The 107670-nt window shown below is 54.4% G+C and carries 98 protein-coding genes, 1 tRNA gene and 3 riboswitches (1 of these 102 cut by a window edge); of the genes, 69 read left to right on the top strand and 30 right to left on the bottom strand.

What is annotated here, in order from left to right; translation table 11 throughout:
- Positions 1-178: 178 nt before the first annotated feature.
- The 9 genes from CJP46_RS32225 (at position 179) to CJP46_RS32185 (ending at position 14427) form a co-directional block, all read left to right on the top strand.
- Positions 179-1114: a carbohydrate ABC transporter permease gene (locus CJP46_RS32225; RefSeq protein ID WP_094599740.1), complete on the top strand. Its 936-nt coding sequence runs from the start codon at positions 179-181 to the stop codon at positions 1112-1114.
- 22 nt (positions 1115-1136) lie between these two features.
- Positions 1137-1976, top strand: a complete 840-nt coding sequence (locus CJP46_RS32220; RefSeq protein ID WP_094599721.1) for a carbohydrate ABC transporter permease — start codon at positions 1137-1139, stop codon at positions 1974-1976.
- Between the two features lie 216 nt (positions 1977-2192).
- Positions 2193-3572 (top strand): ABC transporter substrate-binding protein, encoded by a 1380-nt coding sequence (locus tag CJP46_RS32215; RefSeq protein ID WP_094599720.1) that lies wholly within the window; start codon positions 2193-2195, stop codon positions 3570-3572.
- Between the two features lie 71 nt (positions 3573-3643).
- Positions 3644-5449 (top strand): sensor histidine kinase, encoded by a 1806-nt coding sequence (locus tag CJP46_RS32210; RefSeq protein ID WP_094599719.1) that lies wholly within the window; start codon positions 3644-3646, stop codon positions 5447-5449.
- Positions 5442-7088 carry a response regulator transcription factor gene (locus CJP46_RS32205; protein WP_094599718.1) on the top strand — a complete coding sequence of 549 codons (1647 nt, stop codon included), beginning with the start codon at positions 5442-5444 and terminating at the stop codon, positions 7086-7088. Before CJP46_RS32210 ends, CJP46_RS32205 begins: the two co-directional genes overlap by 8 nt.
- Before the next feature lie 35 nt (positions 7089-7123).
- On the top strand, positions 7124-8983 hold the full coding sequence (locus tag CJP46_RS32200) for a heparinase II/III family protein (RefSeq protein WP_256992629.1): 1860 nt from the start codon (positions 7124-7126) through the stop codon (positions 8981-8983).
- Between the two features lie 2 nt (positions 8984-8985).
- Complete coding sequence (locus tag CJP46_RS32195) at positions 8986-10125, top strand: glycoside hydrolase family 88 protein (protein WP_094599717.1); 1140 nt, start codon at positions 8986-8988, stop codon at positions 10123-10125.
- A gap of 431 nt (positions 10126-10556) precedes the next feature.
- The gene (locus CJP46_RS32190; RefSeq protein WP_094599716.1) at positions 10557-13097 is read left to right on the top strand and encodes a LamG-like jellyroll fold domain-containing protein; all 2541 of its coding nucleotides are present in this window, start codon (positions 10557-10559) and stop codon (positions 13095-13097) included.
- Positions 13098-13413: 316 nt separating this feature from the next.
- Positions 13414-14427: a HoxN/HupN/NixA family nickel/cobalt transporter gene (locus CJP46_RS32185; protein WP_256992628.1), complete on the top strand. Its 1014-nt coding sequence runs from the start codon at positions 13414-13416 to the stop codon at positions 14425-14427.
- Positions 14428-14492: 65 nt separating this feature from the next.
- Here the strand turns inward: CJP46_RS32185 and CJP46_RS32180 are convergent, their stop codons facing one another.
- On the bottom strand, positions 14493-14999 hold the full coding sequence (locus CJP46_RS32180; protein WP_094599714.1) for a DUF1572 family protein: 507 nt from the start codon (positions 14997-14999) through the stop codon (positions 14493-14495).
- A gap of 149 nt (positions 15000-15148) precedes the next feature.
- Entirely contained in the window at positions 15149-16438 is a 1290-nt protein-coding gene (serS, locus tag CJP46_RS32175) for a serine--tRNA ligase (RefSeq protein WP_094599713.1), read from the bottom strand.
- Between serS and CJP46_RS36745 the strand changes: the two genes are divergently transcribed.
- Positions 16428-16604, top strand: coding sequence for a hypothetical protein (locus tag CJP46_RS36745; protein ID WP_179281419.1), 177 nt, complete (start codon positions 16428-16430; stop codon positions 16602-16604). The two genes, serS and CJP46_RS36745, sit on opposite strands and share 11 nt — an antisense overlap.
- Before the next feature lie 177 nt (positions 16605-16781).
- Here CJP46_RS36745 and CJP46_RS32170 read toward each other — a convergent pair whose 3' ends face one another.
- Positions 16782-17252 (bottom strand): MarR family winged helix-turn-helix transcriptional regulator, encoded by a 471-nt coding sequence (locus CJP46_RS32170; RefSeq protein ID WP_179281418.1) that lies wholly within the window; start codon positions 17250-17252, stop codon positions 16782-16784.
- Between the two features lie 154 nt (positions 17253-17406).
- On the opposite strand from CJP46_RS32170, the gene CJP46_RS32165 reads away from it, so the two are divergent.
- Positions 17407-17571 (top strand): DUF1328 domain-containing protein, encoded by a 165-nt coding sequence (locus CJP46_RS32165; protein ID WP_094599712.1) that lies wholly within the window; start codon positions 17407-17409, stop codon positions 17569-17571.
- A gap of 110 nt (positions 17572-17681) precedes the next feature.
- Here the strand turns inward: CJP46_RS32165 and CJP46_RS32160 are convergent, their stop codons facing one another.
- From CJP46_RS32160 to CJP46_RS32150, 3 genes are all read right to left on the bottom strand, one after another.
- Entirely contained in the window at positions 17682-18380 is a 699-nt protein-coding gene (locus tag CJP46_RS32160; RefSeq protein WP_094599737.1) for a M50 family metallopeptidase, read from the bottom strand.
- A gap of 136 nt (positions 18381-18516) precedes the next feature.
- Complete coding sequence (locus CJP46_RS32155) at positions 18517-19548, bottom strand: ribonucleotide-diphosphate reductase subunit beta (RefSeq protein ID WP_094599711.1); 1032 nt, start codon at positions 19546-19548, stop codon at positions 18517-18519.
- A 470-nt stretch (positions 19549-20018) separates the two neighbouring features.
- Positions 20019-22352, bottom strand: coding sequence for a ribonucleoside-diphosphate reductase subunit alpha (locus CJP46_RS32150; protein ID WP_094599710.1), 2334 nt, complete (start codon positions 22350-22352; stop codon positions 20019-20021).
- A 233-nt stretch (positions 22353-22585) separates the two neighbouring features.
- Positions 22586-22808: riboswitch (cobalamin riboswitch) on the bottom strand.
- A gap of 287 nt (positions 22809-23095) precedes the next feature.
- Between CJP46_RS32150 and CJP46_RS32145 the strand changes: the two genes are divergently transcribed.
- A complete protein-coding gene (locus CJP46_RS32145) occupies positions 23096-23398 on the top strand; it encodes an MTH1187 family thiamine-binding protein (protein WP_094599709.1) in 303 nt (100 codons plus the stop codon).
- A gap of 83 nt (positions 23399-23481) precedes the next feature.
- Positions 23482-23553: transfer RNA gene (locus CJP46_RS32140), tRNA-Thr, on the top strand.
- A gap of 177 nt (positions 23554-23730) precedes the next feature.
- Here CJP46_RS32140 and CJP46_RS32135 read toward each other — a convergent pair.
- Positions 23731-25083: a TrkH family potassium uptake protein gene (locus CJP46_RS32135; protein ID WP_179281421.1), complete on the bottom strand. Its 1353-nt coding sequence runs from the start codon at positions 25081-25083 to the stop codon at positions 23731-23733.
- Positions 25084-25581: 498 nt separating this feature from the next.
- Here CJP46_RS32135 and CJP46_RS36320 point away from each other — a divergent pair, with 498 nt between their 5' ends.
- The 7 genes from CJP46_RS36320 to pcp all read left to right on the top strand — a co-directional run bounded on the left by CJP46_RS36320 (position 25582) and on the right by pcp (position 30452).
- The gene (locus CJP46_RS36320) at positions 25582-25692 is read left to right on the top strand and encodes a sporulation protein YjcZ (RefSeq protein ID WP_143813065.1); all 111 of its coding nucleotides are present in this window, start codon (positions 25582-25584) and stop codon (positions 25690-25692) included.
- 256 nt (positions 25693-25948) lie between these two features.
- Positions 25949-26371, top strand: coding sequence for a CBS domain-containing protein (locus tag CJP46_RS32125; protein WP_094599706.1), 423 nt, complete (start codon positions 25949-25951; stop codon positions 26369-26371).
- Positions 26372-26509: 138 nt separating this feature from the next.
- Positions 26510-26570: riboswitch (Fluoride riboswitch) on the top strand.
- Positions 26571-26750: 180 nt separating this feature from the next.
- Complete coding sequence (locus CJP46_RS32120) at positions 26751-28034, top strand: voltage-gated chloride channel family protein (RefSeq protein WP_256992636.1); 1284 nt, start codon at positions 26751-26753, stop codon at positions 28032-28034.
- Between the two features lie 132 nt (positions 28035-28166).
- Complete coding sequence (locus CJP46_RS32115; RefSeq protein WP_256992635.1) at positions 28167-28613, top strand: spore coat protein; 447 nt, start codon at positions 28167-28169, stop codon at positions 28611-28613.
- Positions 28614-28834: 221 nt separating this feature from the next.
- On the top strand, positions 28835-29305 hold the full coding sequence (locus tag CJP46_RS32110) for a 2-thiouracil desulfurase family protein (protein WP_094599703.1): 471 nt from the start codon (positions 28835-28837) through the stop codon (positions 29303-29305).
- A gap of 87 nt (positions 29306-29392) precedes the next feature.
- Positions 29393-29620 (top strand): phage holin, encoded by a 228-nt coding sequence (locus CJP46_RS32105; protein WP_094599702.1) that lies wholly within the window; start codon positions 29393-29395, stop codon positions 29618-29620.
- A gap of 184 nt (positions 29621-29804) precedes the next feature.
- Positions 29805-30452 (top strand): pyroglutamyl-peptidase I, encoded by a 648-nt coding sequence (gene pcp, locus CJP46_RS32100; protein ID WP_094599701.1) that lies wholly within the window; start codon positions 29805-29807, stop codon positions 30450-30452.
- An 83-nt stretch (positions 30453-30535) separates the two neighbouring features.
- On the opposite strand, the gene CJP46_RS32095 is transcribed toward pcp, so the two are convergent.
- Positions 30536-31204 carry a DUF6022 family protein gene (locus CJP46_RS32095; RefSeq protein ID WP_094599700.1) on the bottom strand — a complete coding sequence of 223 codons (669 nt, stop codon included), beginning with the start codon at positions 31202-31204 and terminating at the stop codon, positions 30536-30538.
- A gap of 120 nt (positions 31205-31324) precedes the next feature.
- On the opposite strand from CJP46_RS32095, the gene CJP46_RS32090 reads away from it, so the two are divergent.
- On the top strand, positions 31325-32032 hold the full coding sequence (locus tag CJP46_RS32090) for a TetR/AcrR family transcriptional regulator (protein ID WP_094599699.1): 708 nt from the start codon (positions 31325-31327) through the stop codon (positions 32030-32032).
- Positions 32033-32069: 37 nt separating this feature from the next.
- Here CJP46_RS32090 and CJP46_RS32085 read toward each other — a convergent pair whose 3' ends face one another.
- Complete coding sequence (locus tag CJP46_RS32085) at positions 32070-32759, bottom strand: class I SAM-dependent methyltransferase (RefSeq protein WP_094599698.1); 690 nt, start codon at positions 32757-32759, stop codon at positions 32070-32072.
- A gap of 526 nt (positions 32760-33285) precedes the next feature.
- Here CJP46_RS32085 and CJP46_RS32080 point away from each other — a divergent pair.
- Positions 33286-34740 carry a SulP family inorganic anion transporter gene (locus tag CJP46_RS32080; protein WP_094599697.1) on the top strand — a complete coding sequence of 485 codons (1455 nt, stop codon included), beginning with the start codon at positions 33286-33288 and terminating at the stop codon, positions 34738-34740.
- Between the two features lie 97 nt (positions 34741-34837).
- On the opposite strand, the gene CJP46_RS32075 is transcribed toward CJP46_RS32080, so the two are convergent.
- Complete coding sequence (locus tag CJP46_RS32075) at positions 34838-35395, bottom strand: GNAT family N-acetyltransferase (protein ID WP_094599696.1); 558 nt, start codon at positions 35393-35395, stop codon at positions 34838-34840.
- A 184-nt stretch (positions 35396-35579) separates the two neighbouring features.
- On the opposite strand from CJP46_RS32075, the gene CJP46_RS32070 reads away from it, so the two are divergent.
- Positions 35580-36296 (top strand): glycoside hydrolase family 73 protein, encoded by a 717-nt coding sequence (locus CJP46_RS32070; RefSeq protein ID WP_094599695.1) that lies wholly within the window; start codon positions 35580-35582, stop codon positions 36294-36296.
- Between the two features lie 15 nt (positions 36297-36311).
- On the opposite strand, the gene CJP46_RS32065 is transcribed toward CJP46_RS32070, so the two are convergent.
- Positions 36312-36650 carry a L,D-transpeptidase gene (locus tag CJP46_RS32065; protein ID WP_094599694.1) on the bottom strand — a complete coding sequence of 113 codons (339 nt, stop codon included), beginning with the start codon at positions 36648-36650 and terminating at the stop codon, positions 36312-36314.
- A 92-nt stretch (positions 36651-36742) separates the two neighbouring features.
- Between CJP46_RS32065 and CJP46_RS32060 the strand changes: the two genes are divergently transcribed.
- Both CJP46_RS32060 and CJP46_RS32055 read left to right on the top strand, forming a co-directional pair.
- A complete protein-coding gene (locus CJP46_RS32060; RefSeq protein WP_094599693.1) occupies positions 36743-37735 on the top strand; it encodes a polysaccharide deacetylase family protein in 993 nt (330 codons plus the stop codon).
- 591 nt (positions 37736-38326) lie between these two features.
- Positions 38327-39871 carry an HD-GYP domain-containing protein gene (locus CJP46_RS32055; RefSeq protein WP_094599692.1) on the top strand — a complete coding sequence of 515 codons (1545 nt, stop codon included), beginning with the start codon at positions 38327-38329 and terminating at the stop codon, positions 39869-39871.
- A 92-nt stretch (positions 39872-39963) separates the two neighbouring features.
- Here the strand turns inward: CJP46_RS32055 and CJP46_RS32050 are convergent, their stop codons facing one another.
- The 5 genes from CJP46_RS32050 to CJP46_RS32030 all read right to left on the bottom strand — a co-directional run bounded on the left by CJP46_RS32050 (position 39964) and on the right by CJP46_RS32030 (position 44420).
- Complete coding sequence (locus CJP46_RS32050; RefSeq protein WP_094599691.1) at positions 39964-41109, bottom strand: ABC transporter permease; 1146 nt, start codon at positions 41107-41109, stop codon at positions 39964-39966.
- Positions 41110-41208: 99 nt separating this feature from the next.
- Positions 41209-42183: an ABC transporter ATP-binding protein gene (locus CJP46_RS32045; protein ID WP_256992627.1), complete on the bottom strand. Its 975-nt coding sequence runs from the start codon at positions 42181-42183 to the stop codon at positions 41209-41211.
- A gap of 349 nt (positions 42184-42532) precedes the next feature.
- A complete protein-coding gene (locus tag CJP46_RS32040; protein ID WP_094599690.1) occupies positions 42533-43306 on the bottom strand; it encodes an ABC transporter permease subunit in 774 nt (257 codons plus the stop codon).
- Positions 43303-44016 carry an ABC transporter ATP-binding protein gene (locus tag CJP46_RS32035; protein WP_094599689.1) on the bottom strand — a complete coding sequence of 238 codons (714 nt, stop codon included), beginning with the start codon at positions 44014-44016 and terminating at the stop codon, positions 43303-43305. The genes CJP46_RS32040 and CJP46_RS32035 overlap by 4 nt, the downstream gene beginning before the upstream one ends.
- Entirely contained in the window at positions 44013-44420 is a 408-nt protein-coding gene (locus CJP46_RS32030; protein ID WP_094599688.1) for a GntR family transcriptional regulator, read from the bottom strand. The genes CJP46_RS32035 and CJP46_RS32030 overlap by 4 nt, the downstream gene beginning before the upstream one ends.
- A 302-nt stretch (positions 44421-44722) precedes the next feature.
- On the opposite strand from CJP46_RS32030, the gene CJP46_RS32025 reads away from it, so the two are divergent.
- From CJP46_RS32025 to CJP46_RS32015, 3 genes are all read left to right on the top strand, one after another.
- Positions 44723-44926, top strand: a complete 204-nt coding sequence (locus tag CJP46_RS32025; protein WP_094599687.1) for a CsbD family protein — start codon at positions 44723-44725, stop codon at positions 44924-44926.
- Positions 44927-45417: 491 nt separating this feature from the next.
- Positions 45418-46923 (top strand): sensor histidine kinase, encoded by a 1506-nt coding sequence (locus CJP46_RS32020; protein WP_094599686.1) that lies wholly within the window; start codon positions 45418-45420, stop codon positions 46921-46923.
- 166 nt (positions 46924-47089) lie between these two features.
- Positions 47090-47473, top strand: coding sequence for a RidA family protein (locus tag CJP46_RS32015; RefSeq protein WP_094599685.1), 384 nt, complete (start codon positions 47090-47092; stop codon positions 47471-47473).
- A gap of 211 nt (positions 47474-47684) precedes the next feature.
- Here the strand turns inward: CJP46_RS32015 and CJP46_RS32010 are convergent, their stop codons facing one another.
- The gene (locus tag CJP46_RS32010; RefSeq protein WP_094599684.1) at positions 47685-48446 is read right to left on the bottom strand and encodes a TspO/MBR family protein; all 762 of its coding nucleotides are present in this window, start codon (positions 48444-48446) and stop codon (positions 47685-47687) included.
- Between the two features lie 161 nt (positions 48447-48607).
- On the opposite strand from CJP46_RS32010, the gene CJP46_RS32005 reads away from it, so the two are divergent.
- The 6 genes from CJP46_RS32005 (at position 48608) to CJP46_RS31980 (ending at position 56996) form a co-directional block, all read left to right on the top strand.
- Positions 48608-49489 carry a carbohydrate ABC transporter permease gene (locus CJP46_RS32005; protein WP_094599683.1) on the top strand — a complete coding sequence of 294 codons (882 nt, stop codon included), beginning with the start codon at positions 48608-48610 and terminating at the stop codon, positions 49487-49489.
- 104 nt (positions 49490-49593) lie between these two features.
- The gene (locus CJP46_RS32000; protein WP_256992634.1) at positions 49594-50379 is read left to right on the top strand and encodes a carbohydrate ABC transporter permease; all 786 of its coding nucleotides are present in this window, start codon (positions 49594-49596) and stop codon (positions 50377-50379) included.
- A gap of 52 nt (positions 50380-50431) precedes the next feature.
- Positions 50432-51703 (top strand): ABC transporter substrate-binding protein, encoded by a 1272-nt coding sequence (locus CJP46_RS31995; RefSeq protein ID WP_094599682.1) that lies wholly within the window; start codon positions 50432-50434, stop codon positions 51701-51703.
- A 338-nt stretch (positions 51704-52041) separates the two neighbouring features.
- The gene (locus CJP46_RS31990) at positions 52042-55134 is read left to right on the top strand and encodes a DEAD/DEAH box helicase (protein ID WP_094599681.1); all 3093 of its coding nucleotides are present in this window, start codon (positions 52042-52044) and stop codon (positions 55132-55134) included.
- A gap of 264 nt (positions 55135-55398) precedes the next feature.
- Positions 55399-56157 carry a hypothetical protein gene (locus CJP46_RS31985; protein WP_094599680.1) on the top strand — a complete coding sequence of 253 codons (759 nt, stop codon included), beginning with the start codon at positions 55399-55401 and terminating at the stop codon, positions 56155-56157.
- 5 nt (positions 56158-56162) lie between these two features.
- Positions 56163-56996, top strand: a complete 834-nt coding sequence (locus CJP46_RS31980; RefSeq protein WP_256992633.1) for a M15 family metallopeptidase — start codon at positions 56163-56165, stop codon at positions 56994-56996.
- Between the two features lie 142 nt (positions 56997-57138).
- Here CJP46_RS31980 and CJP46_RS31975 read toward each other — a convergent pair whose 3' ends face one another.
- The 3 genes from CJP46_RS31975 to CJP46_RS31965 all read right to left on the bottom strand — a co-directional run bounded on the left by CJP46_RS31975 (position 57139) and on the right by CJP46_RS31965 (position 60876).
- A complete protein-coding gene (locus CJP46_RS31975) occupies positions 57139-57879 on the bottom strand; it encodes a GTP pyrophosphokinase (RefSeq protein ID WP_094599678.1) in 741 nt (246 codons plus the stop codon).
- Between the two features lie 379 nt (positions 57880-58258).
- A complete protein-coding gene (locus CJP46_RS31970) occupies positions 58259-58627 on the bottom strand; it encodes a hypothetical protein (RefSeq protein WP_094599677.1) in 369 nt (122 codons plus the stop codon).
- 137 nt (positions 58628-58764) lie between these two features.
- Complete coding sequence (locus CJP46_RS31965; RefSeq protein ID WP_373558062.1) at positions 58765-60876, bottom strand: ATP-dependent helicase; 2112 nt, start codon at positions 60874-60876, stop codon at positions 58765-58767.
- A 319-nt stretch (positions 60877-61195) separates the two neighbouring features.
- On the opposite strand from CJP46_RS31965, the gene CJP46_RS31960 reads away from it, so the two are divergent.
- Both CJP46_RS31960 and CJP46_RS31955 read left to right on the top strand, forming a co-directional pair.
- Positions 61196-61999, top strand: a complete 804-nt coding sequence (locus CJP46_RS31960) for a hypothetical protein (protein WP_094599675.1) — start codon at positions 61196-61198, stop codon at positions 61997-61999.
- Positions 62000-62075: 76 nt separating this feature from the next.
- Positions 62076-62936, top strand: a complete 861-nt coding sequence (locus tag CJP46_RS31955; RefSeq protein WP_094599674.1) for a TrmB family transcriptional regulator — start codon at positions 62076-62078, stop codon at positions 62934-62936.
- A gap of 191 nt (positions 62937-63127) precedes the next feature.
- Here the strand turns inward: CJP46_RS31955 and CJP46_RS31950 are convergent, their stop codons facing one another.
- A complete protein-coding gene (locus tag CJP46_RS31950) occupies positions 63128-63763 on the bottom strand; it encodes an NUDIX hydrolase (RefSeq protein WP_094599673.1) in 636 nt (211 codons plus the stop codon).
- 263 nt (positions 63764-64026) lie between these two features.
- Here CJP46_RS31950 and CJP46_RS31945 point away from each other — a divergent pair, with 263 nt between their 5' ends.
- Complete coding sequence (locus tag CJP46_RS31945) at positions 64027-64332, top strand: hypothetical protein (RefSeq protein WP_094599672.1); 306 nt, start codon at positions 64027-64029, stop codon at positions 64330-64332.
- 104 nt (positions 64333-64436) lie between these two features.
- Here CJP46_RS31945 and mscL read toward each other — a convergent pair whose 3' ends face one another.
- Positions 64437-64928, bottom strand: a complete 492-nt coding sequence (mscL, locus tag CJP46_RS31940) for a large conductance mechanosensitive channel protein MscL (protein WP_094599671.1) — start codon at positions 64926-64928, stop codon at positions 64437-64439.
- A 169-nt stretch (positions 64929-65097) separates the two neighbouring features.
- A riboswitch (purine riboswitch) is annotated at positions 65098-65197 on the top strand.
- A gap of 130 nt (positions 65198-65327) precedes the next feature.
- On the opposite strand from mscL, the gene CJP46_RS31935 reads away from it, so the two are divergent.
- Together CJP46_RS31935 and CJP46_RS31930 are read left to right on the top strand one after the other, a co-directional pair.
- Complete coding sequence (locus tag CJP46_RS31935) at positions 65328-65906, top strand: xanthine phosphoribosyltransferase (protein ID WP_094599734.1); 579 nt, start codon at positions 65328-65330, stop codon at positions 65904-65906.
- 37 nt (positions 65907-65943) lie between these two features.
- Entirely contained in the window at positions 65944-67302 is a 1359-nt protein-coding gene (locus CJP46_RS31930; RefSeq protein ID WP_094599670.1) for a nucleobase:cation symporter-2 family protein, read from the top strand.
- Positions 67303-67476: 174 nt separating this feature from the next.
- Here CJP46_RS31930 and CJP46_RS31925 read toward each other — a convergent pair whose 3' ends face one another.
- The 4 genes from CJP46_RS31925 to CJP46_RS31910 form a co-directional block, all read right to left on the bottom strand.
- Positions 67477-68376, bottom strand: a complete 900-nt coding sequence (locus tag CJP46_RS31925) for a diacylglycerol/lipid kinase family protein (RefSeq protein ID WP_094599669.1) — start codon at positions 68374-68376, stop codon at positions 67477-67479.
- A gap of 124 nt (positions 68377-68500) precedes the next feature.
- Complete coding sequence (locus CJP46_RS31920) at positions 68501-68839, bottom strand: DUF4870 domain-containing protein (RefSeq protein ID WP_094599668.1); 339 nt, start codon at positions 68837-68839, stop codon at positions 68501-68503.
- 178 nt (positions 68840-69017) lie between these two features.
- Positions 69018-69311 carry a transposase gene (locus CJP46_RS31915; RefSeq protein WP_094599667.1) on the bottom strand — a complete coding sequence of 98 codons (294 nt, stop codon included), beginning with the start codon at positions 69309-69311 and terminating at the stop codon, positions 69018-69020.
- A 95-nt stretch (positions 69312-69406) separates the two neighbouring features.
- Complete coding sequence (locus tag CJP46_RS31910) at positions 69407-70426, bottom strand: serine hydrolase domain-containing protein (protein WP_094599666.1); 1020 nt, start codon at positions 70424-70426, stop codon at positions 69407-69409.
- A 377-nt stretch (positions 70427-70803) separates the two neighbouring features.
- Here CJP46_RS31910 and CJP46_RS31900 point away from each other — a divergent pair, with 377 nt between their 5' ends.
- The 16 genes from CJP46_RS31900 (at position 70804) to CJP46_RS31825 (ending at position 85065) form a co-directional block, all read left to right on the top strand.
- Positions 70804-70992 carry a hypothetical protein gene (locus tag CJP46_RS31900; protein WP_036651115.1) on the top strand — a complete coding sequence of 63 codons (189 nt, stop codon included), beginning with the start codon at positions 70804-70806 and terminating at the stop codon, positions 70990-70992.
- Between the two features lie 221 nt (positions 70993-71213).
- The gene (gene map / locus CJP46_RS31895) at positions 71214-71966 is read left to right on the top strand and encodes a type I methionyl aminopeptidase (protein WP_094599664.1); all 753 of its coding nucleotides are present in this window, start codon (positions 71214-71216) and stop codon (positions 71964-71966) included.
- Between the two features lie 414 nt (positions 71967-72380).
- Positions 72381-73424 (top strand): cytochrome c oxidase subunit II, encoded by a 1044-nt coding sequence (gene coxB / locus CJP46_RS31890; RefSeq protein ID WP_094599663.1) that lies wholly within the window; start codon positions 72381-72383, stop codon positions 73422-73424.
- A gap of 73 nt (positions 73425-73497) precedes the next feature.
- Positions 73498-75348: a cytochrome c oxidase subunit I gene (gene ctaD / locus CJP46_RS31885; RefSeq protein WP_094599733.1), complete on the top strand. Its 1851-nt coding sequence runs from the start codon at positions 73498-73500 to the stop codon at positions 75346-75348.
- Positions 75345-75971 carry a cytochrome (ubi)quinol oxidase subunit III gene (locus CJP46_RS31880; RefSeq protein WP_094599662.1) on the top strand — a complete coding sequence of 209 codons (627 nt, stop codon included), beginning with the start codon at positions 75345-75347 and terminating at the stop codon, positions 75969-75971. Before ctaD ends, CJP46_RS31880 begins: the two co-directional genes overlap by 4 nt.
- 4 nt (positions 75972-75975) lie before the next feature.
- Positions 75976-76296 (top strand): cytochrome C oxidase subunit IV family protein, encoded by a 321-nt coding sequence (locus CJP46_RS31875; protein WP_094599661.1) that lies wholly within the window; start codon positions 75976-75978, stop codon positions 76294-76296.
- 98 nt (positions 76297-76394) lie between these two features.
- Positions 76395-77309: a cytochrome c oxidase assembly factor CtaG gene (ctaG, locus tag CJP46_RS31870; protein WP_094599660.1), complete on the top strand. Its 915-nt coding sequence runs from the start codon at positions 76395-76397 to the stop codon at positions 77307-77309.
- A gap of 28 nt (positions 77310-77337) precedes the next feature.
- A complete protein-coding gene (locus CJP46_RS31865; RefSeq protein ID WP_094599659.1) occupies positions 77338-77802 on the top strand; it encodes a DUF420 domain-containing protein in 465 nt (154 codons plus the stop codon).
- 342 nt (positions 77803-78144) lie between these two features.
- The gene (locus CJP46_RS31860; RefSeq protein ID WP_094599658.1) at positions 78145-79074 is read left to right on the top strand and encodes a DUF4850 domain-containing protein; all 930 of its coding nucleotides are present in this window, start codon (positions 78145-78147) and stop codon (positions 79072-79074) included.
- 225 nt (positions 79075-79299) lie between these two features.
- The gene (locus tag CJP46_RS31855) at positions 79300-80016 is read left to right on the top strand and encodes a hypothetical protein (protein WP_179281417.1); all 717 of its coding nucleotides are present in this window, start codon (positions 79300-79302) and stop codon (positions 80014-80016) included.
- Between the two features lie 52 nt (positions 80017-80068).
- Positions 80069-80479, top strand: coding sequence for a GntR family transcriptional regulator (locus CJP46_RS31850; protein WP_094599656.1), 411 nt, complete (start codon positions 80069-80071; stop codon positions 80477-80479).
- Positions 80480-81418, top strand: a complete 939-nt coding sequence (locus tag CJP46_RS31845; RefSeq protein WP_094599655.1) for an ABC transporter ATP-binding protein — start codon at positions 80480-80482, stop codon at positions 81416-81418.
- Positions 81396-82298 carry an ABC transporter ATP-binding protein gene (locus tag CJP46_RS31840; RefSeq protein ID WP_094599654.1) on the top strand — a complete coding sequence of 301 codons (903 nt, stop codon included), beginning with the start codon at positions 81396-81398 and terminating at the stop codon, positions 82296-82298. Before CJP46_RS31845 ends, CJP46_RS31840 begins: the two co-directional genes overlap by 23 nt.
- Positions 82291-83580, top strand: coding sequence for an ABC transporter permease (locus CJP46_RS31835; RefSeq protein ID WP_094599653.1), 1290 nt, complete (start codon positions 82291-82293; stop codon positions 83578-83580). Before CJP46_RS31840 ends, CJP46_RS31835 begins: the two co-directional genes overlap by 8 nt.
- Positions 83581-83637: 57 nt before the next feature.
- Positions 83638-83820: a hypothetical protein gene (locus CJP46_RS31830; protein ID WP_094599652.1), complete on the top strand. Its 183-nt coding sequence runs from the start codon at positions 83638-83640 to the stop codon at positions 83818-83820.
- A 39-nt stretch (positions 83821-83859) separates the two neighbouring features.
- On the top strand, positions 83860-85065 hold the full coding sequence (locus CJP46_RS31825; RefSeq protein ID WP_094599651.1) for a TraB/GumN family protein: 1206 nt from the start codon (positions 83860-83862) through the stop codon (positions 85063-85065).
- Between the two features lie 120 nt (positions 85066-85185).
- Here CJP46_RS31825 and CJP46_RS31820 read toward each other — a convergent pair whose 3' ends face one another.
- The 3 genes from CJP46_RS31820 to CJP46_RS31810 all read right to left on the bottom strand — a co-directional run bounded on the left by CJP46_RS31820 (position 85186) and on the right by CJP46_RS31810 (position 87639).
- Positions 85186-86280 carry a sensor histidine kinase gene (locus CJP46_RS31820; protein ID WP_094599650.1) on the bottom strand — a complete coding sequence of 365 codons (1095 nt, stop codon included), beginning with the start codon at positions 86278-86280 and terminating at the stop codon, positions 85186-85188.
- Positions 86273-86953 (bottom strand): response regulator transcription factor, encoded by a 681-nt coding sequence (locus CJP46_RS31815; RefSeq protein WP_094599649.1) that lies wholly within the window; start codon positions 86951-86953, stop codon positions 86273-86275. Before CJP46_RS31815 ends, CJP46_RS31820 begins: the two co-directional genes overlap by 8 nt.
- Before the next feature lie 125 nt (positions 86954-87078).
- Positions 87079-87639 (bottom strand): class I SAM-dependent methyltransferase, encoded by a 561-nt coding sequence (locus tag CJP46_RS31810; protein ID WP_094599648.1) that lies wholly within the window; start codon positions 87637-87639, stop codon positions 87079-87081.
- A 312-nt stretch (positions 87640-87951) separates the two neighbouring features.
- Here CJP46_RS31810 and CJP46_RS31805 point away from each other — a divergent pair, with 312 nt between their 5' ends.
- From CJP46_RS31805 to CJP46_RS31780, 7 genes are all read left to right on the top strand, one after another.
- On the top strand, positions 87952-89442 hold the full coding sequence (locus CJP46_RS31805; RefSeq protein ID WP_094599647.1) for a glycoside hydrolase family 43 protein: 1491 nt from the start codon (positions 87952-87954) through the stop codon (positions 89440-89442).
- A gap of 379 nt (positions 89443-89821) precedes the next feature.
- Positions 89822-91972 (top strand): peptide ABC transporter substrate-binding protein, encoded by a 2151-nt coding sequence (locus tag CJP46_RS31800; protein ID WP_179281416.1) that lies wholly within the window; start codon positions 89822-89824, stop codon positions 91970-91972.
- A 73-nt stretch (positions 91973-92045) separates the two neighbouring features.
- On the top strand, positions 92046-92360 hold the full coding sequence (locus CJP46_RS37305) for an ABC transporter permease family protein (protein ID WP_256992625.1): 315 nt from the start codon (positions 92046-92048) through the stop codon (positions 92358-92360).
- On the top strand, positions 92324-93007 hold the full coding sequence (locus CJP46_RS31795) for an ABC transporter permease (protein ID WP_256992624.1): 684 nt from the start codon (positions 92324-92326) through the stop codon (positions 93005-93007). Before CJP46_RS37305 ends, CJP46_RS31795 begins: the two co-directional genes overlap by 37 nt.
- Positions 93008-93047: 40 nt before the next feature.
- A complete protein-coding gene (locus tag CJP46_RS31790; RefSeq protein ID WP_094599645.1) occupies positions 93048-93947 on the top strand; it encodes an ABC transporter permease in 900 nt (299 codons plus the stop codon).
- 1 nt (position 93948) lies between these two features.
- On the top strand, positions 93949-94935 hold the full coding sequence (locus CJP46_RS31785) for an ABC transporter ATP-binding protein (RefSeq protein WP_094599644.1): 987 nt from the start codon (positions 93949-93951) through the stop codon (positions 94933-94935).
- Positions 94925-95884, top strand: coding sequence for an ABC transporter ATP-binding protein (locus tag CJP46_RS31780; RefSeq protein WP_094599643.1), 960 nt, complete (start codon positions 94925-94927; stop codon positions 95882-95884). Before CJP46_RS31785 ends, CJP46_RS31780 begins: the two co-directional genes overlap by 11 nt.
- A 165-nt stretch (positions 95885-96049) precedes the next feature.
- On the opposite strand, the gene CJP46_RS31775 is transcribed toward CJP46_RS31780, so the two are convergent.
- Positions 96050-97189: a GntR family transcriptional regulator gene (locus CJP46_RS31775; RefSeq protein WP_179281415.1), complete on the bottom strand. Its 1140-nt coding sequence runs from the start codon at positions 97187-97189 to the stop codon at positions 96050-96052.
- Positions 97190-97629: 440 nt separating this feature from the next.
- On the opposite strand from CJP46_RS31775, the gene CJP46_RS31770 reads away from it, so the two are divergent.
- From CJP46_RS31770 to CJP46_RS37455, 7 genes are all read left to right on the top strand, one after another.
- Positions 97630-99015 carry an ABC transporter substrate-binding protein gene (locus CJP46_RS31770; RefSeq protein ID WP_094599641.1) on the top strand — a complete coding sequence of 462 codons (1386 nt, stop codon included), beginning with the start codon at positions 97630-97632 and terminating at the stop codon, positions 99013-99015.
- A gap of 85 nt (positions 99016-99100) precedes the next feature.
- Entirely contained in the window at positions 99101-99994 is an 894-nt protein-coding gene (locus tag CJP46_RS31765; protein WP_094599640.1) for a carbohydrate ABC transporter permease, read from the top strand.
- 13 nt (positions 99995-100007) lie between these two features.
- On the top strand, positions 100008-100826 hold the full coding sequence (locus tag CJP46_RS31760; protein WP_094599639.1) for a carbohydrate ABC transporter permease: 819 nt from the start codon (positions 100008-100010) through the stop codon (positions 100824-100826).
- A gap of 65 nt (positions 100827-100891) precedes the next feature.
- A complete protein-coding gene (locus CJP46_RS31755; protein WP_094599638.1) occupies positions 100892-103648 on the top strand; it encodes an alpha-mannosidase in 2757 nt (918 codons plus the stop codon).
- Between the two features lie 30 nt (positions 103649-103678).
- Entirely contained in the window at positions 103679-104890 is a 1212-nt protein-coding gene (locus tag CJP46_RS31750) for an enolase C-terminal domain-like protein (RefSeq protein ID WP_094599637.1), read from the top strand.
- 26 nt (positions 104891-104916) lie between these two features.
- Entirely contained in the window at positions 104917-105777 is an 861-nt protein-coding gene (locus CJP46_RS31745; protein ID WP_094599732.1) for an NAD-dependent epimerase/dehydratase family protein, read from the top strand.
- Positions 105778-106009: 232 nt separating this feature from the next.
- Positions 106010-107670: the beginning of a glycosyl hydrolase family 28-related protein gene (locus tag CJP46_RS37455; protein WP_306431112.1), read on the top strand. 2737 nt of this gene lie beyond the right edge of the window; only the first 1661 of its 4398 coding nucleotides appear in the window; the start codon lies at positions 106010-106012; the stop codon falls past the right edge of the window.

Below are 107670 nucleotides of genomic sequence, written 5' to 3'. Positions count from 1 at the left end.
TCTTAAGATTATAGAATTTATAAATTTCAGCGAAGCTGAACCATTCTATAATCGCAAGAAAAACTTCAGCTAAATGCGGTCTGTCTTCTGTGAAGGTACGTCGATCGACGTTTTTCTTATAATCAAATCAGGCTTTAAGGAATGCAGATGAAACGAGGTGTGGAACTTGGAACAAGGAATGGAAACGGCCGCGGCAGTGCCGCCGGGCATAGGGAAACGCACCCGGAAGAGCGGATCCCTTCAGCGGGGCGAAACGCTGTGGGGAATGCTGTTCGTCAGCCCGATGCTGCTCGGGGTATTTATCCTCGTGCTGGTACCGATCGTTGCGACACTGGTGCTGGGATTCGCCGACTGGAATTTTGTGCAGGGTTGGAACGGCATCCGTTGGGTCGGGTTTGAAAATTTTCGGAATTTGCTTCATGATGACATGTTTATTAAATCGGTCCGCAATAATGTCATCTTTCTGCTGACCGTGCCGGTGTACATGCTCATTTCGATGGTGCTCGCCATCCTGATCGACCGGTTCGTGTACATGAAGAGCTACTTCAAGGTCGCCTATTTCATGCCTTATATTTCGAACGTCGTCGCGGTCGCCGTCGTCTGGCAGGTGCTGTTCCAGCCTTCCTACGGCCCGATCAACGAACTGCTCAAATCGATCGGGGTGCACCATCCGCCGAAATGGATCGCCGATCCGCATTTTGCGCTGCTGTCGATCATGATGATCTCGGTCTGGATCTCCATCGGCTTCAACATGATCATTTACATCGCCGGGCTGCAGTCGATTCCGCGCGACCTGTACGAGGCGGCCGACATCGACGGCGCAAACGGTTGGACGAAATTCACCCGGATTACGGTGCCGCTGCTGTCGCCGACGTCCTTTTTCCTAATGGTGACGGGCATTATTTCAACGTTCAAGGTGTTCGATATCATCGCGGTGATGACCCAGGGCGGCCCGGTGGGCTCCACGACGATGATGGTCTGGTATCTGTACGACACGGCGTTCGTCAATCTGAAAGTGGGCTACGCTTCGGCGATCGCCGCCGTTCTCTTTGCCTTTGTCATGCTGATTACACTCGGACAGTGGTCCGCCCAGAAGAAATGGGTCAACTACTAAGCGAAAGGAGCTCTCGCAGAAAATGACGACACGTACCGGGCCCGACTGGCGCAGGCTGGTCATCACCGTGGTCATGCTGGCGGTCAGCATCCTATTCCTGATGCCGTTCATCTGGATGCTGGTCACTTCCTTCAAGATTGAAAAGGACGTCTTCGTCTACCCGATCCAGTGGATTCCAAGGAAATGGAACGCGGTGGCGAATTATAAAGAAGTGTGGTTCGGCGATTATCCTTTTTATCTCTATTACTGGAACTCGATCAAGGTAAGCGTGCTGACGACGCTGATCTCCTGCACGGCGTCGGCCCTGGCCGCTTACGGTTTCTCCAAAATCCAGTTTGCCGCCGGGCGCTGGCTGTTCATGATCGTGCTGATCACCTACATGATTCCGGGACAGGCGATCCTGATTCCGCAGTTTATTTTATACCGCAACATCGGCTTGTTCGACAGCCACTTTGGTCTGATTATTCTGGGCAGCTTCAGCGTGCTGGGCACGTTCATGCTTCGTCAATTCTTTATGGGTATTCATCAGGAATTCATCGAGTCGGCGAAAATCGATGGGGCGGGCCATCCCCGTATCTTTTCCTCCATCGCGCTGCCCTTGGTGAAGCCGGCGGTGGCGACCTACGCCATTCTGCGTTTTATCTGGACATGGAACGATTACCAGAATCCGCTGATCTTCCTGCGGAGCGACCGGCTGTTTACGATTCCGCTGGCGATGCAGAAGTTTACGTCCCTAAGCGGGGAGTTCTACTCGCTGATTATGGCTGCGGCGGTATCCGCCATCTTTCCGCTGCTGCTGATCTTTATCATTGGGCAGAAGAACGTCATTGCAGGCATCGCCCTCGGCGGAGTCAAGGGCTAGCATCCGTCAAAATAGCAGGATCAACGGTCAATTTAGCGTCATGAGCCGGGGAGAGGGTCCCGGTATAATCAAAGCGTCAGATGCGGGGGATACGGGGCCGGCAAGCGGTTAGAAAGGCGGACATGAGGCCCGGAGCCTGTTATTTCTTGAACCGTTCGCATGTTGGCGAAAGGAATTTTTTCGCGGGCAAGCATAATCCAGGGAGGTTATTGAAGGATGAAGAGAAAAAGATGGCTTACCGGCGCGGCAGCCGGCATGCTGCTGATCAGTTTGCTGTCAGGCTGCGGGGGAAGCAGCGGCGGCGGGGAAAGCGAAGGGACGGCCGGCTCAAGCGGCAGCCAGGACAAGGTCAACCTGAGATTATACACCTATGGAACCGAGGACGCTTACAACTGGAGCAAGACGCTCAAGGCCTACGAAGACGCCAACCCCGGCGTAACGGTCGAGCTGGTGCAGCTCAGCGAAAAAGGCGACACCCAGGAGGCTTCCAAGAAGCTGGACCTGGAGGCGGCATCATCCGCCCAGATGGACATCCTGATGTTCAGCGATCCGGCCGGATACGCGCAGCGCGTGGCGCTCGGCATGGCGGAACCGCTCGACGATTACATTGCCAAGGATGGTTATAAGGAAGAGACGGATTATAAAGTCGATACCCGCTTGAACGGCAAGGTATACGCGCTTCCGGGCAAGTTCAACCCATGGTATGTGCTTTTGAACAAGGACCATTTGGATGAAGCCGGCCTGAGTGTGCCGACGGACTGGACGTGGGACCAGTTTGCCGATTATGCGAAAAAGCTCACCAAGGGCGAAGGCGCAAGCAAGCGCTACGGCACGTATTTCCACGGCCCGCAGGGTGGGGGCTGGCTGGAATTTTTGAAGCTGAAGATGGAGAATCAGCCGGAAAACTCCGACTTTCTCAAGGAAGACGGCTCCTCGAATCTGGACGATCCCAACTTCCGGGCGACGCTTGAGCTGCGGCTGAAAATGGAAAAGGAAGACCAGTCCTCCGTTCCGTATACCGACATGATCTCGCAGAAGCTGAACTACCGGACGCAGTTTTACAACCAGTCGGCGAGCATGATCGTGATCGGCAGCTGGATGAACAGCGAGCTTGGCGGAACGGATAAGGTGCCGCTGGAGTTTAACGTCGCCGTGGCGCCGTTCCCGAAAAACAAAGAGGGCGACCCTACGGGCATTACCCCGGTCACGACCGATTATGTTGCCGTCGCCGCTAAGTCCAAGCATAAAGAAGAAGCCTACAAGTTCGTGCGTTGGTACACGACCGAAGGACAGACGGTCCAAGGTAAAAACATTCCGGCCTGGAGTCAGGTGAAGAGCGACCAGGTGGAGCAAATCATCGATACGATCCTCGCCGGCACGAAAAATCCGGAGAAGGTCGACAAGAAGTCTTTGGTCGACACCCTGATCGCTTCCAAAGCATCGGCGATCGTGCCGCCGGCCTCCTACCAGGCTGAAGTGTTCAAAGCGGTCAACGAAGAATATGAGAAGCTGATCCTCGGCAATCAGGATATCGATGCGACGGTGAAAAACTCACAGGAGCGTGTGAACAAAATCATCGAATCCAACAAAAAATAATTTTGGTATAATATGATCCAAACACGGGGGACGGCGATTTCGTCCCTTTTTTGTACCTTGGGAGGACCATCATGATCAACTGGTTGCGGCACTTGGCGCTGGGCTCGATCCGTCATAAGCTGATTTTCGCGTCGATTGTCTGCATCGTCGTTCCCGCCATTATCAGCTTGATCGTGTACAACGGCTTAACGCGGGAGGCCGTGAAGCGGCAGGCCGTATCGAATGCGAAGGATTCGCTGCAGCTGGTGGCCGGATCCGTCACGAACCTGCTGTCCAGCAAGCTGAACATTGCCAACTACATTCAGGTGAATTCCGGTCTGAACACCTACTTCAAGCAGGTGGCCTCAGGCAATGAGGAGAAGGATCCGTACCGCCGGTTCACCGAGGCGAACCGGGTGCTGGAGCAGCTCGACAGCCTGACGGTGGTCGGCGAGCAGACGTATGTGACCGTGCTGCTGACAAACGGGGCGTATTATATGAATTATTCCGTAAGCGATTACAACCCGACGGATATTGCCCGGCAGTCCTGGTTCAGGCAGGTTAAGGAGCTGCGGGGGCTGGAATCGTATTGGACCGGACCCGAACGAACCGTCTTCTCGCAGGATCAAGCTGATCACCCCTACCAGCTGTCGATCGCCCGGTCGCTGCGGCTGGCCAACTCGGAAATTTACGGTTATGTGGTGGTAACCTGGGTGGAGGATCAAATCAGCGGTATCTTTGACCGGCTCTCCAAGGGGAATCGGGTGCTGATGGTGGACGGTTCGGGCACGATCGTATCGGGGCCGGCGGACCAAATCGGCAGGAAGTTCGCTTACGCCGATCTGAACGATGGATCCAAGCCGTATTCGATTGAGCGGATTGGCGGGGAGAATTTCCTGCTGGTGGAGCAGGAAATTCCGATGAACGGCTGGCATCTCGTGCTGATGCAGCCGTATCAAGACGCGATTGTGGATCTGAATGCCATTTTCAGCAAGGTGTTCCTGTTCGAAATGATCTCGTTCTTCGCATTCCTTCTGCTGCTGATCGTGCTGGTCCGCAGGTTCACGACCCCGCTCGTCCGGCTTGGCAAAGTGACGAACGCGGTGCAGCGCGGAAACCTGGATGTCCGTTCGGGCGTGGTCGGTAACGATGAGGTCGGACGGCTGGGTCTGTTGTTCGACCAGATGCTGGACCGGGTCAAAGAGATGATCGCCGAGGTGTCGGACAACCAGGCCCGCAAGCGCAGGGCCGAGCTCAAAATGCTGCAGGCGCAGATTCATCCCCATTTTCTGTTCAATGTGCTGAATTCCATCCGGATGAAGGTGATGAAACGCGGCGATCCGGAGAGCGCCAAGATGATCGGCTCGCTGTCGGTCCTGCTCCGCATGACGATCAGCCGCGAGGACGATGAAATTTTGCTGCATGAGGAGATCGATTTGATCTCCCATTACGTCGCCCTGATGAACCTGCGGCAGAAGGAGGAGGCTGTGCTGCGGCTGGATATTGACCCGGAAGCGTTTCTGATTAAGGTGCCGCGCTTCTTCCTGCAGCCCCTGGTTGAAAATGCGATGATTCATGGGCTGAACCGTCAAGCAGGCACGATATCGATCCGTGCAGCGACGGAGGCGGAGCGGATCATCCTTACCGTCGCCGACGACGGCGCGGGGATGGAAGGAGAGCGGCGGCAGGAGCTGATGCGGATCCTGAACGGTGCCGCTCATGCAGCGGAGCCTTCGCCGTCAAGCGGCTCCTTCTCAGGCATTGGCCTGCCCAATGTGGCGGAGCGGATGAACATGATGTTCGGCGATGGCTTCCAGGCTTGCGTGGACAGCGAGCCGGGGGCCGGGACCGTGATTGAGATGCATATTCCACGGAAGGAAGGGCTGCGGGATGTATAATGTCATGCTGGCTGACGATGATTACCCCGTGATTGAGCTGCTGTCGGAGACGATCCGCTGGGAGGAGCTCGGGCTGCGGCTGATGTCCACCCATGAGAACGGATGGAGCGCCTGGGAGCAGGCCCAGCGGCAGACCCCAGACATCCTCATTACGGATATCGGGATGCCCAAGATGGACGGCTTGGAGCTGTCGGGGCGCATCCGGGAGCTGAACCCCGCCGTGCGGATCGCCATTTTGTCCTGCCACAGCGAATTTCAGTATGCACAGCAGGCCGTCCGGCTGAACGTGCAGGACTATCTGCTGAAGGACACGCTTGACCCGGAAGATCTGGTACAGCGGCTGACCCGATTTAAGCAGGCCATGGATGAGGAGAAGCAGGCCGGCTGGGAGCACAGCCGGATGAAGCGAATGTATGATGAGGCGAAGGAGCTGCGGAAGGAACAGAGCCTGAAAAACCTCATCGGTCTGCCCTTGCTGTCCCCGGAGAACTGGAGGAAGGAAGCGGCGGAGTACGGCTTGCTCCGCGAAGGCGAGCATACTCTGCCGGTTGCGGGATTTCTGGAGAACTACCGGTTGGTGAAATACCGCTTCTTATCGGACCAAACGCTGCGCTTTGCCGTCGGCAACGTCATAAAGGAAGTGTTGGAGAACTTTGCACCATGCGGGATACACGCGGGCTATGATGCCAAGACATGGCTGCTGTTCTACTCCGGCAAGCCGGGGCTCCATCGGAATATTTACGAGGAAACGGCGCGGATGGTGAAGGAAATCCAGTCCGCGCTGCGAAAAGTACTTAAGGTTGACATGTCGCTGTGCATCGGCGAGCCATGCGCTTCGCCGGAGAACTTGAAGCAAACGCTCGGCGGACTTCTGGCCTCGGGCGGACTGCGTTTCTATCTGGAGCCCGGGGAAACGGTGAAGCTGCGTGCGCCAAGGCCGAGGCTGGAGCCGGAGCCGGGACGGAGCGACTTGCCGCCGCCCCGGAATCTGTTCAGCTTCTACGATGAGGCGCTCGGCGAGCTGCGCGGGGCCTTGCTGGACCGGGAGCCGCAGGCGATCCGGTCGGCGACGGCGGCCTGGATCGAGAGGATCCGCAAAGAGCGGTATCAACCGGAATCGGTGAAGGATTGGGTCTTCAAGCTGCTGCTCGATTTGAAGCTGAAGCTTCAAGCCATCCCTTCGGTCTCGACGGCCTCGTCCGCGGATACGCTTCACAAGGAAATCGCGGATATCGATTCGCTTGCGGATCTTCAGGCCTGGCTGAACGGGCATTTGGAGTCGTGGGCGGCGAGCGATTTTGGCGGCCATTCGGCTGGCAGAAGACCCGAAATTACCGAAGCCTGCGTGTATGTCACCCGGCGGCTGCACAGCCGCATTTCGCTGGACGAGGTGGCGGAGCACCTTCACATGAATACCAGCTATTTCTGCCGGCTGTTCAAGAAGGAGACGGGGAGCACCTTCATCGAATACGTGACCCGGCTCAAAATGATGCGGGCCCAGGAGCTGCTGGACCGGACGGGGGCGACCGTAGGGGAAATCTGCGAGCAGATGGGCTATGACAATCAGAGCTATTTCATTAAGACATTCAAATCTTACGCCGGCGTGACCCCGGTCGAATACCGGAGTCGGCTGCGGTGAGACTTTTAACCGCATAAGAGAGGAGGATTCGACGATTGCTGAAATCATCATCCCATCATGAACAAGGAAGTTTGTCGTTGGAGGAGATGGTCCGTGACATGGCTCCCGCAGGAATGGACCTGTATTATCCGGACGGAGACGCGGCCCGTTTCTGGCAAAAGGTCCGGACATCAGACCTGTACGAGGCGGACCGGTGCGAAATACAGGCGGAAGGGCGGCGGCTGCTTGGACTGCCGCTGCCGGTATTAACCTACTCGCTGTATGCCGACTTTGCCCGCACCGGGCGCAGGCTCGGGTATGAGCGGGTGTATTTCGAGTGGCGGCGCCGGCTGAATACCTTCGCCATCTTGACGATGCTTGAGCCGGAACATGAACCATACCTCGAGGCTCTGTGCGATACGCTGTGGCTTATTTTGGAGGAGTATACCTGGTGTCTTCCCGCCCACCTGGGAGAAGGGGATGCCGGGGGCGAGATCGATTTGTTTTCCGCCGAAACCGGCTTTGCACTCAGCGAGCTGCTGTGCCTGATGGGCGGCAGCCTGCCGCCTCTGATCCGGAGCCGGATTCGGGACGAAGTGCATCGGCGCCTGTTTGAGCCGTACTTAGCCCGGGAGTTTCACTGGGAATCGGCCGTGCATAACTGGTCCGCCGTGTGTGCCGGTTCGATCGGCGCGGCGGCGCTGCTGTTGATGGAGGATGCGGATCGTTTGGCAGCCGTTCTCGCGAAGGTGGAGCAGAGCATGCGCTGTTATCTGAGGGGATTTGGCGAGGACGGCGCCTGCCAGGAGGGGCTGGGTTACTGGAATTACGGATTCGGTTATTTTGCATATTACGCCGATCTGCTCCGGAAGCGCAGCTGCGGCCGGCTGGACTGGTTCGCAAGCGGCAAGGTCCGCCGCATCGCGCTGTTTCAGCAAAAATGCTTTCTCGGCGGAAGCGCGGTGGCGAACTTCTCCGACTCCAGGCCTAGCGGCAGCATTCAGCCGGGGCTGTCGGATTATTTGGCCGGCCTGTATCCGGAGTTCCAGCGGCCGCCGGCCCGCCTCCGGGCTGCGTTTACGCAGGATCACTGCAGCCGCTGGGCGCCGGCCATCCGGAACCTGCTGTGGCGGAGCGGGGAGCCGGCGCAGGGCGAGTGGGGGCCGTTCTTCGGCTACCTGCCCGATGCCCAGTGGCTTATCTGGCGGCATGCCGGCCCCCGTGGCGCGTTCGGTTTTGCGGCCAAAGGCGGGCATAACGCCGAGCCCCACAACCATAACGACCTCGGTCAGTTTATGCTGTACGGGGACGGCGAGTTTTTCCTCGCCGACCTCGGCAGCGGGGAATACACGAAGTCGTATTTCGGCCCGGAGCGCTACACCTACGACTGCAACGGCTCGCAGGGGCACAGCGTGCCGATCGTCGGCGGCCAGTATCAGGTTGAAGGCGAGGACAGCCGGGTGATGGTCGAGGAGGCTTATGCTGATGAGGCTGGAGCCGTGTTTAAGCTGGACCTCACGCAAGCCTACCGGTACGCGGGGCTGGAAAGCCTGCACCGCGAGCTCCGCTGGGAGATACAGGAGGGGCTGCCGCGTCTTGCACTAACGGACGAGTACCGGTTTGCGGGAGCGCCAAGTTCCGTGGTGGAACGGTTTGTCACCCGCGTCCGCCCGCGGCTTGCGGGGGACCGGATCGAGCTTCAAGGATCAGGGGAGCAGGGGCTGAAGCTGGTCATGCGTTATGACGGCGGGCTGCTCATGCCGGAGATCACCCGGCGGCTGTTTATGGACCACGATGGATGCGAGGCCGAATGGTATACGGTCGATTTGACGGTCCGTGAGCCGGGGCCGTCCATCCGGGTCGTTGTCACATTCGAGGTCGAGCCAAATAACGAGGAAAGCGGGGATCGGAAGTGAATATGACGGAACAGGCCGCGCAAGCGGTATGGGTAAGCGAAGCTTGGGGCAAGGCACTGGATAAAGTCCGGCGCACGAGCCAGCGCATCGGGGCGGAATTTCCCCATGCGAGCCAAAACGGGGCGTATGTGCTGGAGCCCCCGCACTGGTGGACGGCGGGTTTCTGGCCGGGGCTGCTCTGGCTGCTGTATAACGGCAGCGGGGACGAGCGGCTGCGGGGCATTGCCGAAGAATGCGAGGCACGGCTCGATGAAGTGCTGGACGGCTACACCCGCCTTGATCATGACCTGGGATTTATGTGGACGCTGACGAGCCTGGCTTCCTACAAGCTGACGGGAAGCGAGGAGTCGAAGCGGCGGGCGCTCAAGGCGGCGAATTACCTGGCTGCCCGCTTTAATCTGAAGGGGCGGTTCATCCGCGCCTGGAATCCGTGGTCCGAAGGCGAGGACAACGCCGGCGTGGCGATCATCGACTGTGCGATGAACGTGCCGCTGCTGTTCCAGGCGTCCGTCATGACCGGCGATCCGCGGTACCGCCACGTCGCCGAGGCGCATATGGACACGGTGGCTGCCGACTTTGTGCGGCCGGACGGCTCCGTGTACCACATTATGCGCTACGACCCGGACACGGGGGAGCGCATCGGCGGCCTTGGCGGCCAGGGCTATGCGGCGGAATCAGCCTGGTCCCGCGGCACGTCATGGGCCATATACGGCCTGACGCTGGCCTATCACCATACCGGCAAGCCGGGCTACCTGGACACGGCCAAGCGCGTCGCCCACTTCCTCCTCGCCAATCTGCCGGAGGACCATGTGCCGCACTGGGACTTCCGGGCGCCGCTTGAGGAAAGGCAGTACCGCGACTCTTCGGCCGGCGCGTGCGCAGCCAGCGGGCTGCTCCTGCTGTCGGAGCAGGTGGGCGAGCTGGAAGCTGCCGTCTACCGTGAGCCGGCCGTGCGCATGCTGGAGTCGCTGTACGTGAATTACGGCGCTTTTGACGATCACGCGCAGGAAGGCCTCATTTTGCATGGGACGAGCCATTATCCGAACCAAACGAACGTGGACGTGCCGCTGATCTACGGCGACTTTTTCTTCGTGGAAGGGCTCGCCCGGCTGCAGGGCAAAGGACCGTTTTATTGGGAATAAGCGGGCACTGTAATGCGTCGATTACTTCGTTGATGGTCGAGCGGGCAAAATCCGTGGTGCATATCTGAATAGTGGAACGGACATTAGGAATGAGGCTGTCGAGCCTCGTTCCTTTTTTTTGTTTTATGTTTTTTTGAAATTAACGAAGGCGTAATACAATTGGTAAGATGAATGTGGGGTGATATTTTCCAAAAAACAATTGAAATTTAGAGGATGTCATTATATGATTACTTAAAACATTTTAGTTATATTTAAATAAAATACATATTGAGAGTGGTTTACAAGTCGGTTAGGCATTAAAAAGGAGGGATCGATCGCGGGGCCGCGGCAGACGTCAACTTAAGAAGCTCTGCCTGGATATATGAATGCGTTTTCGCCAAAGGTTGAATGATCTTAATTTCCGAAGACTTTATTTTTTGGAGGGAGCAAACATGAACAGAAGGTGGGTTTCGGCATTGTTGATGATGATGCTGTTCGTCACGGTTCCGGGCCAGGTGTTCGGCACCGGGCCGGACAGCGCGGCGCAGAAAGGCGGCAACGCGCAGGAGCAGCAGGGACAACCGCCGGTGTATCAAAACGTATCCGTTCACGATCCATCCATCGTGAAGGACGGGGATACGTACTATGTATTTGGTTCGCACATTGAAGCGGCCCAGTCGAAGGACCTGCAGAGCTGGACACGGTTTACGAACGGTTATGCGACACCGGGCAACGTGCTGTACGGCGATCTGGCGCAAAATTTGGCCGGGTCGTTCGCATGGGCGGGACAAAATGATTCGGACAGTAAGGGCGGTTTTTCCGTATGGGCCCCCGATGTGTTCTGGAATCCCGAATATGTGAACATGGACGGCACCAAGGGTGCCTATATGCTGTACTACTGCACATCCTCCACGTATATCCGTTCGGCCATCGGATTTGCCGTGTCGCCAAAGATCGAAGGGCCCTATCAGTATGTCGATACTCTGGTGTACTCCGGCTTTACGGAGGGCGATGCCAAAGATAAGGACAGCGTGATCAACAAAAAGTGGACGAACACAAACATTCCGAAGCTGATCGATGGCGGACAGCTCGGCGGGGCAAGCAGCGCTTGGTTCAATGCTGACGGGTCGTACGCCAACGGCAATTATCCGAATGCGATCGATCCGAACCTGTACTACGACAAAAACGGGCAGCTTTGGATGTCTTACGGCTCTTGGTCCGGCGGCATTTTCGTCCTGCCCGTCGACCCGAAGACCGGCAAGGTGAGATATCCGGGCAAAGACGGCACAACCGCGGACGGACGCCTGATGAACCGGTACTTCGGTACGAAGGTGGCCGGAGGCTACGGCAAATCGGGGGAAGGTCCGTACGTTGTGTACGATAAAGCCACCGGCTACTACTACATGTACATGACTTACGGCTGGCTGGGGGCCGACGGTGGATATAACATGCGGGTGTTCCGCGCGAAGAACCCGGATGGCCCGTATGTGGATGCCCAAGGCGAGAACGCCGTTCTGCCCGGCGACACGGACAACGCGCCTTACGGTAACAAGCTGATGGGGAACTATCTGTTTACCAGAGACGTGGGCGATCCAGGCACCGGCATCGGCGTCGGTTATGTATCCCCGGGACATAACTCCGTGCTGATGGACGAAGAAGCAGGCAAGCGGTTCCTCGTCTTCCACACCCGTTTCCCGCAGATGGGCGAAGCGCATGAGGTGCGCGTGCATCAAATGTACATGAATGCGGACGGCTGGCCGGTGGTCGCTCCATACCGTTATGCAGGGGAAACTGTGGGTAAGGTAGACCGTCAGGACCTGATCGGGGAATATAAATTCATCAATCACGGAAAAGAGACGACGGCGGAGATCCAGTCCTCCGCGTATATCCGGCTGAACAAGGATAACACGATCTCGGGCGACGAGACGGGCACTTGGAAGAAGACCGGGCACAACGAGGCGGAGCTCGTCATTGCCGGTTCCGTGTATAAGGGCGTATTCGCCAGCGGCTGGGATCCGGTATCGGAGCGTTATGTCATGACCTTCACGGCGTCATCCCGGGAGGGTGTGGCGGTCTGGGGCAGCCGGCTTGAGGACAAGACGGATCAGGCGCTGGTTCAGGACGTGTATAGCGATCTGAGTTTGGGAGATACAACGAAGGTGGTATCGGACCTGACCCTCCCGGCGGAAGGAGCCCGGCACACCGCGATTTCCTGGAAAAGCTCGGACGAAGCGGTTGTAACGGACAAAGGCGAGGTGCACCGTCCGGGGGGCGGCGCTCCGGCCAGGGCGGTTCTGACGGCCACGATCACCAAAGGCGGCACATCGCAGACGAAGTCCTTTACGGTGACCGTTCTGCCGTACCAGGACGCCAAGCTGTCCGCTTATTACGGCCTTGAGGGCAACTTTGCGGACAGTCATGGGCGGTTTGCCGCAGGTACGGTGACCGGCGACCGGATTGACAAGTCCGGCGGCAGCATCACCTTCGCTGAGGGAAGACAAGGCCAGGCCGCCAAGTTCGACGGAGCCTCCGGGATCCGGCTGCCCGACGGGCTGATCTCCAGCAATGCCTACTCGGTTTCGCTGTGGATCAAGCCGGCTGAGCTGACGACGTACACGACGGCCTTCTTCGGCGCGAAAGACAGCGATCATTGGGTGAGCCTCGTGCCCCGGGGAGCCGTCGCCAACAATACGATGGTCTGGTCGGGCAGCACGAGCTGGTATGACGGGGCGACCGGACTGACCATTCCGACCGGGGAGTGGTCACATCTGGCCTTCTCCGTGGAGAACGGCACGCTGACCGTGTACGTGAACGGGGTGCAGAAGTTCAAGGGAGCGAACTTCCCGGACTGGTTCACCGGCACGACGGCGAGCTTCAGCCTGGGCGTCAACTGGTGGGATTCGCCGTTTAAAGGGCTGATCGACGAGCTGCGCGTGTATGATGGCGCTCTGACGCCTGCGCAGGCGGCGGATTTGGCCAAGAACCCGTCCTGAAGTATAGATTGATGTAAGCTGATTTATCGAAGGGGTCATGGGAAAAAATGAGGGACAAAGCGGAAGGGGGGGGACTCTTTCGCTTTGTCCCTTTTTGGCGGAAGCATTGGATAGACTTCACGGGAATCGGATGATTAAGCATGCTGTTCTAATCAAAGGAGAAGGGACGGGACGCAATCATTCCCATTGCCTTGTAAGCCTTTGCAAATGGGAGATACCATTTTAGAAGAATTGAGGATAAACTAGGACTAGACAGCCAGATGTTAACGGCAAGCTCGGGATACAACCCTATGAATGTAAGATGAAAGGTGGAAACATGAAATTTATTTGGAACCGTTACATGCTGGGGGTGGCACTGATCCATGTCCTGGGGCTGTTTGCCTTATTTACGGTGGCGCCCGCCCATCCAGCCTTTGTCGGCATGGGAATTGCGGCTTACGTCTTTGGCGTCCGCCATGCTTTTGATATCGACCACATCGCCGCGGTCGATAACACGATCCGTAAGCTGGTGGCGCAGAAAAAGGACTCCCGGGGCGTAGGCTTCTTCTTCTCCCTGGGGCACTCGACGGTCGTCTTCCTGCTGGCTGTGCTGACGACCATCTCCGTACGCTTTGTCGCCAAGCATATGTCCGGCATGCAGGAGATTGGCGGCATCATCGGGGTGACGGTGTCGGGGGTATTCCTGCTGTTTCTCGCCGTGCTCAACTTCATGCTGTTTGCCCAGCTCTGGCGCACGTTCCGTCGAATTCGGGAAGACCGGATCGGGGAAGCGGAGCTTGAGGAGATGTTTGAAGCCAAAGGCTTCTTTACGCGTTATTTGGGCAAATGGTTTAAGCTGGTCACGAAGAGCCGGCATATTTACCCGATCGGCTTCCTGTTCGGCCTCGGCTTTGACACCGCCACCGAGATTTCGCTGCTGACGATGTCGGCGGGGGCGGCCAATCAGCAGGTTCCAGTCATGGGCATCATTGCACTGCCTTTGCTGTTTGCGGCCGGCATGAGCCTGTTCGATACGCTGGACGGCCTCATGATGACCAAGAGCTATGCCTGGGCCAGCGACCGCCCGGTCCGGAAGGTCTACTATAACCTGATCGTCACAGCGATTTCGGTGATCGCCGCCGTGGCAGTAGGCGCGGTGGAGCTGGCGCAGATCACAACGGAGAAACTGCATTTGTCCGGCGGCATCTGGGACATGATCGCAGGCATCGACTTCGGAAATTTGGGCATTTTCCTAGTCGTGGCGTTTCTGGCCATTTGGGGCGTGGCTGTGTTCATTTGGAAGGTATACCGGATCGAAGAGCGGTATGCGGTAAAAGGGAAAAGCCTATAAAGGATCGTGAAAGCAAAAACGGGACCTGCCCGGCGTGATGCCGGCGGTCCCGTTTTCGGATTCCGCTATTTCTTTCGGCGCGGAATCGTCAGCGTCTCCCAAGCTTCCGATTGAATCTGCTTGGCGGCGTAAGTGATCTGGCCGATATGGCTGGAATAGTGCGACATCTGGCGTTCGATCGCTTCCAGCACCGTATGCGGCTTTTCCCGGATGTAGACGGTCCGGAGCAGGTCCCCGTTTCCGAGGGAGGCGAGCGCCTGCAGAAAGACGTCCCAGCCGCGATTCCAGATGCCCAGCAGTTCTTCTCTTGAGGCTACGGTGCCCTCGAACTCGTTGTCCCGGTCGCGGCCTTCCTTTTCCCCGTCGGAATCGAGGAAGTTCGTCCAGCGGGAAATCATGTTCCCGCTCATATGATGGACGATGACCGCGATGCTGTTGGAGTCTTCGTTTAACGACCAGTTTAGCTTATCGTCCGGAACCTGCGCGATTGCCTTCTCGGCCGAACGCTTCAGCTCGGCGAATTTCTCGTTCACCACCCGGAAGTATTCCGTTCCGATGTCGTGGGTGCTCATTCCAACCACCTCCGCTATGAAATGATTTCTTTACCAGTATAGAGGCCGCTATTCTTTCTCGGCAAGCAAGTGTGGCACGCGGCGGATGGCCCTCTGAACCACATGGTTTCACAATACTCTTGCCGTCCCGTATAGGAATGGTCTACGATTTATTCCGTTTCAGGGGGCACCAGCTTGGTGATGCCGCCCATATATGGCTGAAGGGCCGCCGGGATATCAATCGATCCGTCTTCCTGCTGGTGGTTCTCCAGCAGTGGGATCAGAATGCGGGGCGTGGCCACGGCCGTATTGTTCAGCGTGTGGCAGTACTGCAGGCTGCCTTCCGCATCGCGATAGCGGATGTTCGAGCGCCGGGCCTGGAAGTCGAGCAGATTCGACGACGAATGGGTTTCACCGTAGGCTCCGCGGCTCGGCATCCAGGTTTCGATGTCGTACTGCTTATACGTCTTCTGCGACATGTCACCGGTACAGACCGCCATCACCCGGTAGGGAAGCTCCAGCAGCTGCAGGATCTCCTCGGCATGGCCGGTAATTTCCTGCAGCATCGCTTCCGACGCCGCGGGATCGTTCTCGCAGAGAACGACCTGCTCGACCTTGGCGAATTGGTGGACGCGGTACAAACCGCGGACGTCCCGGCCCGCCGAGCCGATTTCCCGGCGGAAGCAGTTCGACACGCCCGCCAGCCGGATGGGGAGGGCGGCGTCGATGACTTCGTCGCTGTAGTACGACACCAGCGACACCTCCGACGTGCCGACGAGCCACTTGTCCTCGCCGGCCAGCTCATAGGTCTGATCCTTCCCGGTAGGGAAGAATCCCGACCTGGCCAGCGCCTCGGGACGGACCATGACCGGCACGTCCATCGGCGTAAATCCGCGCGAGGCCAGGAGGTCAATCGCGAGCCGCTGCACCGCCAGATGAAGGAAGAGGCCGGCTCCCTTCAAATAATAACTGCGGCTGCCCGCCGTCTTGACCCCGCGCGGAATATCGAACAGATCATGCAGCTCGCCGAGCGTAACATGATCTTTCATCTCAAAATCGAATTCCCGGGCCTTCCCAACCCGGCGGACTTCCACATTGTCGCTGTCATCCTTACCAATCGGCGTATCTTCCGATACAACGTTGGGGACGAGCAGCATCAGTTCCTCAAACTTACGGGTGGCCTCGCGCAGACCGGTCTCGCAGCCGTCCAGACTGCTGTTGATTTCCTTCACCCGGCCCTTGGTCTGCTCCGCCGCTTCGTCTTGGCCCTGCTTCAGCAGCCCCGCGATGCGCTTGGTCAGTTCATTACGCTGCGCTCTGAGCGATTCCGCCTCCTGCAGCAGCCTTCTTCGTTTCTCGTCCCATTCCAGCAGGTCATCCACCCGGAAGGGAATATTCTTCTGCTCCGCGACTTGTTGTACCCGCTCCCGATGGTCGCGGATCCATTGAATGTTTAACATCGTTACCGTCTCCTTTGTCTTTTTGTCCTGTAAAAATGCAAAAAGCGCCCTCATCCCTTGGGACGAGGAGCGCTTGCTCGCGGTGCCACCCAATTTGACCAGCCTGCCCAAAGGCAGTGCCGATCCGCTTGGTTCCGCGATAACGGACGGAGGCCGGTTAACTTAGAGAGAGGATGGGTGCTGTAACCGTTGCACCGTCACGCTGCGTGCCACGGGAAACATCATCCGCTCCGGTCGAAAACGCCTCACAGTTGGATGCTGCTCATCGGCGTAATGTCGCTGTTCGGTTCTTTGCGGTTTAGTATAGCGTAAACCGATGGAAAGTACAATATACATACATCCCTTACCTGGATGAATACGTTCCTAGAAGATTCTGTATGTCCTGGTGAATGCGCAGCAGGTTCTGGATGTCCGAAGCCGGGACCTGCTTAAGAGCGTATTCCATGGCCTGGTAGGAGCGCGGATTGGCCGCTGACTGAAGGGAGCGTTCCCGCCCATCCGCGGTCAGGCTCAGTCTGACTTCCCTGCGGTCTGTCTCGGAGATGACGCGGTCCACCAGCCCCGCTTGAACGAGGCCTTCCACTTGAACGCTGATGGTGCTTTTGGGTGAGGAGAGACGCTCGGTTAATTCCTTTAGCGTCAAGCCGGGCGCGGCATGCAGCGTGTTCAGGACGGCGAGCTGCAGCACGGTTAATCCAAGGCTCTCCGCGTTGCTGCGCGTAAACTCCAATAGGCGCTTTTGAATGCCGGTAAAGGATTGAACGACTTCAGCGGCCAGCTTCATTTGGGGATCTTGGTGGTCTTGATGATTCATGGCATAAGCAACCTTTCGATTATGAATTTGTTCAATATGGAACAGTTCAAATATGAACAAATTATATTCGAATCTGGGTCATTTTTCAAGGTTCAAATTCCCGCTACGGGGTTAAAAACAAGTACCACATTCTAACGAAAGAAAGGTGATCACGATGATCGGACTCGCGATATTGTTTTTGATCATTGCCATTGTAGCTGCGATTTTCGGTTTCTTCGGTATCGTTTCAGCGCTCGTTGGTGTCGCAAAGGTACTGTTCTTTGTCTTCCTGGTTCTGTTTATTCTTTCGCTGATATTTGGCAGAAGACGAAGCAGTTGACCTTACAGTGCCGCAGCCTGAGTTACACGAAGGCAATAGCTAAGCAAAAAAAGGCTTGCGCCCACATGCGTGTGGGACAAGCCTTTTTGGGTTTTCTAAATCCTCGTGAGTTATCCGGTCCGCATGCCGGTGCGTACGGCAGGTTTACGCGCAGGTTTCCGCCAAAACAGGGTAAGGCTCTGGGTAGTGCACCAAAGCGCAAACAGCAGAAACAGCACCGACCAGGCGATGGCGGGGAGCACCGTCATATGGGCCAGATTGGCCGCGTCGCCGGCCTGCCGCGGGTTGGTCAGGGAAGTGATCGCCAAGGTGAGCGGCCCGACTACCGATTCCTCCAGGCAAAGGAAGGCGAGCAGGAGGTAATAGAAATTGCGTAGGGTGTTTCCCAGCATATAAAACACGATGTTTAGCGCCATAAAAATGACAAGCCACCAAACGCCGTAGCTGTTCCGGACAAAAAAGAGCAGGTTGACCGCGGCCAGAATCGTGATCAGGATCAGCCCGGCGGCCTGCTTGCGCTTGGCGTATCCATAGAACAGAAACACGGCAAAGAGGGAAGCGATCGTATACCCCGAGAGCGAGACGAGCACGGAGCTCCAGCCGGAGGATAAATAGGAGTAGGTAGTGCCGCTATGATCGGCATTGAGCTCGATGCGGAGGACCTTTCCTGAGAACAGCAGGGTAACAAGGGCATGGCCGAATTCATGGATCATCGTATCCAGGGTGCGGAACCAGGAGGAGAATGGGATCAGCCGGGTCAGAACCGCGGATGCGACAAGAAACAATACAGCCTTCAAGGATTTATTCACGGGCAGCTCCTTTCCTAACGACAACATGCGGATAATAGGATCTTTTGTTCCATCATACACGATCATATTAAAAAAGGAAGCGCAGCAGAGCTGCACTTCCCGGTTGTTGCAAATCTATAAGTTATGGGCGTGCGGCTTACAGATCGTCGAATCCGTTGTCGTCGCCGACTTTGCCGTAGTTACGGGATTTGGCTTCGAAAAAGTCCGTTTTGGTAGCGTTGAGCGCCTCGTCGGAGAAAGGACGGATCCACGGCATGCAGTTGGAGTCCACGCCTTCGTAGCCTTTTTCCATTCCCATCATTTTCAAACGTTTGTTGGCGATGTATTTGATGTAGTCGGACAGCTCGTTCAGGTCGATGCCTTTGACCTCGCTGAGCGTGTAATGCGCCCAGTTGGTTTCCAGTTCCACCGCGCGGTCGATCGTACGGTATACGTAGTCCATGTTTTCCTTCGTGTTCAGCTCAGGGAAATCCTTGAGCAGCTGCTTGAACACTTCGCCGAAGAAGTAGCAGTGCTGGTTCTCGTCGCGCTGGATGTAGGAGATCATTTGGCTGGTCGCCATCATCTTCTGGTCGCGGGCCAGGTTGTAGAAGAAGGCGAATGTGCTGTAGAAGAAAATGCCTTCCAAGATCAGGTCGGCCACGAGCGCTCTGAAGAAGGTGTGCGGATTCTGCTCGTCGCGGAACTCCTGGTAAATTTCCGAGATGAAACGGTTGCGGTCGAGCAGTACCGGATCATGCTTCCAGTATTCGAAAATTTCTTTCTGTTCCTGCTCCGATACGATCGAAGAAAGCACGTAGGAGTAGGATTGGTTGTGCACGACTTCCTGCTGCCCGATGATGGCCGAGATGGCCTCCAGCGAGGAATCGGTAAAATAACGCTTCACGTCGCCGATGAACATCGTTTGCATCGAGTCCAGCACGGCGAGCAAAGAAATATTGATCTTGAAGGTGCGCTGCTCTTCCGGATCGAGGTTCACGAACTGCTGCGCGTCTTTGGCCATTGGAATTTCGTCAGCGATCCAATGGTTCAGCAGCAGAACTTTATACAATTTGTACATATGGGGCATGCGGATATCGTTCCAGTTCAGGATGCCCGAGCATTCTCCTTCGATGATGCGGGTCGAGCGGTTCGGCGCTTCGGTGTTAAAAATCTTTTGCGTTTGCATACTCGATATACTCCTTGTTCTTTATTTTTGCTTGTTCATATATATCAACATCCATCGCAGAATGCTGTGATCTATACCAGTGATCTATATCCTAGGTTTCTCAGATAGTCAGTCTAAAATAGTTCATGTAGTATCTTTCCATTGCAGTAGTATTTATCCATGTTAGCGGACGCGTGGCGAGCCTCCCGTATTTTGGCGAAGCCAAAACAGGGAGCCAGCCGCGCGACGAGGGGTCTCCGATAATAGAGGAGACCACACTGCACGCTCCAAAAGTAAAGCGTGTCCCCCATAACCTGCAAAGCAGAAGGGGGACGAAAGCGCCTCACAGCACGTATTCACATCAAAATCCGCCCACCCGCCGGTCATCCGCCAAAATTCCGGGTGTCCAGAGGGCGGCGCCCTCGGGGCCCTCCCTTGGAAGGGAGGGTTTGGGAGGGATCGAAAAAGGTTTTCCTAAAAGCTATCAATAATTACGATGCACACGACTCGCACTCTTCAATCGTCAGCGCACGGCTGCGGACGTAATACGTCGTTTTGATGCCGGCTTTCCAGGCGTGAAGGTGAAGCTCCAGAAATTCCGTTGCCCGGATATCCGGACGGACGTACAGGTTAAAGCTTTGAGCCTGGTCGATATGGCGCTGACGCGCGGCGGCCATCTTGATGGACCAGTGCTGGTCGATCAGGAATGCCGTTTTGTAGTACCAGATCGTCTTCTCGGACAGGTCCGGAGCCGGGTTGGCGATCTTGTAGGTCGTTTTTTCCTCGTAAGACAGAAGCTCGTACAGCGGATCGATGCTGGCGGTGGAGCCGGCAATGATCGAGGTCGATCCGTTCGGCGCGATGGCAAACAGCCAGGCGTTGCGGACGCCGTTCTGCTGAACTTCCTGCTGGAGTTCTTTCCACTGCTCGGTGGTGACGAACTTGCCTGCATGTTCGCCGTCTACATAACCGCGGCTTGTGAAGTAAGCGCCGTTCTCCCAGTCGGAGTCTTTGAACTTCGGATAGTGGCCCTTTTCCTTGGCCAGCTCCATGCTGGATTTGACGAGCAGGTAATTGATTTTTTCGTACAGATTGTCGTTATATTCAACCGCTTCGTCAGACTCCCAGCGGATGCCTTCGAGGGCGAGCAGGTGATGCAGGCCGAAGGTGCCGAGTCCAACCGCGCGGTATTGGCTGTTCGTATATTGTGCTTGCAGCACTTCGATGTTGTTGATGTCGATAACGTTATCCAGCATGCGCACCTGAATCGGCACAAGGCGGTCCAGCACATTGTCCGGAACGGCGCGGGCCAGGTGAATCGAGTTCAGGTTGCAGACCACGAAGTCGCCGGGAACCTTGGAAATGACGATCCGGGTTTGGCCGTCTTTGGTCACGAGCTCTTCTTTTTCCACCACGGTAGCGGACTGGTTCTGCATAATTTCGGTGCACAGGTTGGAAGAGTAGATCATGCCGTGTGCACGGTTCGGGTTCGCGCGGTTGACGGTATCCCGGTAGAACATGTACGGCGTGCCGGTTTCCAGCTGCGATTTCATGATGCGCTTCATGATGTCGATCGCAGGTACTGTAATTCTTGGAAGCAGCGGGTGAGCAACCGCTTCGGCGTACTTCTCGCGGAACGATCCTTGACCCACCGTCTCATCATAATAATCTTCAAGACCAGCAGGGCGGCCGTTGGCGTCCTTCCAGCCCATGATTTTCTTCACTTCATGCGGGCAGAACAGGCTCCATTCGCTGCGGGCTTCCACCGCCTCCATGAACAGGTCGGGGAGGCAGACGCCATGGAACACGTCATGCGCTCTCATGCGCTCGTCGCCGTTGTTCAGCTTCAGGTCCAGGAAGGCCAAGATGTCTTTGTGGAAGACGTCCAGGTAGACGGCAACCGCACCTTTGCGGGTGCCGAGCTGGTCAACGCTGACCGCCGTGTTGTTCAGCTGGCGGATCCAAGGGATGACGCCGGAGCTGGTGTTCTTGTGACCGCGGATGTCGGAGCCGCGCGCCCGGACCTTGCCGAGGTAGACGCCGATGCCGCCGCCCATTTTGCTGAGACGGGCTACGTCGGTATTGGAATCGAAAATCCCTTCCAAAGAGTCGTCCACTGTGTCGATAAAGCAGCTGGACAACTGTCCGGCGACCTTCTTCCCTGCATTAGACATCGTTGGCGTAGCGGCGGTCATGTACAGATTGCTCATCGCCCAATACGCTTCCTTCACGAGCTCTAGGCGCTTGTCCTCGGGCTCGGTGTGCATCAGGTACATGGCGATGACCATGTAGCGCTCTTGCGGAAGCTCCATGACGCGTCCGTCGAAATCATGCGCCAAGTAGCGGTCGGACAGGGTCAACAGCCCTATGTAGTCGAACAGCAGGTCGCTTTTGTAATCGATGCAGTGGCCCAATTCTTCAATTTGCTCTTTCGTATAGCAGGTGAGGAGCTCCTCGCGGTAGATTCCTTTTTGCACCAGTTCGGTAATGAGAGGGTAGAACGCACCGTAGGGCTCGTCAGGATAGGCTTTGTAGCGGCGGTTGTAAGCGGCCTTCTTGTACAGGGAGGTCAGCAGCGAACGGGCTGCGGCGAACTTCCAGTTCGGCTCCTCCTTAGTGACCAGTTCAAGCGCCGACATCGTGAACGCGCTGCTGATTTCGTCGCCGGTAACTTCTTCGCGGCGCAGTTTGCTCTGCACGCCCCGTAGGAGGCGCTCCTTGTCCAGGCTCTCCAGCTCCTCAAGGATTCGGTCGGCATAAACGGAGAGACGGATTTCATCAAAAGCCAGCTGGCGGTTGTTCGGTTTGGTAACGAGCTGCGGCATGGTGCAGATCTCCTTTCAAAGTTTGTATATTTGGTATAACGGAAAGTAGGACGATGCTGTTAAGAGGGAGCTCTTGCTGTGCTTGCCCATACAAAAGGCATTTCCGAAGAACCTGCAGACAGGTACGAAAATGCCGCTATATCCCGTATGCCCTATTTACGAGCATGGGAAAAAATATCTATCACGTTATGTATAGATATCGACTGGCATCACGTACCTATTCCTCGTAGGCCTTTCGTGAGACAAAACAGGCAGGTCTCCTGACTCCCGAACATGCGATATTCGGCGCCTTCCCGTCCGCGTGACGGACAGTGGACTCAGCCGATATCGTGCCGAAAGCTCGGAGCTCTCGGCCTTCCGGTTACAGTGGCGGGACCGTGACGGATTCACACCGTGCTTCCCTATTATGAACGCCTGGCAAATTGAGCCAAGTTCACCTGTTTCCACTATATTTGGTTGCTGTTATACTAATTTAACCCAATATATTGTGTTTGTAAACTATGATCCTCGTAAAAGACGAGCAATGAGAATTATACCAGATGGACCCCCGGGGCGCTACTGTGAACCATTGGAGATTGAGCGCAGAAGGGCCTGAAAAGGTAGAAATCGGGCGAAATTTGCAGGAAAAACCCGAATAAAAAATTTTGTAGTCCTTCATTTTGCGATTCCTCAAATGGTCGGGTAAAATAAAATTAGGAATAAAGTTCGATCCGCTTTGCAAAAAATAAAGGAGGCGCACGAACATGGCAATTGCAGAGGTAACGGTCATTCCGATCGGAACGGCCACGACCAGCCTGAGCTCGTATGTGGCACAAATGCAGCGGGTGTTGGCTGAGCAGAAGGGGATCAGCTATGAGCTGACGTCGATGAGCACGATCATAGAGGGTGCACTTCCGGATATATGGAAGGCGATCGCGGCCCTGCACGAGGCACCGTTCCTGGCCGGCGCGCAGCGCGTTTCCACTTCGGTCAAAATCGACGACAGACGGGACAAAGCCTCGTCCAGCGCCCAGAAACTTCAATCGGTCCGCGACAAATTGAAATAAATTCCAACCGCAAAACGTAGTATTGCATTTTGGACAAGAAGTTGTATAATAGTTTTTGTTTGACGGAAAATTTTATTTTCCACGCTGGTGTAGCTCAGGGGTAGAGCAACGCACTCGTAATGCGTAGGCCGGGGGTTCAATTCCCTTCACCAGCATCTTTCATAAGCCTTACAAGACGCGGGTTTCCGGATTTCGGAGACCGCGTCTTTTTTGTTGAATTTGCTGAACTTCTAACTTTCTTCTAACCTTTACTCAAGTAAAGTGGGATTTTCGGTATCTATTAGGGTTCCTGTAATTGGATCGCCGATGTTTTTCAGTGTTGATTCTTGCAGTTACCCCGAAATCACTCTCTCCACAGGATAATGAATTTTCGGTTTCTTTTTCTTGCCTCCAATAATAAAGATGAACGATGTCAGACCGATTCTACCAATGAACATGAGCAGCATCAGCAGACATTTGGCAAAGACGCTTAGTTCTGGTGTAATGCCGGTGGACATCCCTACCGTACCAAAGGCAGAGCACACCTCCAAAATGATGGATATCAGCTGATGATGCGGATCAGTAATATTGATCACAATCACGGAGGTCCCACACATCATAATGGCAAGCAGCATAATCGCAAGTGATTTCATGACATCATCCGGATGAATTTCTCGGTTGAATACTTTGATCTCTCGATTCCCTTTGACGTAGTTATATACAAATAAGGTGCATACCGCAAAGGTAGTGGTTCGAATTCCTCCGCCTACAGAGTTTGGAGATCCTCCGATAAACATATAGATGCTCATAACAAGCAGGGTAGATTCTGACAATTGAGTGATATCCATCGTCGTTAATCCGGCGCTTCGGGTTGAAGTGGTTTGGAAGAACGAATAGAAGAAGCCCTCATGCCATGACATTCCCTTAAAATAATGCTGATACTCAAGCAAGAAAATAAGAATAGTCCCAACGACCAAAAGAATGACATACGTCGATGTCGTTAATTTGGCAAATAGTGAAAAGCGAAATGGCTGGGCCTGCTTGTCTTTTCTTCTCGCTAAAAAGGTCTTAATCTCAATCAGTACAGGGAATCCGATGGCTCCAAATATGATCAAGAAGCTGGTAACGATTTGTACAAAATAATCATGGGCAAAAGGCATCAACGATTGTCCAGTAATATCCATTCCGGCGTTCGTCGTTGCACTAACTGAGGCAAACAATCCTTGTAGAAAGGCTTCTTGCCAAGTTGGGAAATAATTAAGAAAATGTATTCCGAAAATAACAGCTCCAATGAGTTCAGCAAGTAAAATAATTCCTAAAATTTCCTTGATGAATTGAACCAGACCAGATAATTGAAACTGGTTGTTGTCAACCATGATCAGCTGGCGTTCGCGCAATCCAATTTTACGTCCGATGAGGATCCAGAAGAAGGTGCTCATCGCCATAATCCCAAGACCGCCAAATTGCAGCACCAACATAATGATGAAGTATCCAAAAACACTAAAGGTATTTGCAACGTTCAGTACAGCAAGACCTGTGTCGCTTACGACGCTAACTGCAGTGAACACCGTATCAAAGAAGCTTACCTCTGTGCCGCGTCTATATATGCCTGGAAGGCTGAATAATCCGATAGATATCGTTACGGCAAGTAAATAATAGCCGGTTATAACCTGAGCAGGTGAGCGCTTTTCCAACCAACCTCGCATTTTACTAAGTAGGGCCAACAATGTAATCCTCCAATTCATATATCGTAAAAAGAAGCCAACGAAAGAGATTGCTCTTCCGACAGCTTCAAAAGGATGTTCTAATCGAATCGTGTTTATCATACCCTTGGTATTTCGGCTTGTAAAGGGCGTGGCACCAAGAGGTGCCAGCACGAGTCGCGGAGCTGATTACTGGACCATGTATTGAGGAGCGGCGTCGCATACGTAATCTGTAGGCCGGGGGTTCAATTCCCTTCACCAGCATCTTTCATAAGCTTTACAGGACGCGGGTTTTCGGATTTCGGAGACCGCGTCTTTTTTGTTGTTTCGGCACTGTTTCTCCTATGTCTCTAACTTTCTTCTACGGATGTTCCGAAAGCCCGCCGCGGGCTCTATCAAGTTTCCTTGCAAAATATGCTATTGAACCGCTGACTTTGTCCACAACGCTGAAAGGTTTCTTTCATAGGATATTCTGATCCTACCAAGAAAGGGGAATGTCAGATGAGCGAAGTTGCTGGAGTTGGTTATGGTGACGGCATGTCCACAAGCGTTGGCATCATTCTCGTCCTCTTTATCCTGCTTGTCATCATTGCGAAAACTTGGGGATATTAATTCCTGAACGGTCCTTAGCCTGCCTGGTAGATTCAGAGGCATGAGACCAACACAAGCGAAGCGCAGCGCAGCGATCCCGAATGGATCCTGCGCTTTTTTCATATAGAACGTACAACAGAATTTTGGATGTTGCTGCAAACTAAGGCCGGCCCCCTGTTTTTCTCCTGGTGTTCCTCAGACAACACCCCCAAACCTGAATAATCCCGGGACCCCTGGGTAAAATACGGGGGATCATTCCTAGAGGAGGTAAACAGCAATGACGATGGTTCGCGACGTAATGACTAAAGACGTTAAAGTATGCGCACCCCATGATTCGGTCACGGCTGCGGCGCAAATCATGCGCGATGTCAACTGCGGATCGATTCCGGTCTGCGAAGGCAAAAAAGTGGTGGGCATGATTACCGACCGCGATATCGTGATAAACTGTGTGGCTGCCGGCAAGGACCCAAGCGGCGTTCACTGCCATGACTGCATGACAAGCAATGTTATTTCGTGCTCGCCGGACACCGATGCCCATGAGTGCGCGCAAATGATGGCCGACCACCAAATTCGCCGCATCCCGGTTGTAGAAAACGGAGAAATGGTGGGGATCTGCGCGATTGGCGACCTGGCAACGATGAACATCCATGTCAACGAAGCCGGCGAGGCCCTCAGCCAAATTTCCGAAACTCTTCATTAAGAGGAAGGCGCTGACAGGGAAACTTGTTCGCAGCAAGTGCACCCGTAAAGCGGATCGCGATACGGGTGCTTTTGTCTTTCGCGCTGCCTCTCGGATTTTCTGTTGACTTCCGGTCAATCCCTCATTACAATGATTTGTAATAACATAGGCGATGGAGTTCGCCTTTAACCGCCCGTGAGCTAATGACTCCTACCAGTGCAGACACTGGTAGGAGTCTATTTTTTTGCCGATATACGGGCATCGGGACAAGCAGGGGGCGGTAATTTGCCCCTGGATGAGGAACAATAGGAAAACCATTGTAGCTGGGGGGACAATCGCAGAAATGGGGAAATTAGTTACGAGGGGAAAGCGCAGGTTATACGTGTACGCAGGCAAATTCATGCACCTGGCACTGCTTGGCTATATCGTGAAGTGGTCGGTCATCGGGAGTCTGGTGGGGGTGCTTACAGGCTCCGGGTCGGCCTTGTTTCTGGCAGCGCTGGATGCTGTTACGCAGCAGCGGCTGCATCACCCGTGGCTCCTGTGGCTGCTTCCGCTGGGGGGAGCCTTGGTGAGCTATCTGTACTGGAAATACGGCAAGGACGCGTCCAAGGGAAACAACTTGATTCTGGAGCAGATTCATGACGGCGGCGGAGCCATTCCGCTGCGCATGGCCCCGCTCGTCCTGTTCGGAACGATCTTGACCCATTGGTTCGGCGGCTCGGCCGGACGGGAAGGTACGGCGGTGCAGATGGGCGGAAGCTTGTCAGAATGGATCGGCAAGAGGCTTCGACTGAGCCCAGCCGACCGGCGGATCATTCTAATGTGCGGCATCAGCAGCGGTTTCGGCTCGGTCTTTGGGACGCCGCTCGCCGGAACGGTCTTCGGTCTGGAGGTGCTTGCGGTGGGGATGATCCGTTACGAATCGCTGTTTGCCTGTTTTGTGGCGAGCTTTATCGGGGATCTAACCACGAAGGCGTGGGGGATTCATCATATTCATTATTCCGTAAACACGATCCCGGCGATCACACTGATCACGGTGCTGAAGGTCGTGCTCGCGTCGATGGTGTTCGGCCTGGCCAGCATTCTGTTCAGCGAGCTGACGCATTGGTTGAAGGCACGGTTCACCGGATGGTTCCGGAATCCGGCGGTCAAGAGCTTTGCCGGGGGCTGCATCCTGATTGCCATCGTCTACGCGTTCGGCACAAGGGAATACCTCGGGCTGGGACTTCCGCTGATCAGCGATGCTTTTGAAGGGACGGCGCCAAAGCTGGCGTTTCTCTGGAAAACCGTGTTTACCTCGCTTACGCTGGGGGCCGGATTTCAAGGCGGGGAAGTGACTCCGCTCTTCGTCATCGGCGCAACGCTGGGCAGCACGCTGGCGGGCCTGCTGCATCTAGCGGTGCCGTTTATGGCGGCTCTCGGTTTTATCGCGGTGTTCAGCGGCGCGACCAATACCCCGATTGCCTGCTTTATTATGGGGATCGAGCTGTTCGGGTCGGGGAATTTGGTGTACATGTTCATCGCCTGCGTCGTCAGCTATTATTTTTCCGGGCATACCGGCATCTACGTGTCGCAGCGGATCGGAGTGTCCAAGTCCAGGCTGCTGCGCCTGCCGGAGCAGGCAACGCTGGCTTCGGTCCGAAAGAAAGGACGGCAGAAGGGGAAAAAGGAGCGCGGCTAATTTTTTTGGCGAGACAATTTCCCCTCTGGGCGCCCTGGGCATATGCTATCCCATCATTGTAATGGAGGGATTGCATTGTCTTCTGGAAAGAAAGCCCAAGTGAAGCATCTAGCCTGGCACGAAACATTGGAAATGCACGAGCTGGTTGCAGGACAGTCTAACGACCTGATTTGCCTGAAAATGGACATCGGCAAGGTCACTGATCCGCAGCTGCATGCCTTGTATAAAGAGGCGATCATGTGCCTGGAGCAAAACATAAAAGACCTGCTGAAGTTTTACCCGCAAGCGCCGGTCCCTGGAGCGAGAGGCGGTAAAGCCGAAGCTGCAGACATGACGGGCTTTTATGCCGGCCATCTGCTGGGCAAGACCAAAAGTTGGGTTCGCAATTACGCGATAGCGATTACGGAAACGGCAACGCCGGCCTTAAGGGAGGTTTTCGTGAAGCATCTGAACAATGCGATCAAACTCCATGCCAAAATTTTTGATTTTATGGAAGAGCGTTCGATGTACCCCGCTTACGACCTGGAGCGGCTCTTGGCCAATGATATGGAAAATGCGAAAAAGGCGTTAAGCATGTAACATCTTCGCCACCTGGGCAAGGGTAAAAGAGATATCGCGGAGAGTCCGGGAGTTTGGTCCCGGGCTTTCCGCGTTTTTCGGCCAAATCCTACACCGTGAAGCCGCCGGGCCTCCCCGGCAGTTGGCTTATGCAGTATACTTTCATTAAAGTAATAAATAGTTTACGTGGAACGAATAAATAATTTACGTGAAACAGATAAACAGTTTACGGGGTGAACGGTGTGATTGTGGTCAGCTCTTGTCTGTCCGGACTGAAGGTTCGGTATAACGGCACAGACAGCTTGAATGACGTGATTCAGCAGATGGTTGCGCAGAACAAGGCGGTTGCGGTTTGCCCGGAACTGCTGGGGGGATTTGTCACCCCGAGAGAGCCTGCGGAGATTGTGGGTGGCGACGGTAACGATGTGTTGGAGGGCCGGGCCAGGGTTGTTGAGAAATCGGGCCGCGACGTCAGCGGCATGTATATTCAAGGGGCTCAACGGACGCTGCAGAAAGCGCGGGAAATCGGAGCGTCCTTGGTCGTGCTCAAGGAGTACAGCCCTTCCTGCGGAAGCGCCATGATTTATAACGGTTCCTTCGCTAATGAAAAGGTTGCCGGCAGTGGGGTGACGACCGCCTTGCTGGAGCGGGAAGGCATTCGGGTCATGTCCGAGGAGACGTTTCTGGAGGCTCTGGACTCAGGGCTCCTCTGAAACCGATGGCGTCCAGCATCCAACTCGTGAAATTTTCGGACAAGTTTGCCTGGGCGGGTGAATATATATGACCTAAAAGGAGGTCATATGATGCTCAAGAAGAAACGGTTTCGGAACTATGCGCTCTGGATCAGTATGGTCTCGCAGGTGCTTTTGCTTGTGCAGCTGATCGGCCATCTCACAGGAGCGTTTGAACTGTCGGATATGAAGCGGCAAGAGCTCGTGGCGGCTGCGGACTTAGTGCTCGGAATTTTGGCGACGCTGGGGATTATCTCCAACCCGACCAAACCGAACAGCGGCGGTTATAATTTGTAGCAGGGAACCCTGCCGTGCGGCCTGCAGCTGCCGGGCAGGGTGTTTTTTTGCCAAATCCCCTGTCCCTGCTGGAACTGAATCCACGTGGAAGCCGAAATCCCCGATTGGCAGCGGTATTTCGGGTAGGAACGATCCGTCCCGTTTGATATGATGGAAGGAAAGACTTACCGGGAGGAGAACGAACATGAAAATACTGATATCCGGATTTGAGCCCTTTGGCGGAAATGCGATAAATCCGACAGAGCAGCTCGTGCGGGACATCCGGGAGGAGACGTTTGCGGAGGCCGAGATTCAGACGGTTCTGCTCCCCGTCCACTATGACGAATGCGCCGAAGAGCTGCTTGAGGCCGTGCGTGATTTTCGGCCGGACGCCGTGATCTGCTGCGGCCTCGCCGCAGGCCGGACGGCGGTAACGCCGGAGCGGATCGCCGTGAACGTCAAGGATGTTGCGCCGGAAGCGGCATACGCCGACAACAAAGGGGAGAGACCGCAGGATCAGCCGATTAATCCGGCGGGACCCGACGGGCTGTTCTCGCGGCTGCCGATCCGCGAAGCCGTGAACCGGCTGAAAGCGGAAGGGATTCCCGCCGCCGTGTCCGAGTCGGCCGGCACGTTTATTTGCAACAACACGATGTACGCCGTGCTGGATTATATCCGCGAGCAGGAACTGCCTGTGCTGGCGGGTTTTGTTCATTTTCCGGCTTCGACGGAGATGGCGCTGCAAAAGCCGGGCCTGCCTTCGCTGCCGCAGGAAACGATGCTGCGGGCGCTGCGCGTGATTATCCATGCGACGATCGATGCCGTAAAGCAGCAGCGGCAGCCTGCGGTTTAACGGGTATCGCGCCCCGCCTTTACCTCAACTCCCCCGGTGCTTGTTCACAACAAGCGCCGGGGGTGTTTTTTACTGTTATTGGGTTATTGCCCGCCGGCGCGGTGAACCGGACGCTTGAAAAAACCGACGAGGCGGTCCTGATGCGGCACGACCTGTACAAGCTCCCAGCCGTGGCGTCCCCACGAAGACAGCGCATAGTTAAAGTCCACCGCCGTGCGGCCGTGGTAAGACTGCACGTATTCGAGCAGCCCTGCGTCCGCCCCGTATTCCCATTCCAGCGGTTCATCGCCGGATGAATGCCGGTAACGCAGGGGCAGCCCGCTTAGGCGAACACCCGTGGTGCATAGCGCCTGTAGAATTGCCTCCGGCTCCGTTTCCTCCAAAGCCAAAAAACGCGGCGGTTGCGGAAGATGAAACCGGGCGTGGGAATGGAAAAATTGCAGCACTGCCGTGCCGCACGGTTCGCCGGTGTCGTCCTTGACCCCATACCACACGCATCGTTCGCGCTCCTCGGGCGGGCCCCAGTTCTCTACCGATTCGGATAGGCGGAACCCGGCGGGGACCTCGTATCCCGACTTCCGGACCTCCTCGCAAATCGGGTCCATCAACCGCTGAATATAGACGCCGTACGCCCGGTCGCCGAACTCCGCAAACATGGCGCTCAGTTCTACCGCATGCTCAAGAAGAATCGCCTCCCAGATTTCGTTCACATGCCGGTTCATGGACCGGACGATCGAATGAATAGTATTCATAATATTACTCCTTTCACGAACATAAACTGATTTTCATTAATCTAATGGTTTTAGATTAATCTAATGGGATTAGAATAATGGCATATGCTATAATTGTCAAGTGAAAAGGAGGGCTCTTCGATGGCCAGAAAACGAACGGTGCCCCAGCATCCTTTTTCCGGCACGGGGGAACAGGAGGAGCTGCACATTCCACTAGACCGTGACCGGATTGTCCGGACGGCGCTTCACGTGTTAAACGAATCCGGCTTGAAAGAGCTGAGCATGCGTAAAATAGCGGATGAGCTCCAGGTGAAAACCGCCTCCCTGTATTATCATGTGAAGGATAAAGAACAGCTGCTTCAGCTTGTTGGGGATAAAATAAGCGAAGAAATGGACAGGCCGGACCCGGACCTGCCTTGGCAGGAACAGCTTGTCCAGTGGGGGCATGCGTTCCGGCGAGTACTGCACCGCTACCGCGATGCAGTGGATTTGTTCAATGGCGGCATTGCCGTGGGGTACCACCGTCTGATGCAGATCGAGAGACTATACCAAATTTTTGCTTCGGCCGGATTTGCGGATGACCATATCCCGTGGATGGCATCCATGGTAAAGAATCATGTGCTTGGCTTTGTGGCCGAGGAGGTGCGGCTGAAGGGGATGGCCGGCGCCGGCGAAGAAGCCCAGGCTCGCCTCAGCGAGGAGTATGCCCAGTTTTTCCGCGCTCTGCCGCGGGAGCAGTTCCCGCATATGATCCGGCTGGCAACCCATACGACCGGTACGGGGTGGCAGGAGGAGTTCGAATTCGGTCTGGGCGTCCTGATGGACGGCTTCCGGAAGAAGCTGCCATAATGATCAGTGCTCCATAAGTCAAGAAAAATCAGGGGGACTAGGAAGTCCGCCCTGATTTTTTTCCGTAAAACACCGCGAAGTCAAAATATTTGTACATACAGTCCACGTCTTCAAAACCGGCTTCTTCCATCCATTGGATCTGTTCAGCGGTGGTGGCGTTGATATCCAGCTTTCTGCGTTCAACCGACGCCTGGATGGCTTCTTCCGTCAGACCGCTCGCCCGGATCTCTTCCAGCCAGCGTCTTCGGTAATACGCGTCCGCCTGATCGGTCTGGCCCTTCACTTGATCGGCATTAACGAAGATGCCGCCTTCATTCAGCAATTGATGGATGGTGGCGAACAGCTGCCTTTTTTCCGGATGGGACAAGTGATGAATGGACAGGGAAGAGATGACGGCGTCATAGGTTTGCGTAAACGGGTAGCTGCTGTAATCCCCGGTAATATAATCAACGTGTGGCGCCCCTTGGAACCGCCGGCGGGCCTCTGCCAGCATGCTGTCGCTTAAGTCCATCAGCGTAATCCGGGCCTCCGGGTATTTGAGCAGAACCATGCTGGAGAGCAGGCCCGTTCCGGCCCCCAGATCCAGAATGCTTGGAGAAGGATTGCCGCACTCCACCAGGGAAAGGGCCATCCCGTAAAAATCGTCAAAGCAGGGGATCAGACCCCTCCGCTGCCGGTCATAATCCTTTGCATTGGCGTCAAAGAGCTTGATTACAGATCGATCCATCGTCATTCTCCTTATCCCGTAGATTGTTGGAATTGACTTCATTGTAGCGGCAGCCCGCTCATTATGGAAATATATAAACTGTATTATATTTATAGTTTTTACCTATATCCATCCTTCTACAGGTCAACGCTTGATAACTTCGATACCAAATCCTTTTTCTACTAATCCATGAGCCAAACGAATCCTTGGGGGCGAGGCTCCTGCAGCCCGGCAGGGGCTTCGCCATATTTTCATAGCAAGAGCAGCTATTGCAGTATGTACATATGGATTGAAAAAGAAATTATATACGAGTAAATGGAAGAATGAAGGAGTATACACGGGAAGATAACGTATACATCAGGTTTTGGGTTCCGGTGGATATAACGCTATAATGAAAAACAGTGAATGATCGGACCCGGCGAACCTGAAAGTGGGGAGCCTGCTTGAACACCTTGCAACATTTATGAACGGACAGCAGCACGATTAACTATATACTTTAGTTCAATCGATACAGATACAACTTTATAGCCTCAGGAGGGATTATTTCTTGTTTTTGAACTGGATTAAACAAGGCTTCTTTAGCAATGTCAGAAAAGACATTTTATCCGGTCTTACCGTTGCCTTTGCGCTTATTCCCGAAGCCATCGCATTCTCCATTATGGCCGGGGTGGATCCGATGGTCGGTCTCTATGCATCCTTTGTGATTGCCGTGAGCATTTCGTTTTTCGGCGGCCGGCCGGGGATGATTTCAGCTGCGACCGGTGCCATGGCGTCCTTGATGGGACCGATCGTCGCCAAGTACGGGATCGAGTATTTGTTTGCGACTACGGTGCTGACCGGCATTCTGCAGTGGATTATGGGGGCGCTGAAATTCGGGCGCTTCATCACGTTTATCCCGCAATCGGTCATCGTAGGCTTCGTCAACGCGCTGGCGATCGTTATTTTTATGGCGCAGCTGCCGAATTTTGAAGGGGCTAGCTGGATCATGTACCTGATGGTGGCCGCAACGCTGCTGATCATTTATCTGTTCCCGCTGCTCACCAAAGCGGTGCCTTCCGCGCTTGTGGCCATTATCGTCATGACGATCATTTCGGTGCTGACGCATGCGGATGTCCGTACGGTAGGCGATATGGGCAACATTACACAGTCGCTTCCCGCATTCCATGTTCCGTCGGTACCCTTGTCGTTTCATATGTTCCTGACGATTCTGCCTTATGCGCTTGCGCTCGCCGTCGTCGGCATGACCGAGACGCTTTTGACCTCCAACCTGGTGGATGAGCTGACCGATACGGGCAGCAACAAAAACCGCGAGATCAAGGGGCAGGGCATCTCCAACATCCTCACCGGCTTTTTTGGCGGGATGGCGGGATGCGCCATGATCGGCCAGACGGTCATCAATGTGAAATCGGGAGGCCGCTCCCGGCTGTCGACCTTCATCGCGGGCGCCTTTCTGCTGTTCCTGATTCTGGTGCTCGGCGATGTCGTCAAGCAGGTGCCGATGGCGGCACTGGTCGGCGTCATGATCATGGTGTCGGTGGGCACATTCGACTGGCATTCCTTAAGAACGATGAACAAGGTGCCGCTGGGCGACACGATCGTCATGGTGGTGACCGTCGTGATCGTGGTAGCCACGTCTAACCTGGCGATCGGCGTCGTCACTGGTGTCATTCTAAGCGCCTTGAATTTCGGCTGGAAGATGGCGCGCATCCACGCGCAGACCCGTATCGATGAGCATGAGGTAAAGGTGTACGAAATCAAAGGGCAGATGTTCTTTGGAACGATGAACCATTTCGTGCATCTCTTTCATTACCAGGAAGACCCGGAGCGGATTGCGATTGACTTTTCCCACTCACACATTTGGGATCAGTCGGGCGTGAACGCCGTGTCCAAGGTGCTGGCCAAGTATGAGGCGCTTGACAAAAAGGTTGCCGTCCGGGGATTGAATCCGGAGAGCCAGCGCATCATCGACAAGATCGGCGTAGCCTCGGTATCGTCCCATTAACCATCGACTAAGACCGCGTTTTATATACGATGTGAGAAAAGCCCTCCGGCATGCCGGAGGGCTTTTTTTGCGTGGATATCCGCTTAAGGAGCGAATGTCACCGCACCATTTTCTCATAAATATTAAACCCGCTCTCATGCTGGCCCTTCAGCGCAAAGCCGGCCCCGCTGTACAACCGGTTCAGGCCGGGGTTGTCGGCGATACAGTCGAGACGGATTCGGTCTTTGCCCTGGAACTTTATTCCGGTCAAGGCCCAGTGCAGAATGGCACTGCCGAGACCTGTCCCCCCGAATTCTCGGTCAATGGCAAGCCGGTGCAGGTAGACGGAGGTATCGTGCCCCTCCTCGCCCCATAGGGTGCGGTCCCATTCGCTCGCATGCTGCTGGAGAATGACGATGGCGGCAAGGCGCTCCTCCTTTTTGAACAGGAAGACGTCCCCGCACAAGACCGCCTCGTCGATATGATGCCGGTCATCGCCGGTCAGCAGCTGATGCCACTGCTTGGAGCCTTTGCTCTGAAGCCATTGCGCCGTTCGGAACAGCAGTCCTTGCGCGGCCTCCACATCTTCCGGACCAGCCTGAGCCTGGACGGCCCGAATTTCCGGGGTGACCCACTCGTTATTGATGATAAAATGATCTGCATTTGCCTGCTTCATACATCCACCCTCCAAGCGTTACATATGTTCTTATTGTAAGAACCCCCGAAGAATTAGGCAAATGCTTCGTAACGGAGCGGTCCAAGGTGTGACATAAGAAGCTGGCGTTACAGAGTTCGACAGCCGTCCAGGCCGGGAACAAACGGTCTGCATTGTATGTACCAGAGGATTAGGAGGGAGGATTATGAGAAAACAAACATTTATCGACATCATGGTGCAGCTGGCCGAGTTCGACCAGCTGCAGTCGGGCGTGCCTGCATCGCTTACGATCGCCCAAGCGGCCCTCGAGTCCGCCTGGGGTACAAGCGAGCTGGCAGTGAAGGCCAACAATCTGTTCGGCATCAAGGGACAGGGCACGGCAGGGAGCATGCGCCTGCAGACCACCGAGTACGTTCGCGGCGTAGCCGGCCGGGTGACCGCCGACTTCCGTGCGTACAACAGCTGGGCCGAATCGGTGGCCGACCACTCGAGGCTGCTGGTGAACGGCGTGTCCTGGGACCATGACAAATATGCGGGCGCGCTCCGCACGGACGGGCGATCGGCCGCTGCCGCGATCGGCGCAGACGGGTATGCCACGGACCCGGAGTACGCGGATAAGCTGATCCGGATTATCGACCTGTATAACCTGGACCAATATGATGCCTGGAAGGAGGGGGCGCATATGACACCTGAGGAAAAGGCGGCGTTCAGCGAGCTGCAGAACGCGGTTGCGAAGCAGGCGGAATGGATCAAGCAGCAGCAGGCGCTGCTAAACTTGCCCTGCCCGGATTGGGCGAAGGAGGCGTATCGGTACTACAAGCCCTATATCGCAGATGAAACGGGAAGTTATGATTTCTGGCGGCAGCTGGTGATCCAGTACCGTAAAGAAAAAGGAATCAAGATCGGTTCGGATCAAGGCTAACGGTGTCCAGGCCCATCACGGCCGGATGGTCACCCTTGTGTTCACGGGCACGTAGGAGGACAAATCGAGCACATCCTCATTGAACATCCGGATGCAGCCGTGGGAAACTTCCCGTCCGATGGAGGCGGGATCGTTGGTTCCATGAATGCCGTAATGGGGTTTGGAGAGGCCCATCCACAGCACTCCGAACGGTCCGCCCGGATTTTCCTGTTTATTGACGATCGTGAACTCCCCGGTCGGGGTTTTCGTCAGCATTTTTCCGATGCCTACGGGATAGGATTTGACGATCTGGTCGCCGTCCAGCAAATATAAGGTGCGTTCCGACAGGTCGACGATGATCCGGTATTTTGGCATTTGCATCACTCCTTGTTTCCAGAGTATGTTTATAGGGCGGGGAATGCATCCCTCTGCAAGTGAATTTAAGGAATGAAGGGGATTGGAATGTGATGCTGAGAAAAAGATTTCTCCTGTACTGCACCTTTTCCGCGCTTGTGCTGTTTGCAGCATTTTTCGTCTGGAGGCAGGGCCCCTATGTGTATCATCTGGTTCGTTATCCCGGAAGGCCTCACGTTAAAAAGGAAGAGGGCAGTGTTCCGGCTTACAGCTTTATTTCCACCAGGCCGACGCCAGATGCAGTGTATTATAAAAACAAAGTCATCACCCTGATGTATCATGACGTTTCCCCGCATCCGATCAATGATAAGAGTTTGGATACCACTGTATTCGAGGAGCAGCTCCAGGCCATGAAGGCGAACGGGTTCCATTGGATTACGATGGAGCAGTACGCCGACTTCGTCACCCGGCACAAACCGGTTCCGGACAACGCCGTGCTGATGACGTTTGACGACGGCTACGAGACGTTCTATAAAAATGTGTTCCCGATCCTGGAGAAGTACCACGTGCCGGCAACGAACTTTCTGATCGTATCGACGGTGGGAAACCCGAAGCATCCCGGGCTGCCGAAACTGACCTGGGCCCAGGTCAAGCTCATGCACCGAAGCGGCATCGACTTCTACAGCCATACATTTGATTCGCACGCTTACGCTTATGTTCGCCCCGAAGGAAAAACCCATGACAGGCTCGAGCCGATGCTGATGGGTCCCGAACACAACAAAACGACCGGTCACGTGGAAACGGAGCAGGAGTATATCCGGCGGGTGAAGGGCGATTTAACCCGGGCGGATCAGATCCTCCGCAGCGAAATCGGCAACCGACGCGACATTCTCGCATTTCCTTACGGCGGGTATACGCAGCAGGTGCTGGATTTCTGCCGCAGCCTCGGCATTCAGGTGGTCTTTACCGTCAAACCGGGAATCGACGGCCCCGGGCAGTACATGGGGTACCGGGTCAACGCGGGCGGTATGGACAATAACCCGATCGCGCTCATCGAATCGATGAAGCATGCGGAGTCGCTCCGCGGATTCAGCAAGGCCGGTTAAGTATCCGGGCGGGCAGCAGGAGTAGAAGCGCCATAATAAGTAGGGAGATATGGATAACCCCCCGGGCATGTGCCCGGGGGGTTTGGCTTTGGCGGCTCTGCGGCCGCCTAATATATTTAACCCCTGACAGCCGTTTCAAAGCTGCAGTCTGGTTCCTTGTTCTAGTTCGTTAACAGAATAATGACTTCCAAAACAACAAAAGCCCTGCCTCTCTTTTGTCCTTGCGGCTCCGATGACCGCGCCAGTGTGAATCAGAAATGACATCTTAAATCTCTTACTTCGCATTGGGTTATTTCAAAATAGGAAATTAAGTCTTCGAGGTTGAAGATTTATTCTTTCTTGCGGGGAACGAAAAGGGTTAAATGAAGTTATACTAATATAATTTATCATATATATCCTAAAAACACAATAGGAAAATAAATCATTCGAAGGTCTTGTATAAATGTGCAAAAGTTCCGAATCATGGTGAAGATTTTGTGGCAAAAGTTGCTTTTTGTCGCAAGTTCATGTCACATTTTAGGATGAAATAACCGATATTCTTAATAGTGCTGCGCCGAACGGCCTATTTTGACGAAAAAGGAAGGCTGGCTAATGGATACCGACTCCAACCGCTTACAGGGGACAGCCCTGTATTATGCTTTTCGGAACAAATTAGTACGGAACTATATTTTCGGATCGCTGTTTGCGGTATTCGTCGTAGGCAGCGCGATCGTGCTGACCACGATCAGCGTTTCTCCGCAGGAAATAAAACGGCTGGTGTCCATCCTTGCTGCGTCCGTGGTGGTGATGATCGCGGCAGAGTCCTGGGTATTCAGGCGGCATATCCAGCCGATAAAAGAGGGGCTGTCCTCCAGGCCCTGCACGGTTCATGCCGTCGAAAAGGCTTACCGCCAGGCCCACAGGCTTCCGCAGAAGGCGGTGTTCCGGATTCTGGTTCCGCATTTCCTCGGGCTTGCCGTGCCCGCGGCCGGCCTGACGCTGTGGCTGCTGAATAGGGAGCTGCTTCATTTCCGCCCGATTTATGTGGCGGCTGCGGTCATCGGCGCCTTCCTCGTAGCCAGTATGCATGCGATGATCGAATTTTTTCTGACGACGGCGATGGTCCGGCCCTTGGTGAAGGAGCTTCAGCGGTTAGCCCTGAAGGATCACCGCATCGATCTGAATCCGGAAGGGCATGTCGTCCTGTCCATCCGCCCTAAATTTTTGGTCAGCGCGATGCTGATCGGTATCTCGCCGCTTTTGCTGTTCACCTTGGCCGCTCAGATTCGGCTGGGCACGTTAAATGAAGAAATGATGACGGGATATTGGGGCTGGGCGGGGCTCATCCTGATGGTGGACATCATTTTCACGTATACGGGGGCCAAGCTGTTAACCCATGAGGTGGAGCAGCCGATTTCTCATCTGTACGATGCCATGAATCATGTTAAGGACGGCCGGCTGAGGACGATCCAGAATGTGTATTCGGACGAATTTTCCCGCCTGGCCACCGGCTTCAACATGATGGTCCGGGCGCTTCAGTCCCGTGAAGCCCAGAGCAGGGCGATGCTGGACAGCTACTTCGTGACCCTTGCCGTTGCACTGGACGCCAGAGACGCCTATACGGCAGGACATTCCTTGCGGGTGGCCGAATATTCCGAGCTGATCGGGCGGCTCAGCCAGATGACGGAGGAAGACATCAACGTGATCCGCCAGTCGGCACTGCTGCATGACATCGGGAAAATCGGCATCCGGGACACCGTCCTGCTGAAGGAAGGGCATCTGACGGAGGAGGAGTTTGACCAAATCAAGGCACATCCGGTGCTTGGCGAAACGATCTTGAAGCAGATCGAGCCCAAGGAAGCCATGGCGCCGCTCCTTCCCGGCGTACGATCCCACCATGAGCGGTATGACGGGGGAGGGTATCCGGACGGGCTGGCAGGTGAGGACATACCGCTGCTCGGGAGAATCATCGCCGTAGCCGATGCCTTCGACGCGATGACTTCGGACCGGCCTTACCGTAAAGGAATGGCCGTTTGCAAGGCGCTGTCCATTCTCGAGGAAGGCAGGGGGACGCAATGGGATCCGCAGTTCGCCCGCATTTTCGTTGACTATATGCGACAGCAGGGAATGGGGAAGGCGGCAGGCGACGATACATAGGATGACCTGAGAGCAAGACCCCAAAAACCTCCCGGCCGTGAAGGATAACTTCCGGTCGGGAGGTTTTTGGCTGTTTGAATGTGGGAGATGGATCAGTTCGCTGCCGAGCGCAGGAACCCTGGCAGACGGAAGAACGCAACCAGGAGGCCGACAGCCCCGAACGTCAGGAGAATGAGCGCCGGTCCTGCGACGTCGCCGAGATGGGCGCCATGGGCGATAATGTTCTGCAGCGAGTGCAGCGCCCAGTACTGCGGCAGAAAGTGTCCGATGGTCTGCACGGATTGAGGGAGCAGATAGGACGGTACCCACAGGCCGCCCAGCATGGCACCGCCCATGGCAATGACCTGGGTGATGACCATGGCGGCTCCCTCGCCCGGCACGAGGAAGGACAAGCCGAGTCCGATGCCGGTTCCGCAGATACTGAGGCTGAGCACGATCAGGGTAAGGGCGGCGACGTCGCCGATCTTCACGTCATAGACGAAGTGGCCGAAGGCGAACAGAACGACACACTGGGCGATGACGGTCAGGATGAAGGGCACCCACATCCCGACCAGGTACTGCAGCGGCTTCACGCGCGTGCTGCGAATGCGGGACAGGAGGCCGGTCTTCTTTTCGTCAAAGAAGCGGCGGGCCATCGTGATCATAATGTAGAAGACGAACATGACCGTCATGCTGGGTACCATCGAATCCATATAGCTGATATGGTCGGACGTCGTTGCCACATTTTTGATCTGGATCGGGGAGGCCAGCGCCTTATCTGCTTGCTCCTTGGAATCTCCTTTAGCCAGCAGTACATCCGTCAGCTTCTGTTCGCGGTATTGGCTGGAGATGCTGCTGAGGATCGCCTGGATCGGCGCAAGCTCGGTCTGTGCGGTCGGATCCTGGTACAGCTGAATATCGGCGGAACTGCCTTCCTTCATGGCTTTTTCGAACCCGGCGGGAATGACCAGCATGACCGAGAACTGGCCCTGCTTCATTTTGTCTACCTGATCGTTCAGGCTGGATGCTGATTCCAGTTCCACGTCCATAATCCCCTGCATTTGCTTGACAAAAGCTTGGGACGCGGCGGATTGGTCCTGGTCGATCGTGCGGATGGATATGGAAGAACTGTCGCCTCCTGCACTGTTGAAAATCGTGCCGAACATGGCGATGAACAGGATCGGCATTAGCAGCAGGAAGAAGAAACTTTTGCGGTCTTTGCGGATCAGCCGCAATTCCTTAATAATCATGGCTCTCATGGATTTTGCTCCTTTGCTTGTTTCTTATTTAATTTCTTGTTTATTTCATAGAAAGAACTATTTATTAGCTTAATGAATGTGAGGTGCGCCTGCGATGAATCAGTCCCGAAGTGCGGTACCGGTTACCCGCAGGAATACGTTCTCCAGCGAAGGACGTACGATTTCGAGCTGCTTCACGTCCCAGCTGTGCTGGGATGCGAGGCGAAGCAGGCGCTGCATCACGCCGTGCACATTTTCCGTTTCCAGCACATATCCGGAGCCTTCCTTGCGGATTGCGGTTACATCCGGATCTTCCGGCAGGTGATGGGCCCCCGCGATTTCCACGTATATGGCCTTCTGTCCGTGATTCTCCAGCAGTTCTCCGAGCGGTCCCATCGCCTTGATCGTTCCCTGATCCATGATGGCCACTTCGTCGCACAACGCTTCGACTTCCTCCATGTAGTGGGTGGAGTAGATGATCGTGACGCCTTCGCGGTTCAGGTCACGGATCATTTCAAAGATATGGTTCCGCGACTGTGGGTCGATCCCTACCGTCGGCTCGTCGAGAATCAGCAGCTTGGGACGGTGGAGCAGCGCGGCAGCGATGTTAATCCGGCGCTTCATCCCTCCGGAGAACGTGCCGACTTCCTCTTTGGCGCGGTCCAGCAGACCCGTCTGGGTCAGCACTTCATGGATGCGCTGCTTCAGCATTTTGCCCCGGACGCCGTAAGCCTCACCGAAAAACTCAAGATTGTCGTAGGCTGACAGCTTATCGTACAGCGTAATTTCCTGCGGCACGTAGCCGATATATTTCGATACGGCATCCGGATTTTTAGTCGCCTCCTTGCCGAGCAGCCGGACGGAGCCGCTGTCGGCCTGGACAATCCCGGTTAGAATTTTCATCGTGGTGGACTTTCCCGCACCATTCGGGCCGAGGAAGCCAAACGAGGTGCCGGCTTTCAGGGAGAAGCTCACGTCCTGGAGCGCTTGTTTTTTCGGATAGGATTTGCGAAGCTGAGAAACCTCTAGCATATAATCGTTGTTATAAGAAGTTTGTTTAGGTTCGGCGGTGTTGCGAGTCGTCGTTTGAATCATTTGGACAACCTCCTAAAAGTTTTGTGGAGCATAGTATCAAGGTAAAATCATCGCAGCAAAACTAGCATCGAAAGCATAAGCTAAAAGTTTTGTGGAGCATAGTATCAAGGTAAAATCATCGCAGTAAAACTAGCATCGAAAGCATAAGCTAAAGTTTTGTGAAGCATAGTATCAAGGTAAAATCATCGCAGCAAAACTAGCATCGGAAGCGGGGCTTTAAGTTTTGTGAAGCATCATGTTTGAAAATGACGGGCCGCCGGCAGCGCCGACTCGCTGGGACGAACGCAGAGCCTTCCGGCGGCACGTCGATGATCTAGTTAATATATAGAAGGGAAAAGTATTGAACTCGCTACAGATCCAGCTTTTTATCCATGACGTATACTACTACCCGGATCAGAGCATAGGCCACTGCCCAACTCCCGATGATGATTGCCGGAAGCTCCCAGGGATAGGGATAAAACGTGGCTGGCCCTGCGGTGTCCAGTCGGCTTTCAGGCAGCAAATACTGGTTCATGTTGGAGTATACGATGCTGAAGCCCCCCATAAAAAGAATCCAGAGCAGCGGGGTCAGCGGCTTGGCGGTGCTGTACATAACGCTGATGGTCAGCATGCCGGCGGCTATGATGAATGGGGTCAGACCGGCGATGACGGTCAGCCAGTTGATGCCTGTGATCATGAAGGAGACGGCCATGTCGTAGGTGTAATGATCGATGGTCGAGGCCAGAATGAGCACGTACGCCGAGAGGGCGATATAGATGGCAATAATTGCGATCCATACCTTCAGGCAGTTACCGAGCCATTTGGCGGCAATAAGGCGAAATCTCGGGATCGGGAGCGTCAACCACCAGCCGTACGTATCGTTGGACCATTCCCTTTTAATGGCGCCGTATCCCAGGAAGAAGATCCAGTAAGGGAACGCCAGCGTCATATACCAAAAGCTGCTTATATCTAGGTCATTGCGCGCCGCCAGATAGGTGGTGACGATGACCACCGCTGCGGCAACAATCAGGAAATAAGCGACACACCAGCTTCTGGATAAGCGGACGCGGTTCATTTTTCTCCAGCTGCCCCGCACCATAAACTCATGCTGGACGAGGTCCATAAACGTGCCTGATGAAATCAATGCTGCCACTCCTTTGCGTACATTTTACGAAATACATCGCGCAATGAGCCGTATTCGGCCCTCAAGCTTTCGGTGTCCCCGGACCAGATGGCCTGGCCTTGCTTCATCATGACCGTATAATCGAACAGCCCTTCAACCTCCTGAATATCATGGGTGCTGATCAGGATGGACTGCCCACTATCCTCAAGGTAGTCGATGATGCCGGCCACAATCGCCTCCCGCGACATGACATCGATACCGGTAAAAGGCTCGTCGAGAATAATAAGGGACACTTCCCGGGCAAGGCACAGAATCAGCATGACTCGGGCTTCCTGGCCCTTACTCATTCCGCCGATTCTCGCATCCAGTTCAACATCCATATAGTCCGCCAGGCGGATGGCCTGTTCCATCAAGAAGCCGGACAGGAAGGATTGCCCCCATTCGAACGCCTGCCGCACCGTATGGTTCGGATACCAGCGGGCCCGGTCGGGGAGGTAGGCGATGTGGCGGTTGGTTTCCCAACCGGGCTGCGAGCCGAGCACCTCCAAGGTGCCCTGATCCGGCCGGACGAGGCCGGTGAGCATCCGGAATAACGTGGATTTGCCGCAGCCGTTCGGCCCCAAAATACCGGTGATCCGTCCTTCGGGAACCGTGACATTCAGTCCGTTTAGCGCCTGCTTCTTTCCATAGGCCTTGCTTACTTGTTCGCATCGCAGTATCGGTGCCGTCATCGCTTTGTTCCTCCTTCCTCAGCGTCGTATTTCTGTTCAATATAAGACTGGATATCGGTCCAGGTTAGTCCGAGGTTTTCCATTTGATCCATGAAGCTGTCGATATATTTAGCCGCGAGCGCCGTCCGGAATGATCGGACATGATCCGGGGACGAGGTGACGAAGGTTCCTTGACCCCGCCGTTTCTCGGTAAGTCCGTCCCGCTCAAGCTCCTGGTAAGCCCGCATGACGGTGTTCGGGTTCATTCGAAGCTCTTGGGCCAGCTCACGTACAGAGGGCATCTTGTCTCCCAATCCAATCTCTCCTTTGGCAATGGCGCTGCGCACCTGATCCAGAATTTGTTCATATAAAGGTTGGCTGAAGTCGATGTGGAACCGCAGCGGGCCAACCTGTTGGTCTTCCATGGCCTTCCCTCCTAAAAGCTCAGCTGGTCTGGAAGTACAGCCTTCCTTCACGGCATAAGCGAAAACGTTCAGGTCACTTATGTGATTTAAGTGTATTATATCACTTAATACACCTAATGCAATAGGCGATCTATATTTTGGTTAAAATGTTTTCTACATCGGCCTTCGGCTAAGAAGGCAAACGGTGGAAGCGGGCGGGTGATTGCCGGATTCAGCCCGCTTTCCTGCGGGTAATAGTGAACTACAGGCGGAGCGGATAGGTTCCGCCGACCAACAATTTATACCGAGAGGAGCTGATCCTCATGGATCATAACGTATTCAAAGGAAAATGGAATCAACTGAAAGGCGAGGCCAAAAAGCAGTGGGGTGAGCTGACGGACGACGATTTGGATAAAATCGACGGCGAAAAGGACAAGCTGGTCGGCAAGCTTCAGGAGCGCTATGGCCACACCAAGGACGCAGCGGAAAAAGAGTACCATGACTGGACGCGTTCGCGTCAGCTGTAAGGTCTCTTCTTCCTGCGGTCGGCATGCAGGATAAACAATGAAGCGCAGCGGTTCACCGGGCTACCGGGGAGCGCTGCGCTTTTTGAGGTGTAAGGGCGTATGGATACCGAAGCGGCGGGTGGTCGGTCTTTCGCCCCGGCTTTATTTTTGAGGCCGATCGGCAATCGGCCTGCGTATACCGCAGTGTTCCATAATGAGCTGTTGTGCAGCACCGTTGTACTGGCTTTTAATGTTGTACTTACGGCTAGGCCCCCTTAAACCGTTGAGTAACCGGAATTTAGATGCACTTTTGCAGTTATTTTGACGCAAAACGCTAAATAGACGGAATTCAAGTGCGTTTTAATGGCGTTGGCAGGTGGGCGTGACTCGATTTGAATATTGCTGCAATCCCGTGTGCCCCCGGTCCTGTTTTTTGTATGAATTCTGGATATACCGATCTGCCATGATATGATAAGAGAGCACGGCTAATATCCATCTTCAGGAGTGAGTACATGGATTTTTGCAAAATATTTCTTGGAAACACAGCCCTGCTCATTGCGGCTGCCTACTTGGCCAACCTAGTTTACAAGTATGGGCTTGCCCGCGCCTCTAAACATGTGAAATATACCTGCTCGGTGCTGCTGATCATCTTTTGCGGATGGCTGAGCATGGTTTTCGGATACAAGCTTAGCGAAAATGTGATTTTCGATCTCCGGTTCATTCCCCTCATCATTGCGACCGCAGCTTACGCAGAGCCGGTGACGCTGGTAATCATCGGCGTCGGCATCGGACTGGCGCGTCTTACGTTTGGGGTGAACGAGGCCTCGATCGCCGGTTTGTTCAATCTGTGCATGCTGGGCGCCGCGGCGGCTCTGCTCAACATGTGGATGAGACGGAAGGGATTTGGACTGGTAACCCGCGGATTTCTGGCCATTCTGGTGCTGAACGTACTGAACGCTATCGATATTGCATTTCTCGGGGTTATTCCTTCAGGTTATTATTTTGAAACGATCATGCCGGTAACGCTGCCGCTCAGCCTCCTGCTGAGCCTGGTCTTTTCCTTGATCCTCCGCGATTTTCAGCTTGAGGCGGCACGCACCATCCAGCTCAAACAAAGCAACGTTCTGCTCTCGGCCCAGGCCGAAGAGCTGCATCAGGCCAAGCGCGTACTGGAGGAAAGGGCCAAGGAGCTGGCAAGGTCCTCACGTTACAAAACGGAATTTCTGGCGAATATGTCCCATGAACTGCGGACTCCTTTGAACAGCATCATCAATTTTGCCGAGCTGATCAGTGAAAACGACAACAGCCGCACCAAGGAGGAAATGGCCGAGTACGGCGAAATTATCCACCAATCCGGCCAGGAACTGCTGCGCATCATCAACGACATCCTGGACTTGTCCAAGGTGGAGGCCGGACGGCTGGAAATCACTCATGAAGAGATGAATATCAGCGAAATCCCGCAGCTGCTGCAAATGCATTTTGAGCTGGTCGCCCAAAAAGAAGAGATCGGCTTCACCATCAAGCTGGATCCTTCGCTTCCGCTGACTTTCCGCACGGATCCGAGCAGGGTACAGCAGATTCTGAGGAACTTGCTGTCCAATGCTTTCAAGTTTACCCATCGGGGTAAGGTGAGCCTCGTCATCCGTTCGGAGCATAATCGGGAGGGAAAGCATGCGGGCTGCTGGATCGTGTTCGACGTCCAAGATACCGGCATCGGTATCTCCTCGCCGCAGCAGCGGCGGATCTTTGAAGCGTTCGCCCAGGCGGACGGCTCCATCAGCCGGCGATATGGCGGGACAGGCCTTGGGCTCTCGATTAGCCGGGATCTGGCGCATTTGCTGGGAGGCTTTATCCGGGTAGAGAGCAAAGTGGGGAAGGGCAGCTGCTTCTCCCTCTATTTGCCGCTGGCAAGCGGGGTGGAGGAGTGCGCCGCCGTGGAAATACGACTATCCGCCGACGGTGTGGAGCAGAAGACAACATTCCAGGGACGAGCCGGAACCGTTCCGGGTCTGGAATAGCCGTTCCCGCTTCAGTAGTCCATACGAAGCAAAAGTTGGAGCAGGTGAAGCATACGCTTGCGATGGAGGCGACCGCTCGCCTGAAGCAACGCGCTGCCGTATTGCAACTTGACCGGCCTCTGTTTACAATGAGAAGGATAATACGAAGAACGAAAGGGTGACTTCCATGAGTAAAAAGGTGATTTCGACCGAGTCCGCGCCAGGAGCGATCGGACCTTACAGCCAGGCCGTTCAGGTCGGCGATTTTATTTTCACGTCGGGACAATTGGGGCTCGATCCAGCGACCGGTGAGTTCGGCAGCGGCGTGCAGGAGCAGGCCCGCCTGGCTCTGAGCAACGTGAAGGCGATTCTCGAAGCGGCGGGCAGCAGCCTGGATCAAGTGGTTAAGACGACCGTGTTCCTGAAAGACATGAACGATTTTGCCGCGGTAAACGAGATTTACGGCTCCTTCTTCGCCCAGCCATATCCTGCACGCAGCGCCGTTGAAGTAGCGCGCCTGCCGAAGGACGGCTTGGTGGAAATCGAGACGATTGCCGCTGTCATCAAATAGATCGGAAGCTACATAAGTAAAACGTTTATCGACGTATCTTCATAGAAGACAGACCGCGCTTAGCGGAAGTTTTTATTGCGATACAGCAAGGCCGGACTTTGCCCGGGGCGCCGCCCCGTCCGCAAAGCCCGGCCTTTTTGTTTGTTTCAGGGTTCCGATGCAAGTACCTGATATACGCCCGAGCAGAGGCTCCACATTTGTGGGAATGATTTTAGTCCCGGTCCCGGCTTCGGGCGAAGAATAGATAGATCGCATAGACGAGCAGGATAACCGCCAGAATTAACGCAGCCATGAACGCTCGCTCTACGAGATCCTGCTGCTTCAGGGCAATGGCGACATAGCCCCACACGAAGACCAGCGGATAAATGCTGTCGCGGTAAGGATAGCTGACCAGGATCGCGATCAGCGCGCCGGCGAGCAGGAAGATAACGGCCCACACGAGCTCGCTCAGTCCGAAGCCGTTCCAATCGTTCTTTTTCAACACGATCGCGATATTGAGAATGACCGCTACGCTGAGCCAGCCGAAATACAGGCTGAAGGGAAACTTGATGAGCCACATCTCACCGGATGTCGGATAATAGATCCGGCGCGTCCGGCGGTAGATGACGAACAGCGAGAGAAGAAGCAGCACCATGGCGGCGAGCGACAGTTCGATATATTCGTACTGCCACAGGAGCAGCCACGCGATGTTCAGTACGCAGGAGATCATAAACCACGGCCCGATGGACCGGACCGAATCCCGGGTTTCGGTGACCCGTCCGCTTTGATAGAGAAGAAAACCAAGCAGCAGTACATAGATTAAGGACCAAATGGAAAATGCATACCCCTCGGGCGTGATCATCGTCGGGTATTGGTCCGATATTTCCCCTGTAGTTTTTCCCCCAAGCACGGCGGTATTGGCCAGCGCGTTGACGACCATCGCGGCGACGAACGCGAGCCAGTTCCACCATTTATACGGATTGCTTCTAAGCATCGTACCAGCCTCCTGAAGTGATATCTACGGGCTTGCCGAAAAGCGGCTTTTCCCTACAAATATACCCGAATTTGTCCCAAAAAGAACAAATTGTTGCAGATTCAATCCTTGTCGATTCAGGTAATTAAATGAAAAACCATGAAAGTGTAAGGAGTGAGGGCATGAACTCGAAAAAATCGTCCCAGCTGCTGCAGCAGCTCATTTTTGTCGGACCGTCGGCCCTGTGCTTCCTCGTCATTGTTGTCGTTCCCTTTCTTTTAGGACTGTATTATTCATTTACCGACTGGAACGGGGTGTCGAGGCATGCGGGCTGGGTCGGCTTCCGCAACTACATCCACATATTCACGGAAGACCCGGCGTTTCTGAATTCGTTCTGGTTTACCGTCAAATTTACCGTGCTTGGAGTCATCCTAACCAATGTGCTCGGTTTTATTCTGGCCTATGTGCTGACGCGGTCGCTGCTGACGCGCAATGCGCTGCGGACCGTATTTTTTGTGCCTCACGTCATCGGGGGGCTGCTGCTCGGGTTTATCTGGCAGTTTATCTTTGTGAAAGGGTTTTCTTCCGTCGGCGCGACCACCGGGCTCTCTTTCTTCAAGCTGCCCTGGCTCGGCACCGAGGCGACGGCCTTCTGGGCGGTCGTGATCGTCTTCGTCTGGCAGAATGCCGGTTATTTGATGGTCGTATACATTTCCTCGCTGAACAATGTACCGAAAAGCCTTATTGAGGCCGCACAAATCGATGGTGCATCGAGAGGACAGGTCCTCCGGAAAATTACCGTTCCGCTGGTCATGCCTGCCGTGACGGTCTGTCTGTTTTTGGCCATTTCCTGGTCGTTCAAGCTCTTTGACCTGAACCTGTCGCTCACCAAGGGCGGACCGTTCAAGTCAACCGAATCCGTCGCGTTGAACATTTACAATGAGGCGTTTAATATCAGCCGCTTCGGCATGGGTTCGGCTAAGGCGATCATCTTCTTTATCGTCGTGGCCCTGATTTCGATCCTTCAGGTGCGCGCCACGAAACGCAAGGAGGTGGAAGTATGATGCACACAAGCCCAGGCCCAAGCACAAGGCCAAGCCGAAGAACAAATGCCAACACAAGCACAGGCCGCGGCTTCCGCGCCGGAAGGCTGATCCTTGAGCTGCTCATGATCCTGCTGGCGCTGGTCTTCCTGGTACCGTTCTACTTCCTGCTCGTCAATTCGGTCAAGTCCTTCGGCGATATTCTGACCAACTCCGCAGGCTGGCCGCAAGCCTTTCTGTGGAACAATTATGCGGAGGCTTGGAAAATCACCGCTTTTCCGAAAGTGTTCGGCAATTCCCTGCTCATCGCAATCATCAGCAACGTGCTGCTGGCGCTCATCAGCTCGATGGCGGCGTACCGGATGGTGCGCCGGGACACGGCGTTCAACCGGCTGCTGTTCGCCGCCTTTGTCGCCGCGATGGTCATTCCATTCCAATCGATCATGATTCCGCTCGTCAAGGTGGTCAGTACGCTCGGCCTGATGGACACGAGAACCGGGCTGATCATCTGCTACCTCGGATTTGGCGCGCCGCTGTCCGTGTTCCTGTTCCACGGTTTCGTCAAATCGGTGCCGCGGGAGATCGAGGAGGCGGGCCGGGTCGACGGCTGCTCCACGTACGGCATTTTCTTCCGCATCGTCCTGCCGCTGATGCAGCCGATCATCGTCACCGTCATCATTCTGAATGCGCTGTGGATCTGGAACGATTACCTGATGCCGTCGCTCATTCTGCAGAGCCCGGGACGGCAGACGATCCCGATAGCAACCTATGCGTTCTTCGGCCAGTTCACGAAGCAGTGGGATCTGGCCCTGCCTGCGCTCGTGCTCGGCATTACGCCAATCGTCATCTTCTTCCTGGCCATGCAGAAGTACATCATCGAAGGCATCGCCCAGGGATCGGTGAAGGGCTGAACCCGGCCTGTCCCGGCGGCTCAAGTACATTCCATAAAGGAGGTTATGCGGCATGAAGAAAAAGGCCTATACCTTTGGAGCCCGCCTTGGCGTGCTGCTGGCCTCGTTCGCCCTTCTGGTCGGATGCGGCAGCGAAAGTGGCAGCGGCGGGGTCAAGACCATTCATATTTTTCAGTTCAAGGTAGAAATTGCGGAAGCACTAAATAAACTGAAAGCGGAGTATGAAAAATCCCACCCGGGGATTACGCTGGATATTCAGACCGTCGGCGGAGGCAGCGACTACGGCGCCTCGCTCCGGGCCAAATTTGCGGCTTCGAAAGAGCCGGACATCTTCAACATCGGCGGCTATGCCGAAATGGACATGTGGCAGGAATATTTGGAGGACTTATCCGATCAGCCTTGGGTCAAGGATGTGAAGGACATCGCCAAAGAGCCGATGACCAAGGACGGCAAGCTGTACGGGCAGCCGATGAACCTGGAAGGGTACGGTTTTATTTACAACAAGGAGTTGTTCAAAAAAGCGGGTATCATGCAGCGTCCCACCACGCTCAGCGAGCTAGAGGAAGCGTGCAAAAAGCTGAAGGCCGCGGGGATCATCCCGTTTGCCAACGGATATCAGGAGAACTTCGTACTCGGCAACCATAACATCAATGTGGCTTTTGCCGACCAGAAGGACCCAGGTGCTTTTATCCAGCATTTGAACGGCAAGACGGAAACATTCGCGGACAACGAAGTCGTGAAGCAGTGGTCGAACCTCTTTGACCTTACGCTGAAGTACGGGAATCCCGGCCCGCTTACAACGGACTACAACACCCAGGTAACGATGTTCGCCAGCGGGGAAGCAGCCATGATGCAGCAGGGGAACTGGACCCAGGTGCAGATTGACGGCATCAATCCGAAGCTGGACCTGGGTATCCTGCCGATGCCGATCAATGACGATCCACAGCTCGGGGACAAGCTCTACGTCGGCGTGCCGAACAACTGGGTTATCTATAAAGATTCGCCGGTCAAGAAGGAGGCCAAGGAGTTTTTGAACTGGCTGGTGACCTCCGATACCGGCAAGAAGTACATTACGAAGGAATTCAAATTCATTCCGGCCTTCAAGTCTATTAAAGGTACGGACGAAGACCTGGGACAGCTGGGCATGGAAGTGCAGAAATACACCGACGAGGGCAAAACGCTGACCTGGAACTGGTTCCGGTTCCCGTTCGGCATGCAGCCCGAATTTGCCGCGGCGATGCAGGGATATATCGGCGGCAAAATTACGAAACAGGAAATGTTCAAGCAGTTCCAGCAGAACTGGGACAACCTGAGCGTCCGCTAACGGCTGCCGGCCTCCGTGCGTCTGAGCACCATGGCCCTTGTCCTGGCTTGATCGGATGGCAAGCTATTTGTACCCGGAATGAGTATCGCTAATCGGATTTCTGATGGAATAAAGCCGGAACCGGTTCAGGGAGCTTAGAGCTCCCAGGACCGGCTTCCGGCTTTTTAATGATTTTCGCACGATCACGTTAGGGAGGTGCCAGGCCGCGGGATGGTGGGTAAAGAACATAAAAAATAGTGAAAAATGCCTAAAAAAGAGCAGCATCTCGTTTTTAAATTCATGCGTTTTCGTATAAGATGGAAGTATATGTGTAACTACGGATATGACAGGAGACTACCATGAATCAACCGCTTTATGGCGTATGGCTTGGTGATGTGTTTTTTTGTTTTTTAGGAGAGATGTCCGAACCGAGAGTGGACGCATGGAGCAAAGTGGTCAAGCAGCTGACGCTGTCGGACGGGACGCGCCCTTTTGCCCAGGCTGCGCTCAGGCTGGCCGAGCTCAAGTATCCGTCCGCACATGCGGCCCAGCGTACGAGCCGCCGGGGGGATCGGCGACAGCTCATGGGCAGAACGCTGGAGGGGCTTGCCCTGAACGCCTCCGACGCCTTCAGTTTGCTTATTGCATGGGATGAGGCATACATCCGGCAGGCGGGGATCCAGCCTGGAGCGGAGATGGATTACTGGGCCCAGGCGGCCCGGTTTTCCCTTGAACTGATGCTGCGCGGCTGTATCGCGCCGGGTACGGCACCGGTTCCATCGAACGGCGCTCGCCGCCGATCGGGGGAGCAGGCGCTGGCAGCGGAATGGAAGCCGAGCCTAAACCGGCCTCAGGACGCGGAGCGCTTCCTGCAGCTGGCGGCGGCGATGCCGCCCGTCGCGCTTGGCGTGCCGGCACTATCCGGCAGGGATGCGATGACGAAGGAGGAAGCGGGGGCGTTTTTGCTGCATTCGTTTCTGGGGACCATGATCCACGCCCAGGTCAGGGAAGTGATCCGTGAGAACGAGAGTAAATTTTCCCGCTACCATTCCGACTATCGGAGAGGATATTCCCCGGTGGCGGAGCTGTGGTGGAACAGTGCCCTGACTGCTAGCCGGATCATCCCGGTCAATGGAAGCACGGAAGAGATGGAGGAGCTGGCGTCGGCGGTTGCCGAGACGGGGGGGACCTCGGTCCCGGCCGTGGAAAGTGAGGATGCTGCAGCACAGGGCCGGATGCAGTTGGGACTGCGGCTTGAGCCCTGCCATACTGAAGAAGAGGAACGCTGGTGTGTTTCGTTCTGGGCGGAGTTTCAGGATGAGTTTGGGGCATGGATTCCAATCCGGGCCATCTGGTCGTACCGGGAACGGGATATTAGCCGCCGCGGCCGCGTCTTTCCGAATGTGCAGGAGCAGATGCTCCGTGCGCTCGGCGATGCGTCGAAGCTGTCCCCGGAGCTGGCTGAAGCGCTTCGGGGCCCGGCTCCGGAGAGCCTCGAGCTCACCACGGAGGAGATGATCGCCTTTGTCCGCCTCTCGGTTCCGAAGCTGACGAAAGTCGGCATCACGGTGCAGATGCCTTCCCGGTGGAGCCGGAAGGGGCGCCGCCGTGTGGGATTATCGCTGAAGATGCTGGCGGAAGGCGCAGGCGGAGGTGCGCCGGGCCATCCGGTCATCGGCCTTGAGCAGCTTGTCTCCTTCCGGGTGGAAGCGGCGCTTGAGGGCCACACCCTCACCCGGGAGGAACTGGCCGAGCTGGCCGAATCGAATCTGCCGTATGTGAAATTTCGCGGGGAATGGATCGAACTGGATCTGAAGGAAATTCGCCAGGTACTGCGTTATATCAAGAAGCATGACGAAGGCGAAATGAATATGTCCGACTGGATGCATCTAAGCGCGGGAGAAGACGGCGAACGCATGTGGAAGGGCATTCCGGTGCTGGAGCTGGAGACGATGGGCTACCTGCAGTCCCTTCTTGGGGAGGAGGGGCCGAAGAAGGTACCTGTTCGCTCGGTTCCCGCTTCGCTGCACGGAGTGCTCCGCCCCTATCAGGAGCGAGGCTACCAATGGCTGGCCGCGATGAGAGACATGGGCTTCGGCGTCTGCCTGGCCGATGACATGGGTCTCGGAAAGACGGTGCAGGTGATTACCTGCCTGCTGGATCAGCACAAGCAGGACAATCCTCCTGTGCTGATCGTGTGCCCGACCTCACTGCTGGGCAACTGGCAGCGGGAAATGCAGCGCTTTGCGCCTGGGCTCGCGCTGTACATCCATCACGGCAACCGCCGTCTTCACGGGGATGAATTTTTGGAGCAGGCGCGTCAGCACGACGTCGTGCTGACGACCTACCATTTGGCTGGAAGAGATGGTGCGGACTTGGCCTCGGTCCTGTGGTCCACCGTCGTGCTGGACGAAGCCCAGTACATTAAGAACTACCGGACCAAGCAGGCGCAGAGCGTTATGAAGCTGTCGGCGCCGCACCGCATCGCGATGACCGGGACGCCGGTGGAGAACCGCCTCGGAGAGCTGTGGTCGATCTTCCAATTTCTCAATCCGGGTTATCTCGGTTCTTCCACTTCTTTCAGGCAGCGGTACACGACGGGAGAGGTCGCGCCCGGGAAGCTGCAGGAGCTGCATAAGCTTGTATCGCCCTTTATGATGAGACGCCTGAAGAGCGATCCGGACATCCGCAAGGATCTGCCCGAGAAGCTGGAAATCAAATCCTACTGCACGCTGACGGAAGTGCAGGGAGCGATGTATCAATCGGTCGTGGACCAGATGATGGGCCAGATCGGACAGCAGACGGGCATCGCCCGGAAAGGGCTGGTGCTGTCCTCGCTGACGAAGCTGAAGCAGATTTGCGATTCGCCGCTGCTGCTCGGCAGGGAAGATGCTCGGGGCGCTAAATCCGAGTCTTCCGGGAAAATGGAACGGCTCTTCGATCTGCTTGACAACATCCAGGAGAACCAGGAGTCGGCGCTGATCTTCACGCAGTACGTGGGAATGGGGCATCTTCTGGTGTCCAGGCTGAAGGAGCGCTATGGCAAGGCGCCGTTCTTTCTTCATGGCGGCGTTTCCAAACAGGATCGCGATGATATGGTCATCTCCTTTCAGGAGGGCGAGGGCCCATCCTTCTTCGTGCTATCGTTGAAGGCGGGAGGCGTCGGGCTGAATTTGACCCGGGCCAATCATGTGCTGCATTACGACCGGTGGTGGAATCCGGCCGTGGAAAATCAGGCGACGGACCGGGTATTCCGGATCGGCCAGCAGAAAAATGTACAGGTGCACAAGCTGATCTGCCAAGGGACGCTCGAGGAGCGGATCGACGAGCTGATCGAGCATAAAAAGTCGCTCTCCGAGCAGGTCGTCGGTTCGGGAGAAACGTGGCTGACCGAGATGTCGGATCACGAGCTGAAGGAACTGATTATGCTGCAAGGGGAAGACTGGATGTAGGCAGGGCGGCGTGAACACTTTCTGACCAGGCAAAGCTGTATTGTTGATCGCCTCCGATTCTAGGGAAGGAGGATCATCGGCAGATCATGATTTGCTTGATGTGTGCATGGATATGAAGTCGTGACTGCAGGGGCATACTATGGTCCGGTGCAGCGCTGCAGAAGGCCGATTCAGGCGTTGAGCCTGGCGGTTTGCCGAATAGGTGATGAAGACATTTGCAGTCAATGATGGTGACGGCGATGTCAGCAAAGGAGGGAATAAGGGATGAAGTCACAAGGTAACGACCGACCGGAGCTCCTCGTGGAAGCGGAGCCCGGATTGATCCGGGCGCAAGGGAAGACCGGAGAAGGCCGCAAGGAGTGGACCCTCGGTATTCCGGTGACGTTGGACGGCGACGTGACCGGGGAATCCGTCGTGGAGAGGCTGTACGATTGCCCGGCCGACCTTTATTTGCTGCTTCAGGGAAGCCGGCTGTCCTGGCTGGATGAGCTGTTCGGGCAAGCCACCCTGACTTGGGGTGAGGCGGTTTGCAGCTGCGGCGAAGAGGGATGCCCCCATGCAGCGGAGTCGATGCCGGCTATCCGACAGCGCCTGGCGGAGGAGCCGCTCTTGATGCTGACGCTGCTGGGGCTCCCCCGCGAGGAGCTGCTCGGCCGGGTCTTCGGCGACTGGGCTGATTCGCTGCCGCCGGGCGATGTCAAGCTGGCCTCCGGTGACCTATCCTCCCTTGAGGAGAAGGGCAAAGGCGGCCCGTCTCCCGGCGAATGGCTGGCGGAAGCAGCGCAGCAGGGCATGCTGCATGAGCCGGGAGCGCCATTCCGGGAGGTGGCCGTCCATCTGGAGGCCGTGCCCGCCAAGGAAATGCCGGAGGAAGATTGGTCCGGCCTCCTGCCCAAAGTTACGGCGGCCCGGCAGGTGATCCGCTCGATCAAGTCGCAGACCGCGGCGAGGGCCAAGGAGCAGCTGAAGCGGGTACCTTCGGCAGCGGCGTCCCGGGCTTCGGCTCCGGAGAACAGACCGTGAACGGGCTGTCCCGCACCGGAAGCCTGGGTGCCTGCCTCTTGGCGGCTCTGGTGATTTCGGCGTCCGCCGTGCTTGGCGGCTGTGAGTGGTCGGAGGGTGCCGGGCAGGAGAGCGGACAAGCCCTTCGGTCACCCGGCGGTCCGGATGCCGGCGGGCAAGCGGTCCGTGAGCGGGTTGCCGATCCCGTACTGGCCAAGCGCAGCGAAAGTTCGCTGCAGGCCACAGCCAGGAGCGTGAACGGGAAGCAGGTGGTAACCAACCCGGATGCGGTCACCGTGGTGGTCAATAAACAGCGCAGCCTCCCGGAGGGGTATGCGCCCGGCGACCTTGTGGAACCGGACGTGCCCTTTACGTTCGACGGACCGCACGAGAAGCGGCATATGCGTAAAGAAGCCGCCGCGGCGCTCGAGACGCTGTTCGCAGGGGCGGCGCAGGCCGGCATGGAGCTGCGGGCCGTCTCCGGCTACCGGTCGTATCAGCGTCAAGAGGCCGTTTATGAGCACCATGTGCGCACAAAGGGTGCGGGGGAAGCCGCCCGCGTCAGCGCCGTCCCAGGGACGAGCGAGCATCAGACGGGCCTGACGATGGACGTCTCGAGCCCCAGCGTCGGCAACGTGCTGGGGTCCGTATTCGGCTCGTCCCAGGAAGGGCGCTGGCTTGCGGCGCATGCCGCCGAGTATGGCTTTATCGTCCGGTATCCCGAAGGGCTGGAGAGCATTACCGGCTACGTGTACGAGCCGTGGCACATCCGCTATATCGGGACGGTCCTGGCGCCGGACATCGCCCGGAGCGGGCTTGCGCTTGAGGACTATTTTGACGAAGCGAACATGAAGCTGTAACGATGCTGTCCTTGCCACACGCCCAAAAGCCGTACCCTAAGGGAGGGAACGGCTTTTTACTTATCCAGACGTTTCTTATTTCGATATCCGGTCGCTGCCTTATGTTCATGCCATCGACTCGGATCCTGGCTTTCGCACGGATTTAGCTTTCGTCCTCATGCAACTCATGCAGGGCTCCCTCGATCAATTCGCCGTTCTCTGCAAGAATCTCCTGACGGAGCCTCAACATCTGGTGATCCAGCTTGTCGGCGGCCAGGGAAGCCTCTTTCAGCTCAGCCACCACATGGGGCGGAACCTGTTTGTCATATTTGTAGAAAATAATATGCTCCATGCTTGCCCAGAAATCCATGGCCAAAGTCCGCATCTGGATTTCGACTTTCATCCAGCGTGTGCCTTCGATCAGGATCAGCGGCACGGCCACGATGATGTGCAGGCTTTGATAGCCGTTGGGCTTCGGATGGGCGATATAATCCTTGACCTCGATCAGGCGGATGTCGTCGCGATGGGATAAGTGGTCAAGCAGCCGGTAAATGTCCTGGACGAACGCGCAGACGATCCGCATGCCGGCGATATCGTGGATCTGGTTCAGAATGTTCTCCATCGTCAGCTCATAGCCCTTGCGCTCCATTTTGTTCATGATGCTCTTGGGCTCTTTGATCCGGACCTTGATATGTTCGATAGGGCTGTATCCGTCCTGCAGCTTCAGTTCGGTCTTGATCAGCTTGATTTTGCTCTGGAGCTCCTCCAGGGCCAGTTTGTACAGCATGGGAAGCTTCTTCCATTCTTCGAATTGCCGGAGCAAGTTGTTATCTATATCGAGCTGATGCAGGTCTTTCAACGTTACGGGACTTACGACTAGCTGTGGGTTCTGCTGTTCGTTCATGCCAATCTCCTACCTATCTGCAAATTGAGGTGCTGTATAGAATGAACTAAAGAAATGAATGTTAAAGGCCGTCTTGGGTCGTTTATAACAGGAAGTTCAATGCAAAACTTTAGTTCAATCTATATAGAATGAATTAAAGTTTTAATTGTCATTCCTTGATCCACGGAAAATAACCGTGTCAAAGATGTGGCCTTCTTTAATTCAATCTATCTATATGGTTACATTTTACCTGAAAATAGGAAGGTGAAGCAAAGCAAGGCGGCACTGCAGCAATCCTGTAAAGGCCGCAAAAGCCCCTGCCATCCGTCCGAATTCCATGTACCAGCGTACCGGGAAGTCAGGCGGGACAAGGGCTGCAGAAGGGATTGCGATCATCCCTTTATTTGTTCAGGGGAGATCCCTCATAACCTTTATCGTGGTAATCGGTATTCAGCATTTTACCCAAAATATTCATATCCTCGATCGTACGCCGCGTTGTTTCATCACCGATCTCATGCAAATAAGCATACACATCGATCAGTTTATCGTTATACTCATCAGCCGCCTCGTCATGGTCGGCCGATTTAAACGGAACAAAGGTGCGCTTGAATGCATACTCGTCTTCCTTGGCCAGTTTCTCCAATAGATCCCGTAGTGTCGACACTTCCGTCTCGGTCATCAGCACCTCATATTCGGCGGAGTCGTTCGGCACGTCCTGAATCAGCTGATGGCTGACGGAAACATAGTAACGCTTCTTATCGGTATCCATAAGGCAGATTCCTCCCTCATCCATGGCAGCATCCGCGCATCCCGTGTATCGCAAAGTTCCGGTGGATGCTCCGGACAGGCATGAACGCTTTTACTGATCTATACACGGGAGAAGCCGGTTTGAATCAGGAAATTTCCTCAGTGCCTGGGCGAAACCGGCTTGGGAGAGTCCTGATTGTTCTGGATGCCGAAAGCTTCATGCAAAAATCGGGACGGTGCCGACGGCTTGCCGTGGTAGTATGCGGGAGAGCTGATGTACAGCTTCTCCTTGGCCCGCGTGACTGCGACGTAAGCGAGCCGCCGCTCCTCCTCGAGCGCTGCGGCCGCCAGCTGCTGCTCGTCCGTCAGCGCCTGCCCGGCTTTGGTGTCCGCCGGAGGCTGCTTCTTCAAGGCGGAGCTGTGCGGCAGAATCCCTTCACTTGCGCCGATCCAATACACCTGGCGGAACTCCAGCCCCTTGGCCCGGTGGATCGTCATGAGCTGAACGGCGCTGGTGTTCTGTTCCTCCCGGGCCGCCTCCATCTGCTCGTGGCGGGCCGTCAATTCGTCCGCATACGCCACGAATTTCTCGACGGTATCAAAGCGTCCCGCCGCGCTCTCGAACTCCTCCAGCGTATCGCTCACCATCTCTTTATATTGGGTATAAATCAAAGGATCGCCTGCCTGAAGGTACTTGTCGTAGAACAGTCTGCGCATTTCCTGGATGGCATAGGCCGGTTTGAGGGATTTCAGCGATTTAATGAGCCGGATGCGCTCTTTGACCGCCTCCTGCTGAAAAGGCTGGAGCCGTTCCCAACGGGAGAGATGGATGAGCGGATACTTTTTGGCCTGGAGCTTCTCCTGCTGCCGAATATAAGAGATACCATCCTCTTTTGGTACATACAAAGGGCCGAGCACACTCTGCAGCGATTCCTTCCGCCGGGGCGTCAGGCTCAGCCGCAGGTGATCCATCAGCGGTTTGATCAACGACTGGTCATAGAAAACCGGTGCACTGCCAAATTGGACAAATGGAATTCCGCACAGCAGCAGCTGCTCCAGAATGGCGCGGCTGCTGTCGGCCGTTCGGTGTAAAATGGCAATGTCTCCGTAGTCCAGCCCGTCCTGGCCGACATGCTCCTGAATATGCTGAACGACCCATCGTGCCTCTTCGTCGGGGGTCGCAGGGGTCAAGTAAGCAGGCTTGAAGCCGCGGGCTCCCGCCGCAAGCAGCTCCTTGGGCCTGCGCTGCCGGTTATGACGGACGAGGGCGCTCCCCAGGCCAAGAATCCGGCTGTCGCTCCGATAATTGATATTGAGATTCACGATTCTGGTACCCGGATAGACGCGGTCGAACTCGAGGATGGATTCCTGCCGGGCTCCGTTAAACGAATAGATGGTCTGGTCATCGTCCCCGACGACCGCCAAATTGCGCCGGGGTTCCGCCAATCGCCGGACCAGGTCGTACTGGATCGCGTTGGTATCCTGGAATTCGTCGACCATCAAATAATGATAGCGGTCCTGCAGTCGTTTCAGCGTAGCCGGGTTGTCGAGCAGCTTTCGGGCGTGCAGGAGGATATCGTCAAAATCCCACTGGTTCCGCTGGCCCTTCCAATCCTCATAGCCGAGAAGAATTCGTTTGACGGCTGCCTCCTCTCTAGTCGTCTCGGGCAGGTCGTCCGGCCATCCGCCTTGCATTTTCCAGGCGGACAGCGCCGCAAGCAGCGTCTCGGGCTGATAGGATCCGGTGTGATCCAGGCGGCGCAAAATCATTTTCATGATGGTATGCTGGGCCGTGAATTCACCGAAGATCTGCTCAGTATATCCGTGCTGGCGCAGCAGCAGCAGCCCGAAAGAATGGAACGTCCTTGCTTCTACGACTCGAGCCGCGGCCGCGGAAATGCCGGGCATCCGCCCGATCCTTTCTTTGATCTCCTTGGCGGCCTTGCTCGTAAACGTGACCAGCAAAATTCGGGAACCCGGAACCCCGCGGACCGCGATAAGATAAGCCGTCCGGGCGGCCAGGACGGTCGTTTTGCCGCAGCCGGCTCCCGCCAGGGCGAGCATTGGCCCGTCCCCGTGGCGTACGGCATCGATCTGCGGCGCGTTCAGCAGGATGCCCATCCGCTCCAGATCGCGAAAGAAAAACGCATCCGCGTCGCCTGCGCCCACCAGCTCCCGGCTGGTGGAGAGGGAGGCGGGGCGTGCTTGGGGAACCGGAGAGGCAGAGGGCACCTTCGCAGGCACGCTATGTATCGAAACATTCAAATGTATAGGGGGCTGAGCCACCGGTAGGACCTCCTTTTCTGACTGTAAGGGATTGCCTTTTTCACAAGTGCACTGTAAATTTGGTATGATATATGCACATCCGGAAGGATGCGCCTGCAGCCGCTCTATACCAAGCCCCATGATTTATGGCCGTTTGACGGCAGGCACGGATTTCACAGGACAGCTCCGGCGTGGTATCTTGGTATTATGGCAGCCCGGGCAGCAGCCTGGGCAGATGACATGCGCTCAAGGGCATAGATTACTATTGTAAATGATCATTTGGAATGAATAAATGGGATGAAATGGAAATTGGAGGAGAGAACTCATGAACATTATTCAGCGCCTCAAAGAAGGGGCTAACCGCGCAACGGAAAAGGCTCAGGGAACGCTGGAGGTCGGCAAGCTGAACAGTCAGATTGCCGACATCGAACGGGAAATGGGCATTCACTACAGAGAGATGGGAAAGGTTTTCTACGAAGGCTACCGCGTTGGCGATATGAGCAAGGCCGAGAAGGAAATGGTCGACCTGTGCAAATCCTGCGACCTGCTTCAGGAGGAAATCGACGAGCTGCGCACCCGGGTTGCCGAGCTGAAGAACGAGCGGCTGTGCAAATGCGGATATGTCTCCACGCTGGACGCCAACTTCTGCCCGTCTTGCGGAAGAAAGCTTGTCGAGGATGCCGCGAAGCCGAGCGAGCCCGCCAAGCCGGTGAGTTTTGCCTTTGATGAAGAATCGATTTTCGGGAACAAGGCCGAAGATGAGCCATCCTACCGGGAAGAACAAGAGGACAGTGAGTATTCCAGCCAGCATGAGGCAGCAGCCGCGACTGAGCAGGATTACGATTACGAATTTCCGATGAGGGAAGAATGGGATGAGCTTGATCTTTCCGACGCGAATGCACCAGATGGGGGGAAGGAGCGGCGTCAGGCCGAAGAGCTCGAGCGGGAGCGGGAACGCCAGCTGGAGCTGGACCGACGCATCCGCTATTGGAAGGAAAACAACAACGGAGACGGTGAACCCGGGGCTCGTGAAGAAGGCCCACGCGATACGGTCAAATGCCAGATTTGCCGCGCGGACCTGCCCAAGGGCTCGAAATGGTGCCCGAGATGCGGTGCTGAACAGATTTAGGAGTGCAAAAGCGAGTGCTTAATAGAAGCTTTTTGGCGGATAGAGGTTTTAGGCATCTTTGGGAGGACAAAACGTAATGGAACAATTGCTACATCATCTGCGGAATCTCGGATTCACGGAGATGGAAGCGAAAATAATGGTGGAGCTGGCGGGCAAAGGCCCGTCCTCCGGATATGAGGTGGCCAAGGGGCTGGGTGTGTCCCGCTCCAATGTATACTCGACGCTGCAGCGGTTATGCCAGCAGGGATACCTGCACCGCAGCGAAGGTGATCCGGTCCGCTACAGCATGCTGAAGACGGAGGAGCTTACCCGAATGATCGCGGGGCAAATGAAGGAATCGCTTTCGTTCATCGAGAACCGGATGCCGCGGGTAGAACCGGATCAGCAGCCCTTCTACAACCTGGAAGGGGATCGGAGCGTCATGGAGGCGCTGGCCAGAGAGCTCGATCGCGCGGAGCACGAAATCGTCGTCGACGTCTGGCGTGAGGAAGCGGCTTTGATGCGCAGTGAGCTGGAGCAGGCGGAGCAGCGGGGAGTAAAACTGCTCTGGTCCTGCATTGGCAGCGATACCGGCATGGAGCGGCTGCTTCCCTGGCCGGCGTGGAATCTGGACGAAGGGGATCGGCGGGCCTTGAAGGGCCGCAAGTTTTCCTTCGTCATTGACCGCCGCTGGTGCATGCTGGGCATGCGCGGGGAGGACTGCGCCACACAGGCGCTCGTCACCGAGCATCCGGTGATGGTGGAGCTGCTGCTTCACCATTTTACGCAGGAGATGGTGCTCTATGAGGTGGAGCAGGACCTGGGCGGCGAGCTGGCGGAGCGGTACGGCCCGTCTTACGAGCGGATCTACCGCAAGTATGTGGAAATCGATCCGGGGGCTGTATCCGAAGAAGCGGGGGATTTCGACGGTCCTGAGGATCCGGAAGAAGACTCGTAGGAGTCTGAAGGCTTAGAGGCCCTAATCATGTGGGCTGTTACCCGTTGAAAACGGGATCTGTTTCTTCAATCATGGATGCCGTTAAAGTGTTCATGGCCTTAACGATTACAAATGATCGATACCGCATAGCATAGTTGTTTTAACGGGGCCGCTTCACGGATTGGGCAAGGTTTCGGTAAATGCCGATTCCGCTACAACCCGAGCAGCTTCGTAAATACGGTGTGATAATAATCACTGTTATGCGGTACAAAATGCTGTAAACTCACCGTACAACCAAAGGTTTCGGAGTCGGAAGCAGGTCGCGGATCCGAAAGGATGCCGGTTGCTTGCATTTCCTCGAGTTCGCCCTTTGCCAGCTTCAGGGCATCGTTCAGATCGGCTTCGTAGAGGCCCGTCAGTTCCTCGGCCTGAAGCCGGTAGGCGGCCAGAGGCAGATCCAGCTTGGCGCCGAAGATAAAGCATCTTTCCCTGTCGATAAAAGCCCTGCCGCCGGCTATCCCCTGATTCTCGTAATCGGCGGTTCCAAGCGGAATCAGCTGGTCCAGGCTGACGGTGACGCCGAGTTCTTCCTCCAGCTCCCGGACCGCATCGGCGACGGTTTCTCCGGCCGCCAGATGTCCGGCTGCGGTTATATCGTAGTACCCCGGAAAGGTGTCCTTGGACGTCTGCCGCTTTTGGAAAAGAACCTTGCGTCCATCCGGAGTATCGCGTACGATCCAGCAGTGGAACGTATGGTGGAGATAACCCTTGGCATGAACTTCTTCTCGCGAAGCGGTTCCGATCCATTCGTGGTCGTCGTTATAAATGTCGAAGAATTCTTTTTTCATATGGCGAAGACCTCCATTCATATTTTTGAATTATGGGGGATTACCGGGAAAGTAGCAATACAAGAAAGAGGGTTGGCTTAAAACAAAATCAATCCGACCCAACTTCAGCTAATAACTGCAAAAGTGCATCTAATTTTACCTCAAACCCTCGTTTGGAGAGAAATAGCGATACAGCAAATGTGCCTGTTGCTAGACGAATTAGTGCATTTTAGCCGCTAATGTGCAAGAAACCACCGATCAAGAACAGAAAGGAAGAACGATCCATGGAATGCATCGTGCGGTTTGAGGTCAAACATCCGGAAGGAAACAAGCATCTCCGAGGCTTGATCTGGACGGGGGAGGACGGACGCCCCACCGAAGATCAGCTCATTCAAATGTTTAAGGACATGAAATATAACGTGAAGGCTGCTGAACGGGATGAGCTGCAATTTGTTCCGCTCGAGCCTAGCGCCGGATACACGTCGATTCGGATCACGGAGCTGGACACCGGAAAAGAGAAATACACGGAAGACCGTGATTTAAAAAACGTCATCGGCACCCTGATGCCAAAAGGACCGCTCGGCCTCTGATTTCGGAAGATGATTTCCGAAAGGGGCTGGCGGTCTTTTTTTTGATAGAAAAGTATAAGCAAGCTCTCAAGTCAGCTCAGTCTGGCTTCCTTGATTAGATTCCCTCAAACCTGCTGTGGTTCGGGATCGGTATCCAGCACAGAGGTGCAGTGCGCGCAGCGCGTAGCGGCCGCGGGGATTTCCGACAGGCAGTACGGGCATTCCTTGGTCGTTTTCTCCGGCTCAGGCTTTTCGTGCTCCCGGCTTTTGATCCAGTTGATGCCTTTAACGAGCAAGAAAATACAGAACGAGATGATCAGAAAATCGATCACCGTATTCAGAAACTGCCCGTATGCAATGACAGGCGCCCCGACCTTTTGTGCTTCCGCTAGTGTGGTGATCTTGCTGCCGTTCTCCATGGTTTTTCCGTTCAGGCGGATAATGAGATCGGAGAAGTTCACACCGCCAAGAAGCACCCCGATCGGCGGCATGATGATGTCGCTCACGATCGAGGAGACGATTTTCCCGAAAGCTCCCCCTATAATGACCCCGACGGCCAGATCGATCACGTTGCCGCGCACCGCGAATTCTTTAAACTCATGAATAAATCCTTTCATTTCACCAAAACCTCCCGAATGTCATGCATCTATTTTAGCAGACCTGTCTATAGGGTGTAACATGGAAACCGGCATTTGTTTCTGAAATGTTTTCAATTGTCCATCAAATACCTCTTTATTTTTGAGCCCATTATGCGTTATACTTCATGCATTGTCATTTTAACCAATCTATGAATGAATATAGGTTTCTCGTATATGTGCAGGAATCGGCTTGCATGTCTCTACCCGATCACCGGAATGATCGGACTACGGGATGAACGATCTCTTTCGGGCGCTTGTCCGAAATTTTTGAGTTTGTCCGCGGGAGTCCGTCTGTTTCTGCCTGATGAAGGGCAGGGGAGAGATGGGCTTTTTTTGTATTTTACAGAGGAATGGAACGTTATTAAAGGGGGAAGCAAGTTGCAATTACTTAAGCAAAAAGTACTGGATGAAGGCATCGTGCTCAGCAATCAGGTATTGAAGGTGGATTCGTTCCTGAATCATCAGATGGATCCTGTGCTCATGAAGGAAGTCGGCCGCGAGTTTACGCGCCGCTTTGCCGGGGAAGCCGTAAACCGGGTGCTTACCATCGAGTCGTCCGGGATTGCGCCGGGGATTATGACCGCCCTGGAGCTGGAAGTACCGCTGATCTTCGCGAGAAAGCAGAAGTCCTTGACGCTGCGCGACGATATTTTCGTGGAAAAGGTGTACTCCTTCACCAAGCAGGAAACGAACGAAATTACGGTGGCCAAAAAGTTTATCCAGCCGGGGGACCGGGTGCTGATCATCGACGACTTTCTGGCGAACGGCGAAGCGGCCTTTGGACTGGCCCGGATCGTGGAGCAGGCGGGCGCGTCCGTCGCAGGAATCGGCATCGTGATCGAGAAGGCGTTCCAGCCGGGCGGGCGGCTGCTGAAGGAAGCCGGCTACCGGGTCGAGTCGCTGGTCCGCGTAGCGGCACTGGATGACGGCAAGGTGACTTTTGCGGATCAAGACTAGTTAAATATAAACATTACACGGGAGGAATGATACCGGCATGGAACAGAACCATCAGGCTGACACGACTCAATTTTCAGGCAAACGCCATCCGCTTAAAACCTTTTCTCTCGGAATCCAGCATGTACTGGCGATGTACGCCGGTGCTGTTCTCGTGCCCCTGATTGTCGGAGGGGCTCTGGATTTTACGACCGAGCAGTTAACTTACCTGATCTCGATCGACCTGCTGGCCTGCGGCGTGGCTACGCTGCTTCAGGTATGGGGCAACCGGTTCTTCGGCATCGGGCTGCCGGTCATGCTGGGCTGCGCGTTCCAGGCGGTATCGCCGATGATCGCCATCGGGCTCAAGGACGGCGTCTCGGCCATTTACGGCGCGATCATCGCGTCGGGGATTTTCGTTATTCTGTTCTCAGGCATTTTCGGCAAGCTGATCAAGCTGTTCCCGCCGGTGGTCACGGGTTCAGTCGTCACCATTATCGGGGTGACGCTCATCCCGGTCGCGCTGAACGATCTGGGCGGCGGCCAGGGAGCCGACGATTTTGGCAGTCCGCTGAATTTGTGCCTCGGCTTCGGCGTGTTGATTTTCATCATTTTGATGAACCGTTTTGCCACCGGATTTCTGCGGTCCATCTCGGTACTGATCGGCCTGATCGCCGGGACGATCGCCGCGGCGATTTTCGGCCATGTGGATTTGGGCCCGCTGAAGGAAGCCGGCTGGTTCCATGCAGTCAAGCCGTTTAACTTTGGAACGCCGACGTTCCATGTTTCCTCGATCGTGACGATGATTCTGGTGGCGATCGTCAGCGTGGCGGAGTCCACGGGCGTGTTCATGGCGCTTGGCAAAATCGTGGATAAAGACATCTCCTCCAAAGACCTGGCCCGGGGTTACCGCGCCGAAGGCCTGGCCATCGTGCTCGGCGGGATTTTCAATTCCTTCCCGTACACCACGTACTCGCAAAACGTCGGCCTGGTCCAAATGAGCCGCGTCAAAACGCGCGATGTCATCGTCGTAGCGGGCGGCCTGCTGATCGTGATCGGGTTTGTGCCGAAGATTGCGGCGCTGACGCAGCTGGTGCCTACGTCCGTGTTGGGCGGGGCGATGGTCGCCTTGTTCGGTATGGTCGTCTCCTCCGGCATTCGCATGCTGGGCGGGCAGGTCGACCTGAACCGCTTTGAAAATCTGTTCGTCATTGCCTGCTCCGTCGGCATGGGTCTTGGCGTCAGCGTCGTGCCGGATCTGTTCAAAGCCATCCCGGAAGACTTCCGTATCCTCGTGGATAACGGCATCGTGGCCGGAAGTGTGACGGCGATTATTCTGAACTTGATGTTTAACGGTTTTAAAGGCGGAGTCTCCTCAGCGGAAAAAGGAGCAGCCGCCCAGAATGAGCATGCTGCGTAACTCCTCACTATAAAAATAGAAGCTCAAAGGCCCGCCCCGTAATCTTACGGTGCGGGCCTTTGATTTGTTTTAAGATATCAGAAAGTAAAGCTACGGAGGCCGGGCTTCCTGATATCGCAAGAAAAACTTCCACTAAATGCGGCCTGGCTTCTTAGAATGTAGGTCGATAGACGTTTATAGCGCCGAGAATATCCGGATGGCACCGGGATCCGCCCGGAAATCCATCGGGAGGGCGGATACGTCTTCGCCGTCGCCCTGCGCCAAGCGCGGGCGGTCAAACCTGATGCCGACCGTGTTTCCACGAAAGAGAGTCACGATCGGCAGCTTCACATGCGTTCCCTTCAGGACGGTCGGGAACAGAAGCAGCAGCTGCAGCCGCGAGCAATCATGGACCACGCATACGTCCAGCATGCCGTCATCGGCTTTCGCCTGCGGATTGATGACCAGTCCGCCGCCGTAGCTGGGCACGTTGCTGACCGCGGTCAGCCAGGCTGACGGGTAGCTGACCGTTTGTCCGTCGCAGGTGACGGTCACAGGGCCCGGCTTGAACGTCATCAGCGTGTGCAGAACACCGATAACGTAAGCGAGGCGCCCGGCACCGACGGCGTTGCAAATCTTTTTGTACCGGCTGCCGTTCACGTTCTCGCTGACCTGCGCATCGAAGCCGGCGGCCACGGCCGTCATGACGGGCATGCCCGCGGCCGAGATGAGATCGGCCGCTTTGGCGCTGCCGGTTAGGATGAGCTCCAGCGCGGCCAGCGGATCGCGGGGGATGCCGAACCCCCGGGCGGTGTCATTGCCCGATCCGGCCGGGATCACCCCGAGCGGGATGCCGGTCCGCTTCAATACCGGCAGGATGCTGTGGATCGTGCCGTCCCCGCCAATGACGACGATGGCGTTCCATCGGCTGTGCTGAGCCAGCGTATCCGACACCAGCTTATCAACTTCCGCCATATTAGTAGTAAACAGAGCTGCATGTTTAATCTTTTTCGAATCGAGAGCCTCCCGCACCCGCTTCCAGGAACGGAGGCTCCTGCCGCTGCCGGACTTTGGATTAATGATGAATAAGTACATTGCTTTTCCCCCATGTCGCATAAATCCTGCCTTCTTATTGTAAGAAGTCCGGACCGAAAAGGGAACGGTTTAGCCGGAACGTATCTGGTAATTGCATCACGATCCGGTAAATGGGTGGGGCATATTACAGGTGACGCAGCTGCTTTTCTGCGATGTCGCCGATCCAAGGGAGCTTGAGCCATTTTCCCTGCAAGGAGGTAAACAGCATGACCACCCAGACGACGAGCGTCAGAATGGACAGCAGGGCGGCAATGACCGGGCCGATCAGCGGGATCAGTCCGGAGAGAATGTGGGCGATCATAATCGCGCCAAAGGTCAGAACGGATTGCAGGGCATGAAAGAGGACAAACCGGCTGCGCTTCTCAACAGCAAGGAAGACGATGCCTCCGACAAAAGCGAACAGGTAGCAGAGCGTGGCAGCGATATTTTCCGGCAGGCCGGTGGATGATTTGAAAGGGGACAAGGTAGACCACTCCTTCTATACGGCAGGATTGTCTTCTATCATATGAACCCCAGAGACAAGTTATGAGCAGTGAAAAGGCACCCGGCCGCCTGGGGTGCAGGAAGCGGGGTGCCGTGAATGATCCATTCAAGAACCGGTTTGACTTAAAAATAGCGTCCTTAAGCGAGAAACGTCATCCTCACGCTTGACCTCCGTGGCCGCCTTGGCCGAATTGCCGCCGCGGGCCGACGATTTTCTCGCGCTTGTTGGTGTCGTTTTCTTTGGGAACCAGGCGCGGGTCCGTTCGACCTTCATGATGGTTATCGAACGTAAACTCGGTCAGCTTCCACTCCGTCGAGCCCAAAATCGGGTCGGCGGGAAACTCGTCCCCCCGGTGGAGAGCCTCCTCTCTGCCTGATTCGTTGGTATATACGCCGTCGACCTCAACCTTTTCATGCGAAATCGGCAGCATGCCTTTATCTTCATTATTCATAACTAGTCCTCCTTCGTTCCATCGGAAATCCTTAAACGAACTGAATTCTCATTTAAGTTACCCGGACCGGAAGCGGATTATCCCGCCGGGCCTAATCATTCCATACTGCCGAGAATATGCTGCTGAAGGAGGGATCTCGGGTTTCTCCAGCGGCTGACCTTGCTGTCCGCGGTGAACACGACGACTGCGTCCAGCTCCGGAAATAAGTAAATTTGCTGCCCGCCGTGGCCATGGGCACAGCTGAACGGCTGACCGCACATCCGGCCCGTCCACCACTGGTATCCGTAGTCGCCGAAAGCGGGATAGCCGTCAAGCTGCCGGGTCAGCGCCTGTTCGAGCCATGCTTCGGGAATGACCGGGCGGTCTTGCCACCACCCTCTATTGAGGCAGCACAGCCCGAACTTGGCCATGTCGCGCGCGGTCAGGTACAAGCCGATATGGCCCATCGTATGCCCCTCTGGGCTGGAAGACCAGGCGGCATATTCGATCCCGAGCGGTTCGAATAGATGCTGGCGGGCGTAGCTGTAAGCGTCCGTGCCGCAGCATTCCGAGATGAGCACCGAGATCAGGTGCGAATCGATGCTCCTGTATTGAAAGGTGCCCGCCATATGCGCATCCACTGGCAGGGAGAGGGCGAAGGATGTCCAGGCCCGGCTGCGGTGAAAACGGTGGATCATCGGTTCGCCGAGTGTCCTGCCCGTTTGCCAATGGATCCCCGTCGACATCGTCAGCAGGCGCCGAAGCGTCAGTACTTCCTCCAGGAGCGGGTCGGTGACTTTCCGCGCATAGCTCCGCAGATAAGGCATCAGCGGTTCATCCAGGCCGGGAAGCTCCCGGCGGGCCGCGGCAATGCCTGCCAGGGCGGACGTCATGCTCTTGGTCGCCGAGCGAAGATCATGCAGGGTGCCGGGTCCGGCCTCATTATAGTAACGCTCATAAATAAGGCTGCCGCGCCTCACGACGAGAAAGCTGCGCATTTTTGGATAGCGTTTCATGATCTCGGCGTGCGCCTGTTCAAGCGGTTCGGGTCTGACGCTTGCCTGCTCCGGCGAAGAGACAGGGAAGCTGGGAGCATGAAGCGCCGGGGAAGTTATCAGCAGAACGGGACGATTCAATGGGAACGGCTCCTTTCTTCTGGAACGTTGTCCGGTTCGGTGATGGGTTGACCGGTATCATTAATTTAACCCGATATGCCGATATCCAAATTAACGAGCAGCATTCAAAGTGCATCCTGCAGGAGAGCACTCGAAAAAAAGTAATTCCTTACATTTATTTGGAAAGCTGTATTCGCTAATAGAATATGATACAATGAAAGGAGTGATTCAATAACATCCTCTTAGGGTATTCTTAGTGTCAGATACCTTTAGCGGCAGCCGGGAGCGTTCAGCCCAAACCTATAACTACAAATGACGACTTCACAGATGTCAGGTAAGGTCTTTTCGGCATTCTCAAACTGGAGCAATCCATTCAAGTGTTTTGGGAGGGAACTATCATGGCAACGAAAGGTCACAATGAAGTTAAAGAAAGTCTGCGCGAGATGACACGAATTTTCCGGCCAAAAGATCCGAAGAAGTTTGTTAAGGAGTACGTCCGGAAATATCATATTATGGGGGGATACGAAGAGGAATTAACCTCGGTTGTGGAACATGAGTTGGGACGGATGAATTCGTCTGTTTCCTAACAAAGCTGGCCGTAACGAGCGTATCGCTTATTGAATTGCAGTTGATGATTTGAACACGATGATGATGGACCAAAAGACTAGCTTGATGACATGACCGTATTCTGCGGGACCACCGCGGGATACGGTTTTTTGTATTTTCTGTACCTGCCTGTGCGTCTCCGGGCATATACTGAACCACGGTCTGATACATTTTCTTTAGCATCGGAAAGGACGTGCGGCGCTTGGAGATCACGCTGAAGAGCAAGGAAGAGATCGGATACATGCAGGAGGCGGGGCGCATTCTTTCTTCCTGCCATCGGGAAGTTGCGGAAAAAATCGTGCCCGGCATGACGACGATGCAGATCAACGATTGGGTTGAAGAATATTTGGCCCGACAGGGAGCCGTTCCCGAGCAGAAGGGGTTTAAGGGATATCCTTATGCCACATGTGCTTCGGTAAACGATATCGTATGCCATGGCTTTCCGGACGATGTTCCCTTGGCGGAAGGGGACGTGGTCACCATCGATATCGTGGTCAACAAGCACGGCTGGCTCGCCGACTCGGGCTGGAGCTATGGCGTCGGCAGAGTAAGCAAACCGCTGGAGCGTCTGTTGAAGCGCACCGAAAAGGCGCTGTATAAAGGCATCGGCCAGGCCGTCCCGGGCAATACGATCGGAGATATCGGTTACGCAGTGGAGAAGGTGGGGAAGCGAAGCCGCTACGGCATCGTCAGGCCTTTGGTTGGGCACGGCATCGGTCAGTCCCTGCATGAGCCGCCGGACGTGCCGGGGTTCGGGAATCGTCACGAAGGGCTGAAGCTTGTAGAGGGGCTGGTCATTACGATCGAGCCGATTTTTACCCTCGGGCCTTCGGGGGCGGTGCTATGGAACGATGACGGCTGGAGCATTCAAACAGCGGACGGCAGCAGGGGTGTTCAGTTTGAGCATACGGTGGCCATTACCCGGGACGGCCCGATGATCCTAACGCAGCAGTGACCCGGAAGGATTCGCCACAATTTGTCATATTTCGATCGACAAAAAGAACCTGTGCACAGGTTCTTTTTTGTTTGAATTTGACGATTCAAAAATTCCAAAACAGGTAAAAATGAATGTAATCGTTGAAACTTGGGTATACGAAGGAGGATGAAGCAGGTTGCACGTAAAGGGGCTGACCAGCGGGATGTAAGCCCGCTGAAAACGATTGCAAAAGCTTTTGTGGCGCGACTTTCGGCACTTTTCGAACAATTTGTGAACTAGGTTGGAAACATTGACAAAATAGTACTGGAAACTTATATTTAATAGGTGATTGTTTTAATTGACAGTAGCAAATCATTCGTGATAGTGCAGGTGGATGGCCGTTGAATGTGCTTTCAGCGGAGCCTGCGAAAATGGAAAAAGTGGGGTAGATCAATGATGAAACGGTGGCAGGCTGTAAAGCGACTTCTTCCCTTGCTCGCAGTATTTTCTCTGCTTTTAGCCGGGTGCGGCCGCGAGGACTTGTCGGTTCTGAGACCACAGGGACCGGTGGCTCAAGAACAGCTGGGATTGATGAAGCTCGCAATCTCAATCATGATTGTGGTGCTCGTAATCGTTTTCGCGATTGCGGCATACGTGCTTGTGAAGTTCCGCAGAAGAAAAGGTCAGAACGGTGTGCCTGAACAGGTCGAAGGCAACTTCAAGCTGGAAATCATCTGGACCGTGATTCCGCTCGTTCTGGTTATTATTTTGGCTGTTCCTACCGTACAGCAGATCTTTGCTTTCGGTGACGATCATTACAATGATAAGGACGCTGTACAGGTTAAGGTTACATCGCACCAATACTGGTGGGAATTCGAGTATCCGCAGTATGGTGTGAAAACGGCCCAAACCCTGGTCATTCCGACAGGGAAAAAGATTGCGTTTGAGCTGAAAACGGCGGATGTACTCCACTCGTTCTGGGTTCCTTCGCTCTCCGGTAAAATGGATACCAACCCGGATGGAACCATTAACAGATTCAGTTTCAGCGCCGATAAAGAAGGCGTTTACCGTGGTAAATGTGCGGAGCTCTGCGGACCTTCCCACGGTTTCATGGAATTCAAGGTTAAGGCGGTTAATTCGGATTCCTTCAATAATTGGGTAACTGCCATGAAGGCACCGGCTGTGCTTCCTGAAGATCCGGCTCTGGCAGAAGCCTTCAAGAAACAATGCTTGTCCTGCCATGCTGTTGGCGATCAAGGCGGACCTGTAGGTCCTAACCTTACCGGCATCGGTTCCCGTGAATCGGTTGCAGGTATCTTGCTGAACGAAGGCCAAGATGGCGGGAAACCAGTCAAGGAGAACCTGAAAGAATGGCTGATGGATCCACAAGCCGTTAAGCCGGGCAACAAAATGCCTAATCCGAAGGATCTCGGTCTGACTGACGAACAAATCGATGGCATTGCCGATTACTTGGCCAACTATAAATTGAATTACTAGTAACAGCAAGATTGAATAAGAGGGGGTACCAACCTTGGCTCATGCTCACAGTGTCAAGCGTCATACGGGCTTGATGGACTGGCTCACCACCGTGGACCACAAGAAGATAGCCATCCTGTATTTGCTTGCAGGCGGCTTGTTCTTCGGATTCGGCGGCGTGGAAGCCATGCTGATCCGTCTGCAATTGATTAAGCCTATGAATGATTTAGTATCAGCACAAACCTTTAACGAATTGATCACGATGCACGGGACGACCATGATCTTCCTTGGTGTCATGCCTGTGATCTTTGCATTGATGAATGCGGTCATTCCGCTGCAAATCGGCGCCCGTGACGTCGCTTTTCCATTCGTCAACGCACTTGGTTTCTGGACGTTCCTGTTCGGCGGAATTCTGCTGAACCTGAGCTGGATTATGGGCGGCGCGCCTGACGCCGGCTGGACGGCGTATACGCCGTTGTCCACTGCAACGTACAGTACGACGCACGGTGTCGACTTCTATACAGTCGGTCTCCAGATCGCCGGTCTCGGTACGCTGATCGGTGGCATTAACTTCCTGGCGACGATCATCACGATGCGCGCACCGGGAATGTCCTTTATGCGGATGCCGATGTTCACATGGACATCTTTCATTACTTCCGCCATGATCTTGTTTGCTTTCCCTGCCATTACGGTAGGTCTGGTACTGCTCTCGTTTGACCGTATTTTGGGAGCGAATTTCTTTGAAGTATCCAATGGCGGTAACCCCGTTCTTTGGCAGCATATTTTCTGGATCTTTGGTCACCCTGAAGTATATATTCTCATCTTGCCTGCTTTCGGGGTTATTTCCGAAGTTATTCCGACTTTTGCACGCAAACGTCTTTTCGGTTACAGCTCGATGGTGTTCGCGACCATCCTGATTGCCTTCCTGGGCTTCATGGTTTGGGCTCACCACATGTTTACTACAGGTCTCGGACCGATTGCGAACGCTCTGTTCTCGATCGCGACGATGCTGATCGCCGTTCCGACGGGGATCAAGATCTTCAACTGGCTCTTTACGATGTGGGGCGGACAAATCCGCTTTACGAGCGCAAACCTGTTTGCTATCGGTTTCGTTCCTACATTCGTAATGGGTGGCGTTACCGGGGTCATGCTGGCATCTGCGCCGGCGGACTACCAGTTCCATGATACTTACTTCGTTGTAGCCCACTTCCACTACGTCATCGTAGGTGGTCTGGTGTTCGGTCTCTTTGCAGGTCTTCATTACTGGTGGCCTAAAATGTTTGGTCGGGTGCTCAACGAAACGATTGGGAAATGGACGTTCTGGTTCTTTGCCATCGGCTTCCATTTGACATTCTTTGTACAGCATTTCCTTGGACTTATGGGTATGCAGCGTCGTATCTTTACGTACCTGCCTAACCAGGGCTTCGATACGCTGAATATGGTAAGTACGGTCGGCGCGTTCCTGATGGCCGTCGGCGTTCTGCTGTTCTTGTTCAACGCTTTTGCAACAGCTGCCAAGCCAAAAGGCGTAGCCAACGATCCTTGGGAAGACGGACGTACGCTCGAGTGGGCGATTCCATCTCCGCCGCCTGAGTACAACTTTAAACAAATTCCGCTGGTACGCGGACTTGACGCTTACTGGAAAGAAAAAATGGCAGGCAACAAAGAGATGACTCCTGCAGAACCGCTGGGATCTATCCATATGCCTTCGCCAACGATTTTGCCTTTTGTAATGTCCGTCGGTATTTTCATCGCCGGTCTGGGACTGATGTTCAGCAATGAGCAATTCAACAATTCCTTTATGAGCATGATCTTCAACAACTGGATCGTCGTCATTATCGGACTTGTCATTACTTTCGGATCGATGCTGCTTCGTTCGTTGTTTGACGATCACGGCTGGCATATCGAACCGGAAGAACTGGAAGAAGAGGGGGTTAAAGCATGACATCGGCACACGCAGAATCGGTAAACGGCTCACTGCCGCATGAACCGGAGAAGGCAACCCTGGAAGGCCGCAACAAAGTGCTTGGTTTCTGGCTCTTCCTTGGCGGGGAGTCGGTGCTCTTCGGTACCCTGTTCGCCACGTTTTTGGCGCTTCGCAACCAGACGAATGACGGCCCGACATCCAATGAGCTCTTCTCGCTGGCAACGACGGCTGCAGCCACGTTGATCCTGCTAGTCAGTAGTTTGACGAGTGTATTCGCCGTACAGGCGATGCACCGCCATAAAGCAGCTGCACTAAGGCTGTGGTTGATTATTACGGTTATTCTGGGCCTTGGGTTCCTTGGCCTCGAGATTTACGAGTTCCATGAATATGTCACCGCCGAGAAATTCGGGATGACGACGAGTGCATTCAGTTCAGCGTTCTACACGCTGGTCGGGTTCCACGGAGCTCACGTTGCATTCGGTGTATGCTGGATCGGTATACTGATCGGCCAGCTGTACAAAAAGGGATTAACGGTCGTAACGGCTCCGAAGGTTTACGTGTCGGCCATGTACTGGCACTTTATCGACGTCGTATGGGTTTTCATCTTCTCGGTCGTTTACCTGCTTGGAAAGGTGGGCTAAGATTATGACTACGGTTGAACAGCATCAAGACGATACGGTCAAACACGGTCATCGTCATGAAGGACCTCAAAAGCATGTCGTCGTATTTGTTTTCTCCATTATCCTGACCGCCATCGCTTTTGCTTCGGTTATGGCTGGCGGGGTGAACGTCGCCTTCACTGTTATTCTTCTCGTCGTGATGGCCGTGCTGCAGGCGTTGGTTCAGTTAGGATACTGGATGCACTTGAAAGATAAAGGACATTTGATGCCGATCATTTTCATGAGCGGAGGCGCATTTGTCGCTTTTACTGCTATCGTCACAGCATTGTATTGGGTTTGGTGGTAAAATAAAAAGAGGCGGGCCCGATGCCCCCTCTTTTTTTAAATGGCATCAAGGTGTCACAATATCGACAGAAATTCCGCCCGGCGGGAGGAGGTTTTCATATGCTGGGGTTAGAATATTTTAGCTTTGCCGCTTTGTTCAGTCCGTTGTTTCTGGCGTTTATGCTGCTGGTAACGGCTGCGTATTTTGTTGTCATCGGCCCGCTCAGTGAGAAGTTTGCGGATGCCGAGCCCGTATCGATAGGCAAAAAGATCATGTTCGTCAGCGGTATGTTCTTCCTGTATCTCGCTCAGGGCGGACCGGTGAGTCTGCTGGGCCACATTATGTTTACGTTCCACATGACATCGATGGCTTTGTCTTACCTGGTCGCTACACCGCTTATTATGCTGGGGATCCCGACATGGCTGTGGCGTGTATTTGACCGGATAAACCCGTTCAAGAAGCTTGGTTTTCTGGCTAAGCCGGTGGTTGCGGCCGTGGTATTTAACGGATTGTTTTCGTTCTACCATATCCCCGCGATCCACGATTATGTCATGCTTCATTTTGCGGTGCACCGGCTGTACTATATCGTTTTGTTCATCGCGGCCGCGCTCATGTGGTGGAATCTCATCAATCCGCTGCCGGAGAAAGACAAGGCATCGGGCCTTGCGAAGATCGGGTTTATTTTTCTGAACATGGTGCTGTTGACACCCGCTTGCGGTCTGATCATTTTCTCGACGCATCCGATGTATGCGACGTACAGCGACCCTAATACGTGGGCTAAAGCGATGGGATACTGTGTATCAGGTGATACGTCGGCTCTGCTGCAGACTTTCGGCGGACCAAGCTTTTTCTATGGGCTGAGCACCAAGGTCGACCAACAACTGGGCGGCATCGTCATGAAATTCATTCAGGAATTTATATTTGCTTCGATGCTGGCTAGGGTGTTCTTCCGCTGGTATAAGAGCGAAAATAAAGAGGATGACGACGATATCATTCCTACCGATCTTTCTGACGGTTCTTTGAACCGGGCATGAGTTGGTCGAAGCGTTAAGGAGGATTTTCATGGATTTGTATACGCTGTTCCCTACGATCAGCACATCGTTTATCGTCATCAGTGCGATTCTGGTGGCCATCGGATGGGCTTTGATCATTCAAGGCAAACGGGACGCCCATAAAAAAGTGATGATCTGGGGCGCGATCGCAGCGCTGCTGTTTTTCATTATTTACGTGTCCAGAACGGCCTTTGTCGGCAACACGTCATGGGGTGGTTCGGACGAAATGAAGATCTACTATCAGATCTTCTTGATCTTCCATATCGTTCTGGCGACGGTTGCCGCGGTATTCGGGATTACGACGCTGGTCCTCGCCTTCCGGGAAAAGTTTGCGAAGCACCGGAAATGGGGCCGGGTTACGGCAAGCATTTGGTTCGTCACGGCCATTACCGGCGTTCTGGTTTACGTGCTGCTGTACGTTCTGTATCCCGGCGGGCACACGAAACCGGTATGGGACGTTATTTTGGGAGCATAACCCGAGTGGATCGGATAGAGAAGGAAGTCCGGTGGAATAAATCCGCCGGGCTTTTTTTTGTTTGCGTGGGATGCAGTGGATTCTATAGTCAAAAGGGCAGCAATACTTTTTTGGGAGGACAGGCGTCGGGCGCATTAAAAATGGTTAAAAAAGTTCTAGAAAAATGAAATATATAGATTGAACTCAAATTTTGCATTGAACTTCCTGTTATAACGGTCCCATACGGCCCAATAACATTTATTTCTTTGGTTCATTCTATCTAGCGGAAACTTTTGCGCTTCTTCAAGCGTTATTCATATATAAGGTTTAGTGAACGATGCTGAGAAAAGGTATGGGGATAACATGAGGCGAAGCAGAAATTTTATACATAACAGAAAACTTGTATCGGTCATGAAGCTGCTGCTGGTGTGCGGCTTGATCGTCATGTTTACCACTTCGCTCTTCCAGCCGAAGTATATAACGGCTGTGACCGATGGTGACCGGGCGGCTCAGGCCGACGGAACGGACAAGGGTCCGGCAGCGGACCAAGGTACCGGCAGTTCAGGCAGTGGAACCTCCGGCCAGCAGCAAGGGGCGGGCTTCAAACCGAGCAGCGTTCAATGCGGAGTGATGAAGCTGCGGCATGGCACTCAGGAAGCTCAGGACCAGCAGATCCCACTGTACTGTATCGAAGGGAACTATAATGTTGGTGATCCACCCATGATGCAGCCGGCAAATCCGCTGCAGGTGAAGACCGACACCGTCATCCCGGAGAAGGTCTTGTCGGGTCTGGGAGCGTTCTGGCTAAGCGATCAATCGGGAACCTGGGGGCATCTGCTCCTCGCACCGAGGCATTGGGAAGTCGTCCGGGCCGACACCGGAGCCAATGGATCGGTGGGCCTGGAGCTCGCTGACCCGCTGCATCCGGACCGCAGGGCCGTATACTTGGACGGCGGCCCATGCCAGGGATGCAACATTGCGTTAATCGGCTCTTATTTCACGGCGTTAAAGAACTGGGCCGAAGAAATGGGCTTTCCCGGGAAGCCGATGAAGTTCCTGCATCATACTTACGTCCGGAATCATGTCGTAACGTATGTCCTGCCGCCGGGCAGCACGGCTTACAAGACGGTCGGCGCCGCGTTTGAGCGCCATGAACCGCAGGATGCGATGTTTACCCGTTACGAAATCAGCGTTCCGCCGGAAGATATGGACATGGCGAACGTGATGCTCGATTTCTTTGCCCGGTTCCCGAGTTCCGTGGCCGCCGATTTTTCGGTTCAGTCTTACTTGTGAATTCCCAGTGTTTCCCAACCCAATATGCCTGTTTCACGCATCACCCAACCATAGGGTGGTGCGTTTTTTTGTTAATATTTTCATTTCGCTGTTGCATCTCCGGTATTCACACTGTATACTGTGTATAAACATATACACAGTATACACACTGAAGGGTGAATGAGCACAGTTAACCTGTGCTGTATACACTTCTATGGATTACGGAAAAAGCGAGGGCGATTGTTGTTGAACACAATAAAAGACGCTTGGATGATGGTACGAAAGGATCTGCGCGGCGAGAAAAAGTACCTCCTATGGTCCTTCATATTTGCAGCCTACATGGGAGGAACCACAGGGATCATGATGCTAGGGCGCGAAGAGGCCCGAACCCTCGGTCCGGTAGCCGATTTCATCCTGCTGATGTTAATCCCTATGCTGGGATTTTATTTCTCCCGAAGATCCTTCAAGTATTTAACGGAAGATTCCTATACGCAGATGCTGGCGTTCTTCCGGGTGCTGCCGATCTCTAATCGAGTGGTCCTGGCATACCGGGTGATGCAATCGGCGCTGGCCTTTGTCGTGAACGGCATCATTTTCTTTATCATTTTGCATTTCGTGCCGGGAACCTTGCTGGAGCAGATGAGGGTTGGCCATTACTTAGCTTTTGCGCTGACATGGATCGGCTACGGCTTCATGATGACCGGTCCGTATATCTATTTTGAGTTTTCCAACCATGGCAAAGCTTATCTACTGTCGACCCTCATTTTCCTCGCCGGCTCCGTGGTGGCAGCGGCAGCAATTTTTGCTGCGGGAGGGAACCTGCTGATGTACACGGTGGAGGTTTCCGAAAGGTGGGGTCTGCTCTCGCCGGTCATGTGGGGCATGCTGCTGGCAGGGGCCATCAGCCTCGTGCTGTGCTCGATCGGGACGCTCCGCAGGCTGGAATCTAGAGATCTGGTGTAAGCTTTGAAACCAATACGAGGATTGACGAGTATAGCAAGGTGAGGTGCGAAAGGTGTGGATACCTATACAATTGAATGAGAACAGCGCTGAACCGCTCTATCATCAAATCGAATCCCAATTAAGATCGCTGATCATCAGCGGACAAATCGAGGAGGGAACGCTTTTGCCGTCGATTAGGGAATTTGCCAGCGGGCTGAACTGCAGCGTGATTACGGTCCGGAGAGTGTACCAGGATCTGGAGAGCGAAGGTCTCCTGCGAACGAAGCAGGGAACCGGCACGTTTGTCGCCAAGGTCGGTACTTCACAGCGTGAAGTATTCCGGCGTGAAGCGGTGGAAGAGGCGCTCAGCCATGCGGTGGATGTCGGAATGTCCGTCAAATGCGAGGAAGATGAGCTGAAAGAACTGTTCTTATCGATATTGAAACAAAAGTACCGTCCGGAGAAGGAGGAAGGTGAGGCATAAATGGAACAGCCCATCATACGATTGGAAGGCGTGACGAAGCAAAGACGGCATAAAACGATCGGGCCGATCGACCTTTCCCTGCCGAAAGGATATGTGTACGGGTTGATCGGCGAGAACGGCTCCGGCAAGAGTACGCTGATCCACATGCTGCTTCAGACGGTTTTTCCCGATGCGGGACGCATTTCCTGGTTCGGGCAATCTTACAGCAAAGGTATTCCCTCCGAAGTGCGCAGAGAGATCGGATATGTGGCGGAAAAGTCCAACCTGGAGGAGGATAACCTGACCGCCGAGGAAGCCGCCTCTTTTCGGGCATATTGGTATCCCGGTTGGGATCAGCCCTATTTTGAAAAGCTGTGCGATCAGTTTCAGGTACCGAAAGGAACGAGGCTCCGCAAAATGTCCAAGGGAGAACGCCGCAAATACGAAATCGCCGCGGCTCTTGCGCCGCATCCTAAGCTGCTGCTGCTGGATGAGCCGTCGTCGGGCCTGGACCCTTTTGCCTGGAAAATGATGATTGAAGTGCTTAGGGAATGCTTGCAGACCGAGGATACGACGATTGTGCTCTCCACGCACATCATTGATGAAGTGAAAAGGCTGGCGGACTACGTCATGCTGATTCACCACGGAAAGTGGATGGGAATGGCGGAGAAGGACAGTCTGCTGGACAACTGGAAGGAAGTGTGGGCAGTCTGCCCGGCGGCTGATCTGGAAGATCTGCCAAACATCGTGCAGATGCAGCAGGAATCTCATGGCGTGACCCGGGTGGTGACGACGTCCTGCCGCGAGCTGGAACAGATCTTGTATGATTCGGGTATCAACGTACTGAAGACACGGGCTTTGGAGCTGGACGAGATTTTAAGCTTGTGGGTGCAAGGATATAAGCCTGCCGGTGTGCAGGAGGGGGAGGAGCAGATACATGGAACCATTAAAACTAGTTAACGTGGTAAAACAGTATGGAGACAAAACCGCGGTCAACCAAATCTCGCTGGAGGTTGGCAGAGGAGAAATTTACGGACTGCTCGGTGCGAACGGTGCCGGCAAAACGACAACGATGCGCATGGTACTGGGCCTGATTTACCCGGACGGGGGAGAGATTCTGTATAACGGCAAGCCCTATCATACGGAACTTCAGCAAATCATGGGATACCTGCCGGAGGAAAGAGGGCTGTATCCGAAAATCAAGGTCAGCGAGCAGATCGTCTATCTTGCCCGCCTTCGGGGCATGTCGCAGCAGGACGCGGACAAGAGCCTGCGCTACTGGTTAGAACGCTTTGACGTTCCGGAGTACTACGATAAGCGGATCGAGGAGCTGTCCAAAGGGAATCAGCAGAAAATGGGCTTTATTGCCGCCATCGTACACAAGCCGCAAATCATCATTTTGGATGAGGCGTTCAGCGGTCTGGACCCGGTCAACGTGGAGCTGTTGAAGGCGACCGTCAAGGAGCTGCGGGATCAGGGTACCAGCATTCTTTTCTCCACGCACCGGATGGAGCATGTAGAGGAGCTGTGCCAGCGCATTACGATTCTGCACAGATCGAATACGGTCGTCCAGGGAAATATCCGGGATATCAAGAGCCGCTATCCGCGTGAAGAGGTGCTGCTTCACACGACAGGCGATGTAAGCGGCCTGGATATGATTCCAGGCGTGACGGCCGTGGAACGCATCGAGCGGGGATACCATATCCGGATCGCTGCCCCGGAAGTTGCGCAGGCCATTCTGCAGAAGGCGATGCAGGTCAGCACGGTAGAGCGTTTTGAAATCAAGGAGCCGACGCTGAATCAAATCTTTATCCAAGAGGTGGGTGTATCGCATGAATAAACTCGGGACGATTATTGGTTTTACGTTTAAAAACAAAGTCAAAACGAAGTCTTTCCTCATTACGACCCTGATTCTTGCCCTTCTGATTACGATCGGGATGAACGTTCCGTATATCATCAAGCTTGTCCAGGGGGACAGCGCGTCCAAGGCCGAGCAGATCGGGATTCTCTCCGGCTCGCAGCCGGCCATTGCCGCAGAGCTGGAGAAGTACGCCGCCCAATCGGGCAATAAGGACTATACGTTTATCAAGTATGAAGCTACCGCCCCGGACCAGGCGAAAAAGGACCTTGAGGACGGGAAGATCGAAGGTTACCTCTCGTTTGATGGCGGGGAAGGTGCATTTCCTGCCGTGACCTTCACCAGCGGTGAAGACGGCATGGGGCAGGGGCTCAGCGGCTTCCTGACGCTCGCGCTGCAGACGGTCAAGACGACCGTCATCGCCAAAGATGCCTTGTCAGCGGAGCAGATCGCCGCCCTGAACGAACCGGTCAAGCTCGATACGGTGCGCATGAATGCGGAAGGAAAGGCAGAAGCGGGCGGAGACACTCATCGTGAGGATATGCAGAAAGCTATGAACTATGTGGTGGTCTATGTGCTGATGATTCTGTTCTTTACCTCCAATATGATGACAGGCAATATGATCGCTGCCGAAGTCACGGCGGAGAAAAGCTCGCGGATTATGGAAATTCTCATCACCAGTGTATCGCCGTTGGCCCAGATGTTCGGAAAAGTGATCGGTATTTTCCTGGTGGGGATCGTGCAAATTGCTGTATTTGGCGTTGTGGTGGGGGCGAACCTGATGCTGCCGCATAACCAGGACATTTTGCAGGGTTACAGCCTGAGCGTTTCGGACATCAACCTATCGGTGCTCCTCTACGGACTGCTGTTCTATATTTTCGGTTATTTCCTGTATGCGGTGCTGTACGCAGCCGTGGGATCGATCGTCAGCCGTACCGAGGATCTCGGCCAAGCGGTGATGCCGATTACGATGCTGGGTCTGGTCTCGTTCTACATCGGAATTTTCAGTATCACTGCATCGGGGAGCATGCTGATTAAAGTGACGAGCTTCATTCCGTTCACCGCCCCAACGGCGATGCTTGTCCGGATCGGGATGGGAACGGTGCCGACCTGGCAGATCCTCGTATCACTCGTTACACTGCTGGTATCCATTCTGGTCTTTGGCTGGCTGTCTGCGAAAATCTACCGCACCGGTGTCCTGATGTACGGCAAGCGCCCGACCATCAAAGAGCTGCGCAAGGCGATGAAGGCTTACAAGATTTAAGGATGTAACAAACGGTGGTTCCTCCGCCGGATTTTAAAAGTGAGGGGTTGTTGCCAAATGAGTAAAAATGCATTTCAGTACGTCATCGCGGCAGGCATGCTGCTGATCGTCGGTCCGCTGGCTCTGAAGCATGCGGGTGTGGCATTGAACGACTTCGCGGACGGCCTGCTGACGGGAGCAGGAATGGGCTGTGTGCTGCTGGCGCTGATCAAGATGCCGCGGAAGACGGCACAGAAGTAAGAACCTAGTCTATAAACTTTCAGTAAGGGGAATTTCTAGATGAAAAGTTGGAAACGAACGCTCTTATCTCTTATGGTTTCTGCAGGGATGCTCACTACGGCAGCTCCGGCCATGGCCGCTTCGCAGCAGCCGGAACTCAAGGTCAATAACAAGACAATCGATTTTGCCTCAAGCGCACCTGTTGTCGATCAGGGCACCACGCTGGTCCCGCTGACCACGACACTTGAGGCGCTGAACGTAAAGCTGACCGATGTAGAGAACGGAACCATCCATGCCGTTGTGGGTGATCAGAACATCACGCTGAGCAGCAAGACCAAACAGATCAACGGCGTGACTTATGTGCCAGTCCGGACCATTGGCGAAGCTGCCGGTTACACGGTCTATTGGGATCCGGCGACCCGCACGGTGTTTTTACTCTCGCAAGCGACGAAGGAAGCCGGCCGAGGCTTCATGTGGGAAGTGAAAAGTAACGGGAACACGGTGTACCTGGTAGGTTCTATGCACATTGCGGACGACAGCTTCTACCCGCTTCGCTCGGAGTTTGAGCAGGCTTTTGCCGAAGCGGACTACTTGGGTGTCGAGATTGATCTGAGCAAAGCGGCGGACGAAGAGCAGCAGAGCATGATTATGAAGCTGGGTATGTACCAGGACGGCACGACGCTGAAGGACCATGTGTCCAAGGAAACGTACGCGAAAGTAGGGGACATTCTGGAGCAAAACGGAATGAAGCCGGACGCGCTGGATGCATTCAAGCCATGGGTTGTAGAGACGACCATCAGCAGCCTGAAATCGGTCATGGCCGGATACGAGGCGACAGAAGGCATTGATCTGTATTTCATTCAAAAAGCGCTGGAACGCAAAATCCCGATCGTGGAGCTGGAATCCTACGAGTCCCAGTTGGGCATGTTCGATCAGTTCTCCAAGGAACTGCAGGAGAAGAACCTCAATGCAGCATTGGACAATTTCGACGTTCTGGACGACAGCATGGACCAAATGGCGGATATGTGGAAAAAAGGGGATGAAAAGGCGCTGCTGGAGCTGACCAACAGCATGGCGGGAGATGCGGAGTACAACAAAGCGATGCTGATTGACCGCAACATCGGCATGGCCGATAAAATCGACGGCTACCTGAAAAGCGACAAGAAAGCAGAGTATTTCATCGTCGTCGGCGCAGCCCACTACCTGGGTGAACATGGCGTGATCAAACTGCTGGAGGATAAAGGTTATACGGTTGTACGTAAGTAAACACCCTGTGATGAGTGTTACATTCTTCGACATGAGCGCAGTTGGTTAGGAAGAGAAAAAACTTAAGCCGGGGACACCTGCGTTCCTCCTGGCTTAAGTTTTTTACTTTCCCCAATCCCATCAGCCATCAGGTCTATCATTGAAAGGCAAGGTCAGCGTGAATTTAAACATATGATTCATATGGTGAAGTGTTAAGTTTCCGCCATGGAGCTCCACAATGTTTCGGGCAATCGAAAGGCCAAGACCGGCACCCGATTGAATGCCTTCACTGCTTCGAGAATGGTCTACCTTATAAAAACGGTCGAAGAGTTTATGTTCTTGTTCTTCCGTAAGCGGGTTCCCTTTATTTTCGATTTCGATGGTAATATACCTATGATCCGACTTCATCATAACGCGAACGTTTCCCGGCTTTAACGAATACTTCAGGGCGTTCAGCAGTAGATTATCGATGGCTCTGGCCATCTTTTCACTGTCAATGAGGGTAATAGCAGGAGAGTTGCCAATCTCTTTTACAATCGTGATTTCATTCTCCTGGGCAATCGGTTCAAATTCAAAAAGCAGCTGATCGAGAAGCTGAAATACATCGATCGGCTTTAGATCGAGGCGAGGCTCGGTCGAGGTTAGCCGGGTATATTCAAACAAATCGTCGAGTAACTTTTTTAAATGCACAGCCTTGTTATAAGTGTTTTGCACAAACCGCGTATATTCTTCTTTATCTCGGAAGGAATTTGTTCTTAAAAGTTCGATATAGCCGATAATGCTTGTAAGCGGCGTACGCAAGTCGTGGGAAATTCCCGTTATCATCTCCATCTTGGAGGTCTCCAGTTCCCGTTCCTTTTTAATCTGCTGCTGTAAACGCTGCGCCATCAAATTGATGTTATGCGCAACCCTCCCGAGCTCGTCCTTTCGCTTCACATCCACGCGATAATTTAAATCTCCCTCAGAGATCATTTGCAGTCCGTATTCCAGATGAACTAAGTCCTTAACGATCCGCCGTGTCAACATAAAAAAAGTAAGGGTAAAGATGATAAAAAATAGGGGGGTAAGGAAGTAAGGAAAGATATCTCGGAGGACGTTCCATTTCAATATCTTTAAGAATAATAAGATGCATAAATCATTTATGGCCGTAGCGATGATCAAACTGAGCACCATTCGGATTAAAATATGGACCTGGATCCTTTTCTTCCTTTTTGGCTCCTGTACATGGTCATTCAATTTTATAGCCAACTCCCCAAACGGTTTTAATGTATTTTGGCTCTCTTGGGCGATCCTCTATTTTTTCCCGTAAATTGCGAATATGAACCATCACGGTATTATCCGAATAGCCGTACGGCTCTTTCCAGACACTTTCGTAGATCTTCTCGGAGCTGAATACTTGCCCAGGATGAGTCGCGAGCAGCTCCAGAATGGAAAACTCCAGTGGAGTCAGTGAAATGTTGTTCCCTTTTAAGGCTACGGCATGCTTAGCCTTATCAATCACGAGATCCTTAATGATGATCAGGGAATTGAATTCTTCTTTTCCGATTAAGGACTGCCGCCGCAGTTGAGCTTTGACCCGTGCAAGCAATTCTAACGGATTAAAGGGCTTGATCATGTAGTCATCGGCCCCGGTCGTAAGCCCTGTAATTTTATCAATGTCTTCTTCTTTGGCCGACAGCATGATGATGGGGGTATTGGATATTTCCCTGATTTTGAGGCAAGCTTTAATCCCATCCATTCGCGGCATCATCACATCCAAGATGACCAGATGAACAAGGGTTGTTTGGATGATACTTAGCGCTTCCAGACCATCTGCCGCTTCTAAGACATGGTATCCTTCATTGCGTAAATAAACGTGTATGACGTCTCGAATTTCCGGATCGTCATCTACGACAAGCACGGTGTTCATGGTATGCTGCTCCTTTATTTTCGGATTACGGATCCTACAGCGGTTTTAAAATTTGCTGCCGATATTTATTCTACATAAGTGTTAAACCGAAACCAATTTCCAAGCCGAACCGGCGCCAAGATGTTTTAAAGCATCTCCCTTTTGCGGCAGGTATAAACAAAAGCGGGAGGGAAGTTGAAGGGGACGAATTCAATTTTTTCAACGGTTAATTCCTTGGCAAACTGCTTTTTCATTTGCAGGGAGTACTGGAAAGCGACAAAAATCCCTCCTGGTTTTAATGCCTGAACAATTTGATGAAGTAAGGTTTTCCGCATTTCACTCGTGAAATTAAAAAAGGGTAATCCGCTGATAATACAGTCAAGCTGGCTGATGTCTTGTTGATGGATGGTTCTAACCAATTGGCAGGCATTCGAATAACACGGGAAATCCGGGTACTCGATCCTTAAATTATTTCTCATCCGCTTATCTCTTTCAAACAATAACACTTTTGTTGATCCATGTAATTGCGGCTTTATGAAACGCGTGATCGCGCCAGTACCTGATCCGAGCTCTGCGACAGTCTTGACCTCATCCCATGGCACAGCCTGAACCATTTTAGCGGCTAGAAAACGAGAACTGGGTATAACGCTTCCCACTCGTTTGGGCTCCTTAAAAAATCCTTGCAAAAATAGTAGATATTCATTCATATTCCGATGCTCCCCCCAATAAAAACGATCAGACCCGCTGTGAGATGATATGGCTGATCCTGCTTTGCCTCTATGTTTTGTTGTTGCATGGACCATAATATCGAAAAAATCTGAGGACTTTACGGGGAGAAATCTAAAGAAAATCTGAAGATCAGCATGGGTTCATCCCAATTGATCCGTGCCAAATGCAAAATGCCGGCCCCAAAAGTTTTAAAATGACATGATTTTTTCGCTGATTTTTCGGGTGTTTTTGTTCTTGCATGTAAGGTAAAATTCAAACCATCTATGCAGATCTCACACAGAGGTGAACAAATGAAATACGATAACCCGGTCATCAAAGGATTTTATCCGGACCCCAGCGTTTGCAAGGTGAACGATACCTATTATCTCGTTTGCAGTTCTATGCAGTATTTTCCCGGCGTCCCTCTTTTTGAAAGCAAGGATCTGATCAACTGGACCCAAATCGGCCACTGTCTGACGAGAAAGAGCCAAATCCAGCTTGATCAAGTGAACAGCTCGGGCGGCGTATTTGCTCCTACCCTGCGGTATAACGGCGGACGATTCTACATGACTACCACCAACGATACGACACGCCAAAATTTCTATGTTTGGACGGACGACATCTACGGAGAGTGGTCAGATCCGATCTATGTGGACCAGGGCGGAATCGACCCGGATTTGTATTTTGAAGACGGAAAAAGCTACTTTATGAGCAACGGGGTGGACGATGAAGGCATTGGCGGTATCGTGCAGTGCGAAATCGACATCGAAACGGGGCGTAAGGTGACGCCAAGCCGCTCCATTTGGCAGGGGACGGGAGGGCGGTATCTCGAAGCTCCGCATTTATATAAAATCGACGGGCGGTATTATTTATTGGCGGCAGAGGGGGGGACCGAGTTTGGTCATATGGCTACCTACGCCCGGGGCGATTCTCCTTCCGGACCGTTCGAACCGTATTTCCATAACCCTGTTTTAACCAACCGGAATATGGGCGGCTATGAGGTTCAAGCTGTGGGACATGGCGATCTCGTGCAGGACGGCCGCGGAAACTGGTGGCTGCTTCATCTGGGATTCCGGCAGATGGGACAGTGGATTCCCTACCATCATCTTGGACGCGAAGTATTTTTGACGCCCGTAACATTCTGCGAGGATGGCTGGTTTACGGCAGGGCATCAGGGAACCACCTTGTCGTCTTTTGAAACCGACCGTATTCCGGATGAGGTCGTTCAGCAGGAGAAGAAGCGCTATACCTTTGACAATATGGAATGGAACAAGGACTGGTGTTATCTTCGCCATCCGGACCTGAGCAATTACTCGTATGATCATGGCAAGCTGGAGCTGAGAGGAACCGAGATTACGCTCGATCAAGCCGATTCTCCCACTTTCATCGGCGTTCGCCAAAAAGATTTCGAAGCGGTTATTTCCTGTGATGTCAGTCTTACTCATGGCGAGGCCGGTATTACGATCTATATGGACGAGAATCATCACTATGATTTCGCGATACGCCAAGGCAGCAGCGGGTATGAGGTCATTGAACGCCTGAATGTCGGTGATATGAAGTCCATCGAGAAGGCTGTCGATTTAAAAAATAGCAATCGCGCCTCCTTGGTGATCCAAGCGAGCCATACGCACTACCGGTTCCTTTTGCATACGGATGGCCGGGAAATCCAGCTGGGCACCGGACAGACGAAATACCTTTCTTCCGAGGTCGCGGGAGGATTTACGGGTGTCATCATCGGGTTGTATGCTTGCGGCAAAGACGCTGCGGCACAATTCACGGATTTTACATGCGAATATCTGTAATTTTTGAATCGATGGGGGGACCGTAAGGTTCTCCTTTTTTTGTTTTTATTTTGGCATTGACCCAGGGAGATGGAGTTACTTTATAACTAAATCATGAGTTTGTGTTATAGAAATTTATGATTAATTATACTAACAAAAAATAATAATTACCATTTATTTCTTGACAACCCGGAGGGCGTGATCATAAAATGAAAGCGATTACTTATGCGTTTTTAATTACATATGTCCTCGTTAGAGCATAACGTAATTTCGCTAACAAGATAACGAGCTTGAACTCAGGGGGTGGATGTTTATTTCGATAACCGATAACTAATTTCATAACAAACGGAAACATATTAGGTGTTTTGAATCGAAAATGCTGAAGGGGGACTGCTTTAGGATGAAAAAAAAGAATGCGATTTTGGCCTTGATGCTGTCGTGCGTCCTGGTATCCGTGACGGCTTGCAGCAATTCCTCGGATAGCGCCGGTAATAGTAAGGCGAGCGCTTCGGACAAGAGCAGCGTTACGACGAAACCGGAAGCAGCTGCGGCTGCGGCGATCGGGCAAGCAGCTCCGAAAACGGAAGGCACTTCTGATCCTGAAATGAAAGCGGGAAGCTCGGTCACGGTGTTTAACCCCAAAATGCCGACCCTGGATCCGACCCAGTGGCAGGGACAAATTTTGGTGGAGCAAGGGGCTCTGCTTGAAGGGCTGTACGGCTACAATCAAAACAATGAGATTGTCCCGAAAATTGCGACAGGCTATACCGTTTCGGATGACAACACGACCTGGACGTTTACGCTCCGGAAGGACGCCAAATGGTCCAATGGAGATCCGGTGACCGCCCACGATTTTTACAATGCCTATATGTATCAATTGGACCCGAAAAATACGACCGCACAGCTGTGGCTAAGCGTGCTGAATTTTGTGAAGAACGGATATGCCTATCACGCAGGTTCTGTCGGCAAAGACGAAGTCGGGATGAAAGTGGTTGATGATTATACCCTGCAGATCACGACGACGCTGCCTCATGCCATCTTGGGAGATATGGTCCTGGCCGGATCGATGCCGATGAATTCGAAAGTTGTGGAAGCGCATCCAAACGATTGGTTCGAACCGAAAAATTTCGTGGGCAACGGTCCTTACATGGTGAAGTCATTCACGCCTAACGGAGAATTGGTCATGGTGAAGAACCCGAATTATGTAGGAGCCAAGGACCAGCTGAATCACGGAAACGTCGAGACCATCCATGTCCTTCCGGCAACCACGGTCCCGGTTGAGGACTACATGGCGGGCAAAACGGAAGTCGCTTTGGTTCAGAGTACGTCGGATTTGCAATATGTGAAGACGCATGACATGAAGTCCGAGCTGTATACGGCACCCACGTATGCTATCAAATATTTGGAATGGTCCAATCCGGCGGCGGAATCTCCTTATGACAAGAAGGAAGTGCGTCAGGCCATTGCCAAAGCGATTCAGCGCAAACCGATCGTCGAGTCGGTCCTGAGCGGCATGGGCGGAGTGACCAATGTGTTTGCGTCCCCGGGCTGGCCGACGGAGAAGCTGGAGAAGGGCCTGGATGAAAACCTCGATGAGGCCAAACAGCTTCTGAAGGACGCCGGATACGAGAATGGCAAAGGCCTGCCGAAGCTCACGCTGTACATCGGGGTGAAGCAGGTCGATCCGCAGGGCGAACAAATCGCACTGGCCTTGGGACAAGAGCTACAGCAAAATCTGGGGATTACGACGGAGATCAAGCAGCTGAACGAGACGCAGTTCAATGCGTACCAGTACAGCGGACCGCAAGCGGATGCGGTGCCCGGATTTATCCTGGCATCGGGGGCGACGAACTGGAGCGAACCCGGAAGCCTCGACATGGGCGCAACGCAGCAGCTGTATTCGATCGGAACGCTCGACGCTCCGCTGGAGGCCACCCAAAAATTCGTAGACTGGAGCAAAGAGGTCTATTACAAGCCTGCCATTGAGCAGTACGGGGATCCGAACAATGCGGGCGCCGGCGTGGAATGGAGCGATTGGGCCGCACTGGAGCAAGCAGCCAAATCGGATATTGCCTTTCTGGATCAATGGACCGCCGAGCAGCCTAAAGAGTGGCAGCCTTATCTGAAACCGGCGGGCGTGCCGACGGCGGCCGAGCAGTGGCAGCAGATCGTGGACACATGGAAAAAGGCGAAGACCAAAGACGAGAAGCATGCCGCATTTGTAACCGCATGGAATTTCGTGGCCCCGAATGCGCCGGGAGGCAAGCTGAATCAAAACGCCCTGGATGTCCAGGTGTATTATAACAAGACGGAATCGGACCAGCTGAGAGATTTGAGAATGTGGCAGGCGCAGTTCGTCAATGCGTTGACCGTCGAGGAGGCGGCTCCATATGCCGCGAAGGTCGTGAATGACCTGTTGGAAAATGCATACGCCATCCCGCTGTTCTATCAACAGCAGTTTTTCTTGGTGAAGCCGGGGATTACCGGCGTGCAATCGAACCCGTGGGCGTGGGGCAACTTCTATGGGTTTCAGTATCTGGCCGTCAACTAATCGGCAAGCGATCGAATCATGACCATTTCAAGGGCACCGGCCAGGGTGCCCTATGGTTGGTAAAGGAGGCCGGATGATGGCTGTAACCAAGTTTATTGCCAAACGCCTGGTTCAAATCATCGTCACGCTCATCTTGGTCATTTCGGTGAGCTATATCATGATGTACTATTCGCCGGGCGGGTTCATGAACACAAATACGATGGCCACGGCACTGGCTCCGCTGCAAGGCCAGAATCCCGTTCTTTATCATCAGATCATGGAACAATTTCAGAGCCGGTACGGCTTGAATTTGCCGCTGTGGCAGCAGATTTTGAAATATATCTGGCATGAGTTGACGTTCGATTTCGGCAGATGCAGAACCCGTCCCTGCAGATCGCGGCACAGCTGAAGCAGACGCTGCCGGTTAGCGCACTCCTGGCATTCGGATCCGTGCTTCTGTCCGTCGTCATCGGGGTTCCGCTTGGTATTATCGCGGCGCTCAAGCGAAATACGTGGATCGATTATGTGGTCAGCACCGTCTCTTTGGCAGGGCAGGCCATTCCGGCGTTTGTCCTCGCGGTTATTATGGTTCTGCTGTTCGGCGTAGTCTTTCAGGGGATTCTCCCGGTGACCGGTTGGGGATCCTGGAAGGATGCCGTACTGCCCGTGATTTGCTTGGCGGCCGCGAACATTGGCGTGGTGGCCCGGTATATGCGCGGAAGCCTGATCGAAACGCTGAGGCTTGACTACATCCGGACAGCTAAAGCCAAGGGAGTCAAATACTGGCCGATGGTCATGAAGCACGGCGTCAAAAACTCCCTGACCGCCATGATTACCGTCGTTGGACCGCAATTTGCTTTTACCGTGATGGGGACGATTTGGGTCGAGCAAATTTTTGCGATTCCGGGACTGGGCCAGGTGATGCAGACGGCGTTCACCAGCTTCGATTATCCGCTTGCCATTACCTCGGTGTTCCTGCTGGGTTCCATGATCATGATCATGAATTTGTTGGTTGACATCATTTATGCCGTGATTGATCCGCGCGTCAAACTGTAATCACGGCACAGCATGTATACGATCATAGGAGGGGGAGCCCATGGCTGGAACAGCTGCAGCTGTTCAATCGGACGTCGTCGTCCAGAAGAAGAGCATATACCGTTCTTCATTTTACCAAGGTTGGAAGCGTTTCAGGGAGCATCGTCTGGCCGTTATCGGCCTGGTTTGGGTCGTTCTCTTTTTCATAGCGGGCATCATCGGCCCCTGGGTAGCTCCGTATGACTACCGGACGGGTGATTTTTTGGCCATCAATCAGGGACCGTCCTGGCAGCATATATTCGGCACGGATAACGTCGGGCACGATATGTTCAGCCAGATTCTGTTTAGTGTCCGGAGCGCGCTGATCATCGCGCTGGGGGCGACGGTGGTCAGCTTTATTATCGGCATCATCCTTGGGCTGTGGGCCGGACTCCGCGGCGGGATTGCGGACATGGTCATTATGCGTGCCGTCGATTTTATGATGACGCTCCCGGGATTTCTGTTTGCCCTGATACTGGTCATTCTGCTCGGCCGCGGCTATTTATCGCTCATACTGGCGATCGGCATTCCGGGCTGGGCCGGCTATGCAAGATTGATCCGAAGCTTGGTCCTCGGCATGCGGGACGGCGAGATGGTGGAGGCGGCAAGAGCCTTGGGGGCTTCCCAGGCGCATATTGCCAGACGCTACATGCTGCCGAACGTCATCGGAAGCATGGGGGTCGCGCTGGCCTTTGGCATCCCGGGCGACCTAACCCAGATTGCAGGCTTGAGCATTTTTGGCATGGGCCTTCAGCCGCCGATCCCTTCGTTCGGGAACATGATCGCCCAAGCCAGCGAGAACATTCTAGGCTTCCCGTGGCTGCTCTATTTTCCTGCAGGCATTTTTGCCCTGACGCTGCTGTCATTCCTGTTCGTCGCCGACGGACTTCAGGAAGCCTTCAGTCCGAAAGGAGGCCATTAACATGCGTGAACCGCTGCTTACCATCGATAACCTTCACGTGAAGTTTGCCAGAAGCGAAGATGAGGTGTATGCCGTCAATGGCGTCAGTTTTGCGGTCCATGACAACGAAGCGCTGGGAATTGTCGGCGAAAGCGGCTCCGGTAAATCCGTCACCTTGATGTCTTCGCTCGGGCTGCTCCGCGAGAATGGAAGGATCACGTCAGGGACGGCCGTATTCCAGGGCAAGGATTTGCTGAAGCTGCGACCGAGACAATTGGAGGATATCCGCGGACGCGACATCGGCGTCGTCTTTCAGGATCCGATGACCAGCTTGAACCCGGTGATGCGAGTCGGGGATCAGATCATGGAAGCGATGCTGACGCATCAATATGCCGGCCGCAAGGAGGCTTTTGCCCGGACGATTCAATTGTTGCAGGAAATGGGGATTCCCGACCCCCTCTCGCGGTTTAAAAGCTATCCTCATGAATTTTCCGGGGGGATGCGCCAGCGCATCATGATCGCGATTGCACTGGCTTGCGAGCCGCAGCTGCTGATTGCCGATGAACCGACGACGGCGCTCGACGTGACCGTGCAGATGCAAATTCTCGCCCTGCTGCAGGAGCTTCGCAGAAAACGGGGGATGAGCGTCGTCATGGTGACGCATGACTTCGGTCTAGCCACCAACTTTTGCGACAAAATCATCGTGATGTACGGCGGCCAAATCATGGAGGCGGCGTCGACCGATCAATTCATTCGAGAGGCTTCGCATCCGTATTCCATCGGACTGAAGCGCTCCATCATCGAAGTCGGACACAAGGGGAAGAACATTATGCCGATTCCGGGGGCGGCTAAGACGCTGACAACGACGCCGACCGGCTGTCCGTTTGCCGAACGCTGCACGTTTAAAACCGAGCGATGCCACCATGAGATGCCGAAGCTCCGCACCTTTGGCGCAAACCACCAAATTGCCTGCCATCATGCCGAGGAGGTCGCTTCCTATGCGGGATAAACCGCTCCTGCAAGTCGAAAATGTCTCAAAAACGTTTAAAGTGCACGGGAAAACGCTGCATGCCGTGGAGAACGTTTCGTTTACGCTGGAAGCGGGGAAAACGCTGGGAATCGTAGGCGAAAGCGGGTCGGGAAAATCCACCCTGGGACGCATGGTCCTGCGCTTATTGGAATCGGATCAAGGCAGGATTGTCTTTGATGGCGTCGACCTGTCTGGCGTCAAGAAAAATAAGCTGCGCGAGCTTCGCCGGGACATGCAAATTATTTTTCAGGACCCGAGGGCGAGCCTGAATCCGAGAATGACGGTGGGGGATGCGATTGAAGACGCGATGGCGATTCATAAAATCGGGACGAAAGCAAGCCGGCGTTTGCGGGTCATTGAACTGCTGGAACGGGTCGGCCTGCCGCATGAAGCCATATATGCTTATCCGCATGAGCTGTCCGGGGGACAGCTGCAGCGCGTGGGCATCGCCCGGGCATTGTCGCTGAATCCAAAGCTGATCGTCTGCGATGAGCCGGTATCCGCCTTGGACGTATCCATTCAGGTTCAGGTCATTCAATTGCTGCGAGAACTGCAGGAAGAGTACAACCTGACGTACATTTTTATTTCGCATAATTTGGCGGTCGTTGAATATTTGAGCGACGAAATTGCCGTCCTGTATTTGGGGGAAGTGGTGGAGCAGGCGCCTGCCGAAGAATTGTTCAAGAAGCCGACGCATCCGTATACGCAGGTGCTGCTCGGTTCGATCCTGAGGATTCCGGAAAGCCCGGAGATGAAGCAGGAGATGGTATCGATTCAAGGAGAGGTGCCGTCGCCGCTCAACCCGCCAAGCGGCTGTGCATTCCATCCCCGCTGTCCCTTCGCCGTCGATACGTGCAAAACCGTCAAACCCGAGAAGAAAAAGGTTTCGGAAGATCACTTTGCGGCTTGCGAGTTGGTTGGAGTATAATTCATCGTTAACGGGATAAAACAAAAAAGGCTGCCACCAATCGTGGCGGCCTTTGCCTGGTTGTGGATAAAAGGCAGTTCTTTGCAAGGGGCATGGATCTAAAAAAACCGACGTGTTCACGTCGGTTTTTTGCTTTTCAGATGCAAATAGGAGAAAAACCGGTCATTACAGCCCCCTTGGGGAAACGGAAGCGCCGGTATGCAGCGAGGTCGAACGCCGCGGAATGAGGCGGGTCGGCAGCTTGACCTGTTTGTACCCGGGCGCATCGGTTTCGATCTGATCGATGATGAGCTTCCCTGCCTCGCGGCCCAATTCCCGTTCCTGCTGCACCACCGCCGTAGGGGGGACGACGCTGAAATCGGGATATACGACGTCATCAAAGAAAACCACGGAGAGGTCCTCGGGAACCCGCAATCCCATAGCCAAGGCGGCTTGGATGACATGTGGGCTGAAATTCGAAGAAAGGGCCGCAGTCATATGAGGGTTGGCCTGCAAAAACTGCTGGATCATCTCGATGACCTCTTCGTCGCTGTTGTCCATGCCCAGCCGCGTCATCTGCAGGCTGCGGTCGATAAGAATGTGACGGTCCTCCAGTGCCTGCTCGTACCCGGCGAGCCGTTCCTCGATACTGGAGGTTCCTTCCGATTTGGTGGAAATAAATCCGATATGCCGATGCCCCAGATCGTACAAATGCTGAACGGCTTGCTGGCCAGCCGCGTAGTTGTTGGAGCTGACCGAGTTGGTTTCGACCCCCTTCAGCAGGCGGTCCAAAAGCACCAGCGGAAATCTGCCCAGCGTGAGGGATAGAATTTCGTTGTTGTAATTTTCGCCTTCTACGGGATAGATAATGAGTCCGGCGACGCCGGCCTGCTTCATTTCGCGTATTTTCTGGATTTCACACTCTTGGGAGTCATTCGTTTTGGAAAATAACAGATGATAGCCTTTCTCGGCAAGGGAATCCTCAATACCGCTGAGCAAATTGGCGGTAAAACGGTTGTCCAGGCGGGGCAGCAAAAAACCGACGGTCTTGCTTGGCGGCAGTTCCACTTCGGTTGACAGCGGGGGAAACAGGGCCTCCGCTCTTTGCTCCGACACGAAGGTTCCTTTTCCCTGCATGCGGTATACGATACCTCTGTCCACAAGGTCGGTCAGCGCATTCTTGACCGTAATCCGACTTACTCCGAATTGATCCGAGAGCTCATTCTCCGAGGGGATTCGGTTCATCGGCTTCCAGTTCCCGCTGCGGATCTGTTCCATGATATAATTTTCGATTTTTTTATACATGGGAGTAAACTTTTTCGTCATGTTACGGCGCTCCATTCGAGAATAGGTCTGTTTAAAATATATTACAAATATTCAACCCGAACAAGTATAAAATACAAGTTTTCATGTCGAATGGTATGTTTTTTTATTTCCTCTCCCTAAACGAACTCGCGAAAATCATGAGATTTTTCAACGGTTTTTTGCATTTTTTTGTTTGGTCCTAACTAAGTTGTAATAAAAAAATAAACATTTACATTAAAAAATATGATGTTTATATTGTTATCATAAGTTGAATCGAATATCGAGAAGGCATCGTGTGAAAAAGGCTGGCAGCGATGCTGGTAGGAGTTGGAACTTGTCACATTTTAACAGGGAGGTGGTATCCAAGTCCGCCATGTTGAAAGGGATTGCAATCCGCATCACCTTCAGAAATAGAAAAATCCAAGTTAACTTAACCGATTAAGCGAAAAGGTGGTTATCCAATGAAAAGAAAAGCAACCTTGATGGTAACGATGCTGTCCGTTCTTTGTTTGGTTGTAAGCGCTTGCTCAGGAGGGCAAAAGCAAGAGGGCGGCAGCAGCGCTGAAGGCAGCAAGCATTTGACCATGTGGACCTGGAAAGTCGCGTACACGCCGGGAATCGAAGCGGCAGCCAAGCTGTACGAGGAGAAGACCGGAGTGAAAGTGGATGTTGAGACCTTTACGCCTGACGATACTTACAGACAAAAGTTTCAGGCGGCGGCCAACTCCAAAAATCTGCCTGACGTCATCAACTGGTGGGCCACGGCGGGCGATTCCATCGAAGGCTCTGTGCTTGAGCTGTCGGGCGAAGTCGGCGACGACGTGCTGAGCAAGTACTACGGCACGGCCATGGATCCGATCAAAGTGACCCAAAGCCAGGTCGATTCCTGGCAGAAGGACAAAAACGCCACAACGGTGCAAAAATCGCTGAAGGCAGGGCAGTACTATGGGCTGCCGTTTGATATCGGCGGATTCTTCACCTTTTACGGCAACAAGCAGCTGATTGAGAAGGCGGGGCTTACAGCTGAAGCTCCGAAAACGTGGGAAGAGTTCGTAACGATGATGGAAACGATCAAGAGCAAGACGGGAACGCCAGGACTTGTTTTTGGCGCCAAGACGTCCGACCTGTGGGAGAACTGGGCCGGCTCTGCGCTGGCTATCATGTACGGCGGACCTCAATCGTATATTGACCTGCTGGAACGAAAAGCAAAAATGAGCGATCCGGGGCATCTGCCGGTTGTTCAGGCGGTTCAGACGCTCGCCGACAAAGACTTGCTGATGCCGGGAATTTTGTCGACCGATATCGACGGCGCCGACCAGGCGTTTGCCGCGGGCAAAGCCGCATTTGACCTTGGCGGTTCGTTCACGATGTCCACGCTGCTCGCGATGGGCATGAAACCGGAGGATATCGTCACGTTCCCGGTACCGCCGATCGACGGCTCGAAAATCACTTCCTGGACCACGGATCCGTTCACGCTGACGATGCTGTCCGTGAACAAAGACTCGAAGAACAAGGATACAGCGCTTGATTTCATCAAATATCTGACCACGGATCCGGATGCGGCGGTTGCTTTCGCGAATGCGGCATATACGGTTCCGGCGCTGAATTTGGGCGATCATGCCAAAGATCTCGATCCGAATCTGAAGGCGATCGTCGACTCGTTTGCCACCGAGCCCGGTCCATATTCGGAAGCCCAGCCGGCCATCAACGCTTACCGGGGCAAGAACAAGGAGTGGGAAGTGTATGCCCAGTCCATCCAATCCATAATCGAAAAGAAAATGACGGCCGAACAGGCTGCGAAAAAATTCGACGATACGATGAAGAGCCTGCAGGCCAGCGGCAACTGATCGGCGGCTCGGTGTATGATGCAAACGGCGGCAGGGACAGCTCCTTTCCGCCGCTTGCTTAATCCAAATCCAAAGGTGATGGAAGATGATTACAACTAGAAATAAATGGGTACCGTATCTGTTTTTGCTGCCGGGTGTTCTCCTGTTTCTCGCCGTTGGCGTCTATTCGGTCGGCTTCTCGATAATGCTCAGTTTTTACAACTGGTCGGGGATCGATTTTTCGACGGCCCGCTTCGAGGGCCTTGCCAACTTCAGGCAGTTCCTGCTCGGGGATGACCCGATCGTGACTCAGAACTTTTACAATTCGCTGCTGCATAACGTCCTGATCGGTGCAGCTCAGGTCGTTATCGTCATTCCCATCGCAATTGTGCTGGCGTTCGTCCTGCAAAATACGAAGATGGCGTCGCTGTACCGCACGGTATACTTCCTGCCGATGATCGCATCGGGCGTGGCGATTTTTTACGTATGGAAAGGGCTGTTTGAGCCTACCGGTGCCTTTAACTCCCTGTTTCATGCCATCGGACTCGATTTCCTGACCGTACCCGGGGGGATGCTGGGCAGCTCGTCCACGTCGCTGATCGGGATCATTCTTACTTCAATATGGGGCGGCCTTCCGGGCACGTTGATTCTGTACTATGCCGGATTAACCTCCATCGATCCTACCCTGTACGAGGCCGCAAACGTCGACGGAGCGAGCAAGCTGACGATGATCACGAAAATCACATGGCCGCTTCTGAAGCCGATTACGCTGATCGCCGTCATCCAGATGGTCAACGGTGCGTTCCAGGCGTTCGAGAACGTGTTCATCATGACCGGCGGCGGACCTTCGGGAAGCTCGGAGGTCATCGGGACGCTCGTGTACCGGACGGCATTCCTGAATAACGATTACGGACTGGCCAGCGCGATCGGATGGGTATCCTTCCTGATTACCGGAGCCATTGCCATGTTCAGTATCCGGTCGTTCAAAGTCGACATTTAGAGGAGGACCCAAGATGGTCAAGAGTATCAAGCACATCATTCTGGTTTTATACGGGCTGACCTGCGTGTATCCTTTCTTGTGGATGATCGGCACTTCTTTGAAGACATCCCAGGATGCACTGGCCAATCCGCAGTCACCCTTCCCCAAAGGGGCGCCTGAGTGGTCCACGTTTGCGGAAGTTTGGAACAAACTGAACTTCTACCGCTTTTTCGTCAACAGCGTGGTCGTCAGCGTCATCGTCATCATTGGGGTGATTCTGATTTATACGATGATGGCGTATTCGTTCGCCAAGTTCAGATTTAAAGGCAAAAAGTTCGTGTACTACACGTTCATCGCACTGCTGCTCGTTCCAGGCGTGACGACGCTCATTCCGCTGTACATCAACATGACGAACCTCGGCCTGCAGAACACGTACGTCGGGATGATTCTGCCGATGATCAACGGGGCGGCGCCGTTTGCCATCTTCCTGTTTACGAGCTATTTCCGGACCATATCGCATGAGCTGTACGAGTGCGCCGTTCTGGACGGCTGCGGCAATTTCAAAATTTACTGGCGGGTCTATCTGCCGCTTGCCCTGCCGGCGATCGGCACGATCGCCATCCTGAACTTTATCGGAAGCTGGAACAACATTCTGTGGCCGATGATTATCATCGACAAGCAGGAGATGTTCACGCTGCCGATGGGGCTGATGTACCTGGACTCCTCATCGTTCAAAAAATGGAACGAGCTGATGGCCGGGGCGCTGATCACCGTCATACCGATCCTGCTTGCGTTTCCGTTCATGCAAAAGATGTACGTTAAAGGCATGACCGTCGGTTCGGTCAAAATGTAAGACGCAGCAATCATGCAGTTTCATCGATAGCACCAAAGAAAACATACAAGATAGGGATGAAAGAGATGACCTTAAAAACAGCGCATATTGTTGCGCATTCCCATTGGGATAGAGAGTGGTACTTACCATACGAAAAACACCGGCTGAAGCTGGTTCGCCTCATGGAGGATTTGATCGAGGCTTTCGAACGGGATCCGGAATTCGCAAGCTTTCATTTGGACGGCCAATATATCGTCCTGGAGGACTATTTGCAAATGATGCCGCACCGGACGGAGCAAGTGCGTTCGCTGGTCGAACAGGGGAAGCTGATCGTCGGGCCCTGGTACATTCTGCAGGATGAATTTCTGGTCAGCAGCGAAGCGAATGCGCGCAACCTGCTGATCGGGATCATGGCCTCGAAAAACATGGGGGGATATGCGAAAATCGGCTATTTCCCCGACTCCTTCGGCAATATGGGGCAGGCACCCCAGCTCATTCGCCAGGCAGGCATCGATGTGGCCGTATACGGACGCGGCGTCAAGCCGGTAGGCTTCAACAATGAAGTACAGTCCGGCAACGAATACACGTCTAAATACTCCGAGATGTACTGGGAATCTCCCGACGGCTCCAGGGTTCTGGCCATCTTGTTCGCCAACTGGTACAACAACGGGATGGAGATTCCGACGGATCCTGAAACGGCAGAGGCGTATTGGGCGGAAAAGCTTGAGGCCGCCGAAGCATTCGCCTCGGGACCGGAGCTGCTCTTCATGAACGGCTGCGACCACCAGCCGCTGCAGAAGGATCTGTCTGGGGCGCTGCGCACCGCCGGCGAGATGGTGCCGAACGTGAAGTTCCGCCATTCCAGCTTTCCCGAGTATATTGAAGCGTTTCGGCAAGCGAACCCGGATGCCCTCGATGTCGTGCGCGGCGAGCTGCGGAGCCAGTGGACGGACGGCTGGATAACGCTCGTCAATACCGCATCGGCCCGGGTATACATCAAACAGCAAAACGTGCGGAGCCAGACGTTGCTGGAAAAGGTGGCCGAGCCGCTCGCCGTCATGGCCCATTTGACCGGCACGGCCTATCCGCGGCACGAATTGCTGTATGCATGGAAGACGCTGCTGCAAAACCATCCGCACGACAGCATCTGCGGCTGCAGCGTTGACGAGGTGCATCGCGAGATGATGACGCGCTTCGCCAAATCGCAGCAGGTGGCGGAGTCAATCGCTGCGGACAGTGCTGCGGCGGTTGCCGATGCCGTGGACACCTCCGGCTTTGACCCGGAATCGGCGCGGCCTTTCGTCGTCTTTAACACGTCGGGCCATTCCCGTTCCGGTGCGGTTCGCATCACGGTGGACGTGGAGCGCCGTTACTTCGATCATCAGCCGCCGCATGAGAAATACGAAGCGTTCAAAGAAGAGTATCAAGCTTTTGATCCGGAGGAATGGATCGTAACGGACGAAGGAGGCAAACCGGTCGAGGCCACCATCGAGCCGATCGGGCCCGTATTCGGCTATGACCTCCCGGATGACCGGTTCCGTCAGCCTTACTGGGCTTTTCAGGTGGATGTGGAGCTCTATGCCAAGGATGTTCCGGGGATCGGTTATCAGACTTATGCCCTTGTCCGTAAGGATTCCCTGTCCAAGGCCGAGTCCGTTTTGCCTGCTTCTGACGGCGTGACCGCAGGCGGGAATGCGATGGAGAACCGTTATCTTCGGGTGGAGATCGCGGGAGACGGTTCCTTCGCGCTGTCCGATAAAGTGAATGGCCGGAAGTATGAGGGGCTTGGCATTTACGAGGATACGGGCGACATCGGAAATGAATACATGTACCGGCAGCCGGATGGAGAAACGCCGCTGACGACGGAAGGGATTGCGGCAGAGATCCGGCTGGTGAAGCATACGCCGCTTGCCGCCATTTACCGGATCGAGCGCGTCTGGAACCTACCGCTTGGAGCGGATGCGCTGCTGGATGAAGAGATTCGCTCCATGGTTCCTTTCCGGTACCGGAAGTCCCGCCGCGTCGGCGAGACGGCAGGGGTAAAGATCGTCACGGAGCTCACCCTGGGCAAGGACAGCCGTTCCGTCGGCATCCGGAGCATGATCGACAACACGGTGAAGGACCATCGCATTCGCATGCTGTTCAAGACCGGACTGCAAACGGACCATGTCATTGCGGACTCTATTTATGAACTGGCGCGCCGCCCGATTCAGCCTGAAGCCGCGTGGAGCAATCCGAGCAACGCCCAGCATCAGAACGCATTCATCAGCCTGAGCGACGGCAAAGCGGGTCTTACCGTCGCGAATCAGGGACTGAACGAATACGAAGTGCTTTCGGAGCATAACACGATGGCGGTCACGCTCGTGCGCGGCGTCAGAGAGCTTGGGGATTGGGGAGTATTCGCTACGCCCGAAGCGCAGTGCCTGGGAACGCATGTCCTGGAAATGGAGCTGATTCCCCATGATGCCGATGTGGTTCAATCCGGCGCATTTATCGAGGCTTATCAATTCCCGGTTCCATGGACGGTTCGGCAGACGGGCGTTCACGGCGGCAAGCTGCCGGCGAATCATGCGTTTCTCGAATGGGAAGGCGATCGTCTTGCTTTCAGCGCACTCAAGCTGGGCGAGGAGAACGAGGATCTGATGTTCCGGGTATTTAACGTTTCATCGGCTGCGCCGACTACCCTGTCGGTCACCCCTTCATTCCAGGTGAACGGCGTCTATGAAAGCACCGTCATTGAACAGCGCGGGGAAGAGATGGGAAGGAACGAGCAAAGAGGGTATACGGCAGAGCTGGGACCGGCAAAAATTCAGACGGTTGGCATTCGTCCGGCTCTGCGATAATATAGTCCATTTTGGGGAGGGGAAAGCGGTATGGCCAAAATAACGGCAGTACGCTGCATTCGAACGAGACATGATGGAAGCTGGGTCATCGTCAAAGTCATGACGGATCAGGACGGGTTGTACGGCATCGGCTCGGCCAGTGATATCTACCAGCCGGGAGCCGTAGTCAGCATCATTGAGGAACTGCTGGCACCGGTGCTTATCGGACGGGACGCCGGCCAGATCGAGGATCTGTGGCAGACGATGTATACGAGCGGTTATTGGCGCAACGGCTCCACGCTCCATACCGCCATAGGCGGTATCGACATGGCGCTGTGGGACATCAAGGGGAAGGAAGCGGGAATGCCCGTGTACCAGCTTCTGGGCGGCGCGGTTCGTTCAGCCGTTCCTTGTTATGCGCATGCCAACGGTGCGACCTACGCGCAATTGGAGGAAGAGGTGCATGCCTTCCAGGAGCAGGGATTCGGCGTGATCCGCTGCCAGCTTGGGGGTTACGGTGGAGGCGGATTCGTCACTCCGCAGGGAACGTCGAAATTCCCTTCCGCCAGCGTGTTCGATGAAGCCAGCTACATCACGGCGATCCCGGACATGTTCGAGAAGCTGCGCGTGCGGTTCGGCATGAATCTGGGCTTTACGCATGACGTTCACGAGCATCTGACGCCTTCCGGCGCCGTAAGCTTATCCAAAGCGCTGGATCCTTACCGGCTGTTCTTCGTGGAAGACTTGCTGCAATCGGAGCATACGGGCTGGTACCGGCGGGTAAAAGAAACGAGCACCACGCCGCAGGCCGTCGGCGAATTGTTTGTCCACCCGCAGGAGTGGCTGCCGCTGGTGCAGGAGCGCTTGATCGACTTTGTCCGGATGCGCGTCTCCAAGGCCGGCGGCATTACTCCATGCCGCAAGATCGCCGCCGTCTGTGAAGCTTTCGGCGTCCGCACCGCGTGGCAGGAAGGCGGGGAGAACGACCCGGTTAACCAAATCGCAGCCGCGCATCTGGACATGGCGATCATGAGCTTCGGCGTACAGGAAATCAACCATTTCCGGGGCGAGGAGAAGGAGGCCTTCCCGGGTCATGCGGTTTTGGAAAACGGACATTTGAAACTGAACGATAAGCCGGGGCTCGGCATCGATATCGACGAGCACAAAGCGGGAGCCCTGCTCAGGGATCAAGGTTCCCTGGCAACATACCATCACCCATACAAGCTGGACCGCAAGCCGGATGGAACACTGATTCGTCCGTAAGGTCCGGCCGGAAGGAGGAAATGATTGTGAAGCAAATCGTCGTGACCGGCTCGGAAGGGAAATTGGGCCATTACGTAGTTCAAGAGCTTAACAATGCAGGATACAGGGTCATCGGAACGGATGCCCGCCCGCCAAGCGGGAAAAATCGATATGCCCGCTATATCCAGGGGGATTTGACCCAGCTTGGCGAGGTGTACGGCATTTTGGCCGAATCGGATGCGGTGGTTCACCTGGCGGCCGTGCCGAATCCCATCAACTTTTCGCCGGAGCGGATCTTTGCCAACAACGTTATGGCGACGTATAACATCCTGGAGGCCGCTTCGAAGCTCGGCATCAAACGCGTCGTATTCGGATCAAGCGAATCGGCCTATGGCTTCTGCTGGGCGAAGCATCCTTTCCCGCCGCATACGCTCCCCGTCGACGAGGAACATGTGCTGCTGCCGCAGGAGAGCTACGGGCTGTCCAAGCAAGTGAACGAACAGACTGGCGACATGTTTGCCCGCCGTACGGGCATGGAGATCTATGCCCTCCGCTTCTCCTTGATTCTGGCGCCGAATGAATACGATCGGGAAATCGCTGCTTTCGGCGACACCGCCAGACATCACCGTATTCTATGGAGCTATGTCGACGCGCGCGACGCCGCTGCCGCATGCCGGCTTGCGCTGGAAGGGGCCGGACATGGCAAGGCGGAAGCATGCCGTCTGAATATCACATCCAGCGACATGCTGAGCGATGCAAGCGTCAGCGAGCTGGCAGCCAAGTATTATCCGCAGGTGCCTTTTCCAGGCAAGGATCAAGATGAGCTTACGGCGTTCGTATCCAACGCCCGGGCAAAGTCGGTCCTGAACTGGGAGCCTGCTCATTCCTGGAGGGATGCCGGCCAATAAGGCCGGTTTCCCTTCAGGTTTCATAGATGAAGCAAGTCGCCTGCGGGAAAGGGGGGGGGATGTGCCATCTTTAATGAGGCAAGGCATGAGTGAAAGGTCTGGATTGCAGCTTCAAATGAACGGCCGCTCTTTTTTTGCTGCAAATTGAAAGCGAATACAACCATGATCCCACAGCGAAGCAGCGTTGCTTTCGTGCAGCTTGATAAGCGAATCAAGCATGGGAGGTATAATCGTGAACAACCGTTTGAGCTTTAGGCGCTTTATTGCGCAGATGACCGTCGTCGTGATGGTCGTCACCTTATTCTGGATGGTTCCTGCTCCGCTAAGGGCCGCCGCCGATGACGAAGATGCGGCGGACGGCAGTCAGCTTCCGCCATCCGCCCCGGTAACGGTAACCGATTCCGTATACATTGCGCTCGGAGAAACGCCGGATGGACAAGGCATGACCGCCCGTCCGGGGGACGGCCCGGAGGAAGGGCTGCAGGTGGGCGAAAAGGACGGTAAAACGTACTGGAAGACCAACCAAGAGGTCAATCCGAATCAGCCGGGAGATAACATCCTCTATTTTTATTTCAATGTGGATGACGACTTCGCAAGCGATCTTAGCAACCAGGACGTTTTGGTAACGGCCGAATATTATGACAGCGGCAATGGGGACATGGTCCTTCAATATGATTCCAAGCAATCTGCTTTTAAAGACGCTCCGCTGTTTACGTACGAAGATTCGGGGACTTGGAAGGAGCATACCTTCAAGCTGAGCGACGCGCGCTTTGAGAACCGCACGAACGGTGCGGATTTCCGGATCGGCGTCACTGGCGGCGGGGCACAATCGCCGAATCCCGAGCTGTATTTGGCGAAGGTGACCGTGACGAAGCAGCCCCGTGAATCGTCGGGGACCCACGAAACCAAGGTCTATGATACGGCATATCCGACGGATGATATCGTCATCGCTGACCGCAGCGTGAAGGATTATGGGGCCAAAGGGGATGGAAGCACGGATGACACCCGCGCCTTCCAGGAGGCGCTGGCTGATGCGGGGGGCCAAGGTGGAGGCGTCGTGTTCGTGCCTTCAGGCACGTACAGGCTGACAAGCGAGCTCGTCGTCCCGACGGGGGTCACGCTCCGCGGCGATTGGGCGAATCCGGAAGCGGAGGGCGGCAGGGTTCTAGGCACCGTTCTTGCCGTCTATACCGGCAAGGGACAGGAGGCGGGCACGAGCCTCATCAAGCTGCAGCCTTCCAGCGGCGTGACGAACCTGTCGATCTGGTACCCGGAACAGAGTGCATCCAATCCGGTCCCTTATCCGTGGACGATCGAACAGCTTCCCGGCGATAGCGCGACCGTCAAGAACGTCACGCTGGTCAACGCCTATCAGGGGATCAAGATCGGACCGGACTGGAACGAGCTGCATTACGTCAAGAATCTCTACGGTACCACGCTGAAGACAGGCATCTTTCTCGATTATACGACGGATATCGGACGGTTGGAGGGGATTCATCTGTCCCCGGATCTCTGGTCCGGCTCAGGCCTCGAGGGTTCGCCCGATCGCGGCGAACTGCATGATTACATGACGGGTCATGCCGAGGGCATCGTGATGGGCCGCTCCGACTGGGAATACATGTCGGACATCCATATTTCCGGATATGAAACGGGCATGCGGATGACGACAAGAACCGGCAGTCTTGAATCCGCCAATGCGCAGCTGTACAAGATCCAGGTAGAGGATTGCCATGTCGCGCTTAAGATTGAGGGCGTCAACAATTACGGCCTGCTCATTACGGACAGCCGGTTCGAAGCTGGCGTAGGGCAGCACCCGGTTGCCATTTATGCGACACAAGGCTTCAACTCCATTGTTCAGTTTAACGGCGTCAAGGTGGGCGGACATCCTGATCA

Origin of the sequence: Paenibacillus sp. XY044, assembly GCF_002257645.1 — a bacterium.
GTDB lineage: Bacteria > Bacillota > Bacilli > Paenibacillales > Paenibacillaceae > Paenibacillus_AQ.
The sequence above is the reverse complement of the archived record's forward strand: the minus strand, read 5'-3'. Positions and strand labels throughout refer to the sequence as shown.

Coding starts and splice junctions, on each gene's coding strand:
- CJP46_RS32225 (WP_094599740.1), top strand. CDS start 179: ATGGAAACGGCCGCGGCAGTGCCGCCGGGCATAGGGAAACGCACCCGG.
- CJP46_RS32220 (WP_094599721.1), top strand. CDS start 1,137: ATGACGACACGTACCGGGCCCGACTGGCGCAGGCTGGTCATCACCGTG.
- CJP46_RS32215 (WP_094599720.1), top strand. CDS start 2,193: ATGAAGAGAAAAAGATGGCTTACCGGCGCGGCAGCCGGCATGCTGCTG.
- CJP46_RS32210 (WP_094599719.1), top strand. CDS start 3,644: ATGATCAACTGGTTGCGGCACTTGGCGCTGGGCTCGATCCGTCATAAG.
- CJP46_RS32205 (WP_094599718.1), top strand. CDS start 5,442: ATGTATAATGTCATGCTGGCTGACGATGATTACCCCGTGATTGAGCTG.
- CJP46_RS32195 (WP_094599717.1), top strand. CDS start 8,986: ATGACGGAACAGGCCGCGCAAGCGGTATGGGTAAGCGAAGCTTGGGGC.
- CJP46_RS32190 (WP_094599716.1), top strand. CDS start 10,557: ATGAACAGAAGGTGGGTTTCGGCATTGTTGATGATGATGCTGTTCGTC.
- CJP46_RS32185 (WP_256992628.1), top strand. CDS start 13,414: ATGAAATTTATTTGGAACCGTTACATGCTGGGGGTGGCACTGATCCAT.
- CJP46_RS32180 (WP_094599714.1), bottom strand. CDS start 14,999: ATGAGCACCCACGACATCGGAACGGAATACTTCCGGGTGGTGAACGAG.
- CJP46_RS36745 (WP_179281419.1), top strand. CDS start 16,428: ATGTTTAACATCGTTACCGTCTCCTTTGTCTTTTTGTCCTGTAAAAAT.
- serS (WP_094599713.1), bottom strand. CDS start 16,438: ATGTTAAACATTCAATGGATCCGCGACCATCGGGAGCGGGTACAACAA.
- CJP46_RS32170 (WP_179281418.1), bottom strand. CDS start 17,252: ATGAATCATCAAGACCACCAAGATCCCCAAATGAAGCTGGCCGCTGAA.
- CJP46_RS32165 (WP_094599712.1), top strand. CDS start 17,407: ATGATCGGACTCGCGATATTGTTTTTGATCATTGCCATTGTAGCTGCG.
- CJP46_RS32155 (WP_094599711.1), bottom strand. CDS start 19,548: ATGCAAACGCAAAAGATTTTTAACACCGAAGCGCCGAACCGCTCGACC.
- CJP46_RS32150 (WP_094599710.1), bottom strand. CDS start 22,352: ATGCCGCAGCTCGTTACCAAACCGAACAACCGCCAGCTGGCTTTTGAT.
- CJP46_RS32145 (WP_094599709.1), top strand. CDS start 23,096: ATGGCAATTGCAGAGGTAACGGTCATTCCGATCGGAACGGCCACGACC.
- CJP46_RS32135 (WP_179281421.1), bottom strand. CDS start 25,083: ATGCGAGGTTGGTTGGAAAAGCGCTCACCTGCTCAGGTTATAACCGGC.
- CJP46_RS36320 (WP_143813065.1), top strand. CDS start 25,582: ATGAGCGAAGTTGCTGGAGTTGGTTATGGTGACGGCATGTCCACAAGC.
- CJP46_RS32125 (WP_094599706.1), top strand. CDS start 25,949: ATGACGATGGTTCGCGACGTAATGACTAAAGACGTTAAAGTATGCGCA.
- CJP46_RS32120 (WP_256992636.1), top strand. CDS start 26,751: ATGCACCTGGCACTGCTTGGCTATATCGTGAAGTGGTCGGTCATCGGG.
- CJP46_RS32115 (WP_256992635.1), top strand. CDS start 28,167: ATGCACGAGCTGGTTGCAGGACAGTCTAACGACCTGATTTGCCTGAAA.
- CJP46_RS32105 (WP_094599702.1), top strand. CDS start 29,393: ATGATGCTCAAGAAGAAACGGTTTCGGAACTATGCGCTCTGGATCAGT.
- pcp (WP_094599701.1), top strand. CDS start 29,805: ATGAAAATACTGATATCCGGATTTGAGCCCTTTGGCGGAAATGCGATA.
- CJP46_RS32095 (WP_094599700.1), bottom strand. CDS start 31,204: ATGAATACTATTCATTCGATCGTCCGGTCCATGAACCGGCATGTGAAC.
- CJP46_RS32090 (WP_094599699.1), top strand. CDS start 31,325: ATGGCCAGAAAACGAACGGTGCCCCAGCATCCTTTTTCCGGCACGGGG.
- CJP46_RS32085 (WP_094599698.1), bottom strand. CDS start 32,759: ATGGATCGATCTGTAATCAAGCTCTTTGACGCCAATGCAAAGGATTAT.
- CJP46_RS32075 (WP_094599696.1), bottom strand. CDS start 35,395: ATGAAGCAGGCAAATGCAGATCATTTTATCATCAATAACGAGTGGGTC.
- CJP46_RS32070 (WP_094599695.1), top strand. CDS start 35,580: ATGAGAAAACAAACATTTATCGACATCATGGTGCAGCTGGCCGAGTTC.
- CJP46_RS32065 (WP_094599694.1), bottom strand. CDS start 36,650: ATGCCAAAATACCGGATCATCGTCGACCTGTCGGAACGCACCTTATAT.
- CJP46_RS32060 (WP_094599693.1), top strand. CDS start 36,743: ATGCTGAGAAAAAGATTTCTCCTGTACTGCACCTTTTCCGCGCTTGTG.
- CJP46_RS32055 (WP_094599692.1), top strand. CDS start 38,327: ATGGATACCGACTCCAACCGCTTACAGGGGACAGCCCTGTATTATGCT.
- CJP46_RS32050 (WP_094599691.1), bottom strand. CDS start 41,109: ATGAGAGCCATGATTATTAAGGAATTGCGGCTGATCCGCAAAGACCGC.
- CJP46_RS32045 (WP_256992627.1), bottom strand. CDS start 42,183: ATGATTCAAACGACGACTCGCAACACCGCCGAACCTAAACAAACTTCT.
- CJP46_RS32035 (WP_094599689.1), bottom strand. CDS start 44,016: ATGACGGCACCGATACTGCGATGCGAACAAGTAAGCAAGGCCTATGGA.
- CJP46_RS32030 (WP_094599688.1), bottom strand. CDS start 44,420: ATGGAAGACCAACAGGTTGGCCCGCTGCGGTTCCACATCGACTTCAGC.
- CJP46_RS32025 (WP_094599687.1), top strand. CDS start 44,723: ATGGATCATAACGTATTCAAAGGAAAATGGAATCAACTGAAAGGCGAG.
- CJP46_RS32020 (WP_094599686.1), top strand. CDS start 45,418: ATGGATTTTTGCAAAATATTTCTTGGAAACACAGCCCTGCTCATTGCG.
- CJP46_RS32015 (WP_094599685.1), top strand. CDS start 47,090: ATGAGTAAAAAGGTGATTTCGACCGAGTCCGCGCCAGGAGCGATCGGA.
- CJP46_RS32010 (WP_094599684.1), bottom strand. CDS start 48,446: ATGCTTAGAAGCAATCCGTATAAATGGTGGAACTGGCTCGCGTTCGTC.
- CJP46_RS32005 (WP_094599683.1), top strand. CDS start 48,608: ATGAACTCGAAAAAATCGTCCCAGCTGCTGCAGCAGCTCATTTTTGTC.
- CJP46_RS32000 (WP_256992634.1), top strand. CDS start 49,594: ATGATCCTGCTGGCGCTGGTCTTCCTGGTACCGTTCTACTTCCTGCTC.
- CJP46_RS31995 (WP_094599682.1), top strand. CDS start 50,432: ATGAAGAAAAAGGCCTATACCTTTGGAGCCCGCCTTGGCGTGCTGCTG.
- CJP46_RS31990 (WP_094599681.1), top strand. CDS start 52,042: ATGAATCAACCGCTTTATGGCGTATGGCTTGGTGATGTGTTTTTTTGT.
- CJP46_RS31985 (WP_094599680.1), top strand. CDS start 55,399: ATGAAGTCACAAGGTAACGACCGACCGGAGCTCCTCGTGGAAGCGGAG.
- CJP46_RS31975 (WP_094599678.1), bottom strand. CDS start 57,879: ATGAACGAACAGCAGAACCCACAGCTAGTCGTAAGTCCCGTAACGTTG.
- CJP46_RS31970 (WP_094599677.1), bottom strand. CDS start 58,627: ATGGATACCGATAAGAAGCGTTACTATGTTTCCGTCAGCCATCAGCTG.
- CJP46_RS31960 (WP_094599675.1), top strand. CDS start 61,196: ATGAACATTATTCAGCGCCTCAAAGAAGGGGCTAACCGCGCAACGGAA.
- CJP46_RS31955 (WP_094599674.1), top strand. CDS start 62,076: ATGGAACAATTGCTACATCATCTGCGGAATCTCGGATTCACGGAGATG.
- CJP46_RS31950 (WP_094599673.1), bottom strand. CDS start 63,763: ATGAAAAAAGAATTCTTCGACATTTATAACGACGACCACGAATGGATC.
- CJP46_RS31945 (WP_094599672.1), top strand. CDS start 64,027: ATGGAATGCATCGTGCGGTTTGAGGTCAAACATCCGGAAGGAAACAAG.
- mscL (WP_094599671.1), bottom strand. CDS start 64,928: ATGAAAGGATTTATTCATGAGTTTAAAGAATTCGCGGTGCGCGGCAAC.
- CJP46_RS31930 (WP_094599670.1), top strand. CDS start 65,944: ATGGAACAGAACCATCAGGCTGACACGACTCAATTTTCAGGCAAACGC.
- CJP46_RS31925 (WP_094599669.1), bottom strand. CDS start 68,376: ATGTACTTATTCATCATTAATCCAAAGTCCGGCAGCGGCAGGAGCCTC.
- CJP46_RS31915 (WP_094599667.1), bottom strand. CDS start 69,311: ATGAATAATGAAGATAAAGGCATGCTGCCGATTTCGCATGAAAAGGTT.
- CJP46_RS31900 (WP_036651115.1), top strand. CDS start 70,804: ATGGCAACGAAAGGTCACAATGAAGTTAAAGAAAGTCTGCGCGAGATG.
- coxB (WP_094599663.1), top strand. CDS start 72,381: ATGATGAAACGGTGGCAGGCTGTAAAGCGACTTCTTCCCTTGCTCGCA.
- ctaD (WP_094599733.1), top strand. CDS start 73,498: ATGGACTGGCTCACCACCGTGGACCACAAGAAGATAGCCATCCTGTAT.
- CJP46_RS31880 (WP_094599662.1), top strand. CDS start 75,345: ATGACATCGGCACACGCAGAATCGGTAAACGGCTCACTGCCGCATGAA.
- CJP46_RS31875 (WP_094599661.1), top strand. CDS start 75,976: ATGACTACGGTTGAACAGCATCAAGACGATACGGTCAAACACGGTCAT.
- ctaG (WP_094599660.1), top strand. CDS start 76,395: ATGCTGGGGTTAGAATATTTTAGCTTTGCCGCTTTGTTCAGTCCGTTG.
- CJP46_RS31865 (WP_094599659.1), top strand. CDS start 77,338: ATGGATTTGTATACGCTGTTCCCTACGATCAGCACATCGTTTATCGTC.
- CJP46_RS31860 (WP_094599658.1), top strand. CDS start 78,145: ATGAGGCGAAGCAGAAATTTTATACATAACAGAAAACTTGTATCGGTC.
- CJP46_RS31845 (WP_094599655.1), top strand. CDS start 80,480: ATGGAACAGCCCATCATACGATTGGAAGGCGTGACGAAGCAAAGACGG.
- CJP46_RS31840 (WP_094599654.1), top strand. CDS start 81,396: ATGGAACCATTAAAACTAGTTAACGTGGTAAAACAGTATGGAGACAAA.
- CJP46_RS31835 (WP_094599653.1), top strand. CDS start 82,291: ATGAATAAACTCGGGACGATTATTGGTTTTACGTTTAAAAACAAAGTC.
- CJP46_RS31830 (WP_094599652.1), top strand. CDS start 83,638: ATGAGTAAAAATGCATTTCAGTACGTCATCGCGGCAGGCATGCTGCTG.
- CJP46_RS31825 (WP_094599651.1), top strand. CDS start 83,860: ATGAAAAGTTGGAAACGAACGCTCTTATCTCTTATGGTTTCTGCAGGG.
- CJP46_RS31815 (WP_094599649.1), bottom strand. CDS start 86,953: ATGAACACCGTGCTTGTCGTAGATGACGATCCGGAAATTCGAGACGTC.
- CJP46_RS31810 (WP_094599648.1), bottom strand. CDS start 87,639: ATGAATGAATATCTACTATTTTTGCAAGGATTTTTTAAGGAGCCCAAA.
- CJP46_RS31805 (WP_094599647.1), top strand. CDS start 87,952: ATGAAATACGATAACCCGGTCATCAAAGGATTTTATCCGGACCCCAGC.
- CJP46_RS31800 (WP_179281416.1), top strand. CDS start 89,822: ATGAAAAAAAAGAATGCGATTTTGGCCTTGATGCTGTCGTGCGTCCTG.
- CJP46_RS37305 (WP_256992625.1), top strand. CDS start 92,046: ATGATGGCTGTAACCAAGTTTATTGCCAAACGCCTGGTTCAAATCATC.
- CJP46_RS31795 (WP_256992624.1), top strand. CDS start 92,324: ATGCAGAACCCGTCCCTGCAGATCGCGGCACAGCTGAAGCAGACGCTG.
- CJP46_RS31790 (WP_094599645.1), top strand. CDS start 93,048: ATGGCTGGAACAGCTGCAGCTGTTCAATCGGACGTCGTCGTCCAGAAG.
- CJP46_RS31785 (WP_094599644.1), top strand. CDS start 93,949: ATGCGTGAACCGCTGCTTACCATCGATAACCTTCACGTGAAGTTTGCC.
- CJP46_RS31780 (WP_094599643.1), top strand. CDS start 94,925: ATGCGGGATAAACCGCTCCTGCAAGTCGAAAATGTCTCAAAAACGTTT.
- CJP46_RS31775 (WP_179281415.1), bottom strand. CDS start 97,189: ATGACGAAAAAGTTTACTCCCATGTATAAAAAAATCGAAAATTATATC.
- CJP46_RS31770 (WP_094599641.1), top strand. CDS start 97,630: ATGAAAAGAAAAGCAACCTTGATGGTAACGATGCTGTCCGTTCTTTGT.
- CJP46_RS31765 (WP_094599640.1), top strand. CDS start 99,101: ATGATTACAACTAGAAATAAATGGGTACCGTATCTGTTTTTGCTGCCG.
- CJP46_RS31760 (WP_094599639.1), top strand. CDS start 100,008: ATGGTCAAGAGTATCAAGCACATCATTCTGGTTTTATACGGGCTGACC.
- CJP46_RS31755 (WP_094599638.1), top strand. CDS start 100,892: ATGACCTTAAAAACAGCGCATATTGTTGCGCATTCCCATTGGGATAGA.
- CJP46_RS31750 (WP_094599637.1), top strand. CDS start 103,679: ATGGCCAAAATAACGGCAGTACGCTGCATTCGAACGAGACATGATGGA.